This is a genomic window from Pseudomonas sp. NFACC32-1 (assembly GCF_900101215.1).
Lineage (GTDB): Bacteria > Pseudomonadota > Gammaproteobacteria > Pseudomonadales > Pseudomonadaceae > Aquipseudomonas.
In genome coordinates this window covers 575,790-691,132 of sequence record NZ_FMUL01000001.1, presented here as the reverse complement: position 1 = coordinate 691,132, position 115,343 = coordinate 575,790, and the positions used below count along the sequence as shown (strand labels likewise).

95 protein-coding genes, 1 tRNA gene, 5 pseudogenes and 2 riboswitches (1 of these 103 only partly in view) are annotated in these 115,343 nt (G+C 61.8%); of the genes and pseudogenes, 36 read left to right on the top strand and 65 right to left on the bottom strand.

Annotation, left to right across the window (positions count from 1 at the left end; genetic code table 11):
* Nucleotides 1-314: 314 nt before the first annotated feature.
* Nucleotides 315-614, top strand: coding sequence for a hypothetical protein (locus BLP99_RS03040; protein ID WP_072394550.1), 300 nt, complete (start codon nucleotides 315-317; stop codon nucleotides 612-614).
* 99 nt (nucleotides 615-713) lie between these two features.
* Here BLP99_RS03040 and BLP99_RS03035 read toward each other — a convergent pair whose 3' ends face one another.
* Entirely contained in the window at nucleotides 714-1,628 is a 915-nt protein-coding gene (locus tag BLP99_RS03035) for a LysR family transcriptional regulator (protein ID WP_072430475.1), read from the bottom strand.
* Between the two features lie 100 nt (nucleotides 1,629-1,728).
* Nucleotides 1,729-2,928, bottom strand: a complete 1,200-nt coding sequence (locus BLP99_RS03030; RefSeq protein ID WP_072458463.1) for an MFS transporter — start codon at nucleotides 2,926-2,928, stop codon at nucleotides 1,729-1,731.
* 296 nt (nucleotides 2,929-3,224) lie between these two features.
* Between BLP99_RS03030 and BLP99_RS03025 the strand changes: the two genes are divergently transcribed.
* From BLP99_RS03025 to BLP99_RS03010, 4 genes are all read left to right on the top strand, one after another.
* Nucleotides 3,225-4,505, top strand: a complete 1,281-nt coding sequence (locus BLP99_RS03025; RefSeq protein WP_371128575.1) for a c-type cytochrome — start codon at nucleotides 3,225-3,227, stop codon at nucleotides 4,503-4,505.
* Complete coding sequence (locus BLP99_RS03020; protein WP_072394541.1) at nucleotides 4,502-4,975, top strand: (2Fe-2S)-binding protein; 474 nt, start codon at nucleotides 4,502-4,504, stop codon at nucleotides 4,973-4,975. Before BLP99_RS03025 ends, BLP99_RS03020 begins: the two co-directional genes overlap by 4 nt.
* Entirely contained in the window at nucleotides 4,972-7,209 is a 2,238-nt protein-coding gene (locus BLP99_RS03015; RefSeq protein WP_092179662.1) for a xanthine dehydrogenase family protein molybdopterin-binding subunit, read from the top strand. The genes BLP99_RS03020 and BLP99_RS03015 overlap by 4 nt, the downstream gene beginning before the upstream one ends.
* Nucleotides 7,210-7,357: 148 nt before the next feature.
* Nucleotides 7,358-8,470, top strand: coding sequence for an alkene reductase (locus BLP99_RS03010; RefSeq protein ID WP_072394536.1), 1,113 nt, complete (start codon nucleotides 7,358-7,360; stop codon nucleotides 8,468-8,470).
* 59 nt (nucleotides 8,471-8,529) lie between these two features.
* Here BLP99_RS03010 and BLP99_RS26565 read toward each other — a convergent pair whose 3' ends face one another.
* From BLP99_RS26565 to BLP99_RS02995, 3 genes are all read right to left on the bottom strand, one after another.
* Nucleotides 8,530-8,904, bottom strand: a complete 375-nt coding sequence (locus BLP99_RS26565) for a DUF4253 domain-containing protein (protein ID WP_231991086.1) — start codon at nucleotides 8,902-8,904, stop codon at nucleotides 8,530-8,532.
* Between the two features lie 612 nt (nucleotides 8,905-9,516).
* Entirely contained in the window at nucleotides 9,517-10,569 is a 1,053-nt protein-coding gene (locus tag BLP99_RS03000; RefSeq protein ID WP_072394533.1) for an HD domain-containing phosphohydrolase, read from the bottom strand.
* Complete coding sequence (locus BLP99_RS02995) at nucleotides 10,554-13,628, bottom strand: sensor histidine kinase (protein WP_256327598.1); 3,075 nt, start codon at nucleotides 13,626-13,628, stop codon at nucleotides 10,554-10,556. The genes BLP99_RS03000 and BLP99_RS02995 overlap by 16 nt, the downstream gene beginning before the upstream one ends.
* Nucleotides 13,629-13,700: 72 nt before the next feature.
* Here BLP99_RS02995 and BLP99_RS02990 point away from each other — a divergent pair, with 72 nt between their 5' ends.
* Nucleotides 13,701-16,685 (top strand): sensor histidine kinase, encoded by a 2,985-nt coding sequence (locus tag BLP99_RS02990; protein WP_256327597.1) that lies wholly within the window; start codon nucleotides 13,701-13,703, stop codon nucleotides 16,683-16,685.
* A complete protein-coding gene (locus tag BLP99_RS02985; protein WP_072394525.1) occupies nucleotides 16,682-17,311 on the top strand; it encodes a response regulator in 630 nt (209 codons plus the stop codon). The genes BLP99_RS02990 and BLP99_RS02985 overlap by 4 nt, the downstream gene beginning before the upstream one ends.
* A 9-nt stretch (nucleotides 17,312-17,320) precedes the next feature.
* Here the strand turns inward: BLP99_RS02985 and BLP99_RS02980 are convergent, their stop codons facing one another.
* The 25 genes and pseudogenes from BLP99_RS02980 to BLP99_RS02855 form a co-directional block, all read right to left on the bottom strand.
* On the bottom strand, nucleotides 17,321-18,397 hold the full coding sequence (locus BLP99_RS02980) for a protein-glutamate methylesterase/protein-glutamine glutaminase (RefSeq protein WP_072394524.1): 1,077 nt from the start codon (nucleotides 18,395-18,397) through the stop codon (nucleotides 17,321-17,323).
* Nucleotides 18,394-18,906, bottom strand: a complete 513-nt coding sequence (locus tag BLP99_RS02975; protein ID WP_072430469.1) for a chemotaxis protein CheD — start codon at nucleotides 18,904-18,906, stop codon at nucleotides 18,394-18,396. The genes BLP99_RS02980 and BLP99_RS02975 overlap by 4 nt, the downstream gene beginning before the upstream one ends.
* A gap of 1 nt (nucleotide 18,907) precedes the next feature.
* Complete coding sequence (locus BLP99_RS02970) at nucleotides 18,908-19,711, bottom strand: CheR family methyltransferase (RefSeq protein ID WP_072430468.1); 804 nt, start codon at nucleotides 19,709-19,711, stop codon at nucleotides 18,908-18,910.
* Nucleotides 19,708-20,232, bottom strand: a complete 525-nt coding sequence (locus BLP99_RS02965) for a chemotaxis protein CheW (RefSeq protein ID WP_072394517.1) — start codon at nucleotides 20,230-20,232, stop codon at nucleotides 19,708-19,710. Before BLP99_RS02965 ends, BLP99_RS02970 begins: the two co-directional genes overlap by 4 nt.
* A gap of 74 nt (nucleotides 20,233-20,306) precedes the next feature.
* On the bottom strand, nucleotides 20,307-20,819 hold the full coding sequence (locus BLP99_RS02960) for a chemotaxis protein CheW (protein WP_072394515.1): 513 nt from the start codon (nucleotides 20,817-20,819) through the stop codon (nucleotides 20,307-20,309).
* A gap of 3 nt (nucleotides 20,820-20,822) precedes the next feature.
* Complete coding sequence (locus BLP99_RS26740) at nucleotides 20,823-22,364, bottom strand: methyl-accepting chemotaxis protein (protein WP_410000431.1); 1,542 nt, start codon at nucleotides 22,362-22,364, stop codon at nucleotides 20,823-20,825.
* An 869-nt stretch (nucleotides 22,365-23,233) separates the two neighbouring features.
* Complete coding sequence (locus BLP99_RS02950; protein ID WP_072394511.1) at nucleotides 23,234-25,363, bottom strand: chemotaxis protein CheA; 2,130 nt, start codon at nucleotides 25,361-25,363, stop codon at nucleotides 23,234-23,236.
* 16 nt (nucleotides 25,364-25,379) lie between these two features.
* Complete coding sequence (locus BLP99_RS02945) at nucleotides 25,380-25,697, bottom strand: STAS domain-containing protein (RefSeq protein WP_072394509.1); 318 nt, start codon at nucleotides 25,695-25,697, stop codon at nucleotides 25,380-25,382.
* A 31-nt stretch (nucleotides 25,698-25,728) separates the two neighbouring features.
* The gene (locus BLP99_RS02940) at nucleotides 25,729-26,097 is read right to left on the bottom strand and encodes a response regulator (protein ID WP_072394506.1); all 369 of its coding nucleotides are present in this window, start codon (nucleotides 26,095-26,097) and stop codon (nucleotides 25,729-25,731) included.
* A gap of 10 nt (nucleotides 26,098-26,107) precedes the next feature.
* Nucleotides 26,108-26,710, bottom strand: a pseudogene (locus BLP99_RS26560) (methyl-accepting chemotaxis protein); the annotation flags it as partial.
* Between the two features lie 817 nt (nucleotides 26,711-27,527).
* Nucleotides 27,528-28,781, bottom strand: a complete 1,254-nt coding sequence (locus tag BLP99_RS02930) for a cyclic di-GMP phosphodiesterase (RefSeq protein ID WP_092179656.1) — start codon at nucleotides 28,779-28,781, stop codon at nucleotides 27,528-27,530.
* A 431-nt stretch (nucleotides 28,782-29,212) separates the two neighbouring features.
* Nucleotides 29,213-29,815, bottom strand: a complete 603-nt coding sequence (locus BLP99_RS02925; RefSeq protein ID WP_092179786.1) for an anthranilate synthase component II — start codon at nucleotides 29,813-29,815, stop codon at nucleotides 29,213-29,215.
* Complete coding sequence (locus BLP99_RS02920; protein ID WP_256327596.1) at nucleotides 29,796-31,244, bottom strand: anthranilate synthase component I family protein; 1,449 nt, start codon at nucleotides 31,242-31,244, stop codon at nucleotides 29,796-29,798. Before BLP99_RS02920 ends, BLP99_RS02925 begins: the two co-directional genes overlap by 20 nt.
* A gap of 104 nt (nucleotides 31,245-31,348) precedes the next feature.
* Nucleotides 31,349-31,966 carry a glutathione S-transferase family protein gene (locus BLP99_RS02915; protein ID WP_053144506.1) on the bottom strand — a complete coding sequence of 206 codons (618 nt, stop codon included), beginning with the start codon at nucleotides 31,964-31,966 and terminating at the stop codon, nucleotides 31,349-31,351.
* Nucleotides 31,967-31,997: 31 nt separating this feature from the next.
* Entirely contained in the window at nucleotides 31,998-32,792 is a 795-nt protein-coding gene (locus tag BLP99_RS02910; protein ID WP_072458472.1) for a glutamate racemase, read from the bottom strand.
* Nucleotides 32,793-32,839: 47 nt separating this feature from the next.
* Nucleotides 32,840-33,442 carry a LysE family translocator gene (locus BLP99_RS02905; protein ID WP_072394494.1) on the bottom strand — a complete coding sequence of 201 codons (603 nt, stop codon included), beginning with the start codon at nucleotides 33,440-33,442 and terminating at the stop codon, nucleotides 32,840-32,842.
* A 72-nt stretch (nucleotides 33,443-33,514) separates the two neighbouring features.
* Entirely contained in the window at nucleotides 33,515-34,228 is a 714-nt protein-coding gene (locus BLP99_RS02900; protein ID WP_053144501.1) for a glutamine amidotransferase, read from the bottom strand.
* Between the two features lie 56 nt (nucleotides 34,229-34,284).
* Complete coding sequence (locus BLP99_RS02895) at nucleotides 34,285-35,463, bottom strand: 4-hydroxybenzoate 3-monooxygenase (protein WP_072458473.1); 1,179 nt, start codon at nucleotides 35,461-35,463, stop codon at nucleotides 34,285-34,287.
* 95 nt (nucleotides 35,464-35,558) lie between these two features.
* Nucleotides 35,559-35,936 carry a c-type cytochrome gene (locus BLP99_RS02890; RefSeq protein WP_072394801.1) on the bottom strand — a complete coding sequence of 126 codons (378 nt, stop codon included), beginning with the start codon at nucleotides 35,934-35,936 and terminating at the stop codon, nucleotides 35,559-35,561.
* A 503-nt stretch (nucleotides 35,937-36,439) separates the two neighbouring features.
* Nucleotides 36,440-37,374: pseudogene (locus BLP99_RS26730) on the bottom strand (LysR substrate-binding domain-containing protein).
* Between the two features lie 235 nt (nucleotides 37,375-37,609).
* Nucleotides 37,610-37,685 (bottom strand) — tRNA-Gly (locus BLP99_RS02875).
* 63 nt (nucleotides 37,686-37,748) lie between these two features.
* On the bottom strand, nucleotides 37,749-38,309 hold the full coding sequence (pgsA, locus tag BLP99_RS02870) for a CDP-diacylglycerol--glycerol-3-phosphate 3-phosphatidyltransferase (RefSeq protein ID WP_072394481.1): 561 nt from the start codon (nucleotides 38,307-38,309) through the stop codon (nucleotides 37,749-37,751).
* Nucleotides 38,310-38,341: 32 nt separating this feature from the next.
* A complete protein-coding gene (gene uvrC / locus BLP99_RS02865) occupies nucleotides 38,342-40,165 on the bottom strand; it encodes an excinuclease ABC subunit UvrC (protein ID WP_072394477.1) in 1,824 nt (607 codons plus the stop codon).
* A 2-nt stretch (nucleotides 40,166-40,167) separates the two neighbouring features.
* Complete coding sequence (gene gacA / locus BLP99_RS02860) at nucleotides 40,168-40,809, bottom strand: response regulator transcription factor GacA (protein ID WP_024781217.1); 642 nt, start codon at nucleotides 40,807-40,809, stop codon at nucleotides 40,168-40,170.
* Between the two features lie 127 nt (nucleotides 40,810-40,936).
* Nucleotides 40,937-41,371: a GNAT family N-acetyltransferase gene (locus BLP99_RS02855; protein WP_072394474.1), complete on the bottom strand. Its 435-nt coding sequence runs from the start codon at nucleotides 41,369-41,371 to the stop codon at nucleotides 40,937-40,939.
* 632 nt (nucleotides 41,372-42,003) lie between these two features.
* Between BLP99_RS02855 and BLP99_RS02850 the strand changes: the two genes are divergently transcribed.
* Nucleotides 42,004-43,074 carry a 3-deoxy-7-phosphoheptulonate synthase gene (locus BLP99_RS02850; RefSeq protein ID WP_072458475.1) on the top strand — a complete coding sequence of 357 codons (1,071 nt, stop codon included), beginning with the start codon at nucleotides 42,004-42,006 and terminating at the stop codon, nucleotides 43,072-43,074.
* Here the strand turns inward: BLP99_RS02850 and BLP99_RS02845 are convergent.
* On the bottom strand, nucleotides 43,063-44,157 hold the full coding sequence (locus tag BLP99_RS02845) for a hypothetical protein (protein WP_256327595.1): 1,095 nt from the start codon (nucleotides 44,155-44,157) through the stop codon (nucleotides 43,063-43,065). The genes BLP99_RS02850 and BLP99_RS02845 overlap by 12 nt on opposite strands.
* 325 nt (nucleotides 44,158-44,482) lie before the next feature.
* On the opposite strand from BLP99_RS02845, the gene BLP99_RS02840 reads away from it, so the two are divergent.
* The 6 genes from BLP99_RS02840 (at nucleotide 44,483) to BLP99_RS02815 (ending at nucleotide 51,457) form a co-directional block, all read left to right on the top strand.
* A complete protein-coding gene (locus BLP99_RS02840; protein ID WP_092179784.1) occupies nucleotides 44,483-45,361 on the top strand; it encodes an esterase/lipase family protein in 879 nt (292 codons plus the stop codon).
* Between the two features lie 95 nt (nucleotides 45,362-45,456).
* Nucleotides 45,457-45,738 carry a peptidylprolyl isomerase gene (locus tag BLP99_RS02835; protein WP_003200262.1) on the top strand — a complete coding sequence of 94 codons (282 nt, stop codon included), beginning with the start codon at nucleotides 45,457-45,459 and terminating at the stop codon, nucleotides 45,736-45,738.
* 168 nt (nucleotides 45,739-45,906) lie between these two features.
* Entirely contained in the window at nucleotides 45,907-47,775 is a 1,869-nt protein-coding gene (locus BLP99_RS02830; RefSeq protein WP_092179647.1) for an extracellular solute-binding protein, read from the top strand.
* Nucleotides 47,775-48,833 (top strand): microcin C ABC transporter permease YejB, encoded by a 1,059-nt coding sequence (locus BLP99_RS02825; protein WP_072394460.1) that lies wholly within the window; start codon nucleotides 47,775-47,777, stop codon nucleotides 48,831-48,833. Before BLP99_RS02830 ends, BLP99_RS02825 begins: the two co-directional genes overlap by 1 nt.
* Nucleotides 48,833-49,855 carry an ABC transporter permease gene (locus BLP99_RS02820; protein ID WP_092179645.1) on the top strand — a complete coding sequence of 341 codons (1,023 nt, stop codon included), beginning with the start codon at nucleotides 48,833-48,835 and terminating at the stop codon, nucleotides 49,853-49,855. The genes BLP99_RS02825 and BLP99_RS02820 overlap by 1 nt, the downstream gene beginning before the upstream one ends.
* 27 nt (nucleotides 49,856-49,882) lie before the next feature.
* Complete coding sequence (locus BLP99_RS02815; RefSeq protein ID WP_092179643.1) at nucleotides 49,883-51,457, top strand: ABC transporter ATP-binding protein; 1,575 nt, start codon at nucleotides 49,883-49,885, stop codon at nucleotides 51,455-51,457.
* Nucleotides 51,458-51,477: 20 nt separating this feature from the next.
* Here BLP99_RS02815 and BLP99_RS26555 read toward each other — a convergent pair.
* From BLP99_RS26555 to BLP99_RS02805, 3 genes and pseudogenes are all read right to left on the bottom strand, one after another.
* Nucleotides 51,478-51,927: pseudogene (locus BLP99_RS26555) on the bottom strand (methyl-accepting chemotaxis protein); the annotation flags it as partial.
* Nucleotides 51,928-52,032: 105 nt separating this feature from the next.
* Nucleotides 52,033-52,812: pseudogene (locus BLP99_RS26550) on the bottom strand (PAS domain-containing protein); the annotation flags it as partial.
* A 159-nt stretch (nucleotides 52,813-52,971) separates the two neighbouring features.
* Nucleotides 52,972-53,187 carry a TIGR02450 family Trp-rich protein gene (locus BLP99_RS02805; RefSeq protein ID WP_072394449.1) on the bottom strand — a complete coding sequence of 72 codons (216 nt, stop codon included), beginning with the start codon at nucleotides 53,185-53,187 and terminating at the stop codon, nucleotides 52,972-52,974.
* Between the two features lie 179 nt (nucleotides 53,188-53,366).
* Between BLP99_RS02805 and BLP99_RS02800 the strand changes: the two genes are divergently transcribed.
* From BLP99_RS02800 to BLP99_RS02785, 4 genes are all read left to right on the top strand, one after another.
* Complete coding sequence (locus BLP99_RS02800) at nucleotides 53,367-54,782, top strand: sigma-54 interaction domain-containing protein (protein WP_072394446.1); 1,416 nt, start codon at nucleotides 53,367-53,369, stop codon at nucleotides 54,780-54,782.
* A gap of 301 nt (nucleotides 54,783-55,083) precedes the next feature.
* Complete coding sequence (locus tag BLP99_RS02795) at nucleotides 55,084-56,475, top strand: GntP family permease (RefSeq protein ID WP_072394443.1); 1,392 nt, start codon at nucleotides 55,084-55,086, stop codon at nucleotides 56,473-56,475.
* A gap of 8 nt (nucleotides 56,476-56,483) precedes the next feature.
* Nucleotides 56,484-57,260 carry a 3-hydroxybutyrate dehydrogenase gene (gene hbdH / locus BLP99_RS02790; protein WP_072394440.1) on the top strand — a complete coding sequence of 259 codons (777 nt, stop codon included), beginning with the start codon at nucleotides 56,484-56,486 and terminating at the stop codon, nucleotides 57,258-57,260.
* A 115-nt stretch (nucleotides 57,261-57,375) separates the two neighbouring features.
* Entirely contained in the window at nucleotides 57,376-59,331 is a 1,956-nt protein-coding gene (locus tag BLP99_RS02785) for an acetoacetate--CoA ligase (RefSeq protein ID WP_092179639.1), read from the top strand.
* Nucleotides 59,332-59,436: 105 nt separating this feature from the next.
* Here BLP99_RS02785 and BLP99_RS02780 read toward each other — a convergent pair whose 3' ends face one another.
* Nucleotides 59,437-60,552, bottom strand: coding sequence for a PilT/PilU family type 4a pilus ATPase (locus tag BLP99_RS02780; protein WP_072394434.1), 1,116 nt, complete (start codon nucleotides 60,550-60,552; stop codon nucleotides 59,437-59,439).
* 123 nt (nucleotides 60,553-60,675) lie between these two features.
* Here BLP99_RS02780 and BLP99_RS02775 point away from each other — a divergent pair, with 123 nt between their 5' ends.
* Nucleotides 60,676-63,213, top strand: coding sequence for a hybrid sensor histidine kinase/response regulator (locus tag BLP99_RS02775; RefSeq protein ID WP_072394431.1), 2,538 nt, complete (start codon nucleotides 60,676-60,678; stop codon nucleotides 63,211-63,213).
* A 46-nt stretch (nucleotides 63,214-63,259) separates the two neighbouring features.
* Nucleotides 63,260-63,535, top strand: a complete 276-nt coding sequence (locus tag BLP99_RS02770) for a peptidylprolyl isomerase (RefSeq protein WP_003182808.1) — start codon at nucleotides 63,260-63,262, stop codon at nucleotides 63,533-63,535.
* A 58-nt stretch (nucleotides 63,536-63,593) separates the two neighbouring features.
* Here the strand turns inward: BLP99_RS02770 and BLP99_RS02765 are convergent, their stop codons facing one another.
* The 8 genes from BLP99_RS02765 to BLP99_RS02730 all read right to left on the bottom strand — a co-directional run bounded on the left by BLP99_RS02765 (nucleotide 63,594) and on the right by BLP99_RS02730 (nucleotide 70,234).
* Nucleotides 63,594-64,508, bottom strand: a complete 915-nt coding sequence (locus tag BLP99_RS02765; protein ID WP_092179637.1) for a sugar kinase — start codon at nucleotides 64,506-64,508, stop codon at nucleotides 63,594-63,596.
* A gap of 154 nt (nucleotides 64,509-64,662) precedes the next feature.
* Nucleotides 64,663-65,880, bottom strand: a complete 1,218-nt coding sequence (locus tag BLP99_RS02760) for an amino acid deaminase (RefSeq protein ID WP_092179635.1) — start codon at nucleotides 65,878-65,880, stop codon at nucleotides 64,663-64,665.
* Between the two features lie 39 nt (nucleotides 65,881-65,919).
* Nucleotides 65,920-66,684: an IclR family transcriptional regulator gene (locus tag BLP99_RS02755; RefSeq protein ID WP_092179633.1), complete on the bottom strand. Its 765-nt coding sequence runs from the start codon at nucleotides 66,682-66,684 to the stop codon at nucleotides 65,920-65,922.
* Between the two features lie 97 nt (nucleotides 66,685-66,781).
* On the bottom strand, nucleotides 66,782-67,168 hold the full coding sequence (locus BLP99_RS02750) for a RidA family protein (protein WP_072394418.1): 387 nt from the start codon (nucleotides 67,166-67,168) through the stop codon (nucleotides 66,782-66,784).
* A 40-nt stretch (nucleotides 67,169-67,208) separates the two neighbouring features.
* Nucleotides 67,209-68,000: an amino acid ABC transporter ATP-binding protein gene (locus BLP99_RS02745; protein WP_072394415.1), complete on the bottom strand. Its 792-nt coding sequence runs from the start codon at nucleotides 67,998-68,000 to the stop codon at nucleotides 67,209-67,211.
* On the bottom strand, nucleotides 67,997-68,659 hold the full coding sequence (locus BLP99_RS02740; RefSeq protein ID WP_072458480.1) for an amino acid ABC transporter permease: 663 nt from the start codon (nucleotides 68,657-68,659) through the stop codon (nucleotides 67,997-67,999). Before BLP99_RS02740 ends, BLP99_RS02745 begins: the two co-directional genes overlap by 4 nt.
* 9 nt (nucleotides 68,660-68,668) lie before the next feature.
* A complete protein-coding gene (locus tag BLP99_RS02735; RefSeq protein WP_072394409.1) occupies nucleotides 68,669-69,331 on the bottom strand; it encodes an amino acid ABC transporter permease in 663 nt (220 codons plus the stop codon).
* 54 nt (nucleotides 69,332-69,385) lie between these two features.
* Nucleotides 69,386-70,234 carry a transporter substrate-binding domain-containing protein gene (locus BLP99_RS02730; RefSeq protein ID WP_072394406.1) on the bottom strand — a complete coding sequence of 283 codons (849 nt, stop codon included), beginning with the start codon at nucleotides 70,232-70,234 and terminating at the stop codon, nucleotides 69,386-69,388.
* Nucleotides 70,235-70,575: 341 nt separating this feature from the next.
* Between BLP99_RS02730 and BLP99_RS02725 the strand changes: the two genes are divergently transcribed.
* A complete protein-coding gene (locus BLP99_RS02725; RefSeq protein WP_092179631.1) occupies nucleotides 70,576-71,022 on the top strand; it encodes a thioredoxin family protein in 447 nt (148 codons plus the stop codon).
* A 109-nt stretch (nucleotides 71,023-71,131) separates the two neighbouring features.
* Here BLP99_RS02725 and BLP99_RS02720 read toward each other — a convergent pair whose 3' ends face one another.
* The 6 genes from BLP99_RS02720 to cobW form a co-directional block, all read right to left on the bottom strand.
* Complete coding sequence (locus BLP99_RS02720) at nucleotides 71,132-71,473, bottom strand: YdcA family protein (RefSeq protein WP_072430451.1); 342 nt, start codon at nucleotides 71,471-71,473, stop codon at nucleotides 71,132-71,134.
* A 54-nt stretch (nucleotides 71,474-71,527) separates the two neighbouring features.
* Complete coding sequence (locus tag BLP99_RS02715; RefSeq protein ID WP_072458481.1) at nucleotides 71,528-73,174, bottom strand: phospholipase D-like domain-containing protein; 1,647 nt, start codon at nucleotides 73,172-73,174, stop codon at nucleotides 71,528-71,530.
* 199 nt (nucleotides 73,175-73,373) lie between these two features.
* On the bottom strand, nucleotides 73,374-73,931 hold the full coding sequence (locus tag BLP99_RS02710; protein ID WP_076407190.1) for a vWA domain-containing protein: 558 nt from the start codon (nucleotides 73,929-73,931) through the stop codon (nucleotides 73,374-73,376).
* Nucleotides 73,932-74,032: 101 nt separating this feature from the next.
* Nucleotides 74,033-75,034: a magnesium chelatase ATPase subunit I gene (locus tag BLP99_RS02705; protein WP_072430448.1), complete on the bottom strand. Its 1,002-nt coding sequence runs from the start codon at nucleotides 75,032-75,034 to the stop codon at nucleotides 74,033-74,035.
* Between the two features lie 66 nt (nucleotides 75,035-75,100).
* Complete coding sequence (gene cobN / locus BLP99_RS02700; protein WP_092179629.1) at nucleotides 75,101-78,874, bottom strand: cobaltochelatase subunit CobN; 3,774 nt, start codon at nucleotides 78,872-78,874, stop codon at nucleotides 75,101-75,103.
* 3 nt (nucleotides 78,875-78,877) lie between these two features.
* Nucleotides 78,878-79,942 (bottom strand): cobalamin biosynthesis protein CobW, encoded by a 1,065-nt coding sequence (gene cobW, locus BLP99_RS02695; RefSeq protein ID WP_092179627.1) that lies wholly within the window; start codon nucleotides 79,940-79,942, stop codon nucleotides 78,878-78,880.
* A 98-nt stretch (nucleotides 79,943-80,040) separates the two neighbouring features.
* Nucleotides 80,041-80,254, bottom strand: a riboswitch (cobalamin riboswitch).
* Between the two features lie 179 nt (nucleotides 80,255-80,433).
* A riboswitch (cobalamin riboswitch) is annotated at nucleotides 80,434-80,656 on the top strand.
* Between the two features lie 101 nt (nucleotides 80,657-80,757).
* Here cobW and BLP99_RS02690 point away from each other — a divergent pair.
* The 4 genes from BLP99_RS02690 (at nucleotide 80,758) to cobM (ending at nucleotide 82,879) form a co-directional block, all read left to right on the top strand.
* The gene (locus tag BLP99_RS02690; protein WP_014338677.1) at nucleotides 80,758-80,946 is read left to right on the top strand and encodes a CbtB domain-containing protein; all 189 of its coding nucleotides are present in this window, start codon (nucleotides 80,758-80,760) and stop codon (nucleotides 80,944-80,946) included.
* An 11-nt stretch (nucleotides 80,947-80,957) separates the two neighbouring features.
* Nucleotides 80,958-81,653, top strand: coding sequence for a CbtA family protein (locus tag BLP99_RS02685; RefSeq protein WP_072394382.1), 696 nt, complete (start codon nucleotides 80,958-80,960; stop codon nucleotides 81,651-81,653).
* Entirely contained in the window at nucleotides 81,650-82,054 is a 405-nt protein-coding gene (locus tag BLP99_RS02680; RefSeq protein WP_072394379.1) for a cobalamin biosynthesis protein, read from the top strand. Before BLP99_RS02685 ends, BLP99_RS02680 begins: the two co-directional genes overlap by 4 nt.
* Before the next feature lie 78 nt (nucleotides 82,055-82,132).
* Entirely contained in the window at nucleotides 82,133-82,879 is a 747-nt protein-coding gene (gene cobM, locus BLP99_RS02675; RefSeq protein ID WP_072394375.1) for a precorrin-4 C(11)-methyltransferase, read from the top strand.
* Between the two features lie 108 nt (nucleotides 82,880-82,987).
* Here the strand turns inward: cobM and nfuA are convergent, their stop codons facing one another.
* Nucleotides 82,988-83,572, bottom strand: a complete 585-nt coding sequence (gene nfuA / locus BLP99_RS02670; RefSeq protein ID WP_024781251.1) for a Fe-S biogenesis protein NfuA — start codon at nucleotides 83,570-83,572, stop codon at nucleotides 82,988-82,990.
* A gap of 115 nt (nucleotides 83,573-83,687) precedes the next feature.
* The gene (locus BLP99_RS02665) at nucleotides 83,688-85,979 is read right to left on the bottom strand and encodes a fatty acid cis/trans isomerase (RefSeq protein WP_076407194.1); all 2,292 of its coding nucleotides are present in this window, start codon (nucleotides 85,977-85,979) and stop codon (nucleotides 83,688-83,690) included.
* A 154-nt stretch (nucleotides 85,980-86,133) separates the two neighbouring features.
* Between BLP99_RS02665 and metH the strand changes: the two genes are divergently transcribed.
* From metH to BLP99_RS02645, 4 genes are all read left to right on the top strand, one after another.
* Nucleotides 86,134-89,844 carry a methionine synthase gene (gene metH / locus BLP99_RS02660; RefSeq protein ID WP_072430443.1) on the top strand — a complete coding sequence of 1,237 codons (3,711 nt, stop codon included), beginning with the start codon at nucleotides 86,134-86,136 and terminating at the stop codon, nucleotides 89,842-89,844.
* Between the two features lie 92 nt (nucleotides 89,845-89,936).
* Nucleotides 89,937-90,155, top strand: coding sequence for a DUF2970 domain-containing protein (locus BLP99_RS02655; RefSeq protein WP_072394366.1), 219 nt, complete (start codon nucleotides 89,937-89,939; stop codon nucleotides 90,153-90,155).
* A 546-nt stretch (nucleotides 90,156-90,701) separates the two neighbouring features.
* Entirely contained in the window at nucleotides 90,702-92,360 is a 1,659-nt protein-coding gene (locus BLP99_RS02650) for a nitrite/sulfite reductase (protein WP_072394363.1), read from the top strand.
* On the top strand, nucleotides 92,344-92,838 hold the full coding sequence (locus BLP99_RS02645) for a DUF934 domain-containing protein (RefSeq protein WP_053154313.1): 495 nt from the start codon (nucleotides 92,344-92,346) through the stop codon (nucleotides 92,836-92,838). The genes BLP99_RS02650 and BLP99_RS02645 overlap by 17 nt, the downstream gene beginning before the upstream one ends.
* A 124-nt stretch (nucleotides 92,839-92,962) precedes the next feature.
* On the opposite strand, the gene sohB is transcribed toward BLP99_RS02645, so the two are convergent.
* Nucleotides 92,963-93,994, bottom strand: a complete 1,032-nt coding sequence (gene sohB, locus BLP99_RS02640) for a protease SohB (RefSeq protein WP_072394361.1) — start codon at nucleotides 93,992-93,994, stop codon at nucleotides 92,963-92,965.
* A 229-nt stretch (nucleotides 93,995-94,223) separates the two neighbouring features.
* Here sohB and BLP99_RS02635 point away from each other — a divergent pair, with 229 nt between their 5' ends.
* The 4 genes from BLP99_RS02635 (at nucleotide 94,224) to BLP99_RS02620 (ending at nucleotide 98,160) form a co-directional block, all read left to right on the top strand.
* On the top strand, nucleotides 94,224-94,934 hold the full coding sequence (locus BLP99_RS02635; RefSeq protein ID WP_072394357.1) for a histidine phosphatase family protein: 711 nt from the start codon (nucleotides 94,224-94,226) through the stop codon (nucleotides 94,932-94,934).
* Nucleotides 94,935-94,986: 52 nt separating this feature from the next.
* Nucleotides 94,987-95,304 (top strand): SCP2 sterol-binding domain-containing protein, encoded by a 318-nt coding sequence (locus BLP99_RS02630; protein ID WP_072394353.1) that lies wholly within the window; start codon nucleotides 94,987-94,989, stop codon nucleotides 95,302-95,304.
* Nucleotides 95,305-95,514: 210 nt separating this feature from the next.
* Nucleotides 95,515-97,233 (top strand): hydrogenase maturation protein, encoded by a 1,719-nt coding sequence (locus BLP99_RS02625; protein WP_072394350.1) that lies wholly within the window; start codon nucleotides 95,515-95,517, stop codon nucleotides 97,231-97,233.
* Between the two features lie 63 nt (nucleotides 97,234-97,296).
* A complete protein-coding gene (locus BLP99_RS02620) occupies nucleotides 97,297-98,160 on the top strand; it encodes a LysR family transcriptional regulator (protein ID WP_092179625.1) in 864 nt (287 codons plus the stop codon).
* A gap of 67 nt (nucleotides 98,161-98,227) precedes the next feature.
* Here the strand turns inward: BLP99_RS02620 and BLP99_RS02615 are convergent, their stop codons facing one another.
* Nucleotides 98,228-98,464 carry an HP1242/YdcH family protein gene (locus tag BLP99_RS02615; protein ID WP_072394344.1) on the bottom strand — a complete coding sequence of 79 codons (237 nt, stop codon included), beginning with the start codon at nucleotides 98,462-98,464 and terminating at the stop codon, nucleotides 98,228-98,230.
* 216 nt (nucleotides 98,465-98,680) lie between these two features.
* Between BLP99_RS02615 and BLP99_RS02610 the strand changes: the two genes are divergently transcribed.
* Nucleotides 98,681-99,202 carry a DUF4142 domain-containing protein gene (locus tag BLP99_RS02610; protein WP_072394341.1) on the top strand — a complete coding sequence of 174 codons (522 nt, stop codon included), beginning with the start codon at nucleotides 98,681-98,683 and terminating at the stop codon, nucleotides 99,200-99,202.
* A gap of 68 nt (nucleotides 99,203-99,270) precedes the next feature.
* Here BLP99_RS02610 and BLP99_RS02605 read toward each other — a convergent pair whose 3' ends face one another.
* The 7 genes from BLP99_RS02605 to BLP99_RS02575 all read right to left on the bottom strand — a co-directional run bounded on the left by BLP99_RS02605 (nucleotide 99,271) and on the right by BLP99_RS02575 (nucleotide 108,777).
* On the bottom strand, nucleotides 99,271-99,540 hold the full coding sequence (locus tag BLP99_RS02605) for a hypothetical protein (protein WP_072394797.1): 270 nt from the start codon (nucleotides 99,538-99,540) through the stop codon (nucleotides 99,271-99,273).
* A gap of 96 nt (nucleotides 99,541-99,636) precedes the next feature.
* On the bottom strand, nucleotides 99,637-101,748 hold the full coding sequence (locus BLP99_RS02600) for an ATP-binding protein (protein ID WP_092179623.1): 2,112 nt from the start codon (nucleotides 101,746-101,748) through the stop codon (nucleotides 99,637-99,639).
* Between the two features lie 133 nt (nucleotides 101,749-101,881).
* Nucleotides 101,882-104,980 (bottom strand): error-prone DNA polymerase, encoded by a 3,099-nt coding sequence (locus BLP99_RS02595; RefSeq protein ID WP_176776487.1) that lies wholly within the window; start codon nucleotides 104,978-104,980, stop codon nucleotides 101,882-101,884.
* Complete coding sequence (locus BLP99_RS02590; RefSeq protein ID WP_072394331.1) at nucleotides 104,956-106,371, bottom strand: Y-family DNA polymerase; 1,416 nt, start codon at nucleotides 106,369-106,371, stop codon at nucleotides 104,956-104,958. Before BLP99_RS02590 ends, BLP99_RS02595 begins: the two co-directional genes overlap by 25 nt.
* A 7-nt stretch (nucleotides 106,372-106,378) precedes the next feature.
* A complete protein-coding gene (gene imuA, locus BLP99_RS02585) occupies nucleotides 106,379-107,008 on the bottom strand; it encodes a translesion DNA synthesis-associated protein ImuA (protein WP_092179619.1) in 630 nt (209 codons plus the stop codon).
* Entirely contained in the window at nucleotides 107,008-107,625 is a 618-nt protein-coding gene (gene lexA / locus BLP99_RS02580) for a transcriptional repressor LexA (protein WP_072394326.1), read from the bottom strand. Before lexA ends, imuA begins: the two co-directional genes overlap by 1 nt.
* A 111-nt stretch (nucleotides 107,626-107,736) precedes the next feature.
* Nucleotides 107,737-108,777, bottom strand: coding sequence for an AraC family transcriptional regulator (locus BLP99_RS02575; RefSeq protein WP_092179617.1), 1,041 nt, complete (start codon nucleotides 108,775-108,777; stop codon nucleotides 107,737-107,739).
* A 204-nt stretch (nucleotides 108,778-108,981) separates the two neighbouring features.
* On the opposite strand from BLP99_RS02575, the gene BLP99_RS02570 reads away from it, so the two are divergent.
* Nucleotides 108,982-109,926: a SphA family protein gene (locus tag BLP99_RS02570; RefSeq protein WP_072394320.1), complete on the top strand. Its 945-nt coding sequence runs from the start codon at nucleotides 108,982-108,984 to the stop codon at nucleotides 109,924-109,926.
* 116 nt (nucleotides 109,927-110,042) lie between these two features.
* Here the strand turns inward: BLP99_RS02570 and BLP99_RS02565 are convergent, their stop codons facing one another.
* The 5 genes and pseudogenes from BLP99_RS02565 to BLP99_RS02550 form a co-directional block, all read right to left on the bottom strand.
* Nucleotides 110,043-111,299, bottom strand: coding sequence for a DSD1 family PLP-dependent enzyme (locus BLP99_RS02565; RefSeq protein WP_231991148.1), 1,257 nt, complete (start codon nucleotides 111,297-111,299; stop codon nucleotides 110,043-110,045).
* Nucleotides 111,300-111,325: 26 nt separating this feature from the next.
* A complete protein-coding gene (locus BLP99_RS02560; RefSeq protein ID WP_092179615.1) occupies nucleotides 111,326-112,720 on the bottom strand; it encodes a D-arabinono-1,4-lactone oxidase in 1,395 nt (464 codons plus the stop codon).
* Between the two features lie 19 nt (nucleotides 112,721-112,739).
* Nucleotides 112,740-113,111 (bottom strand): c-type cytochrome, encoded by a 372-nt coding sequence (locus BLP99_RS02555; protein WP_072430438.1) that lies wholly within the window; start codon nucleotides 113,109-113,111, stop codon nucleotides 112,740-112,742.
* Between the two features lie 156 nt (nucleotides 113,112-113,267).
* Nucleotides 113,268-113,345, bottom strand: a pseudogene (locus BLP99_RS26725) (PsiF family protein); the annotation flags it as partial.
* A 38-nt stretch (nucleotides 113,346-113,383) separates the two neighbouring features.
* Nucleotides 113,384-114,268: a LysR family transcriptional regulator gene (locus tag BLP99_RS02550; protein ID WP_072394309.1), complete on the bottom strand. Its 885-nt coding sequence runs from the start codon at nucleotides 114,266-114,268 to the stop codon at nucleotides 113,384-113,386.
* A 130-nt stretch (nucleotides 114,269-114,398) separates the two neighbouring features.
* Between BLP99_RS02550 and BLP99_RS02545 the strand changes: the two genes are divergently transcribed.
* Nucleotides 114,399-115,343: the 5' portion of a GMC family oxidoreductase gene (locus BLP99_RS02545; protein WP_072458493.1), read on the top strand. The gene runs 699 nt beyond the window's last position; 945 of the gene's 1,644 nt are visible here — the first part of the coding sequence; the start codon lies at nucleotides 114,399-114,401; its stop codon lies beyond the right edge, outside the window.

The following is a 115,343-nucleotide window of genomic DNA, read 5'->3' as shown; positions in this document are numbered from 1 at the left end:
GATGCACTCTAGCCCTTCTTGAGGGACTCAATCAGGCCTGTCGAATAGAGCTGAATCGGTCCTTCTTCTGTAGACGCTTTCAAAGGACCGCTCCTTGGCGGAATTCTGCCTGTAAGGCAGCAGCCGACCATAGCGGTCTGTTGGCAATGAAAGGGACCGGCAATGAAGGGGCCAGATTTATTTACTGGAAATACTGTCCACTTTTTTATGAGGTTCGCCACTCCTTGGCTTGGCGCGGTTGAACCGCCGACGTTGGGAACACCCGCTGTGCCTGTAAGTCTACCTGTAACCAATCATTGGTAAGGTACAGCGCAATGGATAAGACAATTACCGTGGATCAACTGGCGACCACTGACCTCAGATCAATCAACGAGATATGGCTCGGCGGGACTCATACCCAGCTATGCCTCTGGCGTGGCGCACAAGTCTTCACCCACGAAATGCTCAGCGAAGGCACCCACGATCAGAATGTCCAACGCCTGTGCCTGCAGTTGGTCAACCCTGACGATCAGGCCGCAGTGGCCCATGTTGAGCGGATCGCGCGCGAACGACTGACAAAGATGGGCAAGGAAGGCGAGTTTTATCCGGCTGAGGAAGCGGACACCCATCAATAGTCGCTCTGCAGCGGTGATAAAAAGAGGAATATCGGCCAGTCATTAAGGTCCTCAGTACGTCACTTGAGGATCTGGCGCTACACATCTCGGCGATATCCCTTATTGGGCCATTCGATCAGAGGCGAGAATCTCCGCAAGAAAATCGATGAACACATTGATGCGGCTGGAGCCGCGGTGATTGGGCAAATACAGCGCATTGATGCAGCTGCTCGCACTGCCCGGATTGACTTCGTAATGCTCCAGCAACCGTGTCAGTCGACCTGCGGCGACGTCATCGCGCACCAGCCAGTCGGCCAGCAGAGCCACCCCGCCGCCCGCGATTGCGGCCTCGCGCAAGATGTCGGCGTTGTTGCTTTGCAACCGGCCATGCACGTTGAGCTGAAGGGGTTGCTCGTCGCCCTGAAACGTCCAGTGATGATGCGATCCACCGTAATCGAAGCGCAGGCACTGGTGCCCCAGCAAGTCATTAGGATGACTCAGCGCCGCGTGACGGCCCAGGTAATCCGGGCTGGCGACGACCCAGCGCTGGAAGCCCCCTACCCGTTTGCTGACGATGTCCTCGCTGACCACCGACGAGCCGAGGCGCACGGACACATCGATCTGCTCGCTCAACAGGTCACCGACCTGATCGCTCAATGACACGCTGATTTCCAGTCCCGGATGACGGTCGAGCAGTCGGCCCAGATGTGGCGCGATGATTCGCCGGCCAAACTCGACGGGGACACTGATCCGCAGGCGCCCTTGCGCCTCGCTGCCGCGGTCGGCGACCACGGCATCGGCTTCATCGATGGCCTCCAGAATAGCCACGGCTTTTTCAAAATAGGCTTGCCCGGCGACGGTCACGCTGGTGTTGCGGGTCGTGCGGTTAAGCAGGCTGGCGCCCAGCTCGCTTTCCAGGCCCGCCACCTGGCGTGTCACCGAAGAGGTGGAGATTCCAAGTTTGCGCGCCGCAGAGGAATAACCGCCGCAACGCACGGTTTCAACAAACATCTTCAACGCCAGCAATTTGTCCATCAGCGGAGTCCGGTCGAAAGGGAACGGAGCTGATTGTGCATGACCGTTCGCCCGCCGTCTTGCAGGACTGTGCTTCGCCGCGCTCCTCGATGCCTGTTGGTCAGACATCTGCCTTGCGACTCATGAATATCACCAGGGCCAAGGCAGGCAGCAACGCGATCGCCACCGCAGAGAGGCTCCAGCCGAAATGCTCATAGAGCGGGCTGGCCACCAGCGATCCCAAGGCGCCGCCGACGAAGATGCTGGTCATGTACACGGCATTCAATCGAGCCCGGCTGTGCGGGTCGATGGAATACACCTCGCGTTGGCCCAGCACCATGTTCAGTTGCACGGCAAAATCCAGCAGCACCGCGCACACGACAAGCCAGATGTAACCACTGCCGGGCAGCGCTGCAATCAACAAGGAGACCGGAGCCAACAGCAGCGCAACGAGTGTCCCGCGACGGCCATGACCTGCATCGGCCAAGCGTCCGGCAATGGGCGCGGCCACGGCACCGACGGCGCCTACCAGCGCAAAGATCGCGATCTGCACCTGGCTGAAACCGTGGTGGCGCATCAGCTCGATGGGCGCCAGGGTCCAGAACAGGCTGAAGCTGGCGAACAACAATCCCTGATACAACGAACGTTGGCGCAGGACCGAATGGCGCCGGGCCAGCGCAAACACCGAGCCGATCAATGCGGCATAAGTCGCCCGATGCGTCGGTACGCGACGCGGCAGCGCAATGGCGGTGATCAGGGCGATAACAGCCATCAGCGCCGCCGCACTGAAGAAGACACCGCGCCAGCCGAACACGTCCACCAACAGGCTCGACAGCGGACGCGACAGCAGGATGCCCAGCAACAGGCCGCTCATGATGTTGCCCACCACCCGGCCTCGTGTTGCTTCCGGAGCCAGGTGTGCCGCCAGGGGCACCAGGATCTGCACCGCTACCGATGTGAGGCCGATCAGCAGCGACAAGACGAGGAATATCGACGGCGAGTGCGTCAGCCCGGCACACAACAGGGTAACGCCCGACGCGAGGGTGAGGCCCACCACCAGGCGCCGGTTCTCCGCAAGGTCAGCCAATGGCACCAGCAGCAATAAACCCAGGGCGTAGCCCAATTGCGTCAGCGACACGATCAGGCTCGCATTGATGCTGGACAGGCCAATTTGCGGCGCGATCAATTCGACAATCGGCTGAGCGTAATAAAGATTGGCCACGACCGCGCCGCAGCAGAACGCCAGGAACGCGACCATCAGGCCGGAAAGTGAAGCGGGTTGTTCGGCCTTGGCCGTCGCGGCGGGATTGCCCATGAACATGATGACACCTCGGTAGGTTTGGGGAAGTAATCGTCAGGCTAAGGGCAGCGGTCTGCCCGGAGAACCCATTGATCGGGCAATGAAGTGATGCGCGACACGCAACGCCAGCGGTGTTGCGGTTGGCGCAACAGGCTTTTGCGTGATCCGCTGATACTCCGGCGCATGGGCCTTCTCTACCCTTGGGCACTCGGCGCAGGACTCTCCATCGGCGCCCTTTTCCGGTTGATCAAGGAGACGTCAATGACCTCGAATCCATCCTCAATGTCCAGCGCGCGTGCCTCAGGCTTGGGATGCCCATGATCGGCATTTCCATGAGGTCCAGACCGTTTTGGATCGGCGCCGCGGTCCTGGCTTCGATAGGTGCGATCGCTGCTACCCTGCTGATGTGGCGTCCGGCGATTGCACCCGTCGAGCGGCCGCGAACCTTCGATTCGGCGCAGTTGCAACGCGGCGCGCGCGTCGTCGAAGCAGGCGACTGCGCGGTATGCCACACGAGACCCGGCGGCCCTTACCTGGCAGGGGGACTGCCGCTGGTGACGCCGTTTGGCACGCTCTACAGCACGAACATCACACCCGATCCGCAGACTGGCATTGGCCAGTGGTCGCTGCCGGCGTTCGAGCGGGCGATGCGTGAAGGGATCGCCCGCGATGGGCACTTCCTGTACCCGGCCTTCCCGTACGTGCATTACCGGCGCATGACGGCAGGCGATATAGAAGACGCCTATGCGTACTTGATGAGTGGCCCCGCCGTGCACGCTCCAGCCCGGCAAAACCGCATGAGCTTCCCGATGAACCTCCGGCCGCTAGTGGCGTTCTGGAATTTACTGTTCCTGCAGGGCGAGCCACTGACTCCCGTGGTGCAGCAATCCAATGCATGGAATCGCGGGCGCTACCTGGTCGAAGGCCCCGGCCACTGCGCAGGCTGTCATTCTCCGCTGAACCTGATCGGCGCCGAGACGTCCGGCGCAAGCCTGGCCGGCGGTACCGTGGATGGTTGGGAAGCGCCTTCTCTGCTGGGCATGGGCCGTCGTGCAAATGCCTGGCGCTACGATCAGTTGGTGAGCTACCTGCGAGGAGAAGTGGTGGACGGCCATGGAACTGCCGCCGGCCCGATGCGCCCGGTCAGTCTCGGCCTGGCGCGCTTGCCAGTCGGCGACGCACAGGCGATCGCCGAGTACCTGCTGAGCTTGCCCGCCAGAACGGTCACCACCGAGGTCCCAGCCGCAGATGCTAATGCCGGGGCCTCCGATCAGACCATTGGCGCCCTGCTGTTCGCCAGCGCCTGTGCCGGCTGCCATGGGCCAGCTGCACCGATGCGTGAAATCGACGAGCGTCCTTCGCTGGACCGTACGTCATCGTTGCAAGCCCCGAACCCGCGCAATTTCCTGAAAACCGTGTTCGAAGGCGTCCCGGCAACGCCGGGCATGCCGGGACCGATGATGCCGCCGTTTGCCGCCAGCCTCGACAACGATCAACTCATCGCACTCGCTTCGTACCTGCGCCGACAAGCCAGACCCGACCAACCCTGGACAGACCTTTCTTCAACCCTTGAAGCGATACGTCAGGAGACGAAATGACTCAAGTCACGCTTAACGTCAACGGCTCGGCCCGGACATTGGACCTCGAACCTGACATGCCGCTGCTCTACGCGCTGCGTAATCATCTGGGGCTCAACGGCGCCAAGTACGGGTGTGGCTTGGGGCAGTGTGGCGCCTGCACGGTCATCGTCGATGACAAGCCTGTATTTTCCTGCGTGACACCCTGCGCCGGACTTGAAGGCAAGCGGGTTCGAACGGTGGAAAGTCTTGGTACCGCCGAACAACCCGGTCCTTTGCAAAAGGCATTTATCGACAAACAGGCGGCCCAATGCGGCTATTGCATCGCCGGTATGTTGATGCGCGCGCAGTCACTGCTGGAGAGCAACCCGCAGCCGGATGAACAGACCATTCGTGAGTACATGGCCGGCAACCTGTGTCGATGCGGCACCCACTTGCGAATCATCGACGCGATCAGCCTTGCCGCCAGGCAAAACGGGAGCGCGCCATGACAGTGATCAACGAGGTCAATCACAGCCGTCGCGCATTCTTGCGTGGGGGCGCCTTGCTGATGGCGTTTACCCTGGTACCGGTGCCGCGACGTGCGTGGGCGGACACCGAAGTCGACACGCTGGGCACGGTGGTATTGGCACCGGATCTGCCCGGCAGCCTGCGCACCAATCCCTATCTTGATGCCTGGATCCGCGTCGGTCATGAAGGCATCACCGTCTATACCGGCAAGGTTGAATTGGGCACTGGGGTCAAGACTGCCTTGCTGCAAATTGCCGCTGAACGCCTGGAGGTTTCTCCATCAGCGATCAACCTCCTCACCGCCGACACGGCGCTGACGCCCAACGAAGGTTACACCGCTGGCAGCCACAGTATTTTCGACAGCGGGACCGCGCTGTTCAACGCAGCGGCGCAGGTACGTGGGCTGCTGCTGGAGTCGGCTGGACGTAGCTGGGCGGTTGCGCCAGCACTGTTGACGACCCGGGAGGGCATCATTCACGGTCCCAACGGACAACGAATGGCCTACGCCGACGCTGTCAAAAACGTCGATCTGCACCGGTATGCACAGTCCGATTCGCCAGCACTGCCCGCGGCGCCATTCAAGTTGATCGGCCATTCGCTGCAACGGCTGGATATTCCGGCAAAAGTCAGTGGTGGCGCCGCGTTTGTCCAGGACATCCGCCTGCCGGGCATGCTGCACGCTCGGGTGATTCGCCCACCCCGCCCTGGCTGCACACTACAGGCCCTTGATGCAGCATCGATAGAGGCGCTGTCCGGGGTTGTGCAGGTGATTCGCGACGGCAATTATCTTGCGGTGGTCGCGCGGGATGAATGGCAAGCGATCAAAGCGATGCGCAGCGGATACGAAACGGCGCGCTGGAGCGGTGGCCAGGCAATCCCCGAATCCGCGGACATTCATGCATTACTCAAACGCCTTCCTTCACGCCCCTACCCGATCAGCCATGAAGGCACTGCCCAGGGTGCGACCGACAACAGCTATCAGGCCCGCGTGACCAAGCAATACCTGATGCATGGCTCCATTGGCCCGTCCTGCGCCGTGGCCTGGTTCAAGGGCGGCACCCTCACCGTCTGGACCCACACCCAGGGCGTGTATCCCCTGCGGGCCGGGATCGCCGAAATGGTGCAGCTACCCCCCGAACGCGTTCGCTGTATCCACACCGAAGGGTCCGGTTGTTATGGCCATAACGGCGCGGACGATGCGGCAGCCGACGCGGCGTTGATTGCCATGCGCATACCCGGCACACCGGTCCGGGTCCAATGGATGCGAGAGCAGGAAAATCTCTGGGAGCCCTACAGCTCGGCGATGGTAACCGAAGTCAAAGCCAACCTGAACGCCCAAGGTCGGTTGCAGGACTGGAACTATGAACTATGGACGACGCCGCACAACGAACGCATCGTCAACGCCGGCCGGCTGCTGCCGGCGCGATTGCTGGCTCGACCGTTCGCCTCCGCACCTTCGGTGCCCATCGCTCAACCTGAAGGCGATGGCGATCGCAACGCGGTGCCGCTGTACACGCTGGCCTCTACACGCATCAACATGAACTTTGTCACGCAGATGCCCTTTCGCACTTCGGCCATGCGTTCACTGGGTGCGCACATCAACATTTTTGCGATCGAAGCGTGCATGGATGAGCTTGCGTCCAGGGCCAGGGTCGATCCGATAGCCTTGCGCCTGGCTCATCTGGAAGATCCCCGGGCGCGGGCCGTGGTGGAGCGGGTTCGCGACGGCATTGGCTGGCAGCAAAAAAGCAATGAGCCTGGCGCAGGCATCGGCTTTGCCTTTGCCCGGTACAAAAACATCATGGGTTACTGCGCAATCGCGGTAAGACTGCAGGTACATCCGCTGACCGGTGAAATACAGATCGAGCATGTGGTCACGGCGGTGGACGTCGGACAGATCGTCAATCCCGATGGCCTGCGCAATCAGGTGGAGGGCGGGATCGTCCAGTCCACCAGTTGGACGCTGTATGAACAGGTCGCCTATGACGCCGGGGGTATACGCAGCTACGACTGGAGTGGTTACCCGATCCTGCGCTTTTCGCAGGTGCCCAGGAAGGTCGATGTTCATCTACTCGACCAACCGGGACAACCGTTTCTCGGCGCCGCCGAAATCGTCCAGGGTCCCATGGCCGCCGCCATCGGCAACGCCGTGGCGAACGCCACCGGCCGACGCTGGTTGAACCTGCCCCTGACCCGCTCGGAGCAGCCGTCCTGACCCGCATTGCGTTGCGTTTCACGCAATGCAGTGTTGGGCGTTCCTCGGATTATCAAGCGCCCGCCCGCCGATTAACTTAAAGCCATCCGGTGCCTGACCCAACGTCCGCCGCAACCCTGCTTTCTGTACCGCTATTGGAGAACACCCCATGACGCAGCACCTGTTCCAACCCATCGCATTGGGCCCCTACACACTCCCTCACCGCGTGGCGATGGCGCCTTTGACACGCTCTCGCGCCGGGCAACCGGGCGACGTGCCAACGGCCATGAACGCCGAGTATTACCGCCAGCGTGCGAGCGCCGCGTTGATCATTACCGAAGCAACGCAAATTTCCCGGCAAGGCCAAGGCTATGCCTGGACACCGGGCATCTACAACGCTGAACAGGTGCAAGCCTGGCGTGCAGTCAGCACCCAGGTGCATGAGAGCGGCGGCCTGATCTTCATGCAGCTCTGGCATGTGGGCCGCGTGTCCCACCCGAGCTTTCAGCCTGACAACGCGCGCCCGGTTGCCCCGAGCGCGTTACCCGTGCCGGGCAAGACGTTCATCGTCGACGCGGATGGCAACGGTGTCTGGAGCGATGTACCGGTGCCGCGTGCACTGCAGGCTCCAGAGATCACCGACATCATCGACGACTACCGCCGGGCCGCGCGCAATGCACTGGACTCTGGAATGGACGGCGTGGAAATTCATGCGGGCAATGGTTATCTGCTGGACCAGTTCATCAACAGTAACAGTAACCAGCGCGAGGATGCTTACGGTGGAAGCCTGGAAAACCGTGCACGGCTGTTATTGGAAGTGGTCGCCGCCGTAGTCGACGAAGTGGGCGCAGAGCGCGTAGGCGTACGCTTGACGCCGATGGGACGGTTCATGGGCATGGGCGATGAGACACCGCAGGCGACATTCGGCTACATCGTGCGCTCGTTGAACCAATGGACGCTGGCCTATCTGCACCTCGTCGAGCCCGCCGTGGTTGGCACCGTCAAGGACGAGCACTTCGATCCGCGATGGGATGAAATCATCGGTCAATTACGTGCGGCATGGGACGGCGTGTTGATGATCGCCGGTGGCTACGATCCCAAGACGGCGGAACAGGCCTTGATCGACGGCCGCGCGGACATCATTGCGTTCGGCAGAGCCTTCCTGGCAAACCCGGATCTGCCCCGGCGAATTCGTGAAGGGTTACCGCTCAATGCACCAGACCCGAGCACCTTCTTCGGTGGCGATCAGCGTGGCTACGTGGATTATCCGACTCATTCCTGAGCTGGGCTTAACGCAGTTGACCGGTCCGAAAGGCGGCCGGCGCGGATTGTTTGGGATTATCACTCCACATAACGCAGCCAAAGATGAATCCGACCCGAGACCGCCTGAGCGACTGCAAAAATGCGTGCTTGTAGTTTTTCAACGCTCGTGTTGTAGAGCGCGCAAAAGTCTTTCGCAACGAGATTGGCCAGAGATAGATCAGGCGGCTCAGCACGAATGAAGCCGATGTAAGAGGCACCTACGCCCATTAGCTCATAGCCATGCGCTTCTGAAAAATGACGCGCAACCGCAAAATTTTTCGCAGGGTCTAAATCGGAAGTGAAATAGCCGTTGGGAAAAGCAGCGAGTGCCTGGTAAGACTCCTGAACGGGTACCAAAGCGCTGACATTGGCTGGTCGATTATCGATACAGGTTTTTCCTGATAACCAATCCACTCCTGCAGGGCCTGCTCATCAAGCGTCAAACCATGAGCACAAGCATCTTCGAAAGACCTAGCTGCTACCAGGTTCGTGAAATTGCGAAAGCAAATTGCGAACTCCGCTTTCGTGATCGGATAACCTACATATTCATCGTTCTCAAAACATTCTTGAGGCAGCCCCGCGATGTCCTCCTCGGTGGCGTCATCCATTCCTGAATTACTGCGAGCATGGCCCGACGTGTATCAAGCCTGGTGCAGATCATCGAGCGAGAACAGAGGTTTAAAGCCTGGGTGCGACTCAGCAATCTTACGACGAGCCTCGGTCAGATCGTCAAAGCTGGTAATCCCGCTCACACCGTACTCATCGCAGGTCCCTACAGACGGGTTCTCACGCATGCATTACCGCGAAATTCGATATCCATAAAGCGTGGCTTGCTCCATGTTGTTACTGAATTGAGGGAGTAATCCTAAGCGCTCCAAGATCATCATAGAAACAAGCTACAACAGGACCCGTAGCATGCAACACACACTGCATGTGGCCGCTGCCAATTCCTGCCGCAAGTTCAATCAAAGCGCCACTGGCGTAGAGATACCAAAGCTGAACACTCATAGGACAACATCAGCCCTCTCATACATCGGGCAACCGCAAGCGATCTACTTCGTCAAAGAGATTACAAAAGACGTCCACCAGGGAAGGGTCGAACTGGGTACCGGCCTGATCGGTGATGAAACGCCTCGAGCGCTCGACATCCCAGGCCTGTTTGTAGGCTCGAGGCATTCTTATGGCGTCATACACATCGCATATCGACACAATCCTTGCCGATAACGGAATTTCCTTGCCCCGCAACCCCTTGGGATAGCCGGTACCGTCCCAACGTTCGTGATGCGCCAGGGCAATTTCCGCTGCGAGATCCGTCAAGGGAGAACCGTCCGGGTCATGCAGGATTTCATAACCGATGCGGGCATGTTCCTGCATGACTTCCCTTTCCTGCGGCGTCAACGCTCCCGGTTTCTGCAGAATCGCATCGGCAATGCCGATTTTCCCGATATCGTGCATCGGAGCCGCCATTTTCAGGAGTTCGCACCATTGAGAAGGCATGCCGATTGCCTTGGCCAACAAAGCGGAGGACTCGCCGATACGAACGATGTGTTGCCCCGTGTCATCATCGCGATAGCTGGCTGCTCGACTCAAGCTGCTGCTGATCGCCTTGTAGCTGGAGGCCAGTTGGACCGTGCGCAACTCGACTTTGCGCTCAAGCTCGGCATTGACATCGCGTAGCAGCTTCGCCGCCTGCGCCAGCTCCAGGCAATTGCGTACCCGCAGTAGCACCTCAGGCAGGTCAATGGGCTTGGAGATGAAGTCGTTGGCGCCTTTTTCCAGGCCTTTTCGTCTGTTCTGCTGGTCATTCAAGGCCGTTACGATGATGACCGGTGACTCGGTGCGGTCCCGCTTATTGAGACGATCGAGGATCTCAAAGCCGTCAGGCGCGGGCATATCCAGGTCCAGCAACACCAGGTCCCAGGCGTTCGAAAGCAGCCAATCCAGTCCTTGGGCCGAGTCGTTGAAGGTGGTGATGTTGCGCAGGCCCACGGCTCGCAGGCATGAATCCAGAAGCCGGAGGTTGGTGGGCACATCGTCGATAATGACGATCCTGCTTTCAGCATTTACTTTGGTGAACATGCATCTGCCCTCTTCGCAGCGAGCGTCAATACGAGGTGACGGATACTCTGGCCATCCAACGGAGAGGGCACGATGGCCTGGCACGCCAATCGGTCGACCGAAGCGTGATCATCGGCCGCACGAACCACGATGATCGACATCTGCGCCTCGCCGATCCTCGTGCGTAAACCGCGAAAAAAAGTATCCAGTACAGGCACACGGTCCGCGGTGGCGACGATCAATACGCTGACTGTCGTGGTTTCGAGCACGAGGCTGGCATCAGGCAACGTATCGACGCGCTGCAACTCGAAATCACCGGCCAACGCCTCCCGAACCACCTGGGCATCCCGGGGGTTGTCGCTCACCAACAGCACGCGTGGCAAGCCAATCGCTGACGCTGTGCAATCGCTGGCCGGCGCTGGAAAATCCGAAGAGCACATGTCGATCCAGAAGGTGGTTCCCACGCCGACCTGGCTTTCAAAGCCCATGGTGCCGTGCATCAGGACCGCCAGGTCCCGGCACAACGCCAAGCCAATGCCGGTGCCCTGGATGGAAGAGTTCTCCTTACCCAAGCGCTGGAAGGGCCGGAAAAGCTCTTGCTGCACATCCGGGGAAATGCCCATCCCGGTATCCGTCACGTAAAGACGCAACCGGGCTCCCGTCTCGACAACCATGGCCCCCAGCGTGATATTGCCACCGGGTCGGTTGTACTTGATTGCGTTGGACAACAGATTGATCAGGACCTGCTTGAGGCGACGCTTGTCCGCCCAGACATGCCATGTATCCGGAGGAGCCTTGATGTGCAAGGTCTGGCCGTGCGCAGAGACCTGCTGCAAAACCATGTCAGCGCAGTTGGATAGCAGGCTTGCCACAGGCACCGGCTTGAGATCCAGCAGTGGCTTCTCAGCCTGCAGGCTGGAGAGATCAAGCAGATCGTCCACCAATTGCATGAGGTGTTCACTGGCCTTGATGATTTCCTGCAGGTTGGCTGTCTGTTGCGACGCGTCGTCAGGCGGTTGCATGAGCCCCAATTGGGCAAACCCGTAGATGGCATTCAATGGGGTTCGCAACTCATGGCTCATGCTGGAGATGAACTTGGATTTGGCCGTACTGGCCGCCTCTGCCTCCAGGGTTTTCTCCCGCAGATCCAACTGAGTCTGCTTGAGCGTCGTGATGTCGACACACGCCACGACCACGACACTGGACTCATCGAGCCGCGAGGGCTCCAGAGTGCGGCCTCGGCAAAGGATCCAGATCAACTTGCCATGCACGTCCCTGATGCGGAATTCCGCTTCCGGCGCCACGCTGGCACTGCCCCTGGCCTCTTCCAGGAACTGCGTGAAGGTCTGCCGATCTTCAACGGGAATGTTCTGCAGCAGGGTCTCCATCGGCACTTCATTGGCCGCAAAACCGAAACGCTGGCACAAGGCACCCTTGAGGATGAAACGGTGCCGCTGGGGGTAATACTCCCACAGCCCTTCGGCGAAGCTCTCCATGACCAACTCAAGACGCTGCTGCGTGGCGTTGCGAACGGACTCTGCCTGGGCCAACTGCCTGCCCATTCCCAGTGCCTGGTTGGACATTGACCACAGTTCGGTGATATCGGAAGGGCTTGCCGCCGGTTGCCAGTGGCCCCGACCGATCTCCCGCATCATTTGGGAGACCCCTTGGACCGGTGTGCTCAATTGGCGGCTGAGATCACGCGTGCGCCACCACATGAAGGCAAAGAACAAGGTGTAGAACAGCACCAGCCCCGCGACCAACAGATAACCCACTTCGCGGTAATGACTGGCGAGCAGATTGGTTTCGTGCATGACTGCCGCTTCGTCCACCACCGCCAGCAGGAACCAGCCGGTGGAGGGAATCTCGTCCCAGGCGACCAGGTGAGGCCGTCCATTCAACGTCAGCGCAACGATACCTTGTGAATGGTCGGGCAAGTTCTTGTTGAGGCTGGCAAGGTCCGGATGACGAGCGAGGTTCAAATCCGGCGATTGCAAGCGCTCGCGATCGACAGGTTCTCCAGCGGGCTGGTTCTCGACGTGCAGGGAAAAATCACGTTGGCCTGCCTTGGGGACGGCCATGACATCGAGCTTGTCGTTGACCAGCATCAGGTAGCCATCCCACGGCATCTGCAACTGCTCGATTCGCTTCAAGATGCCGTCGACCGTGACATCGACGCCGGCTACGCCCTCAAGAAAGTCGCCTCTGTAGACCGGCGCGATGGCAGACATCATCCATCCCTGGCCGGCAGGGTCCAGGTAGACATCCGTCCAGACGACTTTTCTCTCCGGGTTGTGCTGGGCATCGGCCAGGTAATAAAAGTTGTATTGGGGGATGTCCATATCATGGGGATACTGTTCGAGCGTATTGAACCAGGGATAAATCCGGTTATAGCTGTCCCAACTATTGAAATAGATGCTGGCAATCAACGGATCCCCATCCTTCAACTGCTTCATCATGAAATCCTGGTTTGCCAGGAGAGAAACCTTGTAGAGATCCTGTTTTTGCGGCGCAGTGACATTCGAATAGAACGAGGCGGACGCTCCGTCGTTTACCGCGCTGTAACGGACACCGTCGGCACTCAATGAAAGCGATGCCGCCGTGAGATTCTGGTTTTCGGTGAGTTCATGCTCGGTGGACTTGGCATAAAGGCCGATCGCCTTGTGGATCTGCTCCAACTGTCCCTGCACCAACAATGCATTCTGCTGAACCGATACCTGGATGTCTCGTGTCGCACTCTGATGCAGATATTCGATCTGGGAATTGCGTATGGACTGGTTCGTGATGAAATAAGTCGTGATCAGCACGCCTTCCACCAGGACAAGTGGCAACAGGCTGGTACTGGCAAACGCCCGCCAGATCCATCTGCGAAGGCTGACCCTCTCTGTTGAAGCTGCTTGCATAGGCACGCTCGTTGCGTCGGCGGCACACACTGATATCACAATGACACCATTGTGGTCGCATCCCTGGTTTCTGTCCAACAGGACTCTCGTCCTTTCGTCTGCCTGCCCACCCCATCCGGCAAGTACACCAGCATCGATCAAAAGCCCGTGTGCAACCTTATGACCATAGTCGAACACCCGATTTTGGTCGCAAGACTTAAGCTATGCTCAAGATCGGATCACTGGAGGACGGGGCGAATGGACTCAGCCATGGCGATTGCAACACCGTCCACGCAGGATGCCGAGGATGTGGGGGTCCTGTTGCTGGATGCCCAGGGGGCGCTGCTGATCATGGATGACAGCGCCAGCCGGCTGCTGGGCCTAAGCGAGAGCGTCGCCGCCCTGATGCCCTCGCCCGGGCTTTTTTCCCTCAGACCGCTGACATTTGACCAGCACCTGACCCATGCGCGACTCAAGGGGAACTGGTATTTCCAGAGTACGTCGGCCAACGGCGACACGCTGAGCGTGACCCTCGACTACAAGGCCCGACAATCCACCTATCTGGTGAAAGTCCGCCGCGCCGAACCCGTTCACGTTGCCGAACAGGATTACCGCCTGGCGTTCCATTCTGCCGGCACCGGCCTGGCGTTGTTGCGAATGAGCGGTGAGTGGATCGCCGCCAACCGAAGGCTATGCCAGATGCTTGGCTACACCGAAGAAGAACTTCGTGCCACCTCCTTCCAGCGTCTGACGCACCCGGACGACGCCGATATCAGCAAGGATGAATTGCAAAGGCTCATCCAGGGGCACCGCACCAGCCTGACCCTGGAAAAACGCTACATCCGTAAAGATGGCAGCACGCTGTGGGCACGCCTGACCCTGGGCATCGCCCGTAACGCTGATGCCCAAGCGCTTTACTTCGTATCGCAGCTGGAAGACATCAGTGAGCACCTCGCCTTGCGCCAGGCATTGTTCAATAACGAACAGAAGTACCTCTCGCTGGCCCAAAGCTCACAAAACATCATCCTTCGCTACAATCGGCTGGGACAGCAGATCTATGCCAATCCCGAGCTTGAACGCGCCCGAGGTTTTCCCAACACTCACATCACCGAACGCGTCTCGACGCCCAATCAGCTCGATGAGTACTTTCGCACGCAGGTAGAGCTCACGTTATCGACCGGCGTAGCGAACACGTTCCTGCTGGAAAACAAGGACACGCATTCCCGTCGATCCATGGATTTCCTGTGCAACCTGACCCCGGAGCATGACGAAACAGGGGAGCTGTGTGGGGTGCTGGTCACCGCCCAGGACATCAGCGCATTACGCCGGCAGGAACGCGCCGAGAATGCGCGCTCCGCCATTTTCCAGAAGATGGTCACCCACGACACGCTCCTTGAGGTGCTGCCCCTGCTCGGCGCCTACCTGGATATTCTGACCCCCGAGTTGCACAACGCCATGGCGTTCAAGGCTGTACCTGGCGACGATTCCGCTGGCACGCCTCCTACGGATACGTCCTCGATCGTAAGCTGCCTGGCCGACGATCTTGATCGACGTCCCGAGCTGTTCGGGCACCACCACTTCATCGCTGACTTGAAAAGCGATGCCCTGGGCCTCGCGTTCAGCCGGCCCGCCTTGAAGGCAGGCTATCGAGGTTGCTGGGTTGAGCCGGTGATCAACAAGACCGGCGGCACCATGGGCGTCATCCTGTTGTTCGTCGTTGGCGACGCCCAACTGAGCGAGCAGGACCGCAAACATGCACGAATGGCCAGTCATATCGCTGCCATCGCCTGGGAGCGCTGCTCGGCCCACAGCCACCTGGCGCAGAGCGAACGCCGTTACCGCGAAGTCTTCGACCATTCGCAAGACATGCTTTGCCTGCTCGCCGTGGATGCCGAGCAGCAACTCAGTTGCCTGGAGGCCAATCCAAAGCTGTGCGAAATGCTCGGCAAAAATCATTCGGACATGATCGGCCAGTCGTTGGGCCAGTGCCTGGAAAAAGAAGCCGCAAGCATTGTCGAGGCGATCTGCCTGCACTGCATCGCCGTGGGAGCCCCCATCGAGCTGGATGCCCACCTGCCCTGCGGCCAGCGCTCACTCGTCGTCCATTTCAACCTGGTCCCCGTAGCCGATTCAAATGGGCGCTTGCATCGCCTGGTGTGCATCGCTCGCAACATTACCGACATCCTGGAGGCCCAGCGCAACGAACTGGCCCGGCAGCAGGAGATCGGCACGCTGGTCGAGAACTCTCCGGATGGTATTGCACGACTGAGTCGAACCGGAGAACTGCTGTTCGTCAATCCCGCCCTGGAAGCCTGGCTGGATCGCCCGCAAATCGACTTGCTGCGCAAGGATCTGCTCGAGATCCTGCCGAAGAACCTGCAAAGCCAGTTATTCCATGCAGCCGTGATCGAAGCCGTGGAAAAGGGCCAGCCCCTGGAGCATGAATTTGTGCTCACCGAGCAGCATCGACTGCAGCGCGTCTATCACATCAGTCTCGTACCCGAGCAGGACATCCAGGGAAAGATCGCCACCGTGCTGGCAGTCGTTCGCGACATATCGCAGTTGCGCCTGGCTGAAATGCGCCTGGCATCGCTCAACAAGCAACTGCGCCAGTTGATGTCCAGTCGGGAAAGTGCGCGGGAAGAGGAGCGCAAGCTCATTGCGCAGGAAATCCACGATGAGCTCGGACAACATCTGACGGCAATACGCATGGGCACTTCGCTGCTGCGCTTCCAGTACGGCGAGCAATTGCCCCAGCTCAGCGAACAAGTGGCACGCCTGCTGCAACTGATCGACCAAACGGTGCAGGTGGTCAGGAACATTTCCACCAGCCTGCGCCCCTCCATCCTCAACATGGGCATCGTCGCGTCATTGGAATGGCTGACCGACACGTTCAAGCAGCAATGGGGCATCGACTGCAACCTGCAGGTTCCTGCGCAAAAAATCCATTTGGACGATGCCAGCGCAACCGCTGCATTTCGGATCGCCCAGGAGTCGCTGACCAATATCGCCCGACACGCCGAAGCCACTCGGGTCGATATCACGTTCGAGCAAGGCGAGAACGGCTGGTCACTGGAGATCACCGACAACGGCAAAGGCTTCGAGCAACGCGAACAATCAACCCGGACCCTCGGCTTGCTGGGAATGCGCGAACGCGGCCTGACCCTGGGAGGCACTACCACCATATCCAGCAGCCCGGGCAGCGGTACCACTGTCCAACTGCGCGTACCTGATTCAAGGAGTCACGACTCATGATCCGTTTAATGGTGGCCGACGATCACACGATCATGCGCGAAGGCCTCAAGCAATTGTTCGCGCTGGTAAAGGACATCTGCGTGGTGGCGGAAGCGGAGAACGGAGCCCAGGTCCTGGAGCTGTTGCGCCATACCGAGATCGATGTGCTCCTGCTCGACATGACCATGCCCGGTTCGAGTGGCGAGGATCTGATCAGCCGTATCCATGCCCATTACCCCAAACTGCCGATGCTCATCCTGAGCATGCACAATGAAGCCCACATCGCCCAGCGTGCCCTGCGTGCCGGCGCCTCGGGCTACATGACCAAGGACCGCGACCCGGAAGCGCTGTTGGCCGCGATCCGCAAGGTGAGCACCGGCGCACGTTACCTCGACCCACAACTGGCCGAGCAGATCGCACTGCAAAGCAGTGGCGTGACACCCGAGAACGCCTCGCAGAGCCTGACCTCGCGTGAGTTCCAGATCCTGCGCATGCTGGCCCAAGGACTGAGCGTCAACCAGATCGCCGAACAGCTGGTGATCAGCAACAAGACCGTCAGCACCCACAAGACTCGGCTGATGGAAAAGATGTGCTTTGCCACCAGCACCGACCTGGTGCGCTACGCCTTGAATGAAGGGCTGGTCTGAACACCTTGATCAGGGCTGATGGCCGCGGACGCCAAGGATGGCCGAAGCGATCTGTTCCAGGGGCAGCTCGCGCTCGACCGCGCCCAGCTTGAACGCCTCGCGCGGCATTCCATACACCACACAAGACTCTTCGTCCTGGCCCAGGGTCCTGGCGCCGGCATCGCGCATTTCCTTGAGGCCACGAGCGCCATCGTCCCCCATGCCTGTCATGATGATGCCCAGGGCGTTGCTACCTGCGCTGCGTGCGACCGAACGGAAGAGTACATCCACCGAAGGTCGATGCCGGCTGACGGGAGGCCCCTGGACAATATCCACCTGGTACTGGGCACCGCTGCGCTTGACCAGCATGTGAGTGCCTCCCGGCGCAATCAGCGCACGCCCGGGGATGATGCGGTCGCCCTGTACCGCCTCGCGGACCTCGATCTCGCAAACATGATCGAGGCGTTCGGCGAAGGCGGCGGTAAACTTCTCCGGCATGTGCTGCACCACGACAATGCCTGGACAGACCCGCGACAGCCCCTGGAGAACCTGTTCCAGGGCCTGGGTGCCGCCGGTGGAAGTACCGATGGCCACGATGCTTTCAGTCGTGCGCGCCATGGCCACGGCCCCAGGGGACAGGATCGCGTCAGCACTGAGCCGAGGCGGTACGTCGGCAGGCGTCCGTGCACCCACCCTGCGCCGCAGGTTGGCCTTCGCTGCGCCCCTGACGGCCTGGACCAGTTCATCCGCACTCTCAGTCAGGAACTGTCGCAGGTTGGACTGTGGCTTGGTGACGATACTGACTGCACCGGCCGCCAATGCCTGCAAGGTGGTCTTGGCGCCCTTCTCTGTGAGCGTCGAACAGATCACCACCGGCGTAGGCTTCTGCGCCATCAGCTTTTTCAGGAAGGTAATACCGTCCATTCGTGGCATCTCGACGTCCAATACGATGACATCAGGCCATTGCCTGTTCATCTTCTCCATGGCGTACACCGGATCGACGGCAACGTCGATAACCTGTATCCCGCTGGCCTGGTTCAAGGTCGCACTCAACACCTGGCGCACCACTGCGGAATCATCAATGATCAAGACCTTGATAGCCGTCATCTGAGATTACTCTTGGGCGATTCGAATACCTTGCGTACCGAGTCGGCATGATGGAGTTGGAGGCGTCCGCTGCCCACATCGAACACCAGGTGGCGATACCCTCGGCCACCTACGTGATAGGCCCGGCACTGCAATCCATGGTCCTGGATCAAGCGCCTGGCGGCATTGACGTTCTGCTGGCCGATCCCGGTAGCGTCACCGCGCTCTACTCCGGGAAACATGTCGGCCCCGCCGAAAAGACTCACTTCGAACTGCTCGGGCCGGGCCCCCGCCCGATGGATGCATTCGAGCAACAGCACCAAGGCATCCGTAGCGTAACGGCCGTTCAGGTGTCCGGCGCCGCGGCCGCCCCGCCGAGGCAACATGAAATGACACATGCCGCCCAACAAGCGTTGCGGGTGCCAGAACACCAGGGCCACACAGGACCCCAGCACCGTACACAAGCGCATCTGGCGTCCTCCGAACGCCACGTCGCCGGGCTGCAGGAAATACTCGATCACCTGAACCATCTCAAGCGTCCGGCTTGCGGTAGATCGAGGGTTTGACCAGGTGCAATTCGTCGCTGATGCCATTCAGGCTTTCCGAGTGACTCACGATGAAATAACCCCCTGGCCGCAGATGCTTGCTCAAGCGCTTGACCACCTCGGACTTGGTCTGGTTATCGAAATAGATCATCACATTGCGCAGGAAGATCACGTCGAACTGCCCCACCGAAGGCAGTGGGTTGTTCAAGTTGATCGACGTGAAGGTAATCCGTGACGCCAACGCGCGGTCGACCATGAAGATGCCATTGTTGCTGCCCACGCCCTTCAGGCAGTACTTGTTCAGCAGCGGCTCGGGAATACCGCGGATACCATCCAGTGGGTAGCGTCCGCTCCGGGCTTTTTCCAGTACCCGGCTGCTGATATCGGAAGCGAGGATCTCCCATGGCCGGGTGCCCAGACTGTCAGCCAGCACCATGGCCAGGGTGTAGGGTTCTTCCCCCGTGGAGCAGGCACCACTCCAGATGCGCACCGGGCCATTGCCACGCAGCTCGGCGAGCACCACGTTGCGCAGAAAATCGAAATGCTTGGGTTCTCGAAAAAAATAGGTCTCGTTGGTGGTCAGCAGGTCCACCGCCATTTGCAACTCGGCCTGGTCCTTCATCAGCAAACGGTAATAGCTGCCGTAGGTGGTCAAGTTGAAAAACTGCAGGCGCTTGGCCAAACGGCCGCTGACCAGCTGCTTCTTGGCAACGGACAGGCTGATTCCGGCAATCTCGTGAATCATCGCCCGAAACTGCTGGAACTCGTTGTCTGATAGGACGGCATTCATGCTTTCGACCCGCCTTCATCGATGCTCGAAGCAAGGAGTGCCGACCAGTCATTGCGACTGAGCAGATGCTCGATGTCCAGCAACAGCACAAAACGATCACTGAGCTTGCCGACCCCCACTACGAATTCAGGACTAAGGCGTCCCTGGAGCGCCGGCGCCGGCTCGATCTGTTCGGCCGGGATCTCCAGCACTTCGCTGACGGCGTCCACGATGATGCCCACCAGGCCGGCGCCACTGCTGCCGTGGATCTCCAGCATGACGATGCAGGTGCGCGGATTTTCCAAGGTCTGGGCCCCGCCGAAACACAGGCCGAGATCCAGCACCGCAATGGCCGCCCCGCGCAGATTGATGATGCCGCGAACCTTCTGCGGCGCCATCGGCAACGGGGTGATCGGACCGTATTCGACAATCTCCCGGACGCATGGGGTACCGACCGCAAACATCTCCTGGCCGACGCTGAAGGTCAGGTACTGCTGGGCTGCCGTCCCTTGGGCCGATGGGCGCGACGCAGATATGGACATGGTTCACTCCTCGGGGCCCACCGCAGGCGGCAGCCCCCTCTCAAGACAACGTAGGCACGCCTGAGCACGACGGCTCAATGCAATTGGCTGGCGATCTCACGGACACACAGCACCTGGTCGATCTGAAGCACAGTCAGGAACGCCCCTCGTACCTTGACCATCCCTCGAATGAAGTCTTCACGGATCCGGTTTCCGATCGCCGGCGCGGCCTTGACGTCCGCCAGTTCGATTTCGATCACCTCGCTCACCGAGTCGACGACAATGCCCAGTACGTGGGGTTCGCCTTCCTGGGTCAGTTCCAGGATAACGATGCAGGTCCTGCTGCCTCGCTGCGTGGCGCCCTTGCTGAAGCGCGCCTGCAGATCGATCACCGGGACCACCGAACCGCGGAGATTGATCACCCCGCGGATGAAATCGGGCATCATCGGTACGCTCGTCACCTGGCCGTATTCGATGATCTCGCGCACGCACAAGGTATCGATTGCATAGACCTCCCTGGCGGACACGAACGTCAGCAATTGCAGGAGTTCGCTGTCGCACGGACTCTGCGGCACGTACTCGAAATGGCTCAAGGCTGCAGCGTCCATGTCTCAACTCCCGAAGCGAATGAAACCGCCTTCCTGGGCATGCTCGCTGCTTTGCAGGCCGCCCAGACCGGTAGCAGAGGCCCGTGGTACGGCAGACACCGCCACCCGCCCCTGCAAGGTGAAAAAGCCCATCAACTCCTGTAGCTGTTCGGCCTGGCTGCTCATTTCCTCGGCGGTGGCGGCCAGCTCTTCGGAGGCCGAGGCGTTTTGCTGAGTGATCTGGCTCATCTGCGACATGGCGGTATTGATCTGCTCGGAGCCGATGGATTGCTCTTCGGATGCCGCCGCGATCTCCTGGACCAGATCGGAGGTCTTGGTGATCGAGGGCACGATCTCATCCAGCAGGTTGCCGGCCCGTTCAGCCAGGGCAACACTGCTTTTGGCCACCTGGCCGATTTCCTGCGCCGCGACCTGGCTGCGTTCGGCGAGCTTGCGCACCTCAGCGGCGACAACCGCGAAGCCCTTGCCATGCTCGCCGGCACGGGCCGCTTCGATGGCCGCGTTGAGCGCCAGCAGATTGGTCTGATAGGCAATCGAATCGACGATCCCGATCTTCTCCGCGATGGTTTTCATGGCCGAGACGGTGTCCTTGACGGCCTGCCCACCCTCGCTCGCTTCCTTGCTCGCCTTGCCGGCCATGCCATCGGTCACTTTGGCGTTCTCGGTGTTCTGCGAGATCGACGCCGACATCTGTTCCATCGACGCTGACGTTTCTTCGACCGACGCCGCCTGCACCGAAGCCGATTGGCTGATGCTCTGGGCCGTGGCGGAGATCTCTTCCGAAGCGCTGGACAGCGAATCGGCGGAACTGCGAACCTCGCCAATGATCTGCGAGAGTTTGCTCACCGTTTCGTTGACCGCATTCTTCAGGTCTTGCAGGCTGCCCTGGTAATCACCCTTGACGCTGCGGGTCAGGTCACCACCGGACAGGGCCATCATGACCTCCATCGCCTCGCTGAGGGGCGCGACGATCGAGTCCAGCGTGCTGTTGATCCCCGCCACGATGCGGCGGAAATCCCCTTGGTGGCGAGTACTGTCCGCACGGGTATCGAGCCGACCGACTACCGCATTCTCGCTGAGCATCTGGGTGTCTTCGATCAGCGCCTGGATGTTGCTGCGCAGTTGCTCGATATTGTCGTTGATAAAGGCTTTTTTGCCGGGGAACTGGGCCAGGGGCGCCGACAGGTCGCCTTCGCCGAAAGAGCGTATGCAAGCCATGGCCTGTTTTTTCACGCTGATATGGCCATCGACCATGTCGTTGATGCCTTGGGCGATCTGACGGTAGGAGCCTTGGAATCGCTGTACGTCGATGTGCACATCGATGTCGCCTTTCTCATGCTCGTCCGACATGTGACGCATCTCTTCGATCAACGCCATGATGGTGCTGCGCAGATGTTCGACGGTGACGTTAATGAACGCCTTCTTGCCGGGGAAGGCTTGCAGGGGCGCCTGCAGATCGCCCTCGCTGATCGATTTGATGCAGGCCATGGCTTGCTTCTTGACGTTGATATGCCCGGCGACCATATCGTTGATGCCTTGGGCCATCAGCCCATAGCTGCCAGCGAAGCGTGCCGCATCGATCTGCACGTCGATGTCGCCTTTGTCGTGCTCCGCGGACATGCTGTTCATATCGCTGATCAACTGGTTCAAGGTCCCGCTCAGGCGGTCCATGGACCCCATCAGTCCGGTACGCTCAAGGCCGTTGCCACTGCCTTGCACATCCAGCTGCCCGGCCACGAACCGCTCCGCCAGCCGGCGTACATCGTCGGGCTCGCCACCCAATGTGTGAAGCAGCCGGCGCACCAGGAAGAAGCCGATCAAGCCGATGGCCAGCAAGGTAGCACCACCGACCAAGGCAATGCTGTAGATCGCCGTCTGTTCGGTCGATGCCGCAATCGCTGCATTTTTTTCCCCCAGGTCCAGGTTGTGCTGGCGGATATCGCCCAGGGCCGAAGTCACCTTTTCACGTGTCACGTCCAGGTCGAGCAGCAGACTACGGGCTTCAGGGGCCGCGCTCCTGAGGGCATTGTCGAAACGTTCCGCCCCCCGGTTGTATTCGTTGACTGTGCTGCGCAAGGCGCTGAGCAGCGTGGCGTCACGATCGTCGGAGACGAACTCTTTCTGGTACCGATCGAGTGCCTGGAGTACCGACTCCCTGTCACTTTGCTGGGAACCGCCGACAGGTCCGGACAGGCTCTGCCATTGGCGACTGTGGCTCTGCGCCAGGGCCAGGGCCACATGATCCAGCAACTGCAGGCTGGGCACAGTGTTGACTTGTGCATAGCTGGCGGTGCTCCTGACCCCACCCATCAGATAGAGACTGAGACTGACGAGGATCAGGATGCCCAACAGAGCTGAGGCGACCAGCAGCGAGATATTCTTTTTAACGGTCATGAGCTGTACTCCAGGGAACACTATTGAGTCAATTCAGGGCTGAGGGTCGTACCGTGCTTCTGCTGGCTGGCGACTTGCCCGAGTAGTTTGGGAATATCCAGGATCAACGCTACCGCTCCGTTCCCCAGGATGGTGAAGCCGCCCAGTCCGTGAGCTGTACCGAAAATCTTGCCCAGCGGCTTGATCACCGTCTGGAACTCCCCCAGCAATTGATCGACGACCAGGCCTACCCGCATCCCCGCGTAATGCACCACCACGATGTTTTCACGGCCATGGTTGGGCTCATCGATGGCGAACATCTCGCGCAGACGCAGCACCGGAAGCACCGCACCTCGCAGGTCGAGGAATTCCTGGTTGTCGCCGTCATCGGTCGACAGCTCGATGCACTCCTCGACCAGGTCCAGGGGCACGACGTAAGAAGCGTTGCCGACTCCGATCAGAAAACCATCGATGATGGCCAGGGTCAGCGGCAGGCGGATACGCACCGTGGTGCCCACGCCCTCTTCGCTTTCCAGATTGACCGAGCCGCGCAGCGCGACGATGTTCCGTTTGACGACATCCATCCCCACGCCGCGCCCGGACAGGTTGCTGACCTGATCGGCGGTGGAAAAGCCTGGCTCGAAAATCAGATTGAGAATGTCGCCGTCGGCCAGCTGTTGCCCTTCGGCAACCAGGCCGCGCTCCATCGCCTTGGCCAGGATGCGTTGCTTGTTCAGGCCGCCACCGTCGTCACTGACTTCAATGACGATGCTGTTGGCCTCGTGATAGGCGTTGAGGCGAACCGTACCCTGCTCTGGCTTGCCACGTTCACGACGCACATGGGAGGCTTCGATTCCATGGTCCATGGCGTTGCGCACCAGATGGGTCAGGGGATCGCCGATGCGCTCGACCACCGTCTTGTCCAGCTCGGTCTCGGCGCCAAAGACGTGCAAGGCGATGTCCTTGCCCAGCTCCTTGGAGACATCGCGCACCACCCGCTGGAAGCGGTTGAACGTGGCACCGATCTGCACCATTCGCAGGGTCAGGGCACAGTCGCGCACCTCCTCGACAAGGCGCGAGAGCGAGCTGGTCGCTTCAATCAACTCGCCGATGCCGCTCTGGATGGCCCCCAGGTTGGCGCCAGCGCCGGCGATGATCAGCTCGCCCACCAGGTTGATCAATTGATCCAGTTTGCCGGCGTCGACCCGAATCAGATTACCTTCGGCCGGACGGGCCTCTTTTGCCCCCCGGCTCTTGGTCGCGTCATCGCGCGCCATCTGGTCTGGCACCTCGGGGGCCACCGCAACGACCGTCGACTCGCCAGAAGACGAACTGGCCAGCCAGGCTTCACGGGTGACGGAACCGCAGGCGACGAAGGCCTCGACCATGGCATCGGGCTCAGCATCGAGACGGCCGATCAAGGCCCGGAAACCGGCCAGGTCGCCGTTGCATGGCAACACGCAGATCCGGCTGCCCTCGCGAACGAAGTCGAAGGCCCCTTCGATGGTGGCCTGGTCGGCATCACTGACGAACCCCAGCTCAAACCCCAGGTAACAGGTTTCCGGATCCATTGCCGCGATATCCGGCATGCCCTCGGTGATACACACGACAGCGCTGATTTGCCCGAAGCTGTTGAGGTAGCGCAGCAATGACAGCGGATCCATGCCGTTGCGCAAAACGTCGGGACACAGGCGAAGGGACACATGCCAACGCGCGACGCAAGCCGATTGCGGCGGTTCGACCGTTGCCAGGCACTGCACCGGTTCCGGACAGTGCTCCAGGTAGCGGTCGAGACGCTCGACCAATGCCGCTCCCTGCCGCTCGTGCTCTGCTGTCATGCCTTGCAGGTCGCCGTGGCTGGCAAGCAATTCAATGAGCGTGCACAAGTGGTCCCGCACTTCGAGGAACAACGCGCTGAGCGACTCGTCCACCCGCAGCTCATGTCCGCGGACCCGATCCAGTACGCTTTCCGCGACATGGGTAAAGGCCACGATCGGCGTGAAGCCAAACAGGCCGGCAGACCCTTTGATGGTGTGTGCGACGCGAAACAACGCGTTGATGGTGTCGGCATCATCCGGGGCCTGTTCGATCTGCAGCAGCGCGTCTTCCATCAGGAGCAGAAGCTCCTGGCTTTCGGCGATGAAGGTCTGTAGCACATCGTCCAGATTCATGGGCGAACTCATGGTTTCAACCTCTCTGCTGACGAGGCGTGGCCGACTCGTCGAAAAAGCTGTGCAACCCGCTCATATCCAGTGCATCAAGCACCGCTGTGCTGGGATTGCTCAGCAGCAGGCTGGAACCGTGGCTCAGTGACGCCTGCTTGATCAGCACCAATAGCTGGAGTCCGGCGGTATCGATTTCGTCCACACCCCCAAGATCCATTTCGACTTCATGGGCCAAGGGAAACAGTTCCAGCAACAGGTCCTTGCGTTCAGCGGCGGTGTAGATGGTCAGGGGACCCTCGAGCACCAGGATCCGACGCAGACAAGCCGTGGTGTTTGTCATGACAACCTCCTTTCCAGGGACTCTGGCGGCGCTAAGGCATGATCAGTTTGGAGACGGCACCCAGCATCTGGGCCGGCTGGAAGGGCTTGACCATCCAAGCCTTGGCACCGACGGCCTGGCCCTGCTGTTTCATGGCCTCTGCGGTTTCGGTGGTCAGCATGATCACTGGCGTGAACTTGTAGGCCGGCAGCAGTTTGGCGGCCTTGATGAAACTCAGGCCGTCCATGTTCGGCATGTTCACGTCACTGACGATCAGGTGGATCTTGCGGCCGTCGAGCTTGGTCAGGGCGTCGCGACCGTCGACACCTTCGATGACCTCGTAACCGGCGCCCTTCAACGTGATGCTCACCACTTGGCGAATGGAAGCAGAGTCATCGACAATCAGGATGGTTTTGCTCATGGGAAACTCCCTAGAAAAAAGTGATCTCGGATGAAGGGCTGCTCACCACAGGCTTTCCGTGATGGATCGCGTGTTGTTCAGGCATCGTGTAGGTGCTTGCCAATTGCTCGAGCCAGCTCTTGGCGATGATCGGGGCAGGTGTTCCGCCGGCAAGGGCCAGTTGCTGGCGTTCGGCGATATGCGCATGCAGTTTGCTAAGATCGTTGTTGACCAAAGAAAGCATCTGGCCGACCCGGTCCTGGAACTGCAGGGCGACCAGTACCCCCGATATCTCGGTCGCAACGTTTTCGCTTTGCTGCTGAAGACTGCTGCTGGTATCGACAATGGCCTGGGCGTTATGCCGAAAGTGCTCGATCACCTGGGACACCAGTTGCTCGGAATGAGCCAGGGTGTGTGAATCCTGCTGCGCCTGATGCCGGGAAAGCTCGACGGTGCGAGAGATCGCAGCGTTGACGGTGTTCACCGTTTCACTGATTTTCTGCCCCGTCTCGCCGGATAGACTCGACAGTTTGCGCACTTCATCGGCCACCACCGCGAAGCCACGTCCGGCATCCCCCGCCCGCGCCGCTTCAATGGCGGCGTTGAGCGCCAGCAGATTGGTCTGCTGGGCAATATCCCCGACGAACTTGGCCATTTCCTGCAACTGCGAGGTGAAGTCAGAAAGGAGCAAGACCTCCTTGAGTTCCGACTCCTTGCGCAAAAGCGCGTCACGCAGGGCAACCATGATCGAATCCAGGTCCCGCTGACCGACCTCAAGGATATCCAGCAGACGTGCGCCCGAATTCTGGCCTGCGCCCTGGGACGCGGAAGCACTGATCTCCCCCGACAGCGTCGCGAAGCGGTGACTGAGCTTGAGGATCGACTCCTCGCTGAGGATGCGCGCCGCATCGATCTGGTGGCTCCAGATCGGCAGCACCTGCGCACAGACCTCACCCAATCCTTCATCGGGTGAAACGGCCAGCGGAAGGTGACCTGGCAGATCGCCTTGCTGGGCGTGCAAACGGGTACTCACTAAGCGCTTGTTCCACATGCCCATGAACAGCGAGCCCAGCAGGACAAAAGCGCAACTGACTGCGCTTGCAGGGGTGAGGTCCGCGCTGATCAGTATCGCGGCGCAACCGAGCGCTGCCGTCAAACCCGCAGGCAGCATCAAGATCAGGGGGGAAGAATCTACCTGTCCTTTCACCTTCATCTCTCCAGTTCAGTGCGGATCCGGCGGGATCCGGCGCAAGAACATCCAGCCTTGGGATGCCCGGTTCTGTTGGCCTGAAGAGATGATGGCCAAGTAATAGCAATGAAACTATCGGAGCATCCTGATTTACCACTAAGGATTGCGGTTGCGCCGTAGGAGAATTCCTACGCGCCCCGGACACTCCGGAAGAAAAAAACCAGCGACAAGCGCTGGCAAGGAAACCCAGGTTCGTACCGCGTTAGCCAAAGCGCGTCTCGCGGCCTTGCACCTTGGCGCCCCAGAGCGCTTCGAGGTTCTTGAAACCCCAGGTTTTCTCCGACTCGAAGCTGACTATCCTGTCCTGCCCACAGGCCAGATCAATGCATTCGGGCGGCAGCGGTGTGCGACTCGACGCCGAGAAGAAAACCTTCACCATGGGCGTGAGCAAACATTCGTGATGCTGTTCCATGACCACCGCCAACCTGTCGCTTTGGAGTCGTACCAACGCGCCCACCGGATAGATACCAATGCATTTGACGAAGGCGTGAAACACTTTCTGATCGAAGTGCCCTGTCCATCCGGCCATTTTCCGAATCGATTCAGCGGGGCACCAGCGATCTCGATAAGGTCGGTCAGACGTCACGGCGTCATACACATCACAGACGGCTGCCATGCGCGCGAACAGGCTGATCTGGGTTCCGCATAATTTATGGGGGTAGCCGCTGCCGTCCACTTTCTCATGGTGATGCAGACAAACGTCCAGCACCCGGTCAGTGAAGTACCTGCTTTGCCCCAGCATCCTGGCTCCAGCCTCAGGGTGGGTGCGCATCGTCGTGTGTTCGTTGTCATTCAAAGGAAGTGGCTTGGCCAGGATGGCCGCAGGTATCGCCATTTTGCCCACGTCATGCAGCAAGCCAGCCAGACCGGCCTCTTCTACCAGGAGCGGCGGTAGATCCAACTGGCGTGCCAGACCAATCATCAACCCGCAGACGGCTACGGAATGCATGTAGGTATATTCGTCGGCAGTTTTGAGGCGCACCAGACTGAGCAGTGCGTCAGGATGGCGTAACAGGGACTCGGATATCTCACCCACCATGTCCGTGACACGATCCAACTGAACGATCCGCCCCATCCGTAGCTCGCCGAACATCTCCATGACCGCGGCCTTGGAGCTGGAACAAAGTTCGGCCGCCCTTGACAACTCTTCGCTCATTGCCGTCCTCGGACGTGGGCAGACGGCTTGTGCGCAAGATCGGTCCGACGCACATGAGGGCTGCTGTCCGCCTTGCCCCGCTTGCGCATTGGTTTCAGCACACGCAGAAACCTGTACGTCCACCCCCTTGGACAGGTCGATCCATGCCCCAACGATGCCCGGAACAAGGATCTTTTCCAGTACCTCTTCATTCTGGATGAGAAAGCTATTGTTCCAGAACGGACGCTCCATACAGGAACCGGTTAGCTCCTGGACAAACATTCCTACGCAAAGATCGGCCACACCGATATGTTTCAGCACGATCCAGATCCCCTCTCTGTCCGCAACCGCCCTCCCTGAATTGTCCGAATGCGATGACCAAGCGTGATATGGCTTGGATAGGCATCAAGATGCCGCCCTGGCCCTTGAATGATAGCTATGAGCCACCAACCAAATAATCGGAGCAATCTTATTTAGGGCTAGGAATCACGGATGCGCCTGTAGGGATTTTCCTACGACAGTTTCGAAGTACTGCTGGGGAGGGCCCCTCTCAAATTGCGCGCTGAAAAGAGACCGAAGTCAGGTTTCATTAGACCACTACACTTGTCACCTGCCCGCGTTACGCGGACAGATGCACTAATCGCGTTTTGAGTCGGCTTTGACGCCAGCGCCCTCCCACATGAGTTACTTGAACAGAATCTGCAACGCTGGGAAAACGAAAACGAGCCAAAGTCCCGTCCATGGCAACCGGCTTAGATCGCCAGCCCGGCGATGCGACCCTCGACCAGTTGCAGATAATTGCCCAACATATCCAGCCCTTGCTGCGTCATCACTGACTCGGGGTGAAACTGCAGACCATAGATCGGCAGCTCACGATGTCGCAGCGCCATGATTTCGCCAGGCTGGCCGTTTTCATCCAGCGCATGGGCCGTAGCCACCAGTTCGTCGGGCAAAGCGCCGGCCACGAGCGAGTGATACCGCGCCACTTCCAGACAGTCAGGCAAACCGTCGAACAAGTCACGGTTGTCGTGACGGATGCGCGACACCTTGCCGTGCAGCACCTCTCGCGCCCTGCGTACCTCTCCGCCAAACGCAGCAGTGATGCATTGATGGCCCAGGCAGATACCCAGTATCGGCAAGCGGCCCGCAAAGTGTTTGATGGCGGCCAGCGAAATACCCGCCTCGGCAGGCGAACACGGCCCCGGCGAGACAATCAGCGACTGCGGTTGCAGTGCTTCCATTTCTGCCAGGGTGATCTGATCGTTGCGCCGCACCTCGACATCGGCACCGAGCATGCCCAGGTACTGCACGATGTTGTAGGTGAACGAATCGTAGTTATCGATCATTAAGTGCATAGGCCACCTCCTGACGTTGGGCCAGTGTTTGGCAGCGGCCCGCCGCAACCCGCATCAACTGGCTTTTCTCGATGGTTTCCTGCCACTCGCGTTCGGCGACTGAATCCTGCACAACGCCGGCGCCGGCTTGCACATAAAGTCGCGCATCCTTGAGCAGCCCGGTGCGAATGGTGATCGCCAGATCGGCGCGACCGTTCCAGTCCAGATAACCGATGGCACCGCCGTATACCCCGCGTGCATGCGGCTCAAGTTCGGCGATGATCTCAAGCGCACGCACCTTCGATGCGCCGCTGAGCGTGCCGGCCGGGAAAATGCTTTTGAACAGTTCCAGACCACTGACGTCGTCGGCTATCTGGCCGGTGACCGTCGAGACGATGTGCATGACGTGGGAGAAGTATTCCACTTTGAGCAACTGGCTTACCTGCACACTGCCTGTATTGGCCAACCGCCCGAGGTCGTTTCGCGACAGATCGACCAGCATCATGTGTTCGGCGATCTCCTTGGGATCGGCAAGCAGCTCTTCTCTGAGACGGTTGTCCTCGGCCACCACGCTGCCTCGCCGCCGAGTGCCGGCCATGGGCCGCGTCGTCACCGTTTGCTCCTGCTGGCGGAACAGCATTTCCGGAGAAGCGCCAACCACCTGGCAATCCCCCAGATTCAACAAGTACCGGTACGGTGTTTGCCCCAGATCCGACAGGGAGCGATACAGCGCCACGGCATCCTCCTCGAAAGGCAGGCTCATGCGCTGGGACAATACCACCTGCATTACATCGCCTGCGGCAATGTAGTCCTTGATCCGCGCCACCGCTTCGATGAACGCAGGTTGCGGGAAGGCAGATTCGGCGGCGGGAACAGTCACCTCGGCCACATGCGCGCAAGGTGCCGGTGCTACCAACAGGGGGCGCACATTGGCAACCAGACGATTGAGCCGATCCATGCCACTCTGATAGTCGCCCAACGTTTTCGGGCTTTCATGCACGATGCACCAGGCCAGCCGTTCGCGGTGGTCGAACACCACTACATCGGTGCTGATCAGTTGCAAGACGTCAGGGAGATGAAAACCGGAAGGCTTGCGGGGTACACGGCGCAGGCGTGGCTCAATCAGCCGGGTCGTTTCGAACCCGAAGTAGCCGAACAGCCCACCGCTGAACGGGGGCAGGCCGGGACAATCCGGTACGCGAAAGTGCTTTTGCAGCCGGGCCAGTTCCGCCAGTGGATCTTCGCAGTCAATCCGCGTCGACAATTGGTCGTTGCAGTAACGGCGCACGACACCTTCATCCAGTTCAATACGCTCATTGCACGGCAAGCCGATCACTGAATACGCCTGCTCGAACACACCGTCGTGCCAGTGCCCGGTTTCGAACAGATAATCCTGCCCGCAATTGGCTAGCGCCTGGTACAGCGAAAGCGCTTCGACGCCGACCGGCAACGGCAGGCTTTGCCACAGCGGTATATAGGTGTACCCGGCTTCACCGAACGCAAAAAAATCTTCCAGACTCAACATCCCTGTGTCTCCTGAGCATCACCCGGCGCTTATTTGAGCGGGGTAGCAGCAAACGCCGGAAGTTTCTCGATCTGTTCGGAATACGCAGCGAGCGCGGCATATTTTTCGACGTCGACCAGATGCGGCACACGAAACTGCGTGAAACGCCAGGCGGCGGCTACCGTCACGTCAGCTTGGGATATCTGTTCCGTTGCCAGCCAGAGAGCATCGCGTTTGTTCGCTGCTGCTTGGTCCAGAAGTTCCAGCGCGGCACTCAGTTGTTCGGTAATACGGGTTTGCCAGGGTTCATAGTGAAACGCCTTCGGCTTGTTGTATTCATATTCGAGCGTCACCGCTTTCTCACACACGGCCAGGCCTAGTCCGATGAGCGACAGCACCTTGCGATACTGTTTCGGGTCTTTTGGCAGCAAACTGAGTTCCGGGCCGACCAGCGACTCCAGATAATCAATCACCATCGAAGAGTCCGTGATCATTTCACCGTCATCGAGAATCAACGTCGGTGCCTTGATGACGGGATTGATGGCGCGAAACTCTTCAGTGTCGCGAAATACCGAGATCTGCTTGTGTTCATGGCTCAAGTCCATCAGGCGCATCGAAATGGCCACGCGCCGAACATAAGGTGATCCCATCATGCCAACCAGTTTCATATCTTTCTCCTGAGTTGTTAGAACTTACCTGTCAGATTTTCGAAAACTCGACCCTTGCTCCGTAGAACAAAGAGGCGCGCTCTGAAACTGTTTCAACATCGCCTGTAGTAAGGAACGAGTTGCTACCGGGTTTAGCGCTGGAAAAACGCGGATTGCTTTGCAGATACTCCGTCAGATTTTCAGCGCACGCACGGGACTGGGACAGAATCCGCACCGAGCCCGGCAACTCTGCCCGCCACAGTGGCTCAACGAGGGCGTAATGGGTGCAGCCCAATATGCAAATCTGTGGAACTTGCGGGGTACTCACCAAGAGCGCATCGACGTGTTTACGTATTTCGACCCGCAACCGCTCTGTCGGCGCGTCTTGCTCAATCAGCAAGGCGAGACCGTTACAGACTTGTTGATACACCGCTGTAGCTGGATTCCGTTTGTTAATTTCCGTGGCAAAAATATTGGAGTCCACCGTATGCTGAGTGGCAAAAACCGCCACACTCGCGACAGCGGCATCTGCCGCCTCTTCGGCTACCGGTGTGACGACTCCAATCAACTCTCGATCCGGATAAAACGCTGGCAGCCATGACTGCTTCAAATTGCGCAGACTGGTGGCCACGGCGGTATTACAGGCGATCACGACCAATGAACAACCGTATTCGAAAAGCCGGGCAACAGCGGCCAGGGTGAGATCGTAAATATCACCCGATGCGTTGTTGCCATAAGGCGGGTTGCCATGATCTCCCAGATAGACAAAGTGTTCGTGTGGCAATGCAAACTCAAGAGTACGCATCACCGTCAATCCACCACTGCCGAAATCAAATACGCCAATCACATCGAACCTCGCTTGAATGCTGGGTAATGCCGGGTACTCACATTTATTTAAATAGTCGTGGCAATTGCAGTGGCGACGCCGATGTACAAAACGCCCGTCACCACACTCATCTGGCGCTTTGTCTTGAATATCTTCGCTGCGTGCCGGGCCAGGAGCATGTACATGGCGTACACCGATGTGGAAATGACAATGGCGGTCGCAATCAAGGCGATGCACTGCGGGACATAAGGCAAGTCTTTATTGACGAAGGTCGGGAACAAGATGATGTTCGTCAGAATGCCCTTGGGATTGGTAAATGAAACGATCACAGCTCCGGTGAACATTTGTAGCGGCGTGCGCTTGCTGGAAGTGGCCACGGCAACTTGTGTATGCGAGCGCAACGACTTCAGCGCCAGATAGAGTAAATAGACCACACCGATCCATTTGAGCCAGAACAGGATTCCGGGGTTTTTGCTGACCAGCAAACCCAGCCCCGACAGCACGATAAGGGCATGTCCCCCGCTCGCCAGGCCGAAACCGATGGCCCCAGGAAATGACTCCTTGAAACCGTGATCCAACGCCTGCGCCATGGAGAACGCGACATTCGGCCCCGGGAGGATTGCCGCTGAAAGAAAGACCACGCAAAACAAAATCCAGAGCTGAAAATCCATGTTGCACTCTCTCCGTGAGATCACCCTGACTGAAGGCGTTCGTCGGGGTCTTGATGCCCGTTTATCGGTGGATCAGACGGGGGTCCCTATCCACTTCGGCAGAAACGCCTTGATCCACGCTTCAACCGCTGAGTCATGCCGATGCCAGCCCGCGGTATGTTCGTGGGCTGGCCTGGAGCCCGGGGCCTTGAGCCGTTCGGTGCCAAGGGACGACCAGCGATCGATCGTTTCGTAAGTGACTTCCGGGTGAAATTGCAGCGCGTAGGCGTTGTCGGCATAGCGGTAGGCCTGAACCGGAAAAGTCGTCCCCGCCGCCAGTTGCACGGCGCCCGTTGGCAAGTCGAAGCCCTCGCTATGCCACTGATAGACATGATCCGGAAAAGGAGCGCTGGCATCGGCGGTGATTTCGTGCGCCGCGGCGAGCGGAGTGATCGGGTAATAACCGGCTTCGATGCCGCCGTTGTCCAGGCCGTAGACCCGCGACCCCAAGTGGCGGGTCAGCATCTGCGCCCCCAGACAAAGCCCAAGAAACGGTTTGTCTTCTTTCAGGGGATGGGCCAGCCAGTCGATCTCTTCGCGGATGTAGGCATCGCTGTCATTGGCACTCATGGGACCGCCGAAAACCACCGCCCCGGCGTGTTCGCGCATGTCCTGCGGAAGCGGCTCGCCGAATCGCGGCTTGCGGATGTCAAGCTCGAATCCCAGTTGCTCCAACAGCTGGCCGACGCGGCCCGCCGTAGAATGTTCCTGATGCAAGATGATCAGGATCTTCCTTGATTGATCCATTGCACAATTCCATGTTGCGAAGGGTAGCCTGGTGGCTGACCGGTTCAGATCCCAATTCAGATCGACGCTTCGAAAGGAGGACTGCCGACCCACAGTTCTGCGAAATTCTGCGCCGCCGGACCAGGCCCGAGAATGCGATCGAGTTCGGCCGTCTGAAGTCGCCGATGAAAATCGGCGTTGTGGTCGAAACGATGAAACAACATGACCATCGCGTGGGAAAACTGCACATCCTTCCACACCTGCTTCAGGGCAATGTCGGAATAGGACAGCAGCAGGTCATCCTTGTCGTGTGCATAAAACCGCTCGAAAGCGCGAGCAAGAATGTTGGCATCGGACACCGCGAGATTAAGCCCCTTGGCGGCAGACGGCGGCACGATATGTGCGGCATCTCCGGCCAGAAACAGTCTGCCTTTCTGCATCTTTTCGGCAACGAAACTCCTCAGGTGGACAATGCTCTTCTCGATAACGGCGCCGCCGTTGACTTTCTCGGGTCGGCCTTCGATACGAGCTTGCAAGAGATCCCACATTTGCGCGCCAGACCAATTGTCGGCCTGTGCGTCAGGCGAACATTGCAGGTAGATTCTTGAAACGCTGGGCGAGCGCATGGTGAACAACGCGAGCCCGGACTCGTGGCTGGCGAAGATGACGTCCCTGGAAATGGGCGACATTTCAGCCAGCACCGCCAGCCAGGCGAACGGATAAGCGTGCGAGAAAAACTTGAGGGAATCAGCGATATATGGACGACAAATACCGTGGAAACCGTCACAACCGACGATGAAGTCGCAATCGAGCACCTGTTGTACGCCGTTGAGTTTGAACGTCACTGAAGGTGTATTGGCGTCGGCATCATGAATCTGCACATCGGCAGCGTCGAATAATAGTGAATAGTCTGTTTTCAACCGCGCAGCAATCAGATCCTTGATGATTTCCTGTTGGCCGTAGATGGTGACGGTACGACCGGTGAGTGCTTCAAAATTCAGTTCGCGTGTCGCGCCCTCATAATGAAACTGCAACGTAGAATGCACCATGCCTTCAGACGCAATTCTCGAACCGACACCACTCTCAGTCAGAATCTTCACCGTTGCTGGCGTGATTTGACCTGCGCGACTACGGCCTTCTACATACTCTTTGGGACGACTCTCGACGATGACATTGTCGATACTCATAAGAGAAAGAAGTTGCCCCAACATCAATCCGGCCGGGCCTGCTCCTACGATTGCAACCTTTGTCCGCATGGGTTTGTCCCTCTGTGTAATAAGGTTTAGACGACTCAGTGACAGTTGTTAGTTGTTTTGATGACTGCCAGTTTGCGCGCAGGCTTTCTTTCTGCTCATCTTTTCCGGGTAATGAGTTCACTCATGTACTGATTCAAGTCACGCAGATCGTTGATGCTCCAGGCGTGCGGAGCAATTTTCACGTTATTTTCTCGCAAGGTTTTTGGAATCAGGCTTCCACTCGGGCGAAGAATGACCGATGAAACAATCACACCGGGATAATCATTGAGCCGCTTCTTGAAGGCGGAAGTGGTCAGGTCAGGCGTCGGCGGATTGCTTTTTTTCGCCAACGGTCCTGTTCCTTTGATATCGGCGCCATGGCACACGGCGCATCGCTGTGTATAAAGATTCTTTCCATTGGCATTATCCGCATAGGATAACGACGACTGAAAAACAGATAAAAAACCAAGCAGAACAACAGGTAATATCTTCATTTGCATTTATTTTATTCAGACGAACAAACCTATCCGCTCTTTTCGAAAGTCATGAGCGACGCACAGTTGCTCACGACAAAGACATGCCGTGGACAATTAATCAGTTCAGTTTGTTATCAGTTGGAAACGCGCAGGTCCACACTCGGAATGTGATTGCACCCGGACAGAGCAGAAATTGAAAGTGCGCGAGATTGCCCTGTAAAAAAGACGCACGCAGGAGAGGATGAATGAAAGGCCGTGATATGAAACATGTCATTCCCTTGAATTGGTTTACTTATTCCGATGAGTACTATCCTTAGTCACGGATGCTAATTTCCCATTTGTTACAAGACATGTCAAGATTCAAAAACCACAATTTCATGTTGGTACGCCCTTTTTCTCGCAACCTTATGCAACGACAAGGTTAGTCATTGAACCAGGCGAAAGCCTGGACGATACGTCGAAGTACAGCGGTTGGAAAGCTCGCCGCTAGTGAATGTACCTCTCCAGACCAACCCACTGCCTCATAACCCCCATCGCCACACAGGCTCGCTTAAATGCTCGGCAAAAAAGTCCGACAGCGCCTTGATTTTTACCGGCCGGGTGCGGGCCGAGGGGGTGACGAAATACAGGCCGCCACGCGCCATGCTCCATTCCGGCAGCACCACGACCAAGCGTCCATCGGCCAGGTATTCGCTGGCTATGAATTCCGGCAGTTCGGCAATGGCCAATCCTTCAAGCAACACTGGCAATAACGCATCGGAGTTGGTCACTCTTAACGGGCCGCTGGGCACCAAGTCTTCTTCGGTGCCGTCTTTATGGGTGAACCGCCACACTTGGCTGCGGGCTCGATAGGCATAACTCAGGCATGTACGGGTCGCCAGTTCACGGGGGTGGCTGGGGTGGCCGTGGGCAGCTAGATACGCCGGTGAGGCAACCAGGTATTGGGTGACCGCGCACAGATGCCGCGCAACCAGGGACGAGTCCGGCATTACGGCAATCCGTAGTGCCGCATCGAAGCCCTCGGCGATCAGGTCTACCGAAGCGTCTGAAAGGTGTAGGTCAATCGACAGCTCGGGATTCAGAGTGTTCTCACTGATGCGCTTGCTCATGTCGCTTCGATGCGCAAATAAGTAGCGTTGCGCTGGGACAACCTGGTCGAGTAAGTGACGCACTATTTCCAGGGCCTGAACCGACAGCGGGACAATGTAAGGCGGTACATTTTGGTTCTGCTTACCTGGCTTTCGCATCGCTAACTGAAGTTGCTTTACGACCTCCGCTGGTATGACCCATAGCTACCTAGAGACATGCGCTTCTGCACGCCCACCCAGTAGTATCTGAAACGCCAGATTTTCCCGCCGCGGGCGGTCACGTTGAGCGCAAGCCCATCCGTGTCGCCTATTGTGTAGTCATTGCCAGTGATTCGGGTTTGCCGAACGCTCGTATCCGAGAGTGCCATAGCGAGCTCCTGAACAGAGTCAGGTCCGGATGCTCGTCTCGCTATCCAAGCTGCTCCAGCAAAAAACCGATTCAGTGCCCATCCAAATCCAAGATCCTCATTCGGGACTTAAATCGGGACTTAAAAGCACTGGATGGAGCTGGATTTCAGTGGTTTCCGCCAGAACGAAAAAAGGGCCTTTCGGCCCTTATTTCAATCACTTACAGAATTCAATGGAACTCTGTAGCGCTATATCTGGAGCGGGAAACGAGACTCGAACTCGCGACCCCGACCTTGGCAAGGTCGTGCTCTACCAACTGAGCTATTCCCGCGTCTTGGTGTGGCGCATTCTATAGATTCAGATTACGCCGTCAACCCTTTGATTCAAAAAAGTTTTATTTCGAGTCCACGTCGGTCCGCAGATGCGGCCAGGCGGCGCGCAGGTACTGGACCATCGACCACAGGGTCAAGCCCGCGGAAATCAGCAGCAGTGCATAGCCCAGCAACACCCAGAAACTGAAATCGGACGGGTTCGCCAGCAGGATCACCAGGGCCAGCATCTGGGCGGCGGTTTTCCATTTTCCGAGGTTCGATACCGCCACCTGGGCGCGGGCGCCCAGTTCGGCCATCCACTCCCGAAGTGCCGAAACGACGATCTCACGACCGATGATCACCGCCGCCGGCAAGGTCAGCCAGAGGTTGCCGTGTTCCTGCACCAGCAGCACCAGGGCCACCGCCACCATCAGCTTGTCGGCCACCGGGTCGAGGAAAGCACCGAACGGCGTGCTCTGCTGAAGCCGGCGTGCCAGGTAGCCATCCAGCCAGTCGGTGGCGGCGGCGATGGCGAATACCGAGGCGGACGCCACATAACTCCAGTGGTACGGCAAGTAGAACAGCAATATGAAGATCGGAATGAGCAGGACGCGTAGAACGGTAAGCAGGTTTGGGATATTCATCGGCACAACTGGCTGCGAGGTTGACGGGCATTCTACTCGCTATGCAGGTTTGCATAAATCGACTCAGCGAGCTTTTTACTGATACCGGGTGCTTTGGCTATCTCTTCGATGCTGGCACGAGACAGCTCCTGCAATCCACCGAAATGTTTCAACAGGTCGCGCCGCCGTGTCGGACCCACCCCTGCCACCCCCTCCAGGGTCGAGGTACGACGGGTCTTGCCACGCCGGGCACGATGACCGGTGATGGCGAAACGGTGGGCCTCGTCGCGAATCTGCTGGATCAGGTGCAGCGCCGGGGAATCCCCTTTCAGGGTGAACTCGTGGGCCGCATCGTTCAGGTACAGGGTCTCGAAACCGGCCTTGCGCGTAGCGCCCTTGGCCACGCCCAGCAGGATCAGGTCGGGCACCATGAGTTCATTGAGCACATCGCGGGCCATGGACAGCTGGCCCTTGCCACCATCCACCAGCAGGATGTCCGGAAGCTTGCCCTCCCCGTCCTTGAGCTTGCCGAAGCGGCGCATCAGCGCCTGGTGCATTGCCGCGTAGTCGTCGCCCGGTGTGACGCCCTCGATGTTGTAGCGCCGGTAATCGGACTTGATCGGGCCTTCCGGACCGAACACCACGCAAGACGCCACGGTGGCCTCGCCACTGGAATGGCTGATGTCATAGCACTCCAGCCGTTGCGGCGGCTCGTCCAGGTTGAGCACCTCGGCCAGGGCATCGAACCGCGCCGCAACGTGCTGGCGGTTGGCCAGGCGCGCCCCCAGGGCCTGCTCGGCGTTGGTCACGGCCAGTTGCTGCCAGCGCGCGCGAGTACCGCGCACGCGATGACTGATGGTCAGTTCGCGACCGCGCAGCGTATGGATGGCCTCGACCAGGGCCGGGAAATCCTCATGGACCACGTTGACGATCAATTCGCTGGGCAGGTCGCGTTCCGGACTGCTGACGTAATACTGACCAAGAAAGGCCGACATGACCTCGGCCACGTCTTCCTCGATACCTACCTGGGGGAAGAAGTTCTTGCTGCCCAGTACCCGGCCGCCCCGCACGCTGATCAGATGGACGCACGCGCCGCCCGGGTTGATGAACGCAGCGATCACATCGACGTCGCCGCTGCCGCCCTCCATGCTCTGCTGGTCCTGTACACGGCGCAGCAGGCCGATCTGGTCCCGCAGTTCGGCGGCCTTTTCGAATTCCAGGTTGATCGCCGCCTCTTCCATCGCCGCCGACAACTCATCGGTCAGCGCATTGCTGCGCCCCTCCAGGAACATCACCGAGTGGCGCACGTCCTCGGCATAGACCTGGGGCTCCACGAGCCCGACACACGGTGCCTTGCAGCGCTTGATCTGGTATTGCAGGCAAGGCCGGGTACGGTTCTTGTAATAGCTGTCTTCACACTGGCGGACGAAAAACGTCTTCTGCAACAGGCTCAGGCTTTCACGGATCGCCCCGGCGCTGGGGTAAGGACCGAAATACCGGCCTTTGGCTTTCTTTGCGCCACGGTGAATGCTCAGCCGCGGAAACGCCCCATCGGACAGAAACACGTAGGGATAGGATTTATCGTCCCGCAGCAGAATATTGTAGGGCGGCCGCCATTCCTTGATCAGCGTCTGCTCGAGCAGCAACGCTTCGGTTTCGTTGGCAGTGATGGTGGTTTCGATTTGCGCGATGCGCCCCACCAGCGCGGAGGTCTTGGGGGCCAGGCCGGTCTTGCGGAAATAGCTGGCCAGGCGCTTCTTGAGATTCTTGGCCTTGCCGACATAAAGCAGGCGCGCATCGCTGTCGAACATGCGGTACACGCCTGGGCGGCCACTGCAGGTAGACAGGAAAGCGCTTGGATCAAACAGGTCGGTCATTATCAGGCGCTGGCATCGACCATGCCGTGGCGCACCGCCAGCAGCGTCAGCTCGACGTCGCTGCTGATCGAAAGCTTCTCGAAGATGCGGTAACGGTAAGTGTTGACGGTTTTAGGCGACAGACACAGTTTATCGGAGATGATCTGCACTTTCTGGCAGCCGACAATCATCAGGGCGATCTGGATCTCCCGCTCCGACAGTGCATCGAAGGGCGACTCATTCGTCGGTTGGAAAGACTTGATGGCCAATTGCTGAGCAATCTGCGGGCTGATGTAACGCTGACCGGCGAAGACCAGGCGGATGGCCTGGACCATCTCGTTCAGGCCGGCGCCCTTGGTGAGATAACCGGCCGCCCCTGCCTGCAGCAGGCGGGTCGGAAACGGATCCTCCTCGCACACGGTCACCGCGACGACCTTGATGTCCGGGTGGCTGCGCAGCAGTTTACGCGTGGCTTCGAGACCGCCGATGCCTGGCATCTTCACGTCCATCAGTACCACATCGGGCTTCAATTCACGTGCCTTGATCAGGGACTCTTCCCCGGATTCGGCCTGGCCGACCACCTGCAGACCGTCGATGTCAGCCAGCATTCGTGTAATGCCCGTACGAACGAGATCATGGTCATCGACCACTAACACCCTAATCAAGCAGACACCTCACGATTTGGTCTTATATGGGTTGCTTCACACCTTAGCAAAAAGCTTTCGGCAGACCTAGCGCAAATGGGGCATTTAAAAGTTACAACAGATCTTCAGGGACCCGGCGGCCGAAGCGTCAAGCATCGGCGTCTCGCTGCATCCTCAGGAAACATTCGTCTTCGCCCACGACGCTCAGACCCAGGCGCTCATAAAGCCGGCGGGCTGGATTGTCCTTGAAAACCGTCAGGCGCAACGCCGGCCGACGCTCCACCCCCACCATGTCCCAAACCTGTCCGATCGCCCAGGTACCGGCGCCCTGTCCCCGAAATGCCTTGTCTATCTGCAACTCCCGGATATACAGCGCCCGGGCGTCGCGGCTCAGGCTGACAAAACCCAGCGCCTGCTCATCGCGACAGATGATCCAGTTCTGGCGAATGATCCAGGCCAGGTCGAACGCCTCATCCTGCCAAAGGAGGTCATGGCGCAGATAGTAAGGCAGCATGTTCACGCAGGTCAGCTGCCGGGCGAAGCCGATATCCCCGGCGCTAGCCGCACGCCACTGGAAACTCATGGGCACCTCATTCACAAAACCCTATTCAAGCACATCGACAGTAACGTGGAGCGGGTTAAAAAAGCTGTCTGACTCTACCCAACCCGAGCGATTCCATGCACCCGATAGAATTATCTTATTGAACGTGCGCACCACCCTCTAGTAAGCTCGGGACCATTCATCGGAGACAGACCATGCGCAACGCCCTCGTACCGCTTCAAACCGCCAGCGCCCCGCGCTCGGTTGCGGCTGCCCGGGTAGATGGCAGCCCTGCTCCGGTCAACTTCTATTTTGGGTATTGGTTTAGCCACTGGCGCGCCTGATACCCCTCCGGCGCCCACTTCAAACGGGTCGCCTTCCAGAGTTCATGAACCCCCGGTCGGCCTCCCGACCGGGGGTTTTGTTTTTCTGGGCCGAACATTTTTGCAACACCGACAACTTGAGGATTCAGCCATGAACTACGCCACTTATTACCGTTACGACACGTTTGCCGCCTGGCGATTTACCAGCCACCGCTCGGGACAGCCTGCCGCCTCCGATCGGTCACCTATCGGTGGCATGCCTGCATTGCCGGCCAATACGGCCAATTGTCGAACACCTCAATAGGACCGACGCGCGGGAACACGCCCGCTGCTGGTCCAGGAAGCCTTATCATGAATTCGTCCGTCTCCGCTCTGCCGCTGTCCACGCTCACCCCCGCCAACGAAGCCCTGACCCTGCGGTTGCCAAGCTCGTTGCAGCTCAAGCACCAACTGCCCCTCAGCCACGCGTTGAGCCAACAGGTCAACGACCACCGCCAGGCCATCCGCGCGATCCTGAACGGTGAGGATGCCCGGCTGCTGGTCATTGTCGGCCCATGCTCCATCCACGATCCGAAATCCGCCCTCGAATACGCCGCGAACCTGGCCCACCTCGCCCAGGAGGTACGCGACAGCATGCTGCTGGTAATGCGCGCCTACGTGGAAAAGCCCCGCACGACGGTGGGATGGAAAGGCCTGGCGTACGACCCGCATCTGGACGGCAGCGATGACATGGCGGCGGGCCTGACCCTGTCCCGCCAATTGATGCGCGAAGTGCTGCGACTCGGCCTGCCCGTCGCCACGGAACTGTTGCAACCCATGGCCGCCAGCTACTTCGACGACTTGCTCAGCTGGGTCGCCATCGGCGCTCGCACCACCGAATCCCAGATCCATCGGGAAATGGCCAGCGGCCTCGGCATGCCAGTAGGCTTCAAGAACGGTACGGACGGCGGGGTTGGCATCGCCTGCGACGCCATGCGCTCCGCCGCCCATCCTCATCGGCACTTCGGCGTCGACAGCCAGGGGCACCCGGCGATCATCCAGACCCAGGGCAACCCCGACACCCACCTGGTGCTGCGCGGCGGCCACCGTGGCCCCAACTTCGATCGCCAGAGCGTCGCGCAGATCCACAATGACCTGGACCGCCTCCGGATACCGGCCCGGATCATGGTGGACTGCAGTCATGCCAACAGCGGCAAGGATCCGTTGCGCCAGCCACAGGTGTTCAACGATGTGCTGGAGCAGAGGCTGCAAGGCAACCGTGCCCTGATGGGCATGATGCTGGAGAGCCATTTGTTCGAAGGCTGCCAACCCATCGGCCCGTCGATGCGCTACGGCGTATCGGTGACCGACGGCTGCCTGGGCTGGGACGCTACCGAGCGACTGCTGCGCGAAGCCCATCGCCAGTTGATTTCAGCCCGCTGAATGCTCGAGGGCGCCCTCCTCCTGGAGGGCGCCGCTGGAACGGACATCCACCAGTACCCCGGGAAAATGTTGGCTCACGTCATCCAGCCGCTCGACCTGATAACGAATGCGCACGGACCGGCCGAGCTGGCCCTGCCAATAGGCGGCGGGTACGTGGAAGGCAACCGGTTGACCAACCATCGCCGCGACCACTTCGCGCTCCTCCACATGGCTGTAGTTCCCATCGCATTGCAGCCAGATCCATTCGCCCACCTCGAAGTCGACCGCCTCGATGACTACGGTGACCCCATCGTCCAATGTATCGACGTCCACATCACCCTCCTTCAAGCCCAGGATCCGCGGCGCCCTCAACGGTTGGCGAACCAGGGCGCCGATATACAATGACAGGACCTCGGCGCGGCGCACCGAATGCCCACGCCTGACGACATAGGCCAGGTCCAGGTGATGCCCGGCATGGGGCGCGAACTGCGAGGCATCCAGCCAGAACGACACCTCTCGACCAACGGCATGGGCCTCGATATCCAGCACATCGCGCCAGAGTGCCGTGCCTCCCCGACGCCCCATCAGGATCAACCGGTCCCCGACCGCCATTCGCGGATAAGGCCGGATGACCACGCACGTACCCTCGGGCACACGGCCGGGGTCGAGACTGCCGCCCACCGCATCCACGGCGATGGGCGGCAAAAGCTGCAGGGGAGCGTCCCCGATCATCAGCTGCAAGGGTTCGGAATCCATGGGCGCGGGCAATCTCCTGCCGATGACCCGATAGGAAATCTCCAGGGAGCCGCTGTCCAGTTCAGCGATATGAGGGGCACGCACGACAAACGTGATGTCCCGATCGACCTGTCGCTCGGTGACGCAGCGGCGGACTTCGTGGCGATACGGCTCGCCATCGCAATCGAGACCGTGCCAGAGCAGCAGCACCTCGTCGCCGCACGTCATCATCGGATAGGGCTTGATGGTCACGACGGCCCTGCGCCAGGCAGGGTCGATCACCCCCGCCCTTGCAGCCGCCAGAATGGGGGCCCGCAATGTCCTGCGGGCACTGGGCCGGATTCGCCGGCCAGATAGATCAGTGGTCATGTGCAACTTCCAGTCCGTGGATAAAGGCGCTGCTCCTGCAATGCGCCCGATGGGACCATTAAAGCGCGACCGCCCACGACGCACAGTCAGACGAGACGACAGGGAAAGTGGTCCCTTTGCACCCAAGACTGTAGCTGCTCGCGACCTAGCCTATCGGACGCATCCCGATACCAAACAGCCCGGCTCAACACGCTTCTGATCTTTCCCGCTTTATCTATTCCGTTTTCGACGGGCGATAACGGTTTCTTCCTACACCTCAGCGCAAGGGGCTGCATTAGAGTGGCGTCGTCAATTCAACATGAACCTCTTCGAAAAAGGTACGAACATGCAACGGAATGCAACCACACAATTTCCCATCCTGTTGGTCCATGGTTTGTTCGGGTTTGACAGGGTCGCAGGTGTTGAACTTTTCCATGGAGTCAAACAGACACTGCGCGCCGCCGGCGCACGGGTGTTCATTCCCTATCTATCGGCCACCCACGCCAACGAGGCACGCGGAGAAGAGCTGCTGGCCCAGATCGACCGCGTCCTGGCTGGCACCGGTGCCACCAGGGTCAACCTGATCGGCCACGGCCAGGGTGCGCTGGCGGCCCGTTACGCCGCGGCTGTGGCCCCTGACAGGGTCGCCTCGGTGACATCGGTCAGCGGCCCCAATCATGGCTCCGAACTGGCCGATTTCCTGCGCAAGGCACTCACCCCTGGACGCTTGCCGGAACATGTGGCGAGCCGGGTCGCGACCCTGTTCGCCGATTTCATTTCGTTGCTCAGCGGCCAGGCGCAGCTTCCCCACGCCGCCATCGCGGCACTGGCGGCGCTCACCACCGAAGGCGTGGGCGCTTTCAACGACAAGTATCCCCAAGGTTTGCCAAAGAACTGGGGCAGCAAGGGACCGGACCTGGTCAATGGTGTGCGTTACTACTCCTGGAGCGGTACGTTGCAGGAGATTCCCAGCGACGGACACGACGCGACGGCCCCGCTCCAGGCGTTCTGCCGGGCCTTCTCCGAATACTTCATCACCGAAGCCGGGCAGAACGACGGCCTGGTCGGGCGTTTCAGCTCGCACCTGGGCAAGGTCATTCGCTCCGACTACCCCATGGACCACATGGAAGCCGTCCACCCGGGATCCGGGCGCGCGCGCAAGGGCGCGGACCCGACAGCTCTGTATGTGCAACATGCCGAACGCCTGCGCAAAGCCGGCCTTTGATCGTCAGGCCCAAGGTTTTGACGCAATTTTGACAACAACCCGCGAGTGAATCCGGTAGGCTCAACACCTTTGAAGACACCTGAAGGAATTTTCCAATGGCCAAAGCCACTGCCCGCCACATCCTGGTTTCCACCGAAGACAAGTGCAACGAACTGAAGGCCCAGATCGAAGCCGGCGCCGATTTCGCCGAAGTCGCCAAGGCCAACTCCTCCTGCCCTTCCAGCCGCCAGGGCGGCGACCTGGGTTCGTTCGGCCCGGGCCAGATGGTCAAGGAATTCGACACCGTGGTATTCAGTGCGCCGATCAACGTGGTGCAGGGTCCGGTCAAGACCCAGTTCGGCTACCACCTGCTGGAAGTCACCAGCCGCCAGGACTGATCCCGGTCCTTCGACGCAACGGCCCGCCCTACGTGGCAACGCCGCTCACTTGAAGAAGTGAGGTGAGCCCTGTGGCGAGGGAGCATGCTCCCGCGCCACAGGACTGGCGATCAGTGCGCCGCTCGCGTACAAATCGTGCTCATCGATCACCCGGCTTTAAGGCTGACAATGCGACTGGCGTTCCCCTCACTGCTGTTGACTGCCGTATTCCTGCTCACAGGCGCCACCGGCGTGGATGCCGCACCGCAACATGCCCTGACCGTCTATGGCGAGCCAGCCAGGTACCCCGAAGGCTTCAGTCACTTCGCCTACGTCAATCCCCAGGCTCCCAAGGGCGGTACCCTGCGCCGCTCGGCCATCGAGATCGGTCATTTCGATCACGTACTGCCGTATATCGACAAAGGCATCGGCGTCAGCCAGATTGACGGGATGCTGTATTCGCCGCTGGCCCAACGTTCGCTGGACGAGCCTTACACCGTCTATGGCCTGGTGGCGGAAAAAATGGACCGCTCCGACGATGGGCTGTCACTGCGTTTCTATCTGAACCCCAAGGCCCGCTTCGCAGACGGCAAGCCCATCACCGCCCAGGACGTACGCTACAGCTTCGAACTGCTGACGACCCAGGGCAGCCTGCGCTACCGCACCCAGTTCGCGGCGGTCAAAGGCGTTGAGGTGGAAGCCGAACGTACCATTCGCTTCGACTTCAAGAACAACGAAAGCCGTACCCTGTCCCTGGACATCGCGACTCTGCCAGTCTTCCCGGAACATTGGTGGAAAACCCGCGATTTCGCGGGCGGTGGCGGCTACGAGGCACCGCTGGGCAGCGGCCCGTACCGGGTCGGCAAGATCGACTCGGGACGCAGCATCACCTTCGAGCGCAACGCCGACTGGTGGGGCAAGGACCTCCCGGTCAGCCGAGGCCTCTACAACTTCGATCATTTCAGCATCGAATATTTCGGCGACACCGATGTGGCCCGCCAGGTACTGCGCGGCGGCGCCTACGATTACAACCGGGAATTCTCTGCCACCGGTTTTTCCATCGGCTACGACAGCCCGGCGCTGCACGACGGACGCCTGCAGAAAGCCCATCTGGCCACCGAGGCTCCGCAGACTGCCCAGGGCTTCGTGTTCAACCTGCAAAAGCCGCAGTTCCAGGACCGCCGCGTGCGCCAGGCGCTGGCCATGCTCTGGGATTTCGAATGGAGCAACCGGCAGATGATGCGCAACCTGTACGTGCGCCAGCAGAGCTTCTTTTCCAATACCGATCTGGCCGCCCGGGAACTGCCCGACGCCGGCGAACGGGCGATCCTCGAGCCGTTGCGCGACAAAGTCCCCGACGAAGTCTTCACCCAGGTATTCCAGGCACCCAGGACCGATGGCAGCGGCATCATCCGGGACAAGCAATTGCAAGCCCTGGCACTCCTGGAACAGGCCGGCTGGAAACCCGACGGCGACCGCCTGGTGAACGCCGAGGGCGAACCGCTGAGCTTCACCTTCCTGATCAGCCAGAACGGTATCGACCGCCTCCTGCTGCCCTATAAAAGAACCCTGGCGCAGATCGGCATCGACATGAACATCCGGCGCATCGACCCTTCCCAATACATCAATCGCCTGATGAGCCGCGACTACGACATGATCGTCACCGGCTATCCCGTCAGTGCCTCACCAGGCATGGAGCTCTACAACTATTTCGGCTCGGTGTCGGCCAACGACCCGGGCGCCAACAATTACATGGCCCTGCAGAATCCCGCTGTCGACAGGCTGATCGACGGCCTGGTCAAGGCCACCACCAAGGATGACATGCTCCGTCATGCCCACGCCCTGGACCGGGTGCTGCAATGGAATTACTACTGGATCCCCAACTACTACCCGCCGGGCAGTTCCACCGTGTGGTGGAATCGCTTCGGCATTCCGAAAGTCCAGGCCAGCAACGATGAAGCCATCGAAAGCTGGTGGGAAATCAGTACCACGCCGCTGACCAACGAACAGATGACCGCCGAACGCATCAAGCGCGGCTCCCCCGGAGGACGGCACTGATGTGGGCCTATGTCGCGCGGCGCCTGCTGCTGATCATTCCAACCCTGGTGATCATCCTGCTGGTGAATTTCGTCATCGTGCAGGCCGCACCGGGCGGGCCGGTGGAACAGGCCATCGCCCAGCTGCAAGGCATTGGCGGCAGCGGTGTCGGCAGCTCGGGCAACGCCATGACCGGCAGCTCCCGGGCCAGTCGCGGGCTCGATCCGCAATTGATCAAGGACATCGAGAAACAGTACGGTTTCGACAAACCGGCCCACGAGCGCCTGTGGCTGATGCTCGGCAGCTATGCCCGGCTGGACTTCGGCAAGAGTTTTTTCCGCGGTGCCACGGTCACCGACCTGATCCTGGAAAAGATGCCGGTGACCATTTCCCTCGGGCTCTGGGCCACGCTGATCACTTACCTGGTGTCGATTCCCCTGGGGATCCGCAAAGCCGTTCACCACGGGTCCGCGTTCGATGTGTGGAGCAGCACGGCGATCATCATCGGCTACGCCATGCCGGCCTTCCTGTTCGCCATGTTCCTGATCGTGGTGTTCGCCGGCGGCACGTCGCTGAACTGGTTTCCGGTGCGCGGACTGGTGTCGGACAACTTCGATTCGCTGTCGACCCTGGGCAAGATCGCCGATTACTTCTGGCACCTGGTGCTGCCGGTCACGTCCCTGGTGATCGGCGGCTTCGCCACCCTGACGATCCTGACCAAGAATTCGTTCCTCAATGAGATCACCCGTCAATACGTGGTCACTGCAAGGGCCAAGGGCATGAGCGAGCGCCGGGTGTTGTATGGCCATGTCTTTCGCAATGCGATGCTGCTGGTGGTGTCGGGGATCCCCCAGGCATTCATCAGCGTGTTCTTTGCCGGCTCGCTGTTGATCGAGGTGATCTTTTCCCTCGATGGCCTGGGACGCATGAGTTATGAGGCCGCCGTGTCCCGGGATTACCCGGTGGTGTTCGGCTCGCTGTTCATCTTCACGCTGTTCGGCCTGCTCATCAAACTCATCGGCGACCTGTGCTACACCCTGGTGGACCCCCGTATCGATTTCGCCGCGAGGAACGCCTGATGTTCAAGCTTTCCCCGTTGGGTCGTCGACGTTTCGAGCGCTTCAAGAAAAACCGACGCGGCTGGTGGTCGCTGTGGCTGTTCATCGGTCTGTTCATCCTGACCCTGGGCGGCGAACTCATCGCCAATGACAAGCCCCTGGTGGTGGGCTACCAGAACTCCCTGTATTTCCCGGTATTCAAGCGCTACACCGAGCGGGAATTCGGCGGGCAGCTGCCGTTCCAGGCCGATTATCGCAGCGGCTACGTGCAGGACCTGATCCGCAAGGACGGCGGCTGGCTGCTGTTCCCACCGATTCCGTTCAGCGACGACACGCCCAACTACGAACTCAACCAACCGTCTCCGAGCCCACCCTCCTTCGTCAACTGGCTGGGTACCGACGACCAGGCCCGGGACGTACTGGCCCGGGTAATCTTCGGCGCGCGGGTGTCGATCCTCTTCGCCCTGGCCCTGACGGCCATCAGCGCGCTGATCGGCATCACCGCCGGTGCGCTGCAGGGTTACTACGGCGGCTGGGTGGACCTGCTGGGCCAACGCCTGCTGGAAGTCTGGTCCGGGCTGCCGGTGCTCTACCTGCTGATCATCCTGTCCGGCTTCGTGGAACCCAATTTCTGGTGGCTGCTGGGGATCATGGCGCTGTTTTCCTGGCTGGCCCTGGTGGACGTGGTCCGCGCCGAATTCCTGCGCGGGCGCAACCTCGAATACGTGAAAGCCGCCAGGGCCCTGGGCCTGACCGACCGCAAGGTGATCGTGCGGCACATCCTGCCCAACGCGATGAACGCCACCCTGAGCTACCTGCCCTTTATCCTGACCGGGGCGATTTCCACCCTCACGGCCCTGGACTTCCTCGGTTTCGGAATGCCGGCCGGCAGTGCGTCCCTGGGGGAACTGATTGCCCAGGGCAAGCAGAACCTGCAGGCACCGTGGCTGGGGCTGACGGCCTTCTTCACCCTGGCGCTGATTCTTTCCCTGTTGGTATTCATCGGCGAGGCGTTGCGCGATGCATTCGATCCTCGATCCTGATCCGCGGTCATGAAGCGAAATTCCGAAATGAGCGACAACCTGATCGAAATCCGCGACCTGAGCGTGGCCTTCAATGACAACACCGTGGTGCGCAACCTGTGCCTGGATATCCGCCCGGGCGAGTGCCTGGCCCTGGTGGGCGAGTCAGGCTCCGGCAAATCGGTGACCGCTCATTCGATCCTGCAATTGCTGCCCCAGACCGGCACCCGCACCACCGGCAGCATCCGCTATCGCGGCCAGGAACTGGTGGGCGCAGAGGCCAGCACCCTGCGTGAGCTGCGCGGCAATCGGATCGCAATGATCTTCCAGGAACCGATGACCTCGTTGAACCCGTTGCACAGTGTCGAAAAGCAGATTGGCGAAACCCTGATGCTGCACAAGGGCCTGGGCGGCAAGGCGGCGCGACAGCGCATCCTTGAACTGCTGGCACTGGTGGGTATCCAGAACCCGCTCGAACGGCTCAAGGCCTACCCCCATCAACTGTCCGGCGGCCAGCGACAGCGGGTAATGATCGCCATGGCCCTGGCCTGCGAACCGGAGCTGTTGATCGCCGACGAACCGACCACCGCCCTGGACGTGACCGTACAGCGCAAGATCCTGCTGCTGCTCAAGTCCTTGCAGCAAAGGCTCGGCATGTCACTGCTGCTGATCAGCCACGACCTGAACCTGGTACGCAGCATTGCGCAACGTGTGTGTGTGATGAAGGCCGGGGAAATCGTCGAGCAGGCGCCCTGCGAAATCCTCTTTGACGCCCCGAAACATCCCTACAGTTGCGAGCTATTGCACGCCGAACCCGAAGGCGAGGCCCTGCCCCGGGACGAACGGGAAGATGTCTTGCAGGTCCGGGACCTGCGGGTGAGTTTCGCCCTGGGCGGTGGATTGTTCCGCCGCAGGGAATACTTGCGGGCCGTCGACGGCATCAGCCTGAATATCCAGCGGGGCAAGACCCTGGGCATCGTCGGGGAGTCCGGTTCCGGCAAGTCGACCCTCGGCCAGGCGATCCTGCGGCTGATCGAATCCAACGGCAGCATCCGCTTCCAGGGCCAGGCCCTCGACCAGCTGTCGCAGAAGGACCTGCGGCCATGGCGCAAACAGATGCAGGTGGTGTTCCAGGATCCGTTCGGCAGCCTCAGTCCGAGGATGTCGGTGCAACAGATCATCAGCGAAGGCCTGGAGGTCCACTGCCCCTCCAGTGCCCAGGAATGCGAAGCCCGGGTGATCCAGGCTCTTCAGGAAGTCGGCCTCGATCCCCAGAGCCGTCATCGTTACCCTCACGAGTTCTCCGGCGGCCAGCGCCAGCGTATCGCTATTGCCCGGGCATTGGTGCTCAAGCCCGCCTTGATCCTGCTGGACGAGCCCACCTCGGCCCTGGACCGCACGGTGCAGAAGCAGGTGGTCGCCCTGCTCCGTCAGCTCCAGGAACGGCACGGCTTGACCTACCTGTTCATCAGCCATGACCTGGCGGTGGTGCGGGCCCTGGCCCACGACATGATCGTGATCAAGGACGGAAAAGTGGTCGAGTGCGGCGCCAGCCATGAAGTGTTCGAGTCACCGCGCCACCCCTACACCCAGGAACTGCTGGCGGCCGCTCTTCCCAGGTAAGGGCGATGCGGCCGTAACACTCAGCTATCGCGGCGCTGATCCAGTGCCTGGGCAAATTCGCCAATCGCCTCCACCACCTGCTGCGCCCCTTGGTGGATGTCGAGAATGACGGTGCCTGCCTGGTTCGCCAGCTTCACGCCCTGCTCGGCCTTGAGGGTGCTGGACTGCATGCTGGTCACCGCTTGCCTGGCCAGATCGCGGTTCTTGCCGACGACCTCGGTGATGGCGACGGTGGCCTGGCTCGTGCGCCGTGCAAGGTTGCGCACCTCATCGGCAACCACCGCGAAGCCACGTCCCTGCTCCCCGGCGCGCGCGGCTTCGATGGCCGCGTTGAGCGCCAGCAGGTTGGTCTGCTCGGCAATGCCCCGGATGGCATCGACGATGTTGCCGATCTCCTCGGACTGAGCGCTCAATGCGCTGATGCCCGTGGCCACCCGCTGGAGTTCATCGGCGATGCTTTGCACCACGGTCACCGTCTCTTGTACGACCGCCGTGCCACGCTGGGTGTGCTCATCGGTCTGCCGGGACGTCTCGAAGGCCAGTCGCGCCGCGTTCGATTCGGTCTGGCGCTGCTCCACTTCACGGGTGTGATCGGTGGCGAACTTGACTACCCCATACAATCTTCCCTGGGCATCGTAGAGTGGGTTGTAGGTCGCCTGCAGCCAGACCGTGTCGCCTCGCTTGTCGATGCGCTGGAACAGGCCTGTCACGTATTCGCCGCGATTCAAACCCGCCCAGAACCCACGATACGCGTCACTCTGGACTTCGCCGGGCTGGCAGAACAGACGATGGTGCTGGCCGAGGACCTCTTCCAGTCGATAGCCCATCACCTTCAGGAAATTCCCATTGGCATTCACCACGTGGCCACCGAGGTCGAATTCGATAACCGCCATGGAACGGTCCATCGCCTGCCTGAAGCTGGACTCGGTCTGGCTTCGAAGGACACGCTCGTTGACGTCGCGCGTCACGCCAATGATGCGCTCCAGCGCGCCTTGCTGATCCAGCACCGGAATATAAGTGCCTTCCACCCACAGCCAATGCCCATCTCGGGCCAGATGCAAGGTTTGCACATCGACACGCTGGCCCTGCCCCAGTTGCCGCCACACGGCGGCGTATTCCTGGCTGCGCGCATAAGCGGGCTCGCAGAACATCCGGTGATGGCGGCCCTGGATATCCTCCAGGGCATAGCCCAGCATGCTCAGGAACAACGGATTGGCGCCGAGCACCTGTCCCGCCGGGTCGAACTCGATGATCGCCATGGCCTGGTGGAAAGCGGCCCGTTCGGCCTCGAGAGTGGCCTGCCTGGCCTGGATCGGACGCAAGGTTTCCTGATGCTTGCGAGTGCGAATGAACATGGCGGTACCACTCCGGAAACGTAAGTGCCTGGCCGTAGCCAATTGAGGCGCGATGCCTTCTTGCTGGGAGGCACTATTAAGCCACTATTTTCCGAAAACTTGTACAAGTTTATTTTCATGTACAAGATTTTATGAAGCAGGAAAGCTTACTCCCGATTTTCAATGCCAGCCGATCCGCCAGCGTTGCTCGTCGCGCAGTTCTATCCAGTCAAATACCTCGACGCGCCCACTGTGAACCGCCTGGATCTCGACCTGGAGGGGTACCCCCGCTTCATCGACGATCAGTTGGGTCACCAGAAAATGCTTCTCTCGATTGACGGGCTTGCAGGCCGTCCATTTGGAAAGCTTCAGCTTACGGGGATTGAATGTGTTCACGGACGCTCCAGAAAAATCAGGAAACCAGCACAAAAGCATGTACACAAATTTATATATGTACAAGTTATCCAAGAAAACACCGACGCAGCTTCGATCCTGGAATTTCCCCCGGCATAATGCGGCTCATGACGCCACCTCCGTGGACGCCACCACCCATGCCTTCCCTCTGGAAATGCCCGATGAACCCCACCGAAAGCCTCAAGGATTACAAGCGCGTACGCACGCTGGCGATTCGTTCGCTATTCGAGATCATCGAGCAATCCAGCGAAGGCACGGTCATCGTCGACCGCGATGCGAACATCGTCTGGATGAACGAACGCTATGCCCGGCGCTTCGGCCTGAACTCGGCGCAGGAGGCCATCGGTCGGGCATGCGAGAGCGTGATCCCCGGCAGTCTGTTGCGGGAGGTGGTGCGTACCGGGCGGCCGATCCTGCTGGACATGCAGGACACCCCCAAGGAACCCCTGGTGGTGATGCGCCTGCCAATCCACGACAGCGCGGGCGCGGTGATCGGGGCCATCGGCTTTGCCTTGTTCGACGAGCTGCGCAGCCTGTCGCCCATGCTCAAGCGCTACCTGAGCATGCAGCAAGAGCTGGCGTCCACCCGCTCACTCTTGCGGGCACGGCAGACCAAATACAACTTCGCCCATTTCATCGGCACCAGCAGCGCTGGCCTGGAGGTCAAGCGCCGCGCCCGACGCAGCGCCAGCACCGAATCGCCAGTGCTGTTGCTGGGTGAAACCGGCACCGGCAAGGAATTGTTGGCCCAGGCCATCCACAGCGCCTCGCCGCGGGCGCACAAGGCCTTCGTCAGCATCAACAGCGCAGCGATTCCCGAAGCGCTGCTGGAAGCGGAGTTCTTCGGCACCGCTCCTGGCGCTTTCACTGGCGCCGACCGCAAGGGTCGGGCCGGTAAACTGCAGATCGCCCAGGGCGGTACGTTGTTTCTGGATGAAATCGGCGACATGCCGTTGCCGCTGCAAAGCAAACTGCTGCGAGTGCTCCAGGAAAAGGAGTACGAGCCGGTGGGTTCCAACGAAGTACTGCAAAGCGATGTGCGGGTGATCGCCGCCACGTCCATGGACCTGGAAGCCGCCATCAAGCGCGGCGAATTCCGCGCCGACCTGTATTACCGTCTCAACGTGCTGCCGATCCAGGTCCCGCCACTGCGTGAACGCCTGGACGACCTGCCGGCCCTGAGCGAAGCGATCCTCGAAGAACTGCGCAGCCAGCACGAACTGGCCCCCGCCGCACTCGACCTGCTGGGGCAGCACGCCTGGCCGGGCAACATCCGGGAACTGCGTAACGTGCTGGAGCGGGCGGCGCTGCTCAGCGACAACCTGCTGCTCAGTGCCAGCGACATCCGCGCAGCCATCGGGACCTTCATCCCGGTAACGCGCCCAGCGGATATGGGCTTCGAACCCCAGCCCCAGGAAACCTTCAGCCAGGCCCGGGCACGCTTCGACCGGCATTTGATCGAAACCACCCTGGCGCAGTGCGGCGGCAAGGTGGTGGAAGCGGCCGAGCGGTTGGGCCTGGGGAGGTCGACGCTGTACAAGAAGATGGTGGCGTTGGGAATTGCAGAGTCTCAATAAAGAGACTCATATCTCTATAAATAGACAGCTCCTTGAGAAGCGCTTCGCGCGCATCGCGGGCAGGCTCGCCCCCACAGTGGACCGCACTTTTTCGACGAACACGGTCAACCTGTGGGAGCGAGCCTGCTCGCGATGAGGCCAACCCGGTTCACAAAAATCTCAAAAAAGAGACAGAATTTGAAATCCGCTCAGCGCAATCTCATAATTTCCTTATATTTCAGTCAGTTACGCACCTGGCACAAAACTCGCTAAAGCCTCTCCCACAGTTTCATCACAACAATAACAATCCAGGAGACACACCATGAGTGTGATCATTGCCTTGGCAGCCCTCGCGCTGCTGATGGTTGCCGCCTACCGTGGCTACAGCGTTATCCTCTTTGCTCCCATCGCCGCCCTCGGTGCCGTCCTGCTCACCGATCCATCCGCCGTCGCCCCTGCGTTCACCGGGGTGTTCATGGAGAAAATGGTCGGCTTCATCAAACTGTATTTCCCCGTGTTCCTGCTCGGCGCCGTTTTCGGCAAGCTCATCGAGCTGTCGGGTTTCTCCCGTTCCATCGTGGCGGCGGCGATTCGATTGCTGGGCACGCGACAGGCAATGCTGGTGATTGTGCTGGTCTGCGCGCTGCTGACCTACGGTGGCGTGTCGCTGTTCGTGGTGGTTTTCGCGGTGTACCCGTTCGCCGCCGAGATGTTCCGCCAGAGCAATATTCCCAAGCGGCTGATCCCGGCCACCATCGCCTTGGGCGCGTTCTCCTTCACCATGGACGCACTGCCCGGCACGCCGCAGATCCAGAACATCATCCCCAGCACCTTCTTCAACACCACCGCCTGGGCCGCGCCATGGCTGGGGGTGATCGGTACGATCTTCGTGTTCAGCCTCGGCATGCTGTTCCTGCAGCGCCAGCGCAACAAGGCCCAGCGTGTGGGCGAAGGCTACGGGACCGAGCTGCGCAACGAGCCGGAAACCGCCGAGGACATCAAGCTGCCCAACCCGTGGATCGCCGTCTCGCCATTGCTGATGGTGGGCATCATGAACCTGCTGTTCACCCAGTGGATTCCCCAGTGGTACGGCAAGACCCACAGCCTGGCGCTGCCGGGCATGGCGGCACCGGTGACCAGCGACATCGCCAAGGTCACCGCGATCTGGGCGGTGCAGGCCGCGTTGCTGGTGGGCATCATCATGGTCTTGCTGTTCGGCTTCCACGCCATTCGCAGCAAACTGGCCGAAGGCAGCAAGAGTGCCGTTGGCGGCGCATTGCTCGCGGCCATGAACACCGCCTCGGAATACGGTTTCGGCGCCGTCATCGCCTCGCTGCCCGGCTTCCTGGTGCTGGCCGACTGGCTCAAGAACATCCCCAACCCGCTGGTCAACGAAGCCGTGACCGTGACGCTGCTGGCGGGTATCACCGGTTCCGCGTCGGGTGGCATGAGCATCGCCCTGGCGGCCATGTCCGAGACCTTCATCAGCGCCGCCAATGCCGCCAACATTCCCCTGGAAGTGCTGCACCGGGTGGCATCCATGGCCAGCGGCGGCATGGACACCCTGCCCCACAATGGCGCGGTGATCACCCTGCTGGCGGTGACCGGCCTGACGCACCGTGAGGCCTACAAGGATATTTTCTGCATTACGCTGATCAAGACCCTCGCGGTGTTCTTCGTGATCGGCGTGTTCTACGCCACTGGTATTGTGTGAGGTCAACCATGACAACCCCTCTTTCGGGCAAGACCGCCCTGGTCACCGGCTCCACCAGCGGCATCGGCCTGGGCATTGCCTTGAGCCTGGCCAAGGCCGGCGCCAACCTCATCCTCAACGGTTTCGGCGATGCCTCGGCGGTGGTCGCTGAAGTCCGCAAGGCCGGCGTCAAGGTCGGCCATCATCCGGCGGATGTCAGCGACCCGGCCCAGATCGCCGACATGCTCGCCTACGCCGAGCGCGAGTTCGGCGGCGTGGACATCCTGGTGAACAACGCCGGTATCCAGCACGTGGCCGCCGTCGAAGATTTTCCCGTGGAACGCTGGGACTCGATCATCGCCATCAACCTCTCGTCGGTGTTCCATGCCACTCGTCTGAGCCTGCCCGGCATGCGCGCCAAGGGCTGGGGGCGGATCGTCAACATCGCCTCGGTCCATGGCCAGGTCGGCTCGGTGGGCAAGGCGGCGTATGTCGCGGCCAAGCATGGAGTGATCGGCCTGACCAAGGTGGTCGGCCTGGAAACCGCCACCAGCAACGTGACCTGCAACGCCATCTGCCCAGGCTGGGTGCTGACGCCCCTGGTGCAGAAGCAGATCGACGATCGCATTGCCTCGGGTATCGACCCGCAACAGGCCCAGCATGACTTGCTGGCCGAAAAGCAGCCGTCCCTGGAGTTCGTCACGCCGCCGCAACTGGGAGAACTGGTGCTGTTCCTCTGCAGCGAGGCCGGTAGCCAGGTGCGGGGGGCGGCGTGGAATATCGACGGTGGATGGTTGGCTCAGTAAGGTTATTTGCCCTTGTGTGGCGAGGCGATTATCCCCTCGCCGCAGAGCCGCCCTCTCACCACAGGATCGGTCGCTCTATAGTTTGTGTATGCATAAGAAAACAAGAGGCTCTCCCATGTCCGACATCCTCTGGCAACCCAGCCCCGAACGCATCGCCCAGTCGCGCATGAACGCCTTTCGTCTGTTCGTCAACGGACGGCATCACCTGCAACTCGACGATTATCCAGCCCTGCACGCCTGGAGCATCGATCAGCGCGAGGCCTTCTGGCAGGCCATCGTCGATTTCTTCGAGATCCACTTTCACCACCCGCCCACCGCCGTGCTGGTGGAAGGCCCGAAAATGCCCAGCGCCCGGTGGTTCCCTGGCGCGACGCTGAACTTCGCCGAACACCTGCTGCGCCGTCGGGACCCGAGCGTGGCCGTGGTGGCCATCGATGAGCGCGGAGACCAGGAGCGACTGACCTGGGCCGAACTCGCCGCTCACGTCGCCGGCCTGCAAAGAAGCCTGCAGGCTGCCGGTGTCTGCCAGGGAGACCGGGTCGCCGCCTGCATGCCCAACACCTGGCAGACCCTGGTGGGCATGCTCGCCACCACCAGCCTGGGGGCGATCTGGTCCTGCTCGTCACCGGACTTCGGTACCCAGGGCGTCATCGACCGCTTCGGTCAGATCGAGCCCAAGGTGCTCATCACCTGCGCCGGTTATCGCTACGCCGCAAAGACCATCGACCAGCGGCCCAAGGTCAACGAAATCCTCGAACGGCTGCCCTCGTTGCGGCAATTGATCGTGCTGCCCTATGCCACGCCGGACACCCGCGTCGCCGACTTCAGGACCCAGGCCAGCGTCGCGCTGTGGGACGATTTCTACCGGCCCGGCGGCGACCCGGTGTTCGTCAGCGTGCCGTTCGACCATCCGCTGTACATCCTCTACTCCAGCGGCACCACCGGCGTCCCCAAGTGCATCGTCCACGGCACCGGCGGCGTACTGTTGCAACACATGAAGGAGCATGGCCTGCATGTCGACCTCGGTCCCGAGGATCGCCTGTTCTACTACACCACCTGCGGCTGGATGATGTGGAACTGGCTGGTGTCCGCCCTCGCCGTCGGCAGCACGGTGGTGCTCTACGACGGCTCGCCGTTTCACCCCGGCCCCGAACGATTGCCGGACCTCATCGACCAGCAACGCATCAGCGTGTTCGGCACCAGCCCCAAGTTCCTGGCCGCGCTGGAGAACCAGGGCCTGGCCCCCCGGCGCAGCCACGACCTGCGCAGCCTGAAAACCATTCTCTCCACGGGCTCGGCACTGGCGCCTCACAGCTACGACTATGTGTACCGCGACTTCAAGACCGATGTCTGCCTGGCCTCGATGTCCGGCGGCACCGACATCGTGTCGTGCTTCGTCAATGGCAACCCGCTGGCACCGGTGCGCCGGGGCGAGATGCAGGGCAAGAGCCTGGGCATGGCGGTGCAGGTCTGGAACGAGACGGCAAGCCCCGTGATCGGAGAAAAAGGCGAGCTGGTGTGCACCCGGCATTTCCCGGCGATGCCCATCGGTCTGTGGAACGATCCCCGACAGGAAAAACTGCGGGCGTCCTACTTCGCCCAGTTTCCCGGCGTGTGGTCCCAGGGGGATTACGCCGAAGAACTGCCCCACGGTGGCTGGCTGATCCACGGGCGCTCGGACGCGGTGCTCAACCCTGGCGGCGTGCGCATCGGCACTGCGGAGATCTATCGGCAGGTGGAAAAAGTCGAGCAGGTACTGGACAGCGTTGCCATCGGCCAGCAATGGCAAGGCGACGTGCGGGTGGTGCTGTTCGTGCGCTTGCGCGACGGTGTCCAGCTCGATGAACCTCTGGAACAACGGATCCGCCAGGTCATCCGCGCCAACACCACGCCACGCCATGTCCCGGCTAAGATCCTGGCGGTCAGCGACATTCCCCGGACCATCAGCGGCAAGGTGGTCGAGCTGGCAGTGCGCAATGTGGTGCATGGCGAGGCGGTGAAGAACACCGATGCACTGGCCAATCCCGAGGCCCTTGAGCAGTTTCGTGACCGACCGGAGCTTGCGAGCTGATCGTCAGGGTCTCATCGCGAGCAAGCTCGCTCCCACAGGGGGGCTGCCAGTCACTGGAGATCCACGGTGGGAGCGAGCTTGCTCGCGACGAACGATAAAACCCGATCAATCCATAAGCCCCCATTCACCCGCCGCCGGATCAGCCGGTGGCGTGGAGCCCGACTCGGCATGCAATTTCAGACGCAACCGCAGATTGTTCGCCGAGTCGGCATTCTTCAAGGCTTCTTCCTCATCGATGGCCCCTTCGACCACCAGGTTGAACAGCGCCTGGTCGAACGTCTGCATCCCCAGTTCTTCCGACTTTTCCATGATGCCCTTGAGCTCCCCCAGTTCGTTGCGCCGGATCAGGTCGGCCACCGTGGGCGAACCCAGCATGACCTCCACCGCTGCCCGCCGTTGCCCGGCGCGGGTACGCACCAGGCGCTGGGAAACGAACGCCTGGAGGTTGTTGCCCAAGTCGTTCAATAACTGCGGCCGGCGCTCTTCGGGAAAGAAATTGATCACCCGGTCCAGGGCCTGGTTGGCGTTGTGGGCATGCAGCGTGGATATCACCAGGTGCCCGGTATCGGCGAAGGCCAGGGCATGTTCCATGGTTTCCCGGTCGCGGATCTCGCCGATCAGCACCACGTCCGGTGCCTGGCGCAAGGTGTTCTTGAGGGCTGCGTGAAAGCTGCGGGTGTCGACACCGACTTCACGTTGATTGATGATCGACTTCTTGTGGCGATGGATATACTCCACCGGATCCTCGATCGTGATGATATGGCCGCTGCTGTTGCGATTGCGGTAATCGATCAAGGCCGCCAGGGACGTGGACTTGCCTGACCCCGTCGCACCGACGAACAGCATCAGGCCCTGCTTCTGCATGATGGTGTCCAGCAGCACACGGGGCAACTTCAGGTCTTCGAAGCGCGGGATATCCAGCTTGACGTTGCGTATCACCATCGACACGTCATTGCGCTGCTTGAAGATATTGACCCGGAACCGCCCGACACCGGCCAGGGAAATCGCCAGGTTCATTTCCAGTTCCCGATCGAACTCAAGGCGCTGTTCGGCGTCCATCAAAGACTCGGCGAGGCTGGCGATGTCGCCGACCTTGAATGGCTGGTTGCCTAATGGCTTGAGCACGCCCTCGAATTTGGCGCAAGGCGGCGCGCCGGTGGACAAGTAGAGATCGGAGCCATCCTGGCTCGCCAGGATTCGCAACAAGGGATCGATTTCCATGGACTGAAACTTCCGCGAGACATCAATGAGACAAGTTGACCCGAACCTGCAATCTTTCAGACCAACCCGCGCTTTCCTTTTTCAGAGAATAGTCGACGCGGCACCACACCCAGGGATTGCATGATGAACGCAACACCCGTCGGCAGCGGTACGCAGCATCTGCTCGCCCGGATGGACTGGGCCTCGACCCCGCTGGGCAGTACCCAGACCTGGCCCCGGAGCCTGTGCACCGCCGTGGACATCGTGCTCCACTCCCCCATGCCGATGAGCCTGTTGTGGGGGCCGCAACGGGTGCAGATCTACAACGATGCATTTTCCCGGCTGGCCGGTGACAAGCATCCCCAGGCCTTCGGCCAGCCGACCCATGCGGCATGGCCTGAACTGCGAAGCGTGACCGAACCGATTTACCACGGCGTGTCACAAGGCCGCACGCACACCTGCCGCGACCAGCATTGGCGCCTGCCCTTCGCCGGCCGCCTGTGCGACCTGTGGCTGGACATGACCTACAGCCCCGTACACGACGAAAGCGGCGCCGTGGCGGGAATCCTGGTGACTGCCATCGAGACCAGTGAGCGACGCCGCCTGGCCCTGGAATTCGAGCGGCGTTCGCAGGCCAGCCTCAAGGCCCAGCAGGAAAGCGAAGAGCGCCTGCAACTGGCGTTGGCCGCAGCCGACGCGCTGGGGACCTGGGACTGGGACATCAGCGAAGACCGCTTCATCGCCGACGCCCATTTTGCCCTGCTCCATGGTGTCGATCCGAACCTGGCGCGCCATCTGCCCATCAGCGCCTACCTCGAAGGCGTGCATCCCGAAGACCGGGCCATGGTGGCCCGCAGTATCAAGCACTGCATCACCCACGGCAGCGAATACGCCGAGGAGTACCGCCTGCTGCAGCCTGACGGCCAATTGCGCTGGGTATTCGTGCGCGGCCGTTGCTACAAGGACCGTCACGGCCGACCCAAGCGCTTCCTCGGCGCGGCCCTGGACCTGACCGAACGCAAGCGCACCGAACAGGCCCTGCGCCAGAGCCAGACCGAGTTGCAGCTGATCATCAATGCCATGCCGGTGCTCATCAGCTATGTGGACCACGAAGAGCGTTTCCGCCTGAACAACAGCGCCTATCTGGATTGGTACGGCCTCACGCCCCAGGAGCTGTATGGCAAGACCATTCGCGAAGTACTCGGTGACGAGGCCTACGCCGCGCGTGCCGAACAGATTGCCGGCGCCCTGGCGGGCAAACCCTGCAGTTTCGCCGTGCAGACCTCCCACCGCGACGGCCGGCCGCGTCACGCGTTGATCAACTACCTGCCCCGTCATGGCGCGGACGGTGCGGTGAACGGGTTCTACATCTTTGTGATCGACGAGACCGAACGCAAGAAAACCGAGGAAGCCCTGCGGCACCTCAACGAAACGCTGGAAGAGCGGGTCATCGCCCGCACCCAGCAGCTGGCCGAAGCCAATCATCGCCTGCAAAACGAGATGTTCGAACGCGAACGTGCCGAAGAAGCCCTGCGCCACGCCCAGAAGATGGAAGCCGTGGGCCAGCTCACCGGCGGCATCGCCCATGATTTCAACAATATGCTGACCGGCATCCTGGGCAGCCTCGACCTGATGCAGCGCTACATCGCCAATGGTCGCGCCGCCGAGATCGGGCGCTTTACCGAAGCGGCCATGTCCTCGGCCAACCGCGCGGCCGCCCTGACCCATCGACTGCTGGCCTTTTCCCGGCGCCAGTCCCTGGACCGAAAGCCGCTGAACCCCAACGACCTGGTGCGCTCGCTCGAAGACCTGCTCAGCCGTACCACCGGCGACCACATCGTGCTGAAACTGCAACTGGCCGCCGAGCTGTGGCCGATCAGCACCGATGCCAGCCAACTGGAAAACGCCCTGCTCAACCTGGTGATCAACGCCCGTGACGCCATGCCCGATGGCGGCGAACTGACCATCGAAACCGCCAACATCTACCTCGACGGCAGCGATATCAGCACCCTGGAACCGGTCAAGGCCGGGGACTATGTGATGATCGCCGTCAGCGACAACGGCAGCGGCATGACCCCTTCCGTCATGGCCAAGGCCTTCGACCCGTTCTTCACCACCAAACCCATCGGCCAGGGCACCGGCCTGGGATTGTCGATGATCTACGGCTTTGCCCAACAGTCGGGCGGGCACCTGAGCCTGGACAGTGTGCCAGGGCAAGGCACGCGGGTGCAGTTGTACCTGCCGCGACTGCACATCGCTCACACCGAGCAACCCGCCCAGGCCGTGACCATCGACGCGCCGGCGGCGATGGCCGGGGAAACCGTGTTGCTGGTGGAAGACGAACCGGCGGTGAGAATGCTGGTGCTCGATCTGTTGAAAACCCTGGGTTACGCCGCGCTGGAAGCCGAGGATGCCAAGGTGGCCCTGCCACTGCTGGAATCGAACCAACGCATCGATCTGCTGGTCACCGACGTCGGCCTGCCTGGCATGAATGGTCGTCAGCTGGCGGAAATCGCCCGTCAGCACCGACCCGGGCTGAAGGTGCTGTTCATGACCGGTTATGCGCAGAAAGCCGCTGAACGCCAGGGGTTCCTGGATCAAGGCATGGACATGGTGGCCAAGCCCTTCACCCTTGACCTGCTGGCCAACAAGATTCGGACGATGATCAGCCGCAGCGGCTGACTTGAGGCATAATCGCCGCCCCACCAACCCTCAGGTCGCCGCTGCAATGAAAGCCCAAGCCCGCCATATCCTGGTGAAAACCGCCGAAGAGGCCGAACAGCTCAAGCAACGCATCGCCAAGGGCGAAGCCTTCGATGTGCTGGCCAAGAAGTATTCCACCTGCCCTTCGGGCAAACGCGGCGGCGACCTGGGTGAAGTGCGACCGGGACAGATGGTCGGGGTGATCGATGCGGTGATTTTCAAGAAGCCGCTGCGAGTGGTGCATGGGCCGATCAAGAGCAAGTTCGGCTATCACCTGGTGCAGGTTTTCTACCGGGATTGAAACTCGAACCTGCTCTTGTGGGAGCGAGCTTGCTCCCACAGGTACAGTGCGCCACTGGTTATTCTGGCATCAACGCCCCGGGCACCTGGATCACTCGGCTCGCCAACAGATGCCCCGCCTCCGCCGCCTCCGCCGCAGTCCCCCCCAGCAAACGGCTCGCCAGGTAGGCGGCACTGAATGAGTCTCCCGCCGCCGTGGTGTCCACCACACGCTCGACCCGTTGAGCGGGAATCTCATAAGACTTGCCATCGCAACGAATCAGACACGCCTCGGCACCGCGCTTGAGCACCACTTCCGGCGTACCGAACTGCCCATAGGCGGCGAATACCGCGTCAGTGTCCGCATACCCGAACAGTGCCTGCTCGTCTTCCACCGTCAGCAGGGCCAGTTCCACATAGGGCAGGACGCTGCGATACGCCGCCCGCGCCGCCTCGATCGAAGCCCAGAGTCTTGGCCGGTAATTATTGTCGAACACCACCTGGGCCCCGCGTCGACGAGCTTCGACCAGGGTTTCGACGAGTTTGCCTCGCCCCTGCTCCCCGAGCACCGCCAGGGTGACGCCGCTGAAATACAGCACATCGTAATCCGGCAATGCCGCCAGGATCGGTGCGGCGGCCGGCGTGGTGAAGCAATCGCGCACCGCCGCTTCGTTGCGCCAGTAGAGGAATCGCCGCTCGCCCGCTGCATCGGTCTGGATGCAATACAGACCCGGCAGGCGTCCAGGCAAGCGCTGGACCCGTTGCAGGCCGATGTTTTCTTCGGCCCAGCGCTCACACATGGCATCGCTGAAACTGTCGTCGCCCAAGGCGGTGACGTAATCCACCGCGCCCCTGTCACCCATGGCGCGGGACAGGTACACCGCGGTGTTCAGAGTATCGCCGCCGAAGCTTTGCAGCAGGCTGCCGTCGGCGCGCTGTTGCAGTTCGATCATGCATTCGCCGATCAGGGCGATGCGGGGTTTGGGGTGGTTCATGGGTAATCCTGATGGTTCGGTGGTGTCTGCCAGGCCGCTATCGCGAGCAAGCTCGCTCCCACAACGGCTTGTTGTGAATACAAGCGCTGTGATCGCCTCGATCCCCTTGTTGGGAGCGAGCTTGCTCGCGACAGCCGCGACTCGATCTCAAGCCTTAGAAGCAAGTCTCCATGCTCTCGATCACCCGCAACTGGTCATCCACCAGGCACCCTACCCGCCATTTGTCGAACGTCAGGCACGGATGTGAAGTACCAAACGAAATGATGTCGCCCACACGCAGCTCAACCCCCGCCGCCACACTCATGAACGCATGTTGGTCCATCACCGCCGTCACCTTGCAACCGCTGACGTCGTCACCCGCCACCGCGTCCGACCCGGGCTTGTAGCGCTTGAGCGGCACCGGCAGCCCGGCATCGTAGGCCACGTCGCGCTTGCCCAGGGCAATCACCGCGAAACCCGGCTCCGGCAGCGATTGCACGTGGGCCCAGACCTCCAGGGCCGGACGCAGGCCTTCGTGCAGGTCGCTGCGCCGTTCCAGCACGCAACACTGCGCTTGCTTGTAGATGCCGTGGTCATGGGCCACATAGCTGCCGGGACGCAGCACACTGAGGAAACGGCCATGGGCATTGCGGGCTTCGAAGGATTCGGCGATCAGGTCGTACCAGGCCGACCCCGAAGCCGTGATGATGGGTTTGTCGATGGCGAACGCGCCGCTGTCCTGCAACTGCATCGCCAGGCCCACCAGGGACTCGGCGAATCCGCGGATGCCGCTGACGGCATGGTCGCCGTGAATCACGCCTTCGTAACCCTCGATACCGGTCAGCGCCAGCGCCGGTTGCGCCTGGATCGCCTCGGCCAGGGCCAGCACCTCGGCCTCGCTCCGGCAGCCGCAACGACCGCCCACGACGCCGTATTCGATCATCACGTTCAGCCGCGCACCGCGGGAAGCGAAGTACGCGCCCAGGTCCGCAACATTGTCGGGATGGTCCACCATGCAGTGGAATTCGAACGCCGGATCGGCCAGCAGGTCGGCAATCAGCGCCATGTTCGGCGTGCCCACCAACTGGTTCGCCATCAGCACCCGACGCACGCCATGGGCGTAGGCGGCACGGGTCTGTACGGCGGTGGCAAGCGTCATGCCCCAGGCACCGGCCTCGAGCTGGCGGCGAAACAGCCCGGGGGTCATGCTGGTCTTGCCGTGGGGCGCCAGTTCGGCACCGCTGTCGCTGACAAATGCCTGCATCCAGCGAATGTTGTGCTCCAGCGCCTCGCGATGCAGCACCAGTGCCGGCAGGCTGACATCACGCAGCAAGTGCTGGCCGACAGTGGCGGCCCCCTTTTCGACGACAGCGTCATGGATGGCAGAAGACATGTTCGAACTCCTCACGCGGCCGCGATCAGCCGCGACGATCTATTCATTGATACGACGGGCCAGGTTGTTGGCGCTTTCGATCAGCACCCGGCGGTAGTCGGCGTAGTTGTTCCTGGCATCGGCCCGAGGGGCGACGATGCACAGGGTCGCGATGGCCACGCCGTCCGGGTCTTTGACCGGTGCGGCGAAGCAGTGGGTAAACGTGTCGGCGACACTGTCGAAGGAGAAGAAGCCATCGAGGCCGGCCTGGCGGATTTCCTTGAGGAACTGCTCCAGGGGCAGGCGCTCGCCATCCGGCAGGATGAAGTCGTCGGGATCGATCAGGTCGACGATCTGCTGGTCGCTCAGGTGCGCCAGCAGCAGACGGCCCGAGGCCGTCCAGGGAATGGGCGCGTTTTCGCCGATGTCCGATGAAATACGGAAATGCCGCTCGCCTTCCTTCATCAGCGCCACGGTGTATTTGCGCCCGTTGAGCAGGCACATCTGTGCGGTTTCCCGGGTCTGGCGGACGATCTCCTGCAAGACGTGATCGGCCTCGCGGCTGAGATCGAAGTGCCGCAGGTGCGCCTGTCCGAGAAAATACAACTGGCGGCCCAGGTAAACGTGGCCTTCCTTGCCCACCGGTTCGAGGATGCGCCGCTCCAGCAGCGACGCCACCAGCTCGTAGACCGTGGACTTGGGGCTGCCGATGCCACTGGCAATGTCGTTGGGACGCAGCGGCTGGCCGATTTCCTTGAGGAAATCGAGGATATCGAACGCCCGATCCAGTCCTCGGGCCCGGCGCTTGATGGTGTCTTCGGTCATGTCTTCGGTTCCCAATCAGTTCGCCGCGAGTGTAACCAGACCACGGCCTGTCCACAGCTCTTGTGGCGAGGGGATTTATCCCCTCGCCACAAGGACCTCATTTTTTCCTGTAGGCGATGCAATCGATCTCGACCTTGCAGTCGACCATCATGCTCGCCTGCACGCACGCCCGGGCCGGGGCGTGCTCGGGGCTGAAGTATTCGCCGAACACCTTGTTGAAACTCCAGAAGTCACGCGGGTCATCCAGCCACACACCGCAGCGCACCACATCCTTGAGCTCGTAACCGGCCTCTTCGAGGATGGCGATCAGGTTCTTCATGGTCTGGTGCGTCTGCTCGACGATCCCGCCGGCGACGATCTCGCCGTTCACCGCTGGCACCTGTCCGGACACATGCAGCCAGCCGTCGGCCTCGACGGCGCGGGCGAATGGCCGTGGCTGCCCGCCACCCGCGGTGCTGCCGGTCCCGTAGCGCTTGATGCTCATCAGTGGTTCTCCTTGCTTGCTGAATCAAAAGATCAATGGATTAAAAACGGGTGTTCTTCAGAAATTCCGCCAGGCGCGGTGATTGCGGGCGCTCGAACAGCTCTTTCGGTGGGCCCTGTTCTTCGATGCGTCCCTGGTTCATGAATACGATCTTGTCGGAAACCTCGAAGGCGAAACGCATTTCGTGGGTCACCAGCAGCATGGTCATGCCGTCCTCGGCCAGGCCCTTGATCACGTTCAGCACTTCGCCCACCAGCTCCGGATCCAGTGCCGAGGTGACTTCGTCGAACAACATCAGGCTGGGGTTCATGGCGATCGCCCGAGCAATCGCCACACGCTGTTGCTGACCGCCGGACAACTGACCGGGAAAATGATTGCGCCGTTCCAGCAGGCCCACTCGGTCCAGCCACTTTTCGGCCAGGGCGACGGCTTCGTCCCTGGGCAGTTTTTTCACCTTGAGCAGACCCAGGGTGACGTTCTGCAATGCGCTCAGGTGAGGGAACAGATTGAACTGCTGGAACGCCATGCCGGTCATCGCGCGATGCCGGGCAATGACTTTCTCGGGGTGGCGCACCCGCTTGCCGTCGACTTCGTCATAGCCGATGGATTCGCCGTCGAGCACAATCTGTCCGCCCTGGAATTCTTCCAGCATGTTCACGCAGCGCAGCAGCGTGGTCTTGCCCGAACCGCTGGAGCCGATCAGCGTGACCACGTTGCCGCGCTGCATGCTCAGGTCCACGCCCTTGAGCACTTCCAGCGGGCCGTATTGCTTGCGCAGGCCGCGAATATCCAGCAATGGCTGGGAATGGGATGAGGTCGAAACGTCAGTCATGGCAAGGCCACCCGCTTTTCAATATGCCGACCGAGCAGCTCGATGGCGTAATTGATGATGAAAAAGAGAAAACCGGCGAACAGGTAAAACTCCAGGGTCATGAAAGTCCGGGCGATGATCTGCTGGGTGCTGAGCAGCAGCTCGGCCACACCGATCACCGACAACAGAGTCGAAGCCTTGACGATCTCGGTGGAAGAATTGACCCAGGTCGGCAATATCTGCCGCAGCGCCTGGGGCAACAGCACATAAGCCAGGGCCTGGTAGAACGTCAGGCCAATGGCCTGGCTCGCCTCCATCTGTCCACGGGGCAAGGCCTGCAAGGCACCGCGCACGATCTCGGCCACGTGGGAGCCGCAAAACAGCGTCAGGCCCAGGACTCCCGCCTGGAACGCACCGATCTGCCAGCCCAGGGCCGGAGCCATGTAGAAGCAGGCCAGCACCAGCACGAATACCGGCGTGCCACGGATCAGGTCGACGTAGAAACGAAACGGCGCGCGCATCCAGGCCCGGCCATAGGTCAGCACCAGACCGGCAACCAGGCCGATCAAGGTGCCCAGCAAAATCGCCAGCACCGAACACTGTACGCTGGTCAGGAAACCGCTCCACAGGGTGTCCCGGGCGACCCACAACTCATGCAACCAACTGGGGGATTCGTACATGGAACACTCCTAACGGCGGATCGCCAGGCGCTGCTCGAAATAGCGCAGCACCATGGCAATGAGGTAACAGGCCGCGACATACAGGGCCGTGGTCACCAGCCAGGTTTCGATCACCCGGTAGCTCTCCACGTTGATCTTGCGCGCGTAATAGGTCAGCTCCGGCACGGCGATCGCCGCCGCCAGGGAGGTGTCCTTGAACAGCGAGATGAAGTTGTTCGACAAGGCTGGCAACACGTTGCGCAGCATCACCGGCACCGTGACATAGGCCTTCACCTGCCATTCGCCCAGGCCGATGGCCAGCCCCGCTTCGCGCTGGCCCTTGTGAATGCTCAGCAGCCCGCCGCGAAACACCTCCGTCAGGTAGGCCCCGGCATACAGCGACAGGGTGATGACGAACGACGGCAGCTTGTCCAGGCGCACCCCCAGGCTCGGCAAGGCGAAGTAGATCAACAGGATCAGCACCAGGATGGGCGTGTTGCGGATCACCGTGACATACACCGATGCCAGCACCCGCAGGACACGATGTTTGCTCAGCAGCGCGAACGCCATGGCCAGGCCGATCACGCAACCGATGGCGATCGACACCAGCGCCAGGGAAAGCCCCAGCCCGAGCCCCGCCAGCAAGGTGTCGAAATCGCGCCAGACGGCGGCAAAGTTCAACTGATAATTCATGGTCGGCAGTACCTTCGACGGGGCGCCTGGAAGTGGCGCCCCGGGCTCACAGGGTCATTTGTATTCAACAGGGAAGCCGATGGCCGGCGACGGCAGTTCCACGCCGAACCACTGCTTGAACGACGCGGCATAGGTGGGGAACTCCACACCGGTCATGGCTTCATGCAAGGTGGTGTTGACGAAGTTCAGCCAGTCCTGGTCGCCACGCTTGACCGCGCAGGCATAGGTCTGCGGGCTCCAGGCGTAGGCCGGGCTGCGATAACGGCCGGGGTTCTGCACCATCAGGTACTTGACCGAAGACTGGTCGGTGGCGGCGGCATCGGCGCGGCCGGAGTTCACCGCCTGGTACATCAGGTCGACACTGTCGTACTGATCGACCCTGGCCTTGGGCAGCGCCTGGTGCACCAGTTCCTCGGCATACACGTTCTGCAGCACGGCCACGGTGACGTCGTCGCCGGCCGCCTTCAGGTCCTCGATTTCCTTGTACTTGCTGTTGGCCGGCAGCAGCAGGCCGACGCCTTCGCGATAGTACGGCAAGGTGAAGGCCACCTGCTGGGCGCGGCTGGCGGTGACGGTGATGAACTGGCAGCTCATGTCGACCTTGTCGGTCAGCAGGTTGGGAATCCGCGCATCGGACGACTGCACCACGAACTCGACTTTCTCCGGGTCATTGAACAGGCCCTTGGCGACCATTCGTGCGATATCGATATCGAAACCCTGCAACTTGCCATCCGCTCCCTGGAAGTGCCACGGCGCATTGGTACTGCCCGTGCCCACGATCAATTTCCCGCGTTGCAGCACGCTGTCCAGCTTGCTGTCAGCCGCCTGGGCGACACCCATGGCGGCCGTCGTGGCCGCGAAGAGAAAAACACACGCTTTGAACAAGGAAGGTCGGCATTGCATGGCAAGCACTCCAGGTGAGTTTATTCCGTTATAGCGGAACTTGGTATGTAACAACGGAATAGACAGCAGAAAGTGTGCCACAGGCTTGCAGTCACGCTTGATAAAAAATGGAAAGCGATTGAAATCAGGAGGTTGGAAGAACCGAGTGCCCGGGAACGCTCGCGGACCGCCGGCACGCTTGCTACCGTTGGCTACGGCGCCCGGGTACCAAGGCCCCAAACAGAGTATTTGCTATCCGTTTCGCACTGAAACAGAGCAGGCCACCTGTCGACTCTGACAGTAGCGATGCCCCGCCGGGTTCCTTATCGTTCCTGTCACCTCGGGGTAAAAGGGAGGCGGCCATGAGTTCGCTCATTACTCACGTAGCGTCACATCAGGACTACCGCAAGGCCCTCAGGACCTGGCGCCCGGTGATCTTCTATTTTGGCCATCCACACTGCTACGCCTGCGGCTGGGCCGAACCGGTGTTCTGCAAGGTGGCCGAGGCGTTCCAGGATCGAGCCATCATCTACAAATTGAGCACCCACGAGTCGCCCCGGCACCCGGAAGTCAGCGGAACACCGACCGTGCTTTTCTATAAGGATGGGAAGTTGTGCCTCAAACTCAAGGGCATCGGTGACCAGCCTTCGCTGATGCGCCACTTTGCCGAACACGTCGGCCGGACAAAACCGCGGCGCTCGTTTCCCCCGACGTGTCATGACGTGAATTGGCTGCGGCAGCGGTTTCAGAATTTGTGCACTGCAGGTCGAGGGCGAGCGCTGATGAAGATGCGGGTGACGTTCCGATAACAATAGGAGCGAGCCCGCGACGGCGGCGGGTCAGCCAATGGTGATGCCCACCGGCCTGACGCTATCGCGAGCAAGCTCGCTCACACAATGGTTCGGCGGTGCGCCTGGTCTATTTGCGCTTGTAGCTCTTGCTGCCGCCCGGCGTGAGGCAATAAACCCCACCCCGAGGCCCGACGCAGTAGTGACCACTGCCGCACGGGCACCCGTCGGAGGACTTGAGCAGCGATTGCGGGCGAGCTTCGTTACGGATTCCCAACATGGCAGAGCAAGATTTTTTCGAGGCGCTGATGGAGCCGTCGTTGCACAGGAAGGTATCGCCATCACACCCGGCGATACCACCCTTGCGTCCGGAACACGGCGTATTGGCGGCGAAGGCTGATGCAGACAGGGACACCAGGAGAATCGCGATAGCGATGCGAAGCGGGCCGGACGTTCCGTGATAAAGGCTCATGACAGCATTCCTGGCTGATCGATGGCCTGATGATATCACGTCATCAATACTGCGCTACCGCCCGCCGAATCTCACCCTGGACAACATCCGCAGGTCACCCTCGCGGTAATAGTCATCACTCCAACTGTCATCCACCGCCAACGGCTTGACCTGCTTGAGCGCAAGTTTCTTGGCGAAATAACGGAAGCGGTAATGCTCGTAGAAACGCAGCAGCTCCAGTCCGTAGCGGTCGGCCAGGTCGGTATCGCCCTGGATGATGAGGTAGTTCTCATCGTTGCCACTGCTGGCCGCGGCGCTCAGGTTGTGACTGCCGCTGATGATGGTGGGCGTGTCGCTGGTGAAGTCGGTGACAACGGCCTTGGTGTGCACCAGCAGGTTGCCTTTCTGACCTTTCTTGTTTTCCTTGAGCCAGCCCTCCAGGCCGGTATTGAGCAGTGCCGTGGCAGCGAACTCAGCGGTGCGGTCGGCATGGAAACCGGTGATACGGCTGGTGGTGTTCTGCAGGCCATAACGCAAGATGTCGTCGTTGGGCTGGCCGAGCAAGGCATCGAGGATCCGATCGGGCAGGACAAAGGCGGTGACGAACAGCAGGTCCTTGCGCGCCGCCTCGATGATGTCGACGAAACGATCAAGGTCGCCCCCTCCCGTCCGTGGAGAGAAGCCGACGAACAGCGGCTCCCCGGGCTTCATGGGGTTGTTGCGGTTCAGCCACTCACGCGTGGCATCGACATCATCGGGGGCCTCCCAGATCTGTTCGAACACCTGGCGGTAGCTGTCGCTGACCCGTGGGTCGTCCAGCACATGCACGACATTCGCCTGGCGATAAACGCCGTTGGCGGTGAAGTTGGTGCTGCCGCACAACACGGCCTCCGGCTGCAACGCCCCGCGGTCATCGATCTTGCTCAGCACGATGAACTTGTCATGGAAGATGTTGTGGGTGACTCGCCCGCGCTTGTTGGCCGGCGGCAATCGTTCCAGGTTGGCTTCGTTACGCAGTGTGGTGTCGTCGCCCGGTTCGGCGTGGTACAGCACCCGCACCCGCGCGCCACGGGCAAACGCGGCATTGACCGCATCGACGATCACGGGCAACTCGTATTCGTAGATGGCCACATCCAGCGCCCAGGTGGCGTCCAGCGCCCGGTCGATGAAGCCGGTCAAGCGTCCCAGCAGGCCGTTCTCCAGCCAGCGACGCGGCGCGTCGGGCCAATCGTCGATGGACAGGTGCTTGTTGGCATCGATCAAGGCGTCCAGCTCGGGGAACTTGCGCTGGAAAGCCTGGCTGGCGGCCACCGCACGATTGAAGATGACCCGCTGGTTGGCGGGCATTGCGTCGTCGCTGGTGATGGTGACTTCCAGCGACTCCCCCAGTTGCGGTGCCTTGTAACTGCCATAGGCCAGGTGCACCCGATAATGAAGCGTCACCCCAGGGTTGACGGCGTAGTCGGCCCAGCGAAATTTCTGCAACGGGGCCTTGTCGCTGGGCGTGGCGTGGAACTGGGGAAAGGTATGGGCCGTGTCGGGAAAGGTCAGGCTGTTGAACAGGAACAGCCAGGGTTTGTCACCCTGCTGCTTCTCGATGGCGAAACCCAGCAAACCCTTGCGCCGTGATTCGGCCAGGTCCATGGCCAGTAGCACACCGTTGGTCCCGGCATAGGCCTTGACCCGGAAATCGTCCTGGGCATTGGTGACGAGTACGCGCATGGTTCACTCCTGTGGGGGGCTGCTCGAGCATAGTGCAGTGAAACGGGTCAGGTGGGCAGGTCATGGGAACCGAGGGGATGCCATCGCGAGCAAGCTCGCTCCCACAAGGGCCCGGGGTGTTCATCATTCATGTGTTCACAACAAAACCCGTGTGGGAGCGAGCTTGCTCGCGATGGGGCCCTGACAGTCACAGAACCTTTCAATCAGCCTCATCGATATGCCGATACTCAGCCTGCAACTGCCCCGCCAACTGCCGGGCCCGGCCCAGGCGGATCGGGCCGCGCTCGATGTCGATCAACAGGCACGGACAATCCAGGGGCGACAGCGACAGCCCCTCCTTCACGCGCCCATCGGTCATCACCAGCACCCGCTGTCGCTCTGCAGGGAAGCGCTTGCGCCGGGCCGTCAACCAGCGTCCGGCCTCGCTCAACGCAGCCAGCAACGGCGTACCGCCACCGGCGCCCAGGCCATCGAGCCAGTGGCGCAGACCCGCCGAGGCCTTGAGCCCTTGCACCTGCCAGTTCGGCTGCGTGCCACTGGCCGTCAACAGCGCCAGGCGGGCCCGCTGCCGGTAGGCGTCGTCGAACAATTGCGCCAACAAGCCTTTGCCGTCACTCAAGGCCCGATGACGACGGGTCGAGGCCGAGGCATCCACGATCACCAGCCAGAGTTCGTGAGGCGCACGGTGACGCTCGTGCCAACGCAGGTCCTGGCGCAAGCGTGGACGCCCCTGGAGCAGGGTCCTTGGCCAATTCACCGCGCCGCCAGACGCCGTTTTGCTGCGGCCCTGGCGCCCCTGCTCCAGGTGCCCTGCCCGGGGTCCGGCATCCGCCCCCGCGCTGGCACGAGGGCGGATGCCTAGGGCTTTTTTGGCCACCCCGGCACGTCGCGTCGGGTACCGGTCGGCAGTGCCCGGGGCGGCAGATCCCCCCACTGGCCTTGGCCTCCCCGGGGTTCGGTTGCGCGCTCGCCAGGCGCAGGCGGCGGGGAAGGCGCAGCGGCCGGATCCGTCCGTTCGCGCCGACGATGACGCAAGGCAAATTCAGCGACCGCGTCGATGTCGTCGACGGCGATGGCCTGCGCGCCACGCCAAGCGGCATGGGCACGGGCGGCACGCAGCCAGACCAGGTCGGCGCGCAGGCCATCGACCCCAGCGGCAAAACAGCGCTCGGTAATCAGCGCCAGGGACGCATCGTCCAGGGCAATGGCCGGCAACAGGTCGCGGGCCTGCTGGCAACGATCGCGCAGGTGCTGCTGGGCCTGCGACCACTCGGCGCAGAACGCCACCGGATCGCTGTCGAAATCCAGCCGCCGTCGAATGATCTGCCCACGCTCCGCCGGTGCGGTATGCCCGTGGAGCGCCACGTTCAGGCCGAAGCGATCGAGCAGTTGCGGGCGCAGTTCGCCCTCTTCCGGGTTCATGGTGCCGATCAGCACGAAACGCGCCGGATGCCGATGGGAAATGCCGTCGCGCTCGATCACGTTGGTACCGCTGGCGGCCACATCCAGCAGCAGGTCCACCAGATGGTCGGGCAGCAGGTTCACCTCATCGACGTACAACACACCACCGTCGGCCTTGGCCAGCACGCCGGGGGAAAACTGCGCCCGACCCTCGCCCAGGGCCGCGTCCAGATCGAGGGTGCCCACCAGTCGCTCTTCCGTGGCGCCCAGGGGCAAGGTGACGAACTGACCGCTGGCCAACAGGTCCGCCAGGCCCCGGGCCAGGGTGGACTTGGCCATGCCCCGCGGCCCTTCGATCAGCACGCCGCCAATCCTGGGATCGATGGCGGCCAGGCACAGCGCCAGCTTCAGGTCATCGGCGCCGACCACGGCGCAGAGGGGGAAATGGGGTTGGGTCATATCTGATTCTCAAGGGTGGTCGATAACGTCAATACGAACAGAGTACCTGGCCGGCTGGCTGGACAATCAGCCATCCTCCTCGATGTCCAACAGCAAATTCTCCAACGCTTCGCGATACTCCCCCGGGTCCTGCCACATCCCTCGCTGCTGGGCTTCGAGCATGCGCTCGGTCATGTCCCGCAGGGCGTCGGGGTTGTGCTGGCGAATGAATGCCTGGGTGTGCGGATCGAGCAGGTAGGCATCGGCCAGCAATGCGTACTGGTGATCATCGATCAACTGCGTAGTGGCGTCGAAGGCGAACAGGTTGTCCACCGTCGCCGCCAGTTCGAACGCACCTTTGTAGCCGTGGCGCTTGACTCCGTCGATCCACTTCGGGTTGACGGCCCGGGAACGGATGACGCGGTTGAGCTCTTCTTTCAGGGTGCGGATCCTTGGCAGGTCCGGCTGGCTGTGATCGCCATGATAGCTGGCTGCGGTTTCGCCGCTGAGGGTCTCCACCGCCGCCAACATGCCGCCCTGGAACTGGTAGTAATCGTTGGAATCGAGCAGGTCGTGCTCGCGGTTGTCCTGGTTCTGCAGCACCGCTTGCACCTGGCTCAGGCGTCGGGAGAACTGCTCCCGGGCGGCGGTGCCTTCATCGCTGCCGCCATAAGCGTAGCCGCCCCAGTTCAGGTAAACCTCGGCCAGGTCTTCGCGACTCTGCCACAGGCGGCCGTCCACGGCGCCCTGCACGCCGGCGCCATAGGCCCCGGGCTTGGCCCCGAAGATCCGCCAGCCGGCCTGGCGCGCTGCCACTTCCGGATCCAGGCCCGACGCTGACAGGGCTTCGCGTTCGCCACGGACCTTGGCCGCCAGGGGGTTCATGTCATCCGGCTCGTCGAGGGCGGCGACAGCCTGGACCGCGGCATCGAACAGGCGGATCAGGTTGGCGAACGCGTCGCGGAAGAAGCCAGACACCCGCAACGTCACATCGACACGCGGCCGGTCCAGCAGGCTCAACGGCAGGATCTCGAAATCATCGACCCGCTGGCTGCCTGTGGCCCACACCGGCCGCACGCCCATCAGGGCCATGGCCTGGGCAATGTCGTCGCCGCCGGTGCGCATAGTGGCGGTGCCCCACACCGACAGGCCGAGCTGGCGCAGGTGATCACCGTGATCCTGCAGGTGCCGCTCGAGAATCAGGTTGGCCGATTGGAAGCCGATCCGCCACGCCGTGGTGGTGGGCAGGTTACGCACGTCCACCGAGAAGAAATTGCGCCCGGTGGGCAGCACGTCCAGGCGCCCGCGACTCGGCGCACCGCTTGGCCCGGCCGGCACGAAGCGCCCGCCGAGGGCATCGAGCAGACCGCGCATTTCCGCCGGACCGCAGGCATCCAGGCGCGGCGCCACGACCTCGCGCAGGTGCTCGACAATGCTGCTCACCGTCTCCCAGCCTGGCACGTCCAACCCCTCGACCGCGCCGTCCAGGGCCCGTTCGATCAACTGCGCTGCGAACAGCTCCAGGCGTTCGCGGGTATCGCCGACGGTACGCCAGGCCTGGTCGCTGACCTGACACAATGCCTGCGGACGACCGCCGCCCCAAGGCTCGGCCAAGGCGCAATCCAGGGGGTCGAAGCCCAGCTCGAACGCCCTGGCCAGGGCCCGCAGCAGACTGGACTGCGCACCCTTGCCGTCGCCACGGGGAATGCGCAACAACGCCAGCAACGTGTCGATGCGCAACCGCCCGGCAGGGGATTGACCGAAGACATGCAGCCCGTCGCGGATCTGCGATTCCTTCAAGTCGCACAGGTAGGTGTCCAGGCGCGGCAGCCAGATCGCGGCGTCGGCGTCGCTGTCCAGGGCCGCGTCAAGTTGCAGCTCGCGATCGATGTGGGTCTCGCGCACCAGGCCGAGAATGTCCCGCTGCAGCTCCCGGGCCCGACGCGGATCCAGCAGTTGCGCCTCGTAGTACTCGTCGGCCAGCAACTCCAGGTTACGCAACGGCCCGTAGGTTTCGGCCCGGGTCAGGGGCGGCATCAAATGATCGATGATCACCGCCTGGGTACGGCGCTTGGCCTGGGCGCCCTCGCCCGGATCATTGACGATGAACGGATAGATGTTCGGCAACGGTCCCAGCAGCGCGTCCGGCCAGCAATTCTCCGACAGCCCGACGCCCTTGCCGGGCAGCCACTCGAGGTTGCCGTGCTTGCCGACATGAATGACCGCATGGGCGCCATAGGCGTGGCGCAGCCAGAAATAGAACGCCAGGTAACCATGGGGCGGCACCAGGTCCGGGTCGTGGTACACCGCGCTCGGATCGACCTGATACCCCCGGGCCGGCTGGATGCCGACGAACGTCAGGCCCAGGCGCAGGCCGGCGATCATCAGTCGCCCCTGGCGAAACATCGGATCCTTGTCGGGGGTGCCCCAGCGCTCCAGCACGGCCTGGCGGTTGGACTCGGGCAACGCATCGAACATCGCCCGATAGGCATCGAGGGACAGGCTCTGGTGACACGGGCGCAGATCGAGGCTGTCCAGGTCGTTGCTGACCCCGCCGAGCAATTGCTGGATCAGCGCCGTGCCGCTGGCGGGCAATTGCGCTGGCAGCGGATAACCCTCGGCATGCAAGGCGCGCAGGATGTTCAGCGCCGCCGCCGGCGTGTCCAGGCCGACGCCGTTGCCGATGCGTCCATCCCGGGTCGGATAGTTGGCGAGAATCAGGGCTACACGTTTTTCCGCGTTGGGCAGACGCGCCAGGTCGGTCCAGCGCCGCGCCAGCTCGGCAACGAAATCCATGCGCTCGGGCACCGCCCGGTAGCAGACCACGTCGCTCTGGCTGAGCTCACTGCGCCAGGCCAGGTCCTTGAAACTGATGGGGCGACTGATGATCCGCCCGTCCAGCTCCGGCAAGGCAATGTGCATCGCCAGGTCCCGCGGGCCCAGGCCCTGCTCGCTGGCACGCCAGCCGGGCTCGTTGTCCTGGGCGCAGATCGCCTGGATCACCGGGACGTTGCGACGAAACGGGCGCAGGTGCGGTGCTTCGGGACTGGATTGGGCAAATCCCGTGGTGTTGAGGATCACCCCGGCCTCTGCCTCGTCGAGCCAGTCCTGCACCATGGCCAGGCAACCGGGCTCCTTGAGGCTCGCCACGGCCATCGGTAGCGGGTTGAGCCCCGCCGCTTGCAAACGCTGGCAGAACCCATCGATGAACGCGGTATTCGCCGCTTGCAGGTGGGAGCGATAGAACAGCACCGCCGCCACCGGTTGTCCGGCCTGCCAGTCGGCTCGCCAGTCAGCGAGGCTGGCCTGGTTGTGCGTGGGGTGATAGATCGCCGTGCGTGGCAGGGCCTGCGGTTCGCCCCATGGATAATCGCGACCGAACCATTGGCTGGCGAGGTTATGGAACAGGTCCAGGGCATTGCCCAGTCCGCCCTGGCGCAAGAACTGCCAGAGACGGTCGCGGTCCTCGACGGGGACGTTGCTCAGGTCGCTGAGTTCCGGATCAGGACGATCGTCCCCCGGGACCAGGATCAGCTTCACCCCGCGTCCGGCCAATGCCATCAGCCGTTCGATGCCGTAGCGCCAATAGCCGATACCGCCGTGCAGCGACAGCAGGATGACCTTGGCGTGGCGTAGCACGTCTTCGAAGTACAGGTCCACCGAGGCGTGGTTCTGCACCTGCATCGGGTTGGCGAGGCGAAACTCGGGATAATCGCCTGGCAACTGCTTCGCCGCTTCGGCCAGCAGCGCCAGGCTGGAGTCGCCACTGCACAGGATCACCAGCTCGGCGGGGGTCTGCCCCAGGTCGGCAATGTTGTCATCGGACACAAAACCGCCGGGCTGGGTCCTGAGCAGGTGCATGGGTCAGGCGCCGAGGGCGGCGCGCAACTGCGCTTCGAGCAGCCCGGCATCCAGGGCCTGGCCAATCAGGACCAGGCGAGTGACCCGCGCTTCATCCGCGCCCCACTGGCGATCGAAATGCTTGTCGAAGCGCGTACCGACGCCCTGGACCAACAGCCGCATCGGCTTGTTCGGAATCGCCGCGAAGCCTTTGACCCGCAGCACGCCGTGCTGGACCACCAGTTGGGTCAGGGCATCGAGCAACAGACTTTCGTCGGCCTGGGGCAGCTCGATGGAGATGGAGTCGAAGGCGTCATGATCGTGGTCGTCATCGTCGCCGTCGTGGTGATGGTCGTGATGGCTATGGCGACCGTCGATGTGCTCTTCGGAACCTGCGCCGAGGCCGATCAGCACATCCAGGGGCAGGCGTCCGCTGCTGGCTTCGATGACCTTGACTGCCGGCGGCAGCTCTTCGGCCACCTCCAGGCGGACCTTCGCCAGGTCGTCGGGGCTGATCAGGTCGGCCTTGTTGAGAATCACCAGGTCGGCGCTGGCCAGTTGATCGGCGAACAGCTCATGCAGCGGTGACTCGTGGTCCAGGTTCGGATCGAGTTTGCGCTGGGCGTCCACCTGGTCGGGGAAGGCGGCGAAGGTACCGGCGGCCACGGCCGGGCTGTCGACCACGGTGATCACCGCGTCGACGGTGCAGGCACTGCGGATTTCCGGCCATTGGAAGGCCTGGACCAACGGCTTGGGCAGGGCCAGGCCGGAGGTTTCGATCAGGATGTGATCGAGATCGCCACGCCGGGCCACCAGCTCGCGCATGACCGGGAAGAACTCTTCCTGGACCGTGCAGCACAGGCAACCGTTGGCCAGTTCGTAGACGCGGCCGTTGGCCTCTTCCTCGGTGCAACCGATGGAGCACTGCCTGAGGATCTCGCCGTCGATGCCCAGTTCGCCGAACTCGTTGACGATCACGGCGATACGACGCCCCTGGGCGTTGTCGAGCATGTGCCGCAGCAGGGTGGTCTTCCCCGAGCCGAGGAAACCGGTGACGATGGTGACGGGAAGCTTGGCCAGTGTTTTCATCGGATGCCCTTTGGCAAGGTGGCGGGCAAACGGGACGACAACCGCTGGCACAGGCGTGCGCGGAAGATTTCGCCACCGGATCACCCCGCCCGGTTGTAGTGAGAATCTGTGTCGAGGCAGGTCTCCTGGCTGACGGTGGGCCAGTCATCCGACTGGCAATTGCTGCGCCTTCCCGCGCACCCCGGATAAAGGGCATGCACAGTGGCCTTGCAGAAACATCACCGTTCACAGTTGCGGGGGCAGCCGCGGCTTGGACCGCGTTCCCTTCTTAGCTTCGGCGCAGGCCGAAGAACCTCGAAGGCGCAAGGCTACGCAGGGTGTGGGGACGGGTCAATCTCCGCAAGTAAGTTATGCGGTGTCCTTACCGCCGCCATCGCGAGCAGGCTCGCTCCCACATCGGATCCCGCAGCCCCCCTGTGGGGGCGAGCTTGTTCGCGACGGGCTGCGCAGCGGCCCCCTGTGCATTGACGGCCCCACCCCACCCATGCTCTCCTGTGCGCCTAGTTACGGGTGCCCTTCACAGGGTGAAACGGGAAACCGGTGAATCGTGTGCTTTACTCCAAAGCCACGTCAGTCCGGTGCTGCCCCCGCAACGGTAAGCGAGCGAAGCGTCTGAACCACTGTGTCCCCGGACATGGGAAGGTGACGCTTGCAGGCCAGGCACGAGCCCGGCACCTCGCGAGCCCGGAGACCGGCCCATGACTCAAGCATCAACAAACCCGCGGTGGGCGGGCGCTGTTCGAACCTCGGCGGTCTTTCGCCCGGGGTCTCATTGCGCTCGCATCCCCCACGGAACAAAAACAGAGGGAAGCGCCATGTCGACCATCAGCAGCACCGCCCGCACCGCCAGCAGCACCACCACCCTGAGCCAACGCCTGAGCGCCGCGATCCTGGCTTCGATCCTGGGTGCGGGGCTGGTCTATTTCGCCGGCTTCTCTCACATCGAAGCGGTGCACAACGCCGCCCACGATACCCGCCACAGCGCCGCCTTCCCCTGCCACTGAGAACTGACGACATGATCAAGCGTATCGCGCAGACCGCCGGTTTCAGCGGCTTGCTGGCCGCCCTGCTGCTGACCCTGTTGCAGAGCTTGTGGGTATCGCCACTGATTCTCCAGGCGGAAACCTTCGAGAAGGCTCCGGCGTCCGAGGTCCATGAGCACACCGACGGCGTTGCCCACACTCACGATGCCGAGGCGTGGGAGCCGGAAGACGGCTGGCAGCGCGTGCTGTCCACCACTGGCGGTAACCTGGTGGTCGCCGTGGGTTTTGCCCTGATGCTCGCGGGCCTGTACACCTTGCGCGCACCGACTCGCACCTCCCAGGGCCTGCTCTGGGGCCTGGCCGGTTACGCCACTTTCGTCCTGGCACCGACCCTTGGCCTGCCCCCGGAGTTGCCCGGCACCGCGGCGGCCGACCTGACCCAGCGGCAGATGTGGTGGATCGGCACTGCGGCGTCCACGGCGGTGGGCATCGCCCTGATCGCCTTCGGCAGGCATTGGCTGCTCAAGCTGTTGGGGGTCGCGACCTTGCTGGTGCCTCACCTCATCGGCGCGCCACAACCTGAAGTCCACTCGATGCTGGCGCCCGAAGCCCTGGAAAGCCAGTTCAAGATCGCCTCCCAGGTCACCAACATCGCCTTCTGGCTGGCCCTGGGCCTGATCAGCGCCTGGCTGTTTCGCCGTGACGGTCAAGCCCACCACGACGCATGAGCACCGGGTCGATACTGGTGATCGGCCTGGGCTGTCAGCGCGGTTGCCCGGCCAGCACGCTGCGGGCCTTGCTCGAAGAGACGTTGTTGGCCCACGGCATCGAACTTCACCAAGTGCGGGCCCTGGCCAGCATCGACCTCAAGCGTGACGAGCCCGGGCTGCTGGAACTGGCCGGGCAACTGGCACTGCCGCTGACGTGCTTGAGTGCCGAACAGTTGGCCGGTTACGAGCAGCGGCTCAGTCATCGCTCCGAGATCGCCTTCGAGCGAACCGGTTGCTACGGCATCGCCGAAAGCGCCGCCCTGGCCTTGGCCGACCAATTGGGCACGAAACCCGCAACCCTGCTGATCCCCCGTCAAACAGGCCCCATGAGCACGTTGGCATTGGCGGTCGTGGCGTAAATCCCGATAATCGCCGTCCAGGATCATGAGCGATCTTCATATGGGCGACGCTCACCCCACCTTCCACAGGAGCCGGTCATGACCGTGTACTTCATCGGCGCCGGCCCCGGCGATCCGGAACTGATCACCGTCAAGGGCCAGCGCTTGATCCGCAGTTGCCCGGTGATCATCTACGCCGGCTCCCTGGTGCCGAGCGCCGTGCTCGATGGCCATTGCGCCGAACAAGTGGTCAACAGTGCCGAACTGCACCTGGAACAGATCGTCGGGCTGATGGAAACCGCCCACCGCAAAGGTCAGGACGTGGCCCGGGTGCACTCCGGCGACCCAAGCCTGTACGGCGCCATCGGTGAGCAGATTCGTTGCCTGCGGGCACTTGGCATTCCATTCGAGATCATCCCGGGCGTGACCGCGACCTCAGCCTGCGCAGCCCTGCTGGGCAGCGAACTGACCTTGCCGGATATCTCCCAGAGCGTGATCCTCACCCGTTACGCCGATAAATCCCCGATGCCTGCTGGGGAAGAACTGGGCAATCTGGCACAGCACCGGGCGACCATGGCGATTCACCTGGGGGTCAATCACCTGGAAAAGATCGTCGACGAACTGCTGCCCCACTACGGCGGCGACTGCCCGATTGCGGTGATCCACCGGGCGACGTGGCCGGATCAGGATTGGGTGGTGGGGACGTTGGCGGATATCGCCGGGAAGGTCCAGGCCAAGGGTTTGCGCCGAACGGCGTTGATCCTGGTGGGACGGGTGCTGGGCAATGATGTGTTCAGCGAATCGTCGCTGTACCGCGCCGGGCATGCGCATCTCTACAGGCCTTGACGTAGCCAACCCAGATCCCACAGGGACGGGGGTACAGGCTGACGGCAGAAACTATTGTGGCGAGGGAGCTTGCTCCCCCGCCACACACAATCCGCGGCGAACACGTATTCAGTAGTAGGCGTTTTCTTTCTGCGTATGGTCGGTCACGTCGCGCACGCCCTTGAGCTCCGGGATGCGCTCGAGCAAAGTGCGCTCGATGCCTTCCTTGAGGGTCACGTCGGCCTGGCCGCAGCCCTGGCAGCCGCCACCGAACTGGAGCACGGCGATGCCGTCTTCCACCACATCGATCAGCGACACCTGGCCGCCGTGGCTGGCCAGCCCTGGGTTGATCTCGGTTTGCAGGTAGTAGTTGATGCGCTCATTGATGGGACTGTCGGCGTTGACCATCGGAACCTTGGCGTTCGGCGCCTTGATGGTCAGCTGGCCACCCATGCGGTCGGTGGCATAGTCCACCACCGCGTCGTCCAGGAACGCTTCGCTGAAGGAATCGATGTAGGCGGTGAAGCTCTTGAGCCCCAGCGCGGTGTCTTCGGGCTTTTCTTCACCTGGCTTGCAATAGGCGATACACGTCTCTGCGTACTGGGTGCCAGGCTGGGTGATGAAGATGCGGATCCCGATTCCCGGGGTGTTCTGCTTGGACAGCAGGTCGGCCAGGTAATCGTGGGCGGCATCGGTAATGGTTATGGCGGTCATGGGAACTCCTCGCAGGCTTGCCGGCAGTTTACGCCAATCAGGGCGCCGGACAAAGTCCCAGTATTTTTGTCGGGAAAGCACCCGGCGCCGCAAGGTCTGCCGCCGGGCGCGCCCATCAGAGGTTCTGGTAGCGATTCATATCCAGCACCCCCTCCTCCAGGGGCTCCGTTTCCTGGATATAACGACTCAGATCGTGGAAGTAGTACCAGAATTGCGGGTGACTGCGACGAATGCCCCAGCGCTCGACAATCCGCTCGAAAGCCTGGGGATCCTCGGCATGCTCCATGGCCTCGACGAACGCCGGCACTTGCCCGGCCGGAATGTTGAACATGAAGTTGGGGTAGCTGCTGAGCACGCCGGGGTACACCGTCAGGGTGTCCAGCCCAGGCTGGTAACGCATCGCTTCACCCAGCAGGAACGCCACATTGCTGTGGGCGCGGTTGCGCAGCAGGCTGTAGACCTCCCGCCGGCCACTGGCGGTCTCGATGCGCAGCATGGTCGCCTCGGGCAAGTGGTGGATCACGCCAAGCCCCGCTGCCGGCCTTGAAACCAGGCGACTGAGGGCCTGTTCGGCGCTCTGCAGGTCCGGGTCGATGTTCGGACGCGAGCAATAAGCGCCGTCGCAACGATTGATCGGGTCGGGCCGCGCGTTCAGCTCTCCGTAACGGAGCAGCAATTGCCGGGCGAAATCCCGCTTGGGGTCACGCTCGTCAAGCTTGAGCGCGGTCGGCTTGTCGTTGTCGATGGCCTCGTAATCCAGCCACATCTTGAATTTGCCGCCGGACTGGTACCAGTCATCCAGGTAGCCTTCCCGCGAATCGGCAGGCATCAGGCGCAGGAAGTTCTGTTCCGCGCCGTTGCGGATCAGGTCGAAGTAGAGCCGGGTCTGGGCCTGGTGGGAAACATTGCCGAACACATCGAAATTGACCGCCAACTGATAATAGGTGCGCTCCAGCAACGGGAAATCGAACAGCCACAAGGTTTGCGGCACGTCGCCAATCAGGCCCTTGGTGACCGAGGCACTGTCGAAGTGGCGAAAAATGCTCAGCAAGGCGTTGTCGTTGCCGGCCCACAGGTTCGACCAGCTCGGGGCCGGCACATCGGCGTAATTGTCCCGCCGCAAAGCTTCGTACTCGTTGCGCTTGTCGCGGTAATCGAGCCACAGGCTGAGGACGCTGCCCACGTCATCGTTCTGCCCTGGCATCGCCAGCAACGGCGTGGCCTGGCCGCGGTAGTTCGGGTCGGTGATGTAAAGGTCATGCTCAGGGGCCTGGAACAGGGCCCAGAAGTTGTCGCGAATCACATCCGTGGCAATCTGGCCCCGGCACACCGGGCCACGAATGAAGGTCCGGACGAAATACTCGGCACTGTCGAGCATGAACTGGTAGCGAGCCTGGGCCGGGATCGCCTCGAAGGTGGAGAACGGATTGGAACGGCGCTCCGGCCCGTAGCCCGGCAATGCCGTGACCTGCCAGTCGCCCTTGTAGAACAGGCTCTTGATCCGCGCCATCCTGGCCGCGCTCAACCCATAGGTGATGTGCGTCTTGTGCACGATCACCCCCTGCACCGGCCAGAGGCGGTAATAGAACCGGGTGCCGGGGTCGTCGTTCGGGCGTCGGGTGTTGATCAGGTCGATCGGCTGGCCGGACGGTGTGCGCGAACGCACCCACTGGAAGAAATGCCCCCGCTCGCCATCCTTGAAGTAGATGTGGGCCAAGAACCAGTGCTCGAACAGCCAGCGGGCAACCAGGCTTTCACGGGCGCCGGGGGCGTTGAGCAGGTTCTCCCATTGCAACACTTGCAGGGCTTCGGCGGCGCTTGGAGCCAGGGCTTGCTGGTCGACAGGCGCGCCGGAGGCCAGCCAACGCTGCAAGGTCTGGTATTGCTGGTCGGTCAGGCCCGTGACGGCCAGGGGCATGCCTTCCCTGGGGTGTGCCGCAGCGTATTGATCGAATTGCCCCGGCATGGGGCAACTGTTGTCCCGGTCGAGCCCCAGCACGATGTCTTGCGGCAGCTTGGCGTTGGGTTGCAACGGCGCGCCGTGCCCCAGCGCCAGCATCCGCGCCATCAATGCCGCCTGGCTGCCCTGGGCATCGAGCACCGAATAGAAGCCCTTGCGCTGCCAGGCGTGCGGACCGGAAGCGTCATAGAACAAGCGAGTGGGTACAGCGGCCTGGCGTCGCTCGCCGTCGTATACCGATAGCTTGCTGGCGCCCCGGGTGGCGCCTTCGGCACTGCCCAGGTTCAGTTGGCAGGCGGAGTCATAGCAGGCGTGGCACGCCACGCATTTCTCGGTAAAGATCGGCTGGATGTCGCGCGTGTAGGAAAGCGCTGAAACGGAATCCTTGGCTACTGCGTGAAATGACAACAGCAGCAACAGACTGCCGAATAAGACGCGGTACGGCATGTCTCGGTCCCTGGGAAATGATCCGGCGATTCTACCGGGCCAGCACTCCGATGCAAACATGAGCGATATTCATGTAAAAGCCAGTCGAGATCAAATCCTGCACAGGTTTGATATCATCCCGGCCTTCGCAATGGCTTTTTTTCCAGGTAGTCCTATGTCCGATCGCAGCGCTCGCCTTTATCTTCTCCAGCAGGCCCTCAAGGAACGTATCCTGATCCTTGACGGTGGCATGGGCACGATGATCCAGAGCTACAAGCTGGAGGAACAGGACTACCGCGGCAAACGCTTCGCCGACTGGCCGAGCGACGTCAAGGGCAACAACGACCTGTTGGTGCTGACCCGCCCCGACGTCATCGGCTCCATCGAAAAAGCCTACCTGGATGCCGGCGCCGACATCCTGGAAACCAACACCTTCAACGCCACCCAGGTCTCCCAGGCCGACTACGGCATGCAGGGCCTGGCCTACGAGCTGAACCTGGAAGGTGCGCGCCTGGCCCGCCAGGTAGCCGATGCCAAGACCCTGGAAACCCCGGACAAGCCGCGCTTCGTTGCCGGCGTGCTGGGCCCCACCAGTCGTACCTGCTCGCTGTCGCCGGACGTGAACAACCCCGGTTACCGCAACGTGACCTTCGACGAACTGGTGGAGAACTACACCGAGGCCACCAAGGGCCTGATCGATGGCGGCGCCGACCTGATCCTGATCGAAACCATCTTCGACACGCTGAACGCCAAGGCTGCGATCTTCGCCGTGCAGGGCGTATTCGAGGAATTGGGCGTCGAACTGCCGATCATGATCTCCGGCACCATCACCGACGCCTCCGGCCGCACCCTCTCCGGCCAGACCACCGAAGCCTTCTGGAACTCCGTGGCCCACGCCAAGCCGATTTCCGTAGGCTTGAACTGTGCCCTGGGCGCCAGTGAACTGCGGCCGTACCTGGAAGAGCTGTCGAACAAGGCCAACACCCACGTCTCGGCTCACCCGAACGCCGGCCTGCCCAACGAGTTCGGCGAGTACGACGAACTGCCGGCCGAGACCGCCAAGGTCATCGAGGAGTTCGCCCAGAGCGGCTTCCTGAACATCGTCGGCGGTTGCTGCGGCACCACGCCGGCGCACATCGAAGCCATCGCCAAGGCCGTGGCCGGCTACGCGCCGCGGCAGATCCCGGAGATCCCCCGAGCGTGCCGCCTGTCGGGCCTGGAACCGTTCACCATCGATCGCAACTCGCTGTTCGTCAACGTCGGCGAGCGGACCAACATCACCGGTTCCGCCAAGTTCGCCCGGCTGATCCGCGAGGACAACTACACCGAAGCCCTGGAAGTGGCGCTGCAGCAGGTCGAGGCCGGCGCCCAGGTGATCGACATCAACATGGACGAGGGCATGCTCGATTCGAAGAAGGCCATGGTGACCTTCCTCAACCTGATCGCCGGTGAACCGGACATCTCCCGCGTGCCGATCATGATCGACTCCTCCAAATGGGAAGTGATCGAAGCCGGTCTCAAGTGCATCCAGGGCAAGGGCATCGTCAACTCCATCAGCATGAAGGAAGGCGTCGAGCAGTTCATTCATCACGCCAAGCTGTGCAAGCGCTACGGCGCCGCCGTGGTGGTGATGGCCTTCGACGAAGCCGGCCAGGCCGACACCGAGGCGCGCAAGAAGGAAATCTGCAAGCGCTCCTACGACATCCTGGTCAACGAAGTCGGCTTCCCGCCGGAAGACATCATCTTCGATCCGAACATCTTCGCCGTCGCCACCGGTATCGAAGAGCACAACAACTACGCCGTGGACTTCATCAATGCCTGCGCCTATGTCCGCGACGAACTGCCGTACGCGCTGACCTCCGGCGGGGTGTCCAACGTGTCGTTCTCGTTCCGGGGCAACAACCCGGTGCGCGAGGCGATCCACTCGGTGTTCCTGCTGTACGCGATCCGCGCGGGCCTGACCATGGGCATCGTCAACGCCGGCCAACTGGAAATCTACGACCAGATCCCGGTGGAACTGCGCGATGCGGTGGAAGACGTGATCCTCAACCGTACCCCGGAAGGCACCGACGCCCTGCTCGCCATCGCCGACAAGTACAAGGGCGACGGCAGCGTCAAGGAAGCGGAAACCGAGGAGTGGCGCAACTGGGACGTCAACAAGCGCCTGGAACACGCGCTGGTCAAGGGCATCACCACCCATATCGTCGAAGACACCGAAGAGTCACGCCTGTCCTTCGCCCGCCCGATCGAAGTGATCGAAGGTCCGTTGATGGCCGGCATGAACATCGTCGGCGACCTGTTCGGCGCCGGCAAGATGTTCCTGCCCCAGGTGGTCAAGTCCGCCCGGGTGATGAAACAGGCGGTGGCCCACCTGATCCCGTTCATCGAGGCGGAAAAAGGCGACAAGCCGGAAGCCAAGGGCAAGATCCTGATGGCGACGGTCAAGGGCGACGTCCATGATATCGGCAAGAACATCGTCGGCGTCGTGCTGGGTTGCAACGGCTATGACATCGTCGACCTGGGTGTGATGGTGCCTGCCGAGAAGATCCTGCAGGTGGCCCGGGACGAGAAATGCGACATCATCGGCCTGTCCGGCCTGATCACCCCTTCTCTGGATGAAATGGTGCATGTGGCGCGCGAGATGCAGCGCCAGGATTTCCACCTGCCGCTGATGATCGGTGGCGCAACGACCTCCAAGGCCCATACGGCCGTGAAGATCGAGCCCAAGTACAGCAACGATGCGGTGATCTACGTGACCGACGCGTCCCGCGCCGTGGGCGTGGCCACGCAGTTGCTGTCCAAGGAGCTCAAGCCCGCCTTCGTCGAGAAGGCCCGGCAGGATTACCAGGAGGTTCGCGAGCGCACCGCCAACCGCAGCGCCCGCACCGAACGCCTGAGCTATTCGGCGGCCGTGGCGAAGAAGCCGCAGTTCGACTGGAGCAGCTACCAGCCGGTCAAGCCGACGTTCACCGGCACCCGGGTACTGGAGGATATCGACCTTGACGTGCTGGCCGAATACATCGACTGGACACCGTTCTTCATCTCCTGGGACCTGGCTGGCAAGTTCCCGCGCATCCTCACCGACGAAGTGGTCGGTGAAGCCGCCACCGCGCTGTACGCCGACGCCCAGGCGATGCTGCGCAAACTGATCGACGAAAAACTCATCAGCGCCCGCGCCGTGTTCGGCTTCTGGCCAGCCAACCAGGTACATGACGACGACCTGGAGGTCTATGGCCAGGACGGCAAGCCGATGGCCCGCCTGCATCACCTGCGCCAGCAGATCATCAAGACCGACGGCAAGCCGAATTTTTCCCTGGCCGACTTCGTCGCCCCCAAGGACAGCGGCGTGACCGACTATGTCGGGGGCTTCATCACCACCGCCGGCATCGGCGCCGAGGAAGTGGCCAAGGCCTACCAGGATGCTGGCGACGACTACAACTCGATCATGGTCAAGGCCCTGGCCGACCGTCTGGCCGAGGCATGCGCCGAGTGGCTGCACCAACAGGTGCGCAAGGACTATTGGGGGTATGCCAAGGACGAGAACCTGGACAACGAAGCCCTCATCAAGGAGCAGTACACCGGCATCCGCCCTGCCCCTGGCTATCCGGCCTGCCCGGATCACACCGAGAAAGCCACCCTGTTCCGCCTGCTCGATCCCCAGGCCAGCGAAATGAAGGCCGGGCGCAGTGGTGTGTTCCTCACCGAACATTACGCCATGTTCCCGGCGGCCGCGGTCAGCGGTTGGTATTTCGCCCATCCCCAGGCGCAGTATTTTGCCGTGGGCAAGATCGACAAGGACCAGGTCCAGAGCTACACCGCCCGCAAGGGCCAGGAACTGAGCGTGACCGAGCGCTGGCTGGCGCCGAACCTGGGCTACGACAGCTAAGGCGGCGTAACTGACAGGATCGCGGCCTACGGCGCGGCAGGTCGCGATCTTTTGTCTATGCTTGTCCCAGACCCATGGCAGACGAGGGATTTATGGACGATCCAGTCGACAACAAGCCGCCCACCCTGTTGCAGATGGTACACAGCGTACTGGCTGCCGCTTTCGGGGTGCAGAGCGGCAAGAACCGCGCCCGGGATTTCACCCACGGCAAACCGAGCCACTTCGTGATCCTGGGCATCGCGTTCACGGTGGTCTTCGCGCTGACGCTGTTTGGCATCGTCAAGCTGGTGGTGCACCTGGCGGGGCTGTAGCGCTCTCCAACACAACACACGACCTTGTGGGAGCGAGCTTGCTCGCGATAGCGGTGGTTCAGTCGGATTGAGGTCGACTGGTACACCGTTATCGCGAGCAAGCTCGCTCCCACAGGTTTTTCATCGCCAGGGATCAACCGTTCACTGGTGACTGACCCAGAACACAGCGGTGCCCACCACCAGGATAATCAGGAACAGGATGGCCCAGGCATCAACGGTACTGTCGCTTTTCCTTGCTTTGGTCGGATTGCTCATTGCATCGCCTCTTGTCGGTTTTTTAGGTGATTGCATGGGGACTCGACCACAGTTAAGACGATGATTGCCCGCACGACAAATGTGGGTTAGCCAATAATCAATCTCATTAGTCGATTTGGTTCTTTACATATACTCAAACATCACTTTTGCGCATAACCCAAAACAGGTATCTTGCACCGGCTCCCCTAGGAGTGCGCGGCCGTGCGCGCAGAATTGCCGAGGCAGAACCCGATTCCAGCGAGCCAACACGCAGCTGTTTCTGATCGGCCCAAGCCTGAGACCGAGACTTATATGTACGTATATGACGAGTACGATCAGCGGATCATCGAGGACCGCGTCAAGCAGTTCCGTGATCAGACCCGACGCTATCTGGCAGGCGAGCTGAGCGAAGAAGAATTCCGCCCTCTGCGCTTGCAGAATGGCCTGTATATCCAGCGTTTCGCCCCCATGCTGCGCGTGGCGGTGCCTTATGGCCAACTGGCCTCGCGCCAGGTACGCAAACTGGCCCAGATCGCCCGTGACTACGACAAGGGCTACGCCCACATCAGCACCCGGCAGAACGTCCAATACAACTGGCCGGCCCTGGAAGACGTACCGGACATCCTGGCCGAGCTGGCGACCGTGCAGATGCATGCCATCCAGACCAGCGGCAACTGCCTGCGCAACGTCACCACCGACCAGTTCGCCGGCGTCGCGGCCGATGAGTTGATCGACCCGCGTCCGTGGTGCGAGATCGTGCGCCAGTGGACCACCTTCCACCCGGAATTCGCCTACCTGCCGCGCAAGTTCAAGATCGCCATCAACGGCTCGACCTCGGATCGCGCGGCCATCGAAGTCCACGACATCGGCCTGGAGGCGGTCTACAACGCCGAGGGCGAGCTGGGCTTCCGGGTACTGGTGGGCGGTGGGCTCGGCCGTACCCCGGTGGTGGGCTCGTTCATCAACGAGTTCCTTCCCTGGCAGGACCTGCTGAGCTATCTCGACGCCATCCTGCGGGTTTACAACCGCTACGGCCGTCGCGACAACAAATACAAGGCGCGGATCAAGATCCTGGTCAAGGCCCTTACCCCTGAAGTGTTCGCCGAGAAGGTCGAGGCCGAGATGGTCCACCTGCGCGGTGGCCAGACCACGCTGACCGAAGCCGAAGTCCATCGGGTCGCCCGGCATTTCGTCGACCCGCAGTACAAGACCCTGGCCAATCAGGACGCCGAACTGGCTGCGCTGGACAAGGAACACCCAGGCTTCGCCCGCTGGCGTACCCGCAACACCCTGGCCCACAAGAAGCCGGGTTACGTCGCGGTGACCTTGTCCCTGAAGCCGACCGGCGTCGCCCCCGGCGACATCACCGACAAGCAGCTCGATGCCGTGGCCGACCTGGCCGACCGCTACAGCTTCGGCCTGCTGCGCACCTCCCACGAGCAGAACATCATCCTGGCGGATGTCGAGCAAAGCCAGCTGTTCACCCTGTGGGGCGAATTGCGCGAGCAAGGTTTCGCCACGCCGAACATCGGCCTGCTGACCGACATGATCTGCTGCCCGGGGGGAGACTTCTGCTCCCTGGCCAACGCCAAGTCGATCCCTATCGCCGAATCGATCCAGCGTCGCTTCGACGACCTGGACTACCTGTTCGACATCGGCGAACTGGACCTGAACATTTCCGGCTGCATGAACGCCTGCGGTCACCACCACGTGGGCCATATCGGCATCCTGGGTGTGGACAAGAAAGGCGAGGAGTTCTATCAGGTCTCCCTGGGCGGCAGCGGTACCCGCGGGGCCAGCCTGGGCAAGATCCTCGGCCCGTCGTTTGCGCAGGATGACATGCCCGACGTGATCGAGAAGCTGATCGACGTGTACATCGAACAACGTACCGAAGACGAGCGGTTCATCGACACCTATCAACGTATCGGCATCGACCTCTTCAAGGAACGCGTCTATGCAGCGAATCATTAAGAACAACGAGGTCATCGACGAAACCTGGCACCTGTTGCCCAAGGACGCGACTCTCGATGGCATCTCCAACTGCGACGACCTGATCGTGCCCCTGGCCTTGTGGCGTGATCACGCTCGCGCCCTGCAGGCCCGTGACGGCGGCCTGGGTGTATGGCTGGACGCCGACGAGGAAGCGGAAGAAATCGGCGACGACGCCAATCAGTTCCAGGTCATCGCGCTGAATTTCCCTGCGTTCACCGATGGGCGCAGCTATTCCAACGCACGCCTGCTGCGCGACCGCTACGGCTTCAAGGGCGAGCTGCGAGCCATTGGCGACGTCCTGCGCGACCAGTTGTTCTACATGCGCCGCTGCGGTTTCGATGCATTTGCCCTGCGGGCCGACAAAGACCCCTACGAAGCCCTAGAAAGCCTCAAGGACTTTTCGGTGACCTACCAGGCAGCGACTGACGAACCGTTGCCGCTGTTTCGTCGGCGCTGATAGCGCTCGATAAAAAAAGCCCTGACCCGGTACACCGGGTCAGGGCTTTTTCATTGTGGTCGCGATGAGCAGCAGCCCCGCGCAGGAGCGAGCCTGCTCCCACGACGGTCGGCGGTGAGGGGGGTTACCAGAAACGCTGCTGGGTAAGACGGCTCCACCAGTTCAGCAGTACCCGGTCCACCGAGCCGCTGGCGGCCATGCCAATACGCTCCTGCAGGCTTTTGCGTTCGGCGTAGTGCAGATGATACAGCTCGGCGCTCTTGGCCCGTTCGGCCAGGTATTCGTCACTGGTCTTCAGTTCGTCCACCAGTTGCTTGTCCAACGCCGCGACACCCAGCCAGACCTCACCGGTAGCGACTTCATCGATGGCCAGTTGCGGGCGGTAGCTGGACACGAAGCGCTTGAACAGCTGGTGGGTGATGTCCAGGTCCTGCTGGAATTTTTCCCGGCCTTTCTCGGTGTTTTCGCCAAAGACCGTCAACGTGCGCTTGTATTCACCGGCGGTGAGGACCTCGAAGTCGATGTCATGTTTCTTCAGCAGGCGATTGACGTTCGGCAACTGGGCCACGACGCCAATGGAGCCAAGAATGGCGAAAGGCGCGCTGATGATCTTCTCGCCAATACAGGCCATCATGTAGCCGCCGCTGGCCGCGACCTTGTCGATGCACACCGTCAGCGGTATGCCGGCCTGGCGGATCCGGGCCAGTTGCGAAGAGGCCAGGCCGTAGCTGTGGACCATGCCGCCACCGCTCTCCAGGCGCAACACCACTTCGTCCTTGGGCGTCGCCAGGGTCAACAGCGCGGTGATCTCATGCCGCAGGCTCTCGGTGGCCGATGCCTTGATATCACCGTCGAAGTCCAGCACGAAGACCCGGGCCTTGGTGGCGGGCTTGTCCTTCTGTTTCTTCTTCGCCTTGTCAGCCTTGCCTTCGCTCTTGCGCAGGGCCTTGAGCTGATCCTTGTCCAGCAGCGTCTGCTCCAGGCGCTCACGCAACCCTTTGTAGAAATCGTTGAGTTTGCTCACCTGCAACTGACCGGCCGTCTTGCGCCGCCCCTTGCTGCGCAGGGCTGCAAAACTGGCCAATACCACCAGTATGGCGATCACCAGCGTCACAGTCTTGGCCAGGAAACCGGCGTATTCGATAAAAAACTCCACGATGACTCCTAATAGATTCAACCCACCGCTCGCAGGCGGATACCAGACGCTCCCAGCATACCCATGCACCCGCGTCGCTGCCAGCCGGGAAACCTATGGTTACCTTACACAAGACGAGGCTGGACAAGGCTGTAACGGGCATTTCAAACAAGCGTATGTTTTTTCATTGACAGCTCACCGCCATCCTCATAACCTCGCCAGACCTTCAACGTACCGGGATGACGCGGACGTGGGCAGCATCTACCTGATTCGACATGGCCAGGCCTCCTTTGGTGCGGACGACTACGACGTCCTCTCGCCCAATGGCGTACGCCAGGCCCAAGTGCTCGGCAGTCACCTGGCGGAACTCGGTGTCGTATTCGACCGTTGCCTCTCGGGCGACCTGCGTCGTCAGCAGGACACCGCCACGGGCGCGCTGGGCCGGATGTCCGCCGCGGGCTTGCCGGTTCCCGAGCTGGAAATCGACGCTGCGTTCAACGAGTTCGACGCCGACGCGGTGATTCGCGCCCTGCTGCCGGACATGCTCCCCCAGGAACCCGAAGCGCTCCACATCCTGCGCAACGCCCCACAGAACCGCGCCGAGTTCCAGCGCATCTTCGCTTTGATCGTCGAGCGCTGGCTCAGCGGCCGATACGACCCACCCGGGCTGGAAAGCTGGCTGGGGTTCGTGGAACGGGTCCAGGCCGGCCTGCACCGCCTCCTGGACCAGGCCGACAGCAGCCACAAGATCGCCGTGTTCACCTCCGGCGGCACCATCACCGCCCTGCTTCACCTGATCACCCGGATCCCTGCCCCGCAGGCCTTCGAATTGAATTGGCAAATCGTCAACACCTCGCTCAACCACCTGAAATTCAGGGGGCGCGAGGTCGCCCTGGCTTCCTTCAACAGTCATGCCCACCTGCAACTGTTGAGGACCCCGGACCTCATCACCTTTCGTTGAGGTCGAGTTACCGCAGACCCTTGCTGTATCCACCCGAATAAGGATCGAAACCATGACCTCCGTAGTCGACGCCGTACAAAAGATGAAAGCCAAGTTCAACGCCGAAGCCGCCAAAGGCCTGGACCTGGTGTTCGGTTTCAACATCACCGATGAAAACAAGCAGTACGCCCTCATCGTCAAGAACCAGACCTGTGAATTGCAGGAAGGTGAAAACGCCGATGCCAACTGCACACTGGTCATGGACAGCGAAACCCTCAAGGGCATCGTCAGCGGCGAAACCGACGGCATGCAGGCCTTCATGGGTGGCAAGCTGCGCGTCGAAGGCGACATGATGCTGTCGATGAAGCTGTCCGAACTGTTCCCGGCCTGAGACCAGGCGCCCTCGCGGGCGCTGCCCGGCTGCCAACGAATCCCGCCCCCAGGCGGGATTCGTGTTTCTGCCTTCCCGAGTCTCCCAAGGCACACAACCTTGATCCTCGTCAGTTCACCCTCGCCCCTCAGCCGCTAACTTGACGCCTCCATCAAGGCCAGGGACGGCTCATCGGGAGCCTGTGCCCGTTCATCTCAAGGAAAGAGACCCATGCCCGCACTGAAGATCATTGTGCTGTCGACCGCGTTCAACGGCCTGACCCAACGCGCCTGGCTGGACCTGCGCGAGGCCGGTCATCGCCCCAGCGTGGTGCTGTTCAGCGATGACGCCACGGTATGCCGGCAAATCGAAGAGAGCCGCGCCGACCTGGTGATCTGCCCGTTTCTCAAGGACCGGGTGCCGGAACGGCTGTGGCGCAACGCCCGCCGTCCGGTGGTGATCATCCACCCTGGCATTGTCGGCGATCGCGGTGCCAGCGCCCTGGACTGGGCCATCATGCGGCAAGCCGAACGCTGGGGCGTGACGGCATTGCAGGCGGTGGAGGAAATGGACGCCGGACCGATCTGGGCCACCAGCGAGTTCAAGTTGCCCGAAGGCCTGCGCAAGTCCGAACTGTACAACGGCCTGGTGAGCGATGCGGCCATCCGTTGTATCCGAGAGGTCGTGGAAAAGTTCGGCAATGGTTTCGTCCCGGTGCCCCTGGACTACAACCGCCGTGACGTGGTCGGCCGCCTGCAACCGAACATGACCCAGGACGACCGGACCTTCAGCTGGCATGACAGCACCGCATTCATCAAACGCTGCATCGATGCCGCCGACGGTCAGCCAGGCGTGCTGGCAAGCCTGGCCGGTGGCCAGTTCTATCTCTACGACGCCCATCCGGATGTCCGCCGAGGCCTGCCTGGCGCGCTGCTGGCCGTGCGTGACGATGCGGTGCTGGTAGCCACCGGTGATGCGAGCCTGTGGATCGGCTCCCTGCGCCGCAAACCGCAGCCCGGCGAACAGAATTTCAAGCGACCGGCGCGCCATGTGCTGGCCGGGCAGCTGGACGACGTCCCGGTGCTGGACGGCTCGCTGGCCCGGCGACCCTTCAGCGACGAGGCCTACCAACCCATCCGTTATCGCGAATGCGGCCACGTAGGCGAGCTGACGTTCGAGTTCTACAACGGCGCGATGAGCACCGAACAATGCCGGCGGCTGATAGACGCTCTGCGCTGGGCCAAGTCCCGGGATACCCGGGTGCTGTTGATCCGGGGCGGACGCGGCAGCTTTTCCAACGGTGTGCACCTGAACGTGATCCAGGCCGCCGCCGACCCCGGCCTGGAGGCCTGGGCCAACATCCAGGCCATCGATGATGTCTGCCTGGAATTGCTGAGCGCCCGGCAACTGGTGGTCAGCGGCCTGACGGGCAATGCCGGGGCTGGCGGCGTGATGCTGGCCCTGGCGGCCGATATCGTGTTGGCGCGCAGCGACATCGTGCTCAATCCCCACTACGCGACCATGGGCCTCTACGGCTCCGAATACTGGACCTACAGCCTGCCCCGGGCGGTCGGCCCGGACATGGCCTGGAAGCTGACCCAGGAGTGCCTGCCCATCAGCGCCCGGCAGGCGTTGCGTTATGGCATGGTCCAGGAAATCGGTCCGCGCTGCCCCGACGAGTTCGGCCTGTGGCTGTTGCAACGGGCCAACGGCGCCTGGCTCGATCCGGCGTATGAGGCCATCCGGGTCCGCAAGGCCGAACGGAGCTTGCCGGCGATCCAGGCGTGTCGTGACGGCGAGTTGAAGGAAATGCACCGCGACATGGTGGGCAATCGCCGCGGCTTCGCCGAGAAATGCCGGCATTTCGTGTTCAAGCGCAAGGCCTGCGGTACGCCTGAGCGCCTGGTCGCGCCATGGGCCCGGGCGACAGAGGCCGAAGCCGCCCGGTGACTGCCGGTATCGGGGAAGCGGGCCAGCTCTTACAATGCCCGCTTCCCCTGCATCGGCTTGAACATGGACATCGACCTCGCCCGTACCTTCCTGGAAATCGTCCGTCACGGCAGCCTCGCCGCCGCGGCGGACAAGTTGCATGTCACCCAGACGGCGATCACCGCCCGGGTCCAGAAGCTCGAAAGCCAGTTCGGCTGCGCGCTGTTCGTGCGCAATCGCGCCGGCGCACGCCTGACCCCCGACGGCGAGGCGTTCGTCGTCTACGCCAATCAACTGGTGCAGACCTGGGAGGCGGCTCGCCGGGACCTGCCGTTGCCCGAGGGCTATCGCAATGTGCTGCACCTTGGCGGCGAGGTCAGCCTGTGCAATCCGTTGATGCTCGGTTGGGCCCGGGAACTGCGCCAGAAGATCCCCGGACATGCCTTGCGCATGGACATCCGCGACGGTGAAAAACTGTTGCAGCAACTGGAACTGGGCCTGCTGGACGCGGCAGTGGTGTATCAACCCGAGTACTGGCCACGGCTGCAGGTGGAACAGCTGCTGGAGGAAAAACTGATCCTGGTGCAATTGGCCAGTTGCCCCGAGCCCTACGTGTACATCGACTGGAGCAGCGACTTCCGACGCCAGCACGACACGGCCCTGCCGGACAAGGCCAAGGCCGCCGTCACCTTCAACCTCGGCCCCCTGGCCCTGCAATACATCCTGGAGAACGGCGGCAGCGGCTACTTCCGCACACGCGTGGTCCAGAGCTACCTGGACAGCGGCATCCTTGAGCGGGTCCCCAAGGCGCCGGAATTCAACTACCCCACCTACCTGGTCTATTCCCGGGATCGGGATTCGGCGGCGCTACAACAAGCGTTCGAAGTGCTGCGGGGCATCGTCAGGGCCGGCAGCGACTGGTCCCAGCGCTGGGATCCGCTGAGCTGAAGCATTGCGGTGCAGACGTGGAAAGGGCCGCTACGCGGCCCTATGGAGTAAAACCCTCGCCACCGGATTATGTCTTCAAGTGCCGCACGATTTCGTCCTTGATCATCAGTCGCTCCTTCTTGAGGATTTCCAGGTCTGTGTCAGGCATTCCCGCAGATGTCGGCTTCTCGGCCTCGACAACCTCGGCGTCGAGTCGGGAGTACTTTTCAATCAACGAATTCAACCTTGGATTCTCGCTGCGCTTCTGCTGGATCTCGTCTTTTGTGCAAGCAAGATCCTGGCACAAATCATGGGGCACCGGCATGGAACACCTCCTTTGGTGGTTCGGTGGCAAACGCCTTTGCGGCGCTCGTCGATTATCAGGATGGCCTCCACAAGCGGGTTCTGTCGACCGCCAATCCGACCGACGGTGACCGTTCGTCGTACCGTAGCGCTTTGCAATCAAACCTTTGGCCTCGCGTCGCTCTCCATTGAACAGTGACATCAAGATCACTTGTACAACCTGTTCGGAGACATACCTATGGACGGATTTACCCTGCGTCAACTCGGCCTGGCAGTTGCCCTGAGTACCAGCATGGGCATGGCATGGGCCGCGAGTTCCAATGACTTTGTCGACAACGCGGCGGCCGGTGGCATTGCGGAAATCGAGACCAGCAAGCTGGCACTGCAAAAAAGTGCCTCGGCGGACATCAAGGAGTTCGCCAACAAGATGATCGCCGACCACACCAAGGCCAACCAGGAGCTGATGTCGCTGGCCAAGAAACACGACATCGAGGTGCCGGACGAAACCACCCTCATGAAGAAGGCCAAGGCCAAGATCCTTGAAGTGCGCGATGAGTCCTTCGACGCCGCCTATGCCAACAACCAGGTCATGGCCCACGAAGAAACCATCGCCCTATTCAAGAAAGAAGCCGAGACCGTGACCGACGACAAGAAAGCCGGTAACACCGAACTCAAGGCGTTCGCCCAGAAGATGCTGCCGGACCTGCAGCACCACCTGGAAATGGCCAAGAAACTCCAGGCCGCACACCCCAGCAAGTAGGCTTCCTGGCCGTGAATAAAGAAGGGTCGTCCTCGCATTGAGGGCGACCCTTTTTTTGCGCGGCTCGATCAGCCGCCGTCGGTGTCGATATCGGCGTCGGTGCTGTCGCCGGGTTTCGGCCGGTCAGGATCGGGCTTGAAACCCGGGCTGAAGGTGTTGTCGTTATCCTGGTGGCGTTTTTTCTGATCGACCTCCTCCGCGGCGCTCTGGGCCTGGTCCGCTCCAGCCGGGCTGACCGGGCTGGCGCCGGGCACCTGGGGATCGATGGCCGGATCATTGCGCGGCGACGGAGTCTGCGTCTGACCTTGTTGCTGAGAGTTTGCGCGATCGTCGTTCATGGACACCTCTTCATGGCAGAGGCCGGGTCGATGACCGGCCTTGTTCATTCGAAGGGAACGCAACGGCTTCGGTTCCATTTGTTTGTGCGGGCAGCATCAGCCGCCTAGCAGCGACCGGACCATCCGGGTCAACGCATCCGGCCCGTAGGGTTTGCTCAGCAGATGGGTATCGGGGCTCAGTTGATGGTTGCGCGAGATGATGTCCCGCGTGTGGCCTGACGTGAACAGCACGGGCACCGGCGGGGTCTGCACCTTGGCCCAGGCCGCGAGGTCGGAACTCTTGATCAGGCCTGGCATGACCACGTCGGTGAAGATCAGGTCCACCTTGACCCCCTCGAGCAGCAACTTCATGGCGGCATCGGCATTGGCGGCCGTGAGGGTTCGATAGCCGGACTGTTCCAGCAACTCCACCGATGCACTGCGCACCGCGTCATTGTCTTCCACCACCAGGATCGTCTCCTGCCTGCCGGGCTGCAGCGAGTAGTGGTGCGTCTGCTCGCCGGCTTCAGGCTGATAGCTGCGAGGAAAATACATCTGCGCCCGCGTGCCCTTGCCCGGGTCGCTGGCGATCTCGATATGGCCACCGCTTTGCTTGACGAAGCCGAACACCATGCTCAGCCCCAACCCGGTGCCCTGGCCATCGGTCTTGGTGGTAAAGAACGGCTCGAATACCTGGCTGAGGATCTCCGGTGGCATGCCGATGCCACTGTCGATCACCGACAATCGCACATAGTCCCCCGCGCCGATGCCTTTGCCGGCACAGGACGATTCGTCGAGCACGATGTTCTCGCCCAGTATCCGGATGGTGCCCTCGCCGCCCATGGCATCGCGGGCGTTGATCGCCAGGTTCAGCAAGGCGTTTTCCAGCTGGTTGCGGTCCACGTGAATGCACCAGGGTTCGTCGGGCAGTGTCACTTCGATCCGGATGGTCTCGCCCAGGGCCCGTTGCAGCAATTCGCCCAGGTCGTCGTAGATGCGCCGGGGGTTGTAGACCGCCGGTGACAAGGGCTGGCGACGGGCGAAGGCCAGCAGTTGCGCAGACAGCTTGGCGCCCCGCTCCACCGCCTCGATGGAGGCGCTGATCCTGCGCTGCACATTGTGATTGTCCGGCTCGTGGCGAGCCAGCAGGTGCAGGTTGCCGGCGATCACTTGCAGCAGGTTGTTGAAGTCATGGGCTACACCGCCGGTGAGTCCGCCAATGGCCTCCAGCTTCTGGGACTGGCGCAACTGCTCTTCAGCCGCCAGTCGCGCCTGGACCTCGTCGGCCACCCGCTGCTCCAGGTCACGCGTGAACCTGAGCAGGGACGCCTCGGCGGTCTTGCGTTCGTTGATGTCGATCAGCACGCCGGGAAAACGCAGAGGGGCGCCCGAGGCATCGAACTCGCATCGACCGCTGGCCTGCACCCACAGGTCGTCGCCTCCAGGGCCTCGTACCCGGTATTCGGCATTGAAAGGCGCCCCGGTGCGCAACGTCAGTTCGACCCGCTGGTTAAGTTCATCGAGGTCATCCGGGTGGATACGCTGCCGGGCAATATCGATGGGCAATGCTTCCAACGGCGTGTCTGGCGGATAGTTGAACGTACGGGCAAAACGCTCGTCGCCGGACAGGGTGTCGGCCTGGACGTCCCATACAAACGAGCCCAGCAGCGGCCCGGCCGATAGGGCCAGCTGGATGCGTTCGTTGACCGCGCGGTAGCTGCGTTCCGCCTCCTGGCGGGCCCGCTCCGACAGGACCAGCTCGGTGGTTTCCACGACAATCGCCAGCACGCCGGCCGGGGCCTGGTCATCGTCCGGCACGGGGCTGTAGAACAGGTCCATCCACACGTCTTCGGGCTTGCCGTCACGCAGCAGGACCAGTTCCTTGCTGCGGTAGGACAGCGTGCCGCCGGCCAGGCAGACATCCAGTACGTGGCGATTGAACTCGGCCACTTCCGGCCAGCCCAGTTCCACCGCGCAGCCCAACAGGTAGGGATGACGCCCACCGGCGAATTCGGCATAGGCATCGTTGTAGATCATGAAGCCCTGGCGTCCCCATAGCATGACCATCGGCAAGGGCGACGCCAGCAATATCTGCACAGCGCTGCGCAGGCTGGCGGACCACTGTTCGATAGGGCCCAGCTCGGTCCGGCTCCAATCGAACGCCCGGATACGCCGGGCCATTTCACCGTCCCACCCGGGACATCCATGAGGCTGGGATAAGAACTGCATGGGTCGACTCTGAACCTCGAATAGCTGCTGGGAATCGGCGTATCGCGAGCCCCTTGTGCTCAGAGCTTCGAGCACGAGGATGGCGTTTGGTTTCATGCCGGGGTGCCATCGTCGCTTGGGGTAGCGAGGGAACTCAGCGAAAATCGCGGCTGCGCACGTTGATGCCTGCCAGCAGCCCGGTCAAGTCGCTCAGGCGCCCGGCGATGAGGTGGCGGACCTCGCCGACACTTTCCCAGCGCCCATCGACCTTGAGCAACTGCGACCCCACCAGCACTTTGCGCTGGCGCTCCGCCAGGTCGCGCCAGACCACCACGTTGAGATTGCCGAATTCATCTTCCAGGGTGACGAAGGTCACGCCACTGGCCGTGCCGGGACGCTGGCGGCCGGTCACCAGGCCGGCGACGCTGACGTTGCGCCCATGCTCCACCTCCTGCAACTCCCGGGAGCTGCGACAGCGGCGGGCACGCAGTTCGGGGCGCAATAAAGCCAACGGATGAGGCCCCAGCGTGGTGCCGAGGGTCGCGTAGTCGGCGAACAGATTTTCCCCCACCGATGGCTTGGGCAGACTCACCGGCGGCTCTTCCTGGTTGGGCAAACCGGCAAACAGACCCAGTTGTTTCTGCACTCCGGCCACTTGCCAGCGAGCGCGATGACGATCACCGGCCAGGCCGCGCAAGGCTCCGGCGTCGGCCAGTTGTTCGAGGGCCCGGGTATCGAGTTGCGCGCGCTCGCCCAGATCGGCCACGTCACTGAAAGCCCGCTGTCGGCGAGCCGCTTCGATACGCCGGGCGTCCTCCTCACGAAAGCCCTTGATCTGGCGCAAGCCCATGCGGATCGCCGGTTGCCGACTTTCCAGAGGTTCCAGGCTGCAATCCCAATCACTGGCTCGCACGTCCACCGGACGGATCTGCAATTGATGGCGGCGGGCATCCTGCAGGATCTGGTCCGGACTGTAGAAACCCATAGGCCAGCTGTTGATCAGGGCGCAAGCGAATGCCGCCGGTTCGTGGCATTTGAGCCAACTGCTGGCGTAAGTCAGCAATGCGAAACTGGCGGCATGGGATTCGGGAAAGCCGTAATTGCCGAAGCCTTTGATCTGCTCGAAAATCTGCGCAGCGAATTCAGCGGTGTAGCCGTTTTTCTTCATCCCGGCAGCCAGGCGTTCCCGGTGGGGCTCCAGGCCGCCGTGACGTTTCCAGGCGGCCATGGAGCGGCGCAACTGGTCCGCTTCGCCAGGGGTGTAGTCGGCCGCGACGATGGCGATCTGCATGACCTGTTCCTGGAACAATGGAATGCCCAGGGTGCGCCCAAGGACCGTCTTCAGTTCCGGTGAAGGGTAAGTAACGGGCTCTTCATCATTGCGGCGTTTGAGGTACGGATGAACCATCCCGCCCTGGATCGGACCGGGGCGCACGATCGCCACTTCGATCACCAGGTCGTAGAAATCCTTGGGCTTGAGCCGAGGCAACATGGCCATCTGCGCCCGTGACTCGATCTGGAACACGCCGATGGTGTCGGCGCGGCTGATCATGTCGAATGTAGCCTTATCGTCATGGGGCAGGCTGGCCAGGGTGTAGCGTTGCCCCCGATACCCCTCGATCAAGTCGAAACACCGCCGAATCGCACTGAGCATGCCCAGGGCCAGGATATCCACCTTGAGCAGCCCGACCGCGTCCAGGTCATCCTTGTCCCACTGGATGATGGTGCGCTCGGCCATGGCGGCGTTTTCCACCGGTACAAGGGTATCCAGGGGCTGTTCGGAAATCACGAAGCCGCCAGGGTGCTGGGACAGATGCCGGGGAAATCCGATCAGTTGCCGGGTCAGCCCCAATACCCGCTGCAGCACCTGACTGTCCGGGTCGAAACCGCCTTCGCGCAAGCGCTCCAGCGGCGGCGCTTCGTCGCTCCAGCGTCCGCAACAGTCGGCCAGGGCGTTGATCTGGTCCGGCGGCAGGCCCAGGGCCTTGGCGACGTCCCGTACCGCCCCGGCACCGTGGTAGCTGCTGACCACTGCCGTCAACGCCGCACGATGGCGACCGTAACGGCGAAACACGTATTGCAGCACTTCTTCACGACGCTCGTGCTCGAAATCGACATCGATGTCCGGCGGCTCATTGCGCTCCCGGGACAGGAATCGCTCGAACAGCAGGTTGGTCCGGCCGGGGTCGATTTCGGTGATGCCCAAGGCATAGCACACCGCCGAGTTGGCCGCCGAACCGCGCCCCTGACAGAGAATGTGCCGCTCCCGAGCGAAGCTGACGATGTCCTGCACGGTGAGGAAGTAGCTGTCGTAGCCCAGCTCGGCGATCAGCTCCAGCTCCGTCTCGATCTGCCGCCGGACCTTGTCACTCACGCCACCTCCCCAGCGCTTGCGCATGCCCCGCTCGGTCAGCTCGCGCAACCAGGATGTCGGGTCGTGGCCCTCGGGAACCAGTTCATGCGGGTATTGATAACGCAGTTGACCGAGGTCGAACGTGCAACGCCGGGCGATGTGGAGGGTTTCATCGAGCAAGGCGCGGGGATAGAGCCCGGCCAGATCCTTGCGACTGCGCAAGTGGCGCTCACCGTTAGGGTGCAGGCGCTGCCCGGCCTCGGCCACCGTGACGTGGTAACGAATGGCGGTCATGGTGTCCTGCAAGGCCCGACGGCCACGCACGTGCATGTGCACGTCGCCCGTGGCGACAGCGGCGAGCCCGAGGCGCCCGGCCAGGGCCAGCAAGTCCGCCAGGCGCTGGCGGTCGTCCTGCCCGCAGTGCAACTGCACCGATAGCCACAAGCGACCGGCAAAGATCGACTGGAGCCAGCGGCCCTGGGCTTCGGCATCGTTGCCATCGGGGACCCACAAGGCCAGCAGCCCGGGCAAGGGTTCGTCGAAATCCTCGCGCACGATGCGATAGCGCCCCTTCTCGCTGCGGCGCCGGGCGCGGGTGATCAACCGGCACAAGGCCTGGTAGCCCTCCAGGTTCTCCACCAGCAACACCAGTTTCGGACCATGCTCCACCTGGATTTCGCTGCCGACGATCAGGTGCAGGTCCAGCTCCCTGGCCGCCTGCCAGGCACGGACGATGCCGGCCAGTGTGCATTCGTCGGTGATTGCCAGGGCCCGATAGCCCTGCTCCTTGGCCCGCCGGCACAGCTCCAGGGCGCTGGAGGCGCCGCGCTGGAAACTGAAGTTGGACAGGCAATGCAGCTCGGCGTATTCGACAGTCATGCGAACCAGCCCTGCAGCCACAGCGGCCCGCCCTCGCCCACTGGTCGATAGGCCCAGCCTCGTTGCCCGGCGCGGGTTTCGACGAGGTAGTAGTCGCGACGCACATCGGCACCGTCCCACCAACCGGACTCGATGCGTTCCGGCCCCATGAGGATGCGGGCCTGGCTCTCCGACAGCATCTGGCATTCGTCCAGCAACCAGCCGGGACGCTGCGCGCCCACGGGGCAGGCCTCGACGCGGGGCTGAGGACTCATCTGCCAGGCGCACTCGGGTCGATGATCGTCACGAAACCCCAGGCCCAGCACCGCCTCATCGCCCAGCCGCGCCCGCAGCCGCTCACGCAGCTGTTCCCAGGGCAGTGACTGCTGCGGTCGCTCGTCGAACAGTTCCAGGCGCTGGGGGACGAATGACGGCAGATCTTCGGCGCACAAGCGAAAGCCGCGCACCGGGGCCTGGACCTGCACCTGTTCCAATCGGCCACGGGCCAGCTCGAAAAGCATCGAAGGGTCCCGCTCGGCGCTGAGCAGGCCGACCTTGATCACCGTGTCCGCCAGCCCGGCGTGCTCCAGATGCAGGTCGAACCGCTGCACGCCGCTGTCGCGGCCACAGAGGAAAGCCGACAGGTCACCGGTCAATCGGCGCAAGGGGAACAGCAACGCCTGATGGGACTGGACGTCATAGTTGAGCTCGATGCGCACGTCGAAGCGGTCCGGCGGCAAGTAGAACGACAGCGCCAGGGTACGACTGCCCACCAGGGCGTCGAGGTGCTTGAGCACCTGGGCGTCAAAGCGACGCGCCAGGGTGTGCCGGGGCAAGGCCTGGACTTGGCTCAGGCGACGCAGGCCCATACGCGACAAGGCCGTGGCGACATCGGGCGCCAGGCTGATGCGGTCCACCGGCATCTGCCCCAGGTATGCCTGCAAGGTCTCGCCATCGGGTACCACCAGGGCGTCATAGGCATTGGCCAGAACCCGCGCCGCCACCGGGTTCGGAGCCGCGACGATGCGATGCCGAAAGCCCAGTTCGGTCAGCTCGGCCCGCAACCGGGCCTCGAATACCGGCCAGGTCCCGAACAGGCCCAGGCTCGACTCGATCTCGAACAGCACCGTGCGCGGATAGTGCACGCTGACCTGGGAACTGAAACGGTAGGCCCAGGCTGCCAGGAACTGTTGCCAGTGTTCGATCTGTGCCGCGTCGTATTCGGCGGTGGCAAAGCCTTTGCTCAGGGCCTGGGCGGCGGTCATGCTCTGGCCGGGACGCAGGCCCAGGGCCCGGGCGGGCTCGTTGACCGCGCGCAGCACACGTCGCTGGGCGGGACCGCTCAGCAGGGCCAGGGGCTCCTCGGGATCGGGGCGCTGACGCAGCGCGGCGTCCAGCGCCAATTGTGGAAACAGGATACAGACCCAGCGCATCGCAACCTCAATGCTCTGTTGGCGAGTACGGGGTAAAGGCTATCGGCGCCGGACGGGCCAGCCCGCCGCGACACTTGAGCACGCGCAATTGCCCGGGCCGGGCATCGATGGCAATGCGCAGGGCCGCCGGGGACGGATTGACGGCTTCCTGGATCGAGCGCCAGGCGAACGCCAGGGTCTGGCCGGTTTCCGCCGCCACCTGCAAACGGCGCAGGGCCCGGTCATCGGCCTGGCGGGGCCAGCACAGGACCGCGCCACAACAGCCTGAGCGCAGGCACTGTTCAGTGGCCCACAGGGCATCGCGCTCATCGGCCCGGATCACCGATAACTGGCGCAGGTCGACTCCGGCGTTCTGCCAGGCCTGGGGGTAAGGCACGAATGGCGGCGCCACCAGCACGATCCGCTCCCCTACCGCCGACAGTCGGGCCAGGGTCGGCCATACCAGCTGCATCTCACCGACCCCCGGCGCGGCCAGGAGGATCTCCGTCAGCGCTGACTCCGGCCAGCCGCCACTGGGCAATGCCGCGTCCAGTTCGGCATGGCCGGTGGGCTGTGGACTGGCGGCCGGCGGCGCAGGCCGGCCCTTCCAGACCTGGCCGCCATTGAACAGCGTATCCAGCGCAACGACCGCGCCCATCAGCCTTGCCTCAAGAGGCCACAGAACACCCCTTCGATGGCCAGGTCCCGGTCGGCTTCGACAATGATTGGCTGATAGGCCGGGTTGCGTGGCAACAGACGCACCTGTTCGCCGACTCGCTCGAAGCGCTTGATGGTGACTTCACCGTCGAGCCGGGCTACCACGATTTGCCCGTTGGAGGCCTGGGGCGTGCGTTGTACCCCCACCAGGTCGCCGTCGAGAATGCCGTCCCCGATCATCGAGTCACCCTGGACCCGCAGCAGGTAATCGGGGGCCTTGGAAAATATCGCCGGATCGAGCATCAGACGGTCATGGACTTCGGCATCGGCGCCGATGGGCAGGCCGGCAGCCACTCGCCCCAGCACCGGCACGTCCAGCAGTTCGGGACGCGGCGACTGGTTGAGCAACCGGATGCCCCGGGCCTGGTGTGGGTTGACTTCGATGAAACCGGCTTCGGTCAACGCCAGCACATGCTTGCGCGCCACGCTCCGGGAGGCGAAGCCGAAGGCCTCGCTGATTTCAGCGAGGCTGGGAGGCTGGCCCTGATCGGCGATACGGTCGCGGATGAACGTCAGGATGGCGGCGCGGCGAGGAGTGAGAGTCGTCATGGAGTACATTTGTACTCCTGCGGGATTTTCCTGACAAGCGCCGCCAGTCAGTTCACACCATCGACACCCGTGCCAACCTTCTGCGGGCCCCCTGCGAAAGCAGTGCCCCAGCGGCAGGACTCAAAGCCGGGCCTCGGCACCTTCGCTGCGAAACGCGCTGGGGCTCATGCCGGTCCAGCGCCGGAAGGCGCGGCGGAAGCTGCGCACATCGCTGTAACCGACTTCCTCGGTGATCCGCTCGATGGACAGTTCGGGATTGGCCAGCAGGTTCAGGGTCCGGCCGCGACGCACCTGTTCGAGCAAGGCCTCGAAGGTCAGGCTGTGTTCGGTCAGGCGCCGACGCAGGGTACGACTGCTCATGTTCAGGTCCCCAGCGATTTTCTCGATGTGACTGCCCCGGGTCAGGTCCCGGGCGATGGCCCGTTCCACGGCCTGGATCAGGTCGATCTTGCGGTGGACCTCGGTGGCCTCCTGCTCCAGCAAAGCCAGGGCCTGGCGCAAAGCCAACGGATGATGGTTGGGCAGGCGCACGTCCAGCCAGCGGACATCGATGAGCATGCGATTGTAGCGGCAACCGAAACGCACCTCCGGTCCCAGGATCCGCTGGTACTGCGTGGCATAGGACGGTGCGGCATGCATGAACTCCACGGCCTCGGGCTTGAAATCCGCTCCCGCCAGTGCCCGGCCATAGACCATCAGGCTGGCGAAGAACTCCTCGACCGCGAACACCTGGACCTCGGCGAAAGGCAACCGGCAGCTCGCCTCGACCATGATCCGGCCCGGGGCCTCTTCGACACTGGTCACCGCGATGCCGCCGGTGGTGTGCTGGTAGCGCACCCCCAGGGCGAAGGCATCGCGCAGGGTTTCGCACAGCGACAGGACATGCCCCAGCAGGCCCAGGGTGCCCAACACATTGTGATCGCCGACCCAGAGGCCCAGCCCCTGGTCCGGCAATAGCTTGAGTGCCCGCTGGATCATGAGGGCGGCCTGGCGATAGGAAATGCGCTGGGCAGGGTCCTGCAGATCGTCAAGGCCGAACCCCAGCCCGCGACACAGGCCGGCCGCATCGAAGCCTTTGTCCGTCACGACTTCGGCCAGGGTCTGCAACAGGAATGGCGATACCAGTGCCAATTCGTAGGTAGGGTCGGTGACTTTCTGCATGGGCGGGGTCCGGAGCACGTTAGGAGGCGTTTTTGTAACCGGTTGTTTCATGAACGTTAGCATGAGCCGATGCAATGGGGGATACGAAATGTGGCCGCCCAAGTCCCCTGTGTGGCCGCCAATACCCTGCCCTCTCGATGACGAACGGCTTATTTCTATGGCTCGGACTTTCGGTGCACCCCAACAATAATAACGAGCTCGCCCATGAACCCGATCCGCACGCGATTCGCCTTGCAAATGACCCTGGGCCTGGCCTGCGCCAGCGCCCTCCCGGCCCAGGCCACTGAGACCGGCGTCGATAACATCGGCACCGGCACCGATGGTTTTTTCGTGTTGCCGCTGGACGTCGACAACCTTCCCGACCACATGTTCGCGTTCAACCTGTACTACAACCACTACAAGGCCCGGAAATTCAACATCAGCTCATTGGGCGGCGAAGTCCCCGATGTGGAGATCGAATCCACGGCGGTGGTGCCGCGTATCGACTACCTGAGCCCGCTACGGGTGGCAGGCGGACGGTTCGGGATCTACGTCGCCCAGCCCTGGCTCAAGCAGGAAGTCTCGGTGTTCGGCCTGCAGGACACCCGGGAAAGCATGGGCGATACCACCATTTCCCCCATCGTGCTGTGGGACATGGGCAAGAACCTGACCTTGGCCGCCGCGGTGGAAATCACTGTACCGACCGGCGAATACAGCCCGGATCGCCTGGCCAACACCAGCACCAACTTCTACACCTACAAGCCGCTGTTCTCCTTCACCTGGCTGCCCACGGAGAGAACCGAGGTGTCGATGAAGACCACCTACAGCTTCAACCGTGAGAACAAGGACACCGACTACCGCTCGGGGCAGATCTTCCACTTCGATTATTCCGTCAGTTACCTTTTGACCGATAACCTGCGGTTAGGGCTCAACGGCTATTACCTCAAGCAGACCACCGACGACAAACAGTACGGGCGCACCGTGCAGTTCGCCGGCCAGGACGTGGACGATGGGGTGCGCGGTCAGGTATTCGCCATCGGCCCGGCGCTGCACCTGACCTTTCTCAAGTACGCCAGCGCCGAGATCCGCTGGGCCAAGGAGTTCGACGTGCAAAACCGACCCGAAGGCGAGATGCTCTGGGCCAAGATCAGCATTCCGTTCGAGCTTTGATTGTCGTCGGTCACCGCCGCTGGGATTTGCCCGCTCGCCACAGCGAGTCGACCAGTGCGTGAACACAAGAATGTTCCGGGCTGGTCGCCAGCCGGCTCGCTTCACAAGCTGCGCTGTCAGGCATAGACCGGCCAGCTTTCGACGATCCGTCCCCCGCGCACCGCCAGCAGGTCGCCGAATTGCAGCAGCACCGACTCGGTCTGGGTCGGCCTGAGGAACACCTGGTCTTCCAGCCCCAACCCAACCGTTTCGGAACCGTTGACCATTTCCTGGTTGGAGCTGCGGCCATAGAGGCTGTTGCTCTTCAAGCCAGGTGGCGATTCGAGGTCGGCCATCCAGTTACCGCCGTAGATGAAAAACGTGGCGCGCTGGTTCACGTCCCACCAGGCAAGAATCCGCGACTTGTCATCCAGCGCCGGGATGTTCACCGCACCGGTGCGCTTGAGTACCGGCGTGGCGATATAGGCTGCCGGCACGTGATCGGTCAGTGACGGCAAATCGTAATGACTGGGCTTGAGCATGGCCGTGCCCACCGACACTTCGGTGCTGAGGTTCTCCCGTTCATGCAAGCGGTAGCTGGGGCTGCCGGCGGTGTTGAGTGTCAGGCGTGGATGCCAGAGGTCGGGATAGCGCAAACGAACGAAATCCACCCGTGCCTGGTAGATCGCCATGACCCGGGCCAACAGCGTCTGCGGGCTGGCCACCCACTCGGGCACGCCCATGCCCACGAACGGGTCGTAGCCCATGAACCCGGCGAACTCCAGCTGTTGCGGGTGGGCACGGATCAGCTTGAGCATCGCGTCCAGGGAGGCTTCATCCCTCACCCCGCCCCGATGCAGGCCCACGTCCAATTCAATATTGATGCGCATGCGCGTACCAAGCCCCTGGGCCAGGCCCCGGTATTGCTCGAGACGTTCGGGAGTGTCCAGCAACCATTGCAACTGGCGCGAAGGATCGAACGCGCCCTTGTGAAGCTGGTAGAACAACTCGACGGAACGCACCGGCAGGGGTTTGCCCAGAAGAATATCGGCCTCGGGGAACTGCTGCGCGTCGTGGTTGAGAAACGGCTGATGGAACGACATCAATCGTCGGGTTTCGGCGCGCCGACCGATGTATTCCAGCAACCCGGGGGCCGGCAGGGATTTCTCCACCAGTCGCAACTGCTTGCCGGCACGCCGGACCGACGCCTTGACCACATCGATGTTGTGATCGAGTCGATCCAGGTCGATCAGCATGACCGGCCGCATCGGGCCGCGGTCCTTGAGCTCGCGGTTCAACTGGCGGAAATAATCGCTGTAGGCGCCGCCCCGATCCGTCGGCCGTAGCCAGGCCCCGACACCGGCCAGCAACACCCCGGTGCCCAACGTACCCATGAGGAAACCACGGCGATTGAAGCTCATCAGCTCACCCCCAGAATCGATGAAAGATGCCCGTTGAGAAACTTCCCATCGGGGTCCAGGGCCTGGCGCACCTGAGCGAATTCATTCCAGCGCGGGTATAGCGCCTGGAGCGTCCTGGCGTTGAGAGAATGCAATTTTCCCCAGTGCGGACGCCCCTGGTATTTCCAGAAGATCGGCTCGATGGCGGCGAAGAAATTGTGGTGATCCATCTGGTAATGCTGATGCACCGAGATCGAACAACTGTCGCGGCCTTCGAACATGCTCAAGGCAATGTCGTCGGCCTTCACGTAACGGTATTCGATGGGAAACCAGGTGCGCAGGTCCTTGTCGCGAATCAGCGCGAGGATCTCCCGCAGACACGCCGGGCCGTGTTCGGCCGGCACCGAATATTCCATTTCGTTGAAGCGCACGGTACGGGCATTGGCATAGATGTCATAGGAATCGCCCACCCGGTCGTCGAAGTCGGCCACCAGCCGCAGGCTGTTGAGCAGGGTCCGGCGGGTGACCGGAAAGTCGCTGCCATACTTGTCGAGCTTCTCGATCAGGGTAACGAACTCATTGCCGCCCTCCTCTTCGGGGCTGACGGGCGGCGTGGCCGGGTCGGTGGTTTCGTTCAGGGCAATCGACAGCGCATAGTCGGAATGAGTCACCACCTGCATTTCCCAGTGCTGGTTGTCGCGGGTATTGGTAGGCACGTCTTCCAACAACTCTTCGGTCCTGGCCACCCATTGGCGCTCGCGCAGCCGATACGCGGCACGATTCTGCAGGCGCACCCGGGTGACCAGCCCCAGTGCGCCAAGGGATACCCGGGCCGCCTGGAACACGTCGGGATGGCGCCTGGCATCGCAATCGAGCACCTCGCCACGGGCCGTCACCAGTTGCAGGCCCACCACCTGGGACGCATACGAGCCAAAGGCCTTGCCGGTGCCGTGGGTCGAGGTGGCAATCGCCCCTGCCAGGGTCTGGTAGTCCACGTCCGCCATGTTCAACAGCGCCTGGCCGACGGCCTTGAGTGCCGGCCCCATGCGGGACATGGGCGTACCGCCGCCGAACTCGGCCTGCAGGCTGGCGGCGTCATGATCCAGCAGGCCGCTGAAATGGCTCAGCGACAGCAGGGTCCCATCGGTGGGCACCAGCGCGCTGAAGGAGTGGCCGGAGCCCACCGGACGAATCCGCCCCTCGGCCCGTTTCACCAGCTGCACCAGCTCATCGAGGTCCTTGGGCGCCAGGCGCGCCGCCGGCAGGCAGCTCTGTGCCCCGGACCAGTTGCGCCAGGGGATCAGGCGCGGGGCCCGTATCAGGTCCGCCAGTGCGCCCTGGCTGCCCAGGGCCGTGAAGGCTGCGACGACGCCGGCCTGCTGCAGCAAGCGACGCCGTGAAAAATCCATCGTCATGCCGTGGCACCCGTTCTGGTCATTGGAATTGTTGGCCGGACATGAAGGCGATCAGGGCCAGGAACTGCTCTTCGGAACAGTGCATGCACAGCCCCATCGGCGGCATGCCGTTGTAGCCGTTGATCGCGTGATCCAGCAGGGTATCGGCGCCCTGGGCCACACGAGGGGCCCAGGCCTGGGTGTCACCGGTCAGGGGAGCTCCGGCGCCGGGATTGGCATGGCAGACCTTGCAACTGCTGTCGTAGATCTGCGCCAGCGTCGCGTCGGCGGGCATGGCCGAGAAGGTCGTGGGCGCGGGTGGCCGGGCTTCTTCGCCGCACCCGGCGAGCAGAGCGCCGAACAGCGCGATGGAGGCGACGTTGAGCAGCGATAAAGATGTTCTTGCCGACATAAGGCCCTCTTGCGGCGCAAGGATCGCGCCTTTCTTGTTGTGGGTCTGGCGGCTCCCACACTAAGGCAGGTCGGCGTGTCGGATTGAGGTCATTGGGGGCCACAAAAGGGACTTGGGCGGCCAGCGCTGGAGACTCGATTACTGTGGCAAGGGGATTCATCTTCGTTGGGGCGCGTAGCGTCCCCGATGTGTCGCCTTGGCGTTGCAGGTAGACATTTTGAACTGCTGCGCAGCCCAGCGGGATCAATCCACTCGCCACAGGTACTGCCTGGTCAGGGCAGCAGCAGCCCTTGCTCGCGCTCGCACAGCTGCACCACGTAATCCCACAGCACCCGCAGGCGCACGGACTTGTGCAGTTCGCGACGGGTGCTGATCCAGTAGCTGCGGCGGATGGTTTCGTCGGGCAGCAAGGGCACCAGCATCGGATCGTCGCTGGCCATGTAGCACGGCAGCACCGCGATACCGAGCCCCGAACGCGCGGCCTGTTGCTGGGCGATGACACTGGTGCTGTGGAACACCACCCGAGGGTTGCGGCAGAAGCTGTTGAGGAACATCAGCTCCTGGCTGAACAGCAGGTCGTCGACATAACCGATCCAGGCATGACGCCCCAGGTCTTCGCGACTGCGCAGCGGCGGCGAGCGATCCAGGTAAGCATGACTGGCGTACAGCGCCAGGCTGTAGTCGGTGAGCTTGCGGGTCACCAGCAGATCGGCCGCCGGCCGTTCGAGGTGGATGCTGATTTCCGCTTCGCGGTTGAGAATGCTGACGAACCGCGGCACCGCCACCAGCTCCACCTCCAGCCCCGGGTACCGCTGGAACAGGCTGTCCATGCGACTGGCCAGGAACATGATGCCCAGCCCTTCGGTCACCCCCAGGCGGATCTTGCCCAGGGGCGCGCTGGACTGGGTGATGTCCTCCTGGGCCAGTAATGCCACGTTCTCCATGGCCTCGGCGTGCTTGAGCAACGTCTCGCCGGCCGGGGTCAGTTCATACCCCTGGGCGTGCTGGACGAACAGCGCGGTGCCCAGGCTCTTCTCGATGGCCTCGATATGCCGGGCCACCGTCGCGTGGGTGGTATTCAGGCGTCGCGCCGCCGTCAGCAGGCGGCCGCTGCGTTGCAGCTCCAGGAAGTAGCGCAGGTCATTCCAGTCGAACATGAACGCTCCAGGTCTCGATTGTGCGCAGCTGCTGTCTATAAACGCACAGCCACTGCTTAAAAACTAACATTCTTTTAACGAAAACTAACAACTAGGATGGGACCTACAAGAACAAAAAATGAGGTCGCGGATGCAACCTGTCGTCGATGAATACGATTACGTGATCGTGGGCGCCGGCCCCGCCGGATGCCTGCTGGCCAACCGACTCTCGGCCAACCCGCAACACCGTGTGCTGCTGCTCGAAGCCGGCGCGCGCGACAACTACCCCTGGATCCACATCCCCGTGGGTTATCTGTTCTGCATTGGCAACCCGCGCACCGACTGGTGCTTCAAGACCGAAGCCCAACCCGGCCTGCAAGGACGCGCCCTGAGCTATCCAAGAGGCAAGGTGCTGGGGGGCTGCTCCTCCATCAACGGCATGATCTACATGCGTGGCCAGGCGGCGGACTACGATGGCTGGGCCGCCGAAGGCAATAGCGGCTGGGCCTGGAAAGATGTGCTGCCGCTGTTTCGGCAGAGCGAAAACCACTTCGCCGGCGACTCCGAACTGCACGGCGCCGCCGGTGAGTGGCGGGTCGAACGCCAGCGCCTGTCCTGGCCGATCCTCGACGCCTTCCGCACCGCCGCCGAACAGAGCGGCATCCCCAACCTCGACGACTTCAATGGCGGCGACAATGAGGGCTGCGGTTATTTCCAGGTCAACCAGAAGGCCGGGGTCCGCTGGAACGCCGCCAAGGCCTTTCTCAAGCCAGTGCGTCAGCGCTCCAACCTCACGGTACTGACCGAAGTGGAAGTCGACCGCGTACTGCTTCGCGACGGGCGGGCCCATGCCGTCAGCGCCCGCTGGCAGGGCAAGGGCATGAATTACAAGGCGCGCCGGGAAATCGTGCTGTGCGCTGGCGCCGTGGGCTCTCCGGCGATTCTGCAACGCTCGGGGATCGGCCCGCGCAATCTGTTGCAGCGGCTGGGCATCGGCGTGGTCCATGAACTGCCCGGCGTGGGTGGCAACCTGCAGGATCACCTGCAACTGCGGTTGATCTATCAGCTGGAAAACGCCCGCACCCTGAACCAGATC

Bases quoted from the DNA above. Each gene is read 5' to 3' on its own strand.
- BLP99_RS02690 (WP_014338677.1), top strand. From the start codon at position 80,758: ATGTCGACCATCAGCAGCACCGCCCGCACCGCCAGCAGCACCACCACC.
- BLP99_RS02685 (WP_072394382.1), top strand. From the start codon at position 80,958: ATGATCAAGCGTATCGCGCAGACCGCCGGTTTCAGCGGCTTGCTGGCC.
- BLP99_RS02555 (WP_072430438.1), bottom strand. From the start codon at position 113,111: ATGTCGGCAAGAACATCTTTATCGCTGCTCAACGTCGCCTCCATCGCG.
- BLP99_RS02940 (WP_072394506.1), bottom strand. From the start codon at position 26,097: ATGAGCAAAACCATCCTGATTGTCGATGACTCTGCTTCCATTCGCCAA.
- BLP99_RS02655 (WP_072394366.1), top strand. From the start codon at position 89,937: ATGGACGATCCAGTCGACAACAAGCCGCCCACCCTGTTGCAGATGGTA.
- BLP99_RS02840 (WP_092179784.1), top strand. From the start codon at position 44,483: ATGCAACGGAATGCAACCACACAATTTCCCATCCTGTTGGTCCATGGT.
- BLP99_RS02615 (WP_072394344.1), bottom strand. From the start codon at position 98,464: ATGCCGGTGCCCCATGATTTGTGCCAGGATCTTGCTTGCACAAAAGAC.
- BLP99_RS02965 (WP_072394517.1), bottom strand. From the start codon at position 20,232: ATGTCCATATCTGCGTCGCGCCCATCGGCCCAAGGGACGGCAGCCCAG.
- BLP99_RS02755 (WP_092179633.1), bottom strand. From the start codon at position 66,684: ATGACCGAAGACACCATCAAGCGCCGGGCCCGAGGACTGGATCGGGCG.
- BLP99_RS02775 (WP_072394431.1), top strand. From the start codon at position 60,676: ATGAACGCAACACCCGTCGGCAGCGGTACGCAGCATCTGCTCGCCCGG.
- BLP99_RS02550 (WP_072394309.1), bottom strand. From the start codon at position 114,268: ATGTTCGACTGGAATGACCTGCGCTACTTCCTGGAGCTGCAACGCAGC.
- BLP99_RS26740 (WP_410000431.1), bottom strand. From the start codon at position 22,364: ATGGCCCAAGGCATCAACGATATGGTCGCCGGGCATATCAACGTCAAG.
- BLP99_RS02760 (WP_092179635.1), bottom strand. From the start codon at position 65,880: ATGTCTTCTGCCATCCATGACGCTGTCGTCGAAAAGGGGGCCGCCACT.
- BLP99_RS02985 (WP_072394525.1), top strand. From the start codon at position 16,682: ATGATCCGTTTAATGGTGGCCGACGATCACACGATCATGCGCGAAGGC.
- BLP99_RS02730 (WP_072394406.1), bottom strand. From the start codon at position 70,234: ATGCAATGCCGACCTTCCTTGTTCAAAGCGTGTGTTTTTCTCTTCGCG.
- BLP99_RS02780 (WP_072394434.1), bottom strand. From the start codon at position 60,552: ATGGAAATCGATCCCTTGTTGCGAATCCTGGCGAGCCAGGATGGCTCC.
- BLP99_RS02950 (WP_072394511.1), bottom strand. From the start codon at position 25,363: ATGAATCTGGACGATGTGCTACAGACCTTCATCGCCGAAAGCCAGGAG.
- BLP99_RS03000 (WP_072394533.1), bottom strand. From the start codon at position 10,569: ATGTTCACCAAAGTAAATGCTGAAAGCAGGATCGTCATTATCGACGAT.
- BLP99_RS02645 (WP_053154313.1), top strand. From the start codon at position 92,344: ATGCAGCGAATCATTAAGAACAACGAGGTCATCGACGAAACCTGGCAC.
- BLP99_RS02560 (WP_092179615.1), bottom strand. From the start codon at position 112,720: ATGACGATGGATTTTTCACGGCGTCGCTTGCTGCAGCAGGCCGGCGTC.
- cobM (WP_072394375.1), top strand. From the start codon at position 82,133: ATGACCGTGTACTTCATCGGCGCCGGCCCCGGCGATCCGGAACTGATC.
- BLP99_RS02750 (WP_072394418.1), bottom strand. From the start codon at position 67,168: ATGAGCATCAAGCGCTACGGGACCGGCAGCACCGCGGGTGGCGGGCAG.
- nfuA (WP_024781251.1), bottom strand. From the start codon at position 83,572: ATGACCGCCATAACCATTACCGATGCCGCCCACGATTACCTGGCCGAC.
- BLP99_RS02795 (WP_072394443.1), top strand. From the start codon at position 55,084: ATGAGTGTGATCATTGCCTTGGCAGCCCTCGCGCTGCTGATGGTTGCC.
- BLP99_RS02680 (WP_072394379.1), top strand. From the start codon at position 81,650: ATGAGCACCGGGTCGATACTGGTGATCGGCCTGGGCTGTCAGCGCGGT.
- BLP99_RS03040 (WP_072394550.1), top strand. From the start codon at position 315: ATGGATAAGACAATTACCGTGGATCAACTGGCGACCACTGACCTCAGA.
- BLP99_RS02855 (WP_072394474.1), bottom strand. From the start codon at position 41,371: ATGAGTTTCCAGTGGCGTGCGGCTAGCGCCGGGGATATCGGCTTCGCC.
- BLP99_RS02990 (WP_256327597.1), top strand. From the start codon at position 13,701: ATGGCGATTGCAACACCGTCCACGCAGGATGCCGAGGATGTGGGGGTC.
- BLP99_RS02600 (WP_092179623.1), bottom strand. From the start codon at position 101,748: ATGCAGTTCTTATCCCAGCCTCATGGATGTCCCGGGTGGGACGGTGAA.
- BLP99_RS02630 (WP_072394353.1), top strand. From the start codon at position 94,987: ATGACCTCCGTAGTCGACGCCGTACAAAAGATGAAAGCCAAGTTCAAC.
- cobN (WP_092179629.1), bottom strand. From the start codon at position 78,874: ATGCACCTGCTCAGGACCCAGCCCGGCGGTTTTGTGTCCGATGACAAC.
- BLP99_RS02745 (WP_072394415.1), bottom strand. From the start codon at position 68,000: ATGACTGACGTTTCGACCTCATCCCATTCCCAGCCATTGCTGGATATT.
- BLP99_RS02575 (WP_092179617.1), bottom strand. From the start codon at position 108,777: ATGCAGAAAGTCACCGACCCTACCTACGAATTGGCACTGGTATCGCCA.
- BLP99_RS02735 (WP_072394409.1), bottom strand. From the start codon at position 69,331: ATGAATTATCAGTTGAACTTTGCCGCCGTCTGGCGCGATTTCGACACC.
- BLP99_RS02980 (WP_072394524.1), bottom strand. From the start codon at position 18,397: ATGACGGCTATCAAGGTCTTGATCATTGATGATTCCGCAGTGGTGCGC.
- BLP99_RS03010 (WP_072394536.1), top strand. From the start codon at position 7,358: ATGACGCAGCACCTGTTCCAACCCATCGCATTGGGCCCCTACACACTC.
- BLP99_RS02970 (WP_072430468.1), bottom strand. From the start codon at position 19,711: ATGAATGCCGTCCTATCAGACAACGAGTTCCAGCAGTTTCGGGCGATG.
- BLP99_RS02725 (WP_092179631.1), top strand. From the start codon at position 70,576: ATGAGTTCGCTCATTACTCACGTAGCGTCACATCAGGACTACCGCAAG.
- BLP99_RS03035 (WP_072430475.1), bottom strand. From the start codon at position 1,628: ATGGACAAATTGCTGGCGTTGAAGATGTTTGTTGAAACCGTGCGTTGC.
- uvrC (WP_072394477.1), bottom strand. From the start codon at position 40,165: ATGACCGACCTGTTTGATCCAAGCGCTTTCCTGTCTACCTGCAGTGGC.
- BLP99_RS02740 (WP_072458480.1), bottom strand. From the start codon at position 68,659: ATGTACGAATCCCCCAGTTGGTTGCATGAGTTGTGGGTCGCCCGGGAC.
- BLP99_RS02565 (WP_231991148.1), bottom strand. From the start codon at position 111,299: ATGGGTACGTTGGGCACCGGGGTGTTGCTGGCCGGTGTCGGGGCCTGG.
- hbdH (WP_072394440.1), top strand. From the start codon at position 56,484: ATGACAACCCCTCTTTCGGGCAAGACCGCCCTGGTCACCGGCTCCACC.
- BLP99_RS02705 (WP_072430448.1), bottom strand. From the start codon at position 75,034: ATGACCCAACCCCATTTCCCCCTCTGCGCCGTGGTCGGCGCCGATGAC.
- BLP99_RS02830 (WP_092179647.1), top strand. From the start codon at position 45,907: ATGCGACTGGCGTTCCCCTCACTGCTGTTGACTGCCGTATTCCTGCTC.
- BLP99_RS03020 (WP_072394541.1), top strand. From the start codon at position 4,502: ATGACTCAAGTCACGCTTAACGTCAACGGCTCGGCCCGGACATTGGAC.
- BLP99_RS02905 (WP_072394494.1), bottom strand. From the start codon at position 33,442: ATGGATTTTCAGCTCTGGATTTTGTTTTGCGTGGTCTTTCTTTCAGCG.
- BLP99_RS02720 (WP_072430451.1), bottom strand. From the start codon at position 71,473: ATGAGCCTTTATCACGGAACGTCCGGCCCGCTTCGCATCGCTATCGCG.
- BLP99_RS02570 (WP_072394320.1), top strand. From the start codon at position 108,982: ATGAACCCGATCCGCACGCGATTCGCCTTGCAAATGACCCTGGGCCTG.
- cobW (WP_092179627.1), bottom strand. From the start codon at position 79,942: ATGAAAACACTGGCCAAGCTTCCCGTCACCATCGTCACCGGTTTCCTC.
- metH (WP_072430443.1), top strand. From the start codon at position 86,134: ATGTCCGATCGCAGCGCTCGCCTTTATCTTCTCCAGCAGGCCCTCAAG.
- BLP99_RS02850 (WP_072458475.1), top strand. From the start codon at position 42,004: ATGAATTCGTCCGTCTCCGCTCTGCCGCTGTCCACGCTCACCCCCGCC.
- BLP99_RS02845 (WP_256327595.1), bottom strand. From the start codon at position 44,157: ATGACCACTGATCTATCTGGCCGGCGAATCCGGCCCAGTGCCCGCAGG.
- pgsA (WP_072394481.1), bottom strand. From the start codon at position 38,309: ATGAATATCCCAAACCTGCTTACCGTTCTACGCGTCCTGCTCATTCCG.
- BLP99_RS02895 (WP_072458473.1), bottom strand. From the start codon at position 35,463: ATGCGGACAAAGGTTGCAATCGTAGGAGCAGGCCCGGCCGGATTGATG.
- BLP99_RS02915 (WP_053144506.1), bottom strand. From the start codon at position 31,966: ATGAAACTGGTTGGCATGATGGGATCACCTTATGTTCGGCGCGTGGCC.
- BLP99_RS02625 (WP_072394350.1), top strand. From the start codon at position 95,515: ATGCCCGCACTGAAGATCATTGTGCTGTCGACCGCGTTCAACGGCCTG.
- BLP99_RS02590 (WP_072394331.1), bottom strand. From the start codon at position 106,371: ATGCGCTGGGTCTGTATCCTGTTTCCACAATTGGCGCTGGACGCCGCG.
- BLP99_RS03030 (WP_072458463.1), bottom strand. From the start codon at position 2,928: ATGTTCATGGGCAATCCCGCCGCGACGGCCAAGGCCGAACAACCCGCT.
- BLP99_RS03015 (WP_092179662.1), top strand. From the start codon at position 4,972: ATGACAGTGATCAACGAGGTCAATCACAGCCGTCGCGCATTCTTGCGT.
- BLP99_RS02925 (WP_092179786.1), bottom strand. From the start codon at position 29,815: ATGCACTTAATGATCGATAACTACGATTCGTTCACCTACAACATCGTG.
- BLP99_RS02900 (WP_053144501.1), bottom strand. From the start codon at position 34,228: ATGGATCAATCAAGGAAGATCCTGATCATCTTGCATCAGGAACATTCT.
- BLP99_RS02800 (WP_072394446.1), top strand. From the start codon at position 53,367: ATGAACCCCACCGAAAGCCTCAAGGATTACAAGCGCGTACGCACGCTG.
- BLP99_RS02825 (WP_072394460.1), top strand. From the start codon at position 47,775: ATGTGGGCCTATGTCGCGCGGCGCCTGCTGCTGATCATTCCAACCCTG.
- BLP99_RS02960 (WP_072394515.1), bottom strand. From the start codon at position 20,819: ATGGACGCTGCAGCCTTGAGCCATTTCGAGTACGTGCCGCAGAGTCCG.
- BLP99_RS02820 (WP_092179645.1), top strand. From the start codon at position 48,833: ATGTTCAAGCTTTCCCCGTTGGGTCGTCGACGTTTCGAGCGCTTCAAG.
- imuA (WP_092179619.1), bottom strand. From the start codon at position 107,008: ATGGGCGCGGTCGTTGCGCTGGATACGCTGTTCAATGGCGGCCAGGTC.
- BLP99_RS02945 (WP_072394509.1), bottom strand. From the start codon at position 25,697: ATGACAAACACCACGGCTTGTCTGCGTCGGATCCTGGTGCTCGAGGGT.
- BLP99_RS02665 (WP_076407194.1), bottom strand. From the start codon at position 85,979: ATGCCGTACCGCGTCTTATTCGGCAGTCTGTTGCTGCTGTTGTCATTT.
- BLP99_RS02785 (WP_092179639.1), top strand. From the start codon at position 57,376: ATGTCCGACATCCTCTGGCAACCCAGCCCCGAACGCATCGCCCAGTCG.
- BLP99_RS02770 (WP_003182808.1), top strand. From the start codon at position 63,260: ATGAAAGCCCAAGCCCGCCATATCCTGGTGAAAACCGCCGAAGAGGCC.
- BLP99_RS02975 (WP_072430469.1), bottom strand. From the start codon at position 18,906: ATGGTTCAGGTGATCGAGTATTTCCTGCAGCCCGGCGACGTGGCGTTC.
- BLP99_RS02610 (WP_072394341.1), top strand. From the start codon at position 98,681: ATGGACGGATTTACCCTGCGTCAACTCGGCCTGGCAGTTGCCCTGAGT.
- BLP99_RS02715 (WP_072458481.1), bottom strand. From the start codon at position 73,174: ATGCGCGTACTCGTCACCAATGCCCAGGACGATTTCCGGGTCAAGGCC.
- BLP99_RS03025 (WP_371128575.1), top strand. From the start codon at position 3,225: ATGATCGGCATTTCCATGAGGTCCAGACCGTTTTGGATCGGCGCCGCG.
- BLP99_RS02835 (WP_003200262.1), top strand. From the start codon at position 45,457: ATGGCCAAAGCCACTGCCCGCCACATCCTGGTTTCCACCGAAGACAAG.
- BLP99_RS02890 (WP_072394801.1), bottom strand. From the start codon at position 35,936: ATGAAGATATTACCTGTTGTTCTGCTTGGTTTTTTATCTGTTTTTCAG.
- BLP99_RS02620 (WP_092179625.1), top strand. From the start codon at position 97,297: ATGGACATCGACCTCGCCCGTACCTTCCTGGAAATCGTCCGTCACGGC.
- lexA (WP_072394326.1), bottom strand. From the start codon at position 107,625: ATGTACTCCATGACGACTCTCACTCCTCGCCGCGCCGCCATCCTGACG.
- BLP99_RS02650 (WP_072394363.1), top strand. From the start codon at position 90,702: ATGTACGTATATGACGAGTACGATCAGCGGATCATCGAGGACCGCGTC.
- BLP99_RS02815 (WP_092179643.1), top strand. From the start codon at position 49,883: ATGAGCGACAACCTGATCGAAATCCGCGACCTGAGCGTGGCCTTCAAT.
- BLP99_RS02765 (WP_092179637.1), bottom strand. From the start codon at position 64,508: ATGAACCACCCCAAACCCCGCATCGCCCTGATCGGCGAATGCATGATC.
- BLP99_RS02605 (WP_072394797.1), bottom strand. From the start codon at position 99,540: ATGAACGACGATCGCGCAAACTCTCAGCAACAAGGTCAGACGCAGACT.